We start from the raw sequence: 115,343 nt of genomic DNA, 5'->3' as shown, positions 1-115,343 counted from the left end.
AGGAACGGCAGGGTTTAGCAACCCCGCCGTCATTTTCATATCTCTTTTTCCACATCCTTCAGTTTGATCTCCGTGTCTTTTTCAAAAAATGCGCTATATTTTACATATCCGTCTTTGACGTTGTCTCCGTCAAATATGTTGGCATTGATATTGACCGTTTCATAGTCATATCCTTCTGTGTTTAACACGTGCTGGATCTTTTTGGCCGCGCTGAAGACGGATTGTTGATCGGCATTTTCGGCATCAAGTACAATATCAATTTGCATCGGCTGATCCAGCTTAATGTCTTTGCCCCATTTTGCATCTTCCGGCAGCCGGCCTTTTAAAACTTCGACGTAAACATCGACAGCCGCCACGTTTTTCACTTGTTTGGATAAAACAGTCTTGAGTTCGTTTGCGGCTTCTTCGCCGAGCCGCTCCATCAACGGTTTATTGAGATTCGCCTCGCGGATGCCGTGAAAGGTGATTTCAGGATGGAGCCAACCTGCTACTGTAAAGTCATAGGCGAAGGATTTTGTTTCATCACCTGCTTCAATGACATCAAACGAGTAGTCGGCGAACTTAAAGTTATAAAAGCCATCCCCTAACCGCAAGTTTTTCTCTGGGTAGCGGTCCGTCAAATAGCGCTCCAGCGATTTCTTAGCAAGCATTTCGCTAATCGGGTTTCCATTAAAAGCATTGTATATGGAAAGGATGCATACCGGCACCGCCAAGAGCAGTGCACCATGGCCGACTTTCTTTTTCAACACACCCCTGCTTTCATTCAGCTTTAAGCAGAGCCAGCCAAGCAAACAGCCGGCCATAGCGAATAAACCGTGAAACACAGCGAGCAGCACGGCTCCAAACACGGAGCTTGCGAATCCCTCATCCCAGCCTGTGATGGCATCGGCAAGCCCCCAAATCAACATCGGAACAAAGGAAAGAAGGAGAACGACTTTCACCTTCCGATAGAACAGATAAGCCAGGATGCCAAGCACTGTATACCATAAAATAAAGCCGAAGCTTCCGTTTAAAAGCGATGTTTTGATCGCGAGGAAAAGCGATATCGCAGTCAATATCAATTGATAAATGGAGAGCTTGCGATTCATGCGTTTATGTATTGTTTCAGGAGGTGTCTCACACACCATAAGCTTTCGATATTCTTCATTGTTTGCGGCCTGTTCTTCAAGCCATTCAGCCGTCTCTTTACTTAACTTCCCCTCATGATATAAAGGCAGCAAATCTGTGATAACAGAGCGGTTCTTATCCTCCATCATTCCCCTCCCAGGTTGAGCGCTCCCGCATGTAGCAGTTCACTGATTTTCCATTCATATATTAGTAGTGAAAACACAGAATTTGTTACAAAAAAAGAGACAAAATGAAAATCATTTTGTCTCCAGTTCACGGCCGCAAGCGACGGCTTTTTGCAGCGCCTGAAGCATATAGCCGATTCCCCGGTATCCACCGAGCGGATAGGTGATAAGCTGAGGATCGCCAAACACGCTTCTTAAAACCGGACGATATTTTTTCCCGCCGAGCATGACAACCTCGTCAAACCCAAGCAGTTTTTTCTCTGCGGCCTGTTTTTTAAGCGCCTCCGCTGTCATGATCTCAGGGTGACCCGTCCCAAAGGTGACATCATAGTTTTCAGGAACGATATCGCAAGCGCTCAGAAAGCCGTGTTTGGCTGAAAGGATCACCCAGTCGTCAAAAAAGTTCTGCGCATATGTACGACAGGCTTGGTGAAACGGACTCATATAAACATCCTTCGCGGGAGACGGCCCTCTTTCCGGATCGACATCCCAGATTTTTTTCGCGCCGCACGGGATGATGCAGAGTCTTTTCATGGGCGGTTCCTCCTTTGAGATTTTTTACGCCTTGATGATAGCGGGGATGATGCATTCCCTGAAGATGAGCTGGCCTTGAATGATAAAGACAGTGTTTAAAGCGGCCAATCAACGGCCGCTTTTTTGATAATGATTTCTCTTAGGGAAAAAACTCAATTTTCACAGGTTCAATGATTTTTTAAAACCAACTGTACAACGCACTCCACATGCGCCGTCTGCGGAAACATATCGACAGGCTGGATGTATTCGGCACGATAGTCCTTCGCCAAGTACTGCAAGTCTTTGGTAAGTGTCGACGGGTTGCAGGAGACATATACGAACCGCTTCGGCTTGACCTTTCGGATCGTGTCCAAGAACATGCGGTCACAGCCTGTTCGCGGCGGGTCGACGATGACGACGTCGGGGCGGAAGCCTTCGTTCGTCCATTTTGGCAGCCAATGTTCGGCCGTGCCTGTGACATATTGGGCATTTTTGATTCCGTGCTTTTTAGCGTTTTTGTTAGCGTCAGCGATCGATTCTTTGATCACGTCCATACCGCGGATTTCGCCTGCGCCGTCGGCGATCCACATGCCGATCGTGCCGACCCCGCAGTAGGCGTCAACGACTTTTTCGCGCCCTGTCAGCTTAGCCGCTTTTTTGACTTCGTCATAGAGCTTGACCGTCTGGATCGGATTGAGCTGAAAAAAAGCCCGGGAACTCAGCTCAAATGAGACGTCGCCGAGAAATTCCTGGATGACCATGTTTCCCGCTAACAGCCTTGTATCTTCGCCGAAAATGACGGATGTTTTCGCTTTGTTGACGTTTTGGATGACCGATGTTACTTCTGGCAGGCGTTTTTTGATTTCTTCTGCGATCAGCTCCTTGCGGGGGAGTTCGTTTTTTGCCGTGACAAGCACGACCTGCACTTCGCCCGTTTCAAAGCCGACTCTTGTGACGATCGTGCGGACATCGCCGGTCCGCTTCCGTTCGTCATAGACGGTAATCCCGAAGTCTTCGAGAATCTGTTTAACGGTCTGCGTCGTTTTGTTCGTCGCCGGGTGCTGGACGATGCATTCCGTGATCGGAACGAGCCGGTGGGAATCAAGTCCGTACAAGCCGGCCACCATTTTCCCGTTTTTTGTGCGTCCGAGCTGGAATGAGCTTTTATTCCGGTAATGCCACGGATTTTCCATTCCGATTGTCGGCCGGATATCCATTTTGCCGATATCGAAACGGGTGTGGCGTTCAAGCGATTGAATGACGATATCGCGCTTTTCTTTCAGCTGCTGGTCGTAAGCCAAATGCTGCAGCTGGCAGCCGCCGCACTGTTCATAGATGATGCAGGGCGGTTTTACGCGGTGCTCGGAGCGTTTGCGAACCTTTTTGACCCGCCCTTCGGAAAACTTCGGATGCACCTTTGTCGCCTCGACGACGACTTCCTCTCCGGGCAGGGCCCCGGGAACAAACACGACCTTTTTCTTAAAATAGCCGACGCCTTCGCCATTGATGCCGAGGCGTTTGATCGTCAGCGGAAATTGCTGCCCCACTTTTAATTCTGCTGATGATCGTTTTCTTTCCTGTTTCAATCACGTTCTCTCCATTCTATTCAATGCTTCTCCATAAATATAAGGAAGCATAGCTTAAATAAGGCTCCCACGCCTTGCTCATATCAAGCATTTCTTCTTTTGCCGGTTTATCTTTCAAGCCAAAATGGCGTTTGATGGCATTTTGCAGGCCGATATCGGCGATCGGAAAAAGGTTGGGACAGCCGAGCCCGAACAGCAGAACATTTTGCACTGTCCACGGTCCGATGCCTCTGATTTTCACCAGCTTTTTCATGACATCTTCATCTGATAATAGTGTAAGTTCATCAAGGTTTAAGTCTCCACCGGCAATCATTCTTGATGTATCGATCACATATTCGGACTTCCTCATGCTGAACTGGAGCTCGCGCAAATCGCTGTAGTCAAGCTGTGCAATCGTTTCGGGAAGCGGATAAAACCAGACGCCGTCTATTTGTTCGCCGAATGTGTGCACGAATCGCTCGGTCAGCGTATATGCGAACGAGAGATTGAGCTGCTGGTGGATGATGCACTTCATCAGGCAATGATACAAATGAAAATCAAGCACTAAAGGCGTCCCCGCGTGCTCTTCAAACAGCTTTGACAAGCTCGTATTTGAAAAATGATCAAGCACCGGCTGGAGGCTTTCTTCCCACCTGAAGATCCGTTTGACTTCTTTCATCATGCCGGCTTGATCTTCTGTTCCGCTGACGATAAATTCCGGAGCTTCCGCAGTGCCTGTTGCCTGAACCGTGACGACGGACGGCTTTTTTTCGCGGCTGCGAAGCGGGAGCCTGACTTCCCTTTTCTCAAGGTCGACGGCGTTGAGCGGATCAAGCGATAGCCTGTCCAACACCCGGTCAAAATGATATGGCGGTGATATGCTTACTTTTTCCTTCCACATGGCTTCCCATCCCTTTTCTTCTTTGTCCACAGTATACCATGTTTGCTTTTTTAGTGAAAAAAGAGCGAAAATGAGTAAAAAGCCGAATGATTCAAGTTCCAAGGCAGCATGCTATGATGAAGGTGGAGGGTTGCCAATGCTCAAAACTATGGCGGTTACAAAAGACGGAAAGCTTTTATCGGATGTCCCGGCAGAACGGCTGAAAGATCAGGATATCGAATGGTATTGGACCGATTTTGACCGGCCGACAGACGAAGAAGCAACTCTACTGCAAAATCATTTTCACTTTCACCCTTTGTCAATCGAGGACTGCTTCCATTATTTGCAGCGTCCTAAGCTTGATCAATATGAACAATACGTGTTTTACGTCATACATGCCTTAAACCAAAAGACATTGGCGTCTGAAGAAGTGGATTTATTCGCCGGAAAAGACTTTATCGTCACATTTCATCTCCATCAATCGGACGGCATTGAAAAAGTGCGAAAACGGTTTTTAGAAAACAAGGACATGTGGAAGAAAGGGCCGAACCATATCGCTTATATGGTCATGGACCAGCTTGTTGATGAATACTTTCCGATCCTTTATCAAATTGAAGACAGGCTCAATGAAATCGCTGAAAGCGACAGCAGGAAAACGTTTGGCACACTGATGAATGAAGTGTTTGATATCAGGGGGGATCTGTTGAAGCTCAGAAGAACGATCATCCCGATGCGCGATTTGCTCTACCGAATTTTAAACATCGAACATACAAAGGAAAACCGCGAAAGAAAAGCTTATTACAACGATATTTATGACCACCTGCTGAAGCTGACTGAAATTGTGGAAAACAACCGGGACATGACCGCTGATTTAAGGGACAGCTACCAGACGCTGAACTCCAATCGAATGAACGCCATCATGATGACGCTGACGATCGTCTCCACGATTTTCATCCCGCTGACCTTCATTGTCGGCGTATACGGCATGAATTTTGACAACATGCCTGAACTTCATTGGCGCTACGGCTATTTTTTCGTCCTCGGAATGATGGCTGCCGTTGTCATCGGAATGATCATCTGGTTCCGTCATAAAGGATGGTTTGACATTTTCAAGTAAACAAGGAAACATTTTGTGATTCCCTTCGACTATTTCTATAGATAAGGAGGGAATCATATGAAGCTGCACAAAGGCTCGGCCGGCATCTGCCTGATGGTTTTCGGTTTGCTGCTTTGTGCCAAAACCCATCGGCAGGTGAAGCGGTTTTACGTTTTTGGGGCGGCCCCGTCCAAAGTTCGGCCGGACTGCATTACGTTTCTTTGGCCGGGCTTTTGCTCATGATCACAGGATTTGCGCTGACCTCGCTCTATTACAGAGAGGTGGCTTGGATTCGCTTGAAGCTATTCCTGCTCATTATCGGATTTACAGCGGTCTACCCGCTTTTAACAGAGCAATTGATGTTCTTGCTGAAATGGAACGCGTCAGGAAGAGACACGGTGGAATATATTCAACAAGCAAGTTCATGTGAATATGATGGAGATGAAGAAGGCGGAAACATGGACTGCACGGTCAAGCTGAACAATGATGGAAAAGAGACTGAGCTTGTCATGCTCACGCCTCGAATTGTCGATGGATTTGCCTTTAAAGCGGAAACAGTCGACTTCGCAAAAGACATACAGCATCGGGTTTATTAGAAGAACCCGGCATAAGGGTTAAGGTCTGCAAATAGACCGAGAAGGAAATCATCACCGATTCAAATAAAAAAGCCGCATCCATGGAGGAAGCGGCTTTTTTCATGATCAATCATGATAAGATTCTGCAATCGCATTGGCGGCAATAATGGCGCTGTATACGTCGTCAGGTGTGACAGGGAATGGCATGTTGCCCATTGTGTCTCCTTCCGCACAGGCGCTTTGAGCGACTTGACGCCATTCTTCCTCGACAAATTCGTCGACACCCAAATCTTTCAGTGTTAACGGGAGGCCGACGCCTTTGATGAAGTTGATGACGGTTTCAAGCTCTTCGGCCGGGGCGTTTTCAAGGACGAGCTGTGCCAGAAGGCCGAACGTCACTTTTTCCCCGTGCTGGGCGTTATGAAGAGCGGGAACTGCCGTCATGCCGTTGTGGATCGCATGGGCTGCGGCGAGCCCGCCCGATTCGGCGCCGACTCCGCTTAAATAAATCGTCGCTTCGATCGTGTCTTCAACGGCTCGGGTTGAGACATTGCGCTGAACGGCCTGCATCGCTTTCACGCCGTTTTCCAGGAGCGTGTCATAGCAGAGGCGCGCAAGGCCCAAGCCTGTTGTTGAAGGCTTCATCAGCACGAGGTTATCACCGTTTGCACGATAGCATGCCCGCGCTTCAAAATACGTCGCCAACGCGTCGCCGATACCGGCTGCGAAAAAGCGCGCCGGCGCACCTGATAGAATTTCTGAATCCGCCAGAACGACATCCGGGTTCGTCGGCAAAAACAGATAGCGGTCAAACGACCCGTCGTGTTTATAAATCACGGCAAGCGCCGTACATGGAGCATCTGTGGAAGCGATCGTCGGGAAAATCACAACAGGCAGCTTTTCATAATAAGCGGTCGCTTTCGCGGTATCAAGCGTTTTTCCGCCGCCGATGCCAACGATGATATTGGCGCCTGCCTCGAGCGCCAGCCCGCGGTTACGGTCGATTTCTTCCTGTGTGCATTCATAATTGAACTTTTCAAAAACGGCTTGATTACCGGCTTTTTGAATCGAATCTCCGGCTTCTTTCTGAGCCCGCTCTAAAATAAATTCGTCGCAAATGATGTAAGCCTTGTCGCCAAAATCTTTAATGTAGTCGTTTAAATGTTCTAGCAATCGTTTTCCTGCTATAAATTTTTTGGGTGATGTGACTGACTTTACTGTATTTGACATGGTTTACTCCCCCTTCATTTCTATCATATACCTATTACGTCTGCAAATCTAGTAATATATGTATATAAAATGGTTTTTTATTCTATGGAATTGACTAGGGGAAATATAAAAGATGAAATAAACAAAAAACCCCCTCAGGTAATTTCAGGAGGTTTTTCCTTTTAAAGGGTCTTTAGCATCATATATTTTTCAAACATCAAATCATCAAGGCTTTTAAATGTGTACCCTTCTTTTTTTAAGTCTGTGATGGCTTGATCAAGCGCTTCCGCATTGTCTTTTGATACCGTATGAAGCAGATAGATGGCACCGGGATGAGCCTGCTTCATCATATTGTCGTAAGCGTATTTCCACCCTCTTTGCGCGTCGATTTTCCAATCGACAAAAGCAACTGACCAAAAAACGGTTTGATAGCCGAGTTTTTTTGTTTCTTTAAGCACACGCTCGCTGAAGACACCGCGCGGCGGCCGCAGGTAGAGATTGTCCTTTTTGCCGGTGATCTTCTCCACTTCTTCTGTGACGGATTCCAATTCTTCCTGAATGACGCGGCTTGTTTTTGTCGTTAAATCAGGGTGGTGATATGAATGGTTGCCGATAATATGGCCCTCTTCAGCCATGCGTTTAATCAGCTCCGGTTTGTCTTTGACAAAATGCCCCGTTACAAAAAAGGCCGCTTTGACGTTTTGTTTTTTCAAGACATCAAGCACCTTGGGCGTGTAGCCGTTTTCATAGCCGTTGTCAAAGGTTAAGTAGATCGTTTTTTCTTTTGTGTTGCCCAAATAAAAAGCATCATACTGCTTTAACAGGCTGTTCAGCTCTTTTCCCGCATCTGCCGGCTGATGGTTTTTGCTTTTGGAAAAACCCCAATGAATCGCCTTGTTGGATATCGCCTCGGCATCGGCCGCAAAGGTCAGCATCAGCAGGAATCCGCAGCATGCTGCACAGATTCGTTTCATGATTTTCGCTCCCAACCTCATTTTTTCTTATTGTGCAAAACCGGTCATCTTTTCATACCAAGCAACACTTGGAAAACAAAAAAACCGCGGCGGGATGCGCGGTTTTATTTCCAGTCTTTTTTAAAGCGTTCATATTTGGCTTCCAAATCGTCAAGCATACTGATCAGTCTGTCAATATCTTCAATGTCCGTCGATTCAGGGTCTAACGAATCGATGACAGACATAAACATATCCAATCTGTTTTTCAAATAATTGACTTGCTGTTCTTTGTCATGTACTGCGTTACCCATGCTTCTCCTCCTTTTGTTCCTTTATGGTAGCCTATAAACAGCCTTTTTTCAATGATCCGTCACTTGCAGAGCTTGAAGATGAGGTCTAAAATGAATAGTTGGGCTATAATTAGTATGTCCTATCAATAAAGGAGTTAGATATGCGATGACAGAAAAAACGCAGGTTCGTCCGATTACCCCGGAATATGATCCGTGGGAAGCATATATGGACGTTGACCAATATGGAGATATACAGCTGACAAATGTTGAATTTACAACGACGACTCTTTGCAATATGCGCTGTGAGCACTGTGCCGTCGGATATACGCTCAGGCCGAAGGATCCGAATGCACTGCCGCTCAGCCTTCTTCTCAAGCGGCTCGATGAGATTCCGCGGCTCCGTTCATTAAGCATTACCGGCGGCGAGCCGATGCTTTCATTAAAATCGGTCAAGGAATATGTTGTTCCTTTATTAAAATATGCGCACGAGCGCGGCGTACGGACGCAGATCAATTCAAACCTGACGCTCGATATCGGCCGCTATGAGCTGATCATCCCTTACTTGGATGTGCTTCACATCTCACACAACTGGGGAACCGTCGAAGACTTTGCCGAAATCGGCTTTGCGATGATGGATAAAAAGCCGACGTTTGCCCAGCGAGCCCGCTATTTTGAGAAAATGATCGAAAACAGCCGGATTCTTGTTGACGAAGGGGTGATGGTCTCCGCTGAGACGATGCTCAATAAGCGAACACTGCCTCATATTGAACATATCCACCGTCAAATCGTCGACGAAATGAAATGTCAGCGGCATGAGGTGCATCCGATGTACCCGAGCGATTTTGCAAGTGCCCTTGAATCCTTGAGCTTGAAGGAGATGAGAAAAGCGATCCATCACCTTCTCGACATCCGCGATGAGCAGACGTGGATGCTGTTCGGCACTTTGCCATTTTACGCCTGCAGTCCTGATCCGGAAGATCAGCTTCTTTTAAAAAGGCTGCGCGATGCGAAAAACGTCACGGTCAGAAACGACCCTGACGGCAGATCACGCCTGAATGTCAATATTTTTGACGGCGATATCATCGTGACCGATTTCGGCGACACTCCGCCGCTCGGCAACATTCAAACAGACAGTCTGCAAAGCGCCTATGCGAAGTGGAGAAATACAGAGCTGGCCCAAGAGCTGAACTGCCATTGTCCGAATGTCAAATGCCTCGGCCCTAATGTGCTCGTCAAAAACAGCTATTATCAAGATGTTGATTTTTCTTCCCGGAAAGCGAGAGTATAAAGAAAAAGCAAGCCGGTTCATCAGGCTTGCTTTTTCTTTATCTCGGCTGGTGGCTCAGCTGAAAACCGAATGTCAGGTGATCCTGTACAGGAATCCACGCTCCGATCCCTTGAGATGTGATGTTTTTGACGACAAGCTTTCTTTTATTGCCTTTTAAAACGAGATAGACCTCGCCATATGTGACCTTTCCTTTTTCATTCACTGCCGGTGCATACGCGTTTAGAAGGCCGAGTTTTTTCGGCGGCACCTTGTAGACCTGATCGCGCTTTGTACCGGCTCCGACCACCGTTTCAAAAGCGAGCGGCAGCTTCGTTTTTTCCATGGCTTTGAGCATCATCATGTTTTTGACATCTTCTGCTTTCGGCACTTTTGCCGTTAAGCCGCCTTTGATTTTGCTTGTCTGTTCTTGTGCATAAGTGATTTCGGCCGGCGCTTTTCCGCCTCTGTTGTCAAAGCGGTTTGTGTTAATTTTGCGGTATTCCCAATTCGCAACGGTTTCATTCGATGTATATCCCAGCGCCCATTTTCCCAAATAGATCGTCGCTCTGTACCCGATCGCCAGCGGTGTACCGGATATGCTTGACTCATTCAGCATCTTAATCAGATGAGGGTTCTCAATCGCGATATCGGTTGTTTTCAGCAGCTCTTCGGCTAGCTCGCTCGGCTGCAGCCGCGGCTGGTCCTGTGAAGCGTTCGGGTATGTGTTCTCTTTGGAAATGTTTGTGACAGAGCTTGGAATTTTGATCGGCTTGGCTGCATCAGCTTCCTGTACAGCGAAAAAACTAAAGGATAAAAACGCAGTCAGCGCAAAATACAAAAGCTTTTTCATACTATCACTCTTTCTGTTTCTTTTCCCTTATTGTTTTCCGGATAGGACGCCTTTATCCCAATTTTTTTAAAGAAGAAAAAACCCGATCCCCATGATGATATAGGCCGCCAGCAATGTCGCTCCTTCAAACCAGTTGGTATCCCCGTCATTGGAAATCACAACCATTAACAGAACGGCAGACGCCATCGCGACGAGTTCAGGCAAAGTAAAGACAAGCGGCATGCTCGTTTCAAAAAACAAAGAAGCGATCACGAGCACTGGTGCGACAAACATCGCAATTTGCAGCGTTGACCCGATCGCGATTTCGACCGCGACATCCATTTTGTTTTTATAAGCCATAATGACGGCGGAAGCGTGTTCCGCTGCATTGCCGACAATCGCAACGATGATGACACCGATAAACAGCTCGGTCCAGCCAAATTGTTCAGCCACCGTATGAAAGGTGTGGACGAGATTTTCGGAAATGTAGGCGACGGCAATTGTGGCCAAAAGCAAAATCAATGTCGCGCGCTTTCCATTCCATTCCGGGTCTTCGTGCTCTTCTTGAGCCTCGGTTGCGTTCGTCTGGTAGACGCCGCGATGGCTGACAAGCTTGAAATAAAGCGCCGCTACATAAAGCAGAATCATAATGACGCTGATACCGACGCTCATCGACAGCTTCCGCGGCTCCGTCATGTCCGCCGCGAACACTTCAGGGATGACGAAGGCGACGATGATCGCAAACATCAACAGTCCCGAATTATGTCTGGCATCATACACGTTAAATTCCTGGCGTTTATATTTCAAACCGCCGATGAAAAACGACAGGCCGGCGACAAGCAGCAGGTTGCCCAGAACAGAACCTGTCAAAGATGCAAGCACAATGCCGACCAGCCCTTCCCTTAAAGCAAAAATCGAAATGATCAGTTCAACGGCATTGCCGAATGTGGCATTGAGCAGTCCGCCGATTCTGGGGCCGGCAATAATCGCAAGGCTCTCGGTCGCCCTGCCCATATAGCTTGCCAGCGCGATGATGGTCAGACAATAAATGATAAACAGCAAAGTTGACGGCCAATGCAACAGGCTCCCCGCAATGGAAAGGGGAACACCGGCAGCCATCATCAAAAAGAAGATACGGCCCATTTTCAATTCCTCTTTTCTTTACTTTTTTCGTTGTAGGTTATTGTTGTACGAACCTTTCGGATTATATGCAGACATACTTATTGATTCCGCATTGCAGAGTGCTCTAAACATTCACTCAATCTCAAACGTTTCCTTGATGTCGATACAGTTTTCAACAGACCTGGCCATCGAACAGTTTTTCAAGGCGATCCTGAGCGCTTTTTTCATGTGCTCAGCCTTCAGATTTTTCCCTTTTACAATAAAGTGAAGATGAATGCTTTTGATGCGGCCCGCTTCTTCGGGAACCCGCTCTTCCTTTGTCTGGATGGTCATCTCCTCAAGCTGTATCCGTTTCTTTTCCAAAATGTTCTGAAGAACGGTTCCGCTGCATGCGGCGATGGAAGCCAGCATAAGCTGATAGGGTCTGAAGCCTGCTTCTTCATTGCTTGATATATCGAGGCCGCCAAATGCCAAGTCCGCGTGAAAACCGTTTTGATTCCATTTGATGTTCATGTTTTCCACCTCTTGTTAAAAACCATCTTGCCTAAAAACTTCCTAAAGTTTACGATCAAAGGAGGATGAAGGAATAAGGAGAATAGGCGATGAGACGATTTCATTTTTTTATACTCGTATTGATAGTCAGTATATCAGGTTTTTCCCAGGGGATGCTTTTGCCGGTTATCTCTGTCATTTTCGAGCAGGAGGGCCATTCGGCGGCAATGAACGGCCTGCATGCGACAGGGCTTTATATCGGCGTTTTGCTCGCTTCCCCGTTCATGGAGGCGCCGCTTCGGAAGCTCGGCTTTAAACCGCTGATCATGATCGGCGGTTTAACGGTTGTCGCCAGTCTCTTCAGCTTTGTTTTTTTTCAGTCTTATATCGTGTGGTTTTTTTTAAGGCTCTTGATCGGCATCGGCGATCATATGCTTCACTTTTCAACACAGACATGGGTGACCACATTATCTTCCGGGCAAAACCGCGGACGGAACATTTCGCTGTACGGGCTTTCGTTTGGATTGGGGTTTGCCGCCGGACCTTTTTTAACGCCGCTTGTTGAGATTTCGCCGTCACTTCCGTTTATCATCTCCGCCTCTTTCAGCCTTTTGGCTTGGATGTTTGTTTTTTGCCTCAGCAATGAATTCCCTGAAAAAAGCGCTTCTGACACGCGTTCCGATAATAGTCTGAAGCGTTTTCTCCAAGCATTTTTGCTGGGCTGGGTCGCCTTTTTGCCGACGTTCGGCTACGGTTTTTTGGAAACGGCGCTGAACGGGAATTTTCCGGTCTATGCGCTCAGATCGGGGATTACGGTTGAAGGCGTCTCACTGATTTTGCCAGCTTTTGCGATCGGCAGCATCATCTTTCAGTATCCGCTTGGGATTTTGAGTGATACATACGGCAGAAGAAACGTTCTTCTCGTCATTTTGGCTGTCGGGGCAAGCTGTTTTTTCGCGTCCGGTTTTTCTGATTCCGTGCTCTTTTTGTCCATCTGTTTTTTTGTGGCGGGAATGGCTGTGGGGTCGACATTTTCTCTCGGCATCAGCTTCATGGCCGATTTGCTGCCTAAGCACCTTCTTCCCGCCGGTAACTTGATGTGCGGGATGACCTTCAGCTTCGGCAGCATTTTCGGTCCTGTCGCGGGCGGCTGGTATATGCAGACCTTTGAAAACGGAAACCTGTTTTTTTTGATCACCATTGTCATGATCTGTATATGGACCGGAGTGCTGTTAGGCAAACCGAAAACCGCGAAAAACTTCGCCGGCCAGTCGGAAGCGGACGCTCACAGGATGTGACGGCTTTGCCTGCGCCCAAAAAATGAGCCGTCTCAAAGAGACGGCCCTTTTTGATGAAGCGCCTTAATGATATCCGTTTTGCCCGTTGGCGCTTCCGCTCGTTTTATGCTTCGAGCTTTGCTTTGAATTTTGTTTATTATGGCTTCCGCCTTTTTTCGTATGCTTTGTCATGATCATCCCTCCGCTCCTTGAACGATTCACTCGTTCTTTTTTAGATTGCTCAATTCTCGCGGATTTTCATCAGGAATGATTTTACGTTTATGTAAAAGGGCGTTGATTTCCCCTCCTACTATAATCATCATACCGCTTAAGTAGAACCAGATCATTAAAGCGATGATGCCGCCGAGGCTCCCGTATGTGGCACTGTAGTTGGCGAATTCGTTGACATAGTAAGAAAACACGACACTGACGAGAATCCAGCCGACGGTTGCCGCCGCGGCCCCGGGAAACACATATTTGAACGAAAGCCGTTTATTCGGGGCAAAATAGTATAAAGCCGTAAAGACAATCAGCAATATCAGCGGACTGATCCCCCAGCGAAGCGCCGACCAGGCTGTCAAAAACATCTCAGGCGTTCCGTCGAGATTGGCGATAAAATGGCCGATCGCCCTGCCGAATACCGGAAGAAGCAGCGCGATTAAAATCGTGAAGACCATCGCGGCGGTCAGAAGAATAGACGTCAGCCGGACCATAATAAATGAGCGGTTTTCCTCGACTTCATATGCATGGTTGAAGGCCCTGACAATCGCGTTCAATCCGTTTGATGCAGACCAGAGCGCGGCGATGATCCCGAAAGAAAGCAGCCCCCTGTTGCCTGTATGTAACGTTTCTTTGATGACAGACATCGTATTCTCAGGTGCATACTGCTCGATCAGCCCGATGACATCCCCCGTTTTGATTGGCAGATAGCCGATCAATGTCAATAAAAAAATCATAAACGGGAACAGGGACAGGAGAAAAAAGTAGGCAAGTTCCGCCGATTTGCTCGGCCCTTCATGGAGATAGTAGCGCCACACAAGCTCTTTTAAAAAGCCGAACATTTTTCTCACTCCAGACGATTGGTGGACCCTGCCGAGAAGTGGTCCTTTGTTTCCTCGATCAGTTCCATCACTTTCGGGGTCGTTTCCTTCAATTCTTTAATCTGTTTATTCAAAAAGGTCAAATCGTCCGAAATAGACGCCGTCAGCCTTTTCGTCTTTTCGATTTTCTCTTTTACACATTCGGTCAGCATACCGGGATTCTCGCGGTAAAGACTGATTTTGTTTTGGCATGCCGAGAGTTTCTCACAGCATGCTTTTCTCGTCGGTTTGTGCAGCAAAGACAAGACAGCCCCGACCGATGCGCCGAGGAGGATGTTTCTGATGAAAACGCGTTCGCCTTTCATAAAAATCTCTCCCTCCATTTTTATAAATTGTGTGTCTTTTGAATGTCTTTCAGCAATTGGCGGCAGCCTTCTGCCACGAGTTCGTACACCTCTTCAAAATTCCCCGTATAGTATGGATCAGGGACATCATCCGTCGGACAGTCATCAACATAATCAAGCAGACGCCGGATGACGGCCTTTTGCTGATATCCCGCCAGGCTTCTGACATTCCCGGCATTTTCCGCATCCATGGCGATGATGTAGTCGAATTCTTTCAGATCCTTCGCAGTGACCTGCCTTGCGTACAATTCTTCACAGCTGATCTTTTTTTCGGCCAGCAATGTCCTTGTGCCTTCATGTGGCGGTTTGCCGACATGCCAATTTCCGGTGCCGGCTGAATCAGCTTCAATCTTGCCATCCAGCCCGTTTTTCCTGAGCATGTCATGAAATACCGCTTCCGCCATCGGCGAACGGCAAATGTTGCCGAGGCAGACAAATAAAACTTTGATCATGGTGCAGCCTCCTCTATTCTTTCCCCTCTTTTCAGAAAGAAAAACGTACTTGATTTTATACTAAAGATTTTTTTCGTTTTTTCAACTTCGGGAAGAAAATCTAACTAGGCTATTGACAAATCTAACAAACTTTCAGAATATTCTAGTTAGACACAAAACGAAGGGGGATTGAAATTGCTCTCAAATATAGTCGATCAAATGAATGGTTTTTTATGGGGGCCGCCGCTGTTGATTCTCATCGTCGGCACAGGTGTTTACTTGACATTCAGGCTCAGCTTTTTGCAAATCAGACTTTTGCCTTATTCTTTAAAGCTGGCCTTTAGCAAAAATCAGGATAAATCTTCAGAAGGAGACATCTCTCATTTTCAGGCGTTGATGACCGCACTGGCCGCCACTGTCGGCACGGGAAATATCGTCGGGGTCGCTTCAGCTGTTATCGCCGGGGGCCCGGGCGCCGTGTTTTGGATGTGGCTGGCCGCTTTTTTTGGAATGGCGACGAAATATGCCGAAGCCGTGCTCGCCGTCAGATTCCGCGTAAAAGACAAAAACGGCGAAATGTCAGGGGGCCCGATGTACTATCTGGAACACGGGCTTAAGCAAAAATGGCTCGGTGTTTTATTTGCTATTTTCGGGGCCTTGGCTGCCTTCGGAATAGGCAATATGGTTCAGGCGAACTCTGTATCGGGAGTCATGAAATCAACGTTTTCCGTTCCTGTCTGGATCACGGGTATCATTGTCACCGTTTTTACAGCGCTTGTCATTCTCGGAGGGATCAAGAGCATCGGAAAAGTCACCTCCGTATTTGTTCCGATTATGGCCTTATTTTATGTGATCGCCGGGCTGATCATTCTTGTGACAAACTTTGAGCTTGTCCCCGGCGCCATCGGCTTAATTTTTTCCGACGCCTTTACCGGTCAGGCCGTGGCCGGAGGAGCCATCGGAACCGTCATCCGCTGGGGCGTTGCCAGAGGAGTGTTCTCAAACGAAGCCGGGCTCGGTTCAGCGCCGATCGCTGCCGCGGCTGCGAAAACCGATATGCCGGCACGGCAGGCGCTCGTTTCGATGACTCAGGTTTTCATTGATACACTGGTCGTCTGTTCTATTACGGGTATTTCGATCGTCATGGGTAAAATGTATTTGTCAGAGCAGAATGATGCGCTGACATCGATGACATTTGAACATTTTCTCGGTCCCGCCGGCTCCACGATTGTCGCCATCGGCCTGCTTCTGTTCGCCTATTCGACCATTTTGGGCTGGTCCTACTACGGAGAAAAATGCTTCACTTACCTGCTCAATGAAAAGTATGCGATTTACTACCGCATCATCTTTGTCATCGCCGTCTTTTTCGGAGCGATCTTTAAGGATAATTTCGTGTGGGCGCTCGCGGATATGCTGAACGGCCTGATGGCGATTCCAAACTTAATCGGCCTCCTCGGCTTAACAGGCGTCGTCATCTATGAGTCAAAACAGATTCTTGGAAAAATCAAAGCGGAAAAACAAGAAAAAGAAAAGTCCCTTTCCGTTTGATGCCGCTCGCTTTGGCGATAACGGTTCTTTTCTTCTCGGACATTTCTGTTACAATAAAGACTACGAAATCGTCAGAGAAAGGAAGTGCCTTATTGTCTGATCAGAAAACAGCCGAGCTGAACAAAATGATCGAAGAGATCTCCCAAAAATTAAACATGCTGAACATCGGCGTGATCAAAGCGGAAGACTTTAGCAACGAAAAGCTTGAAGATCTTGAATATCTCCATCAAATGGTGATGAAAAAGAAATCTTTCAGCCCGAGTGAAATGCAGGCGATCGCAGAGGAACTCGCTGCACTCCGAAAATAAACATAAAAAAGACCGGAAATCTGTTCCGGTCTTTTTTCATCAGCCGAGCAGCTTCAAAGATTCGCGTGTAAAAGCAGGGATGTCGTCAGGCGTCCGGCTTGTGACAAGCTGATTTTGGCAGACGACAACTTCCTCGTCTTTAAATTTAACCCCGGCGTTTTCCAAATCGACTTGAATCGATGTGTAGCCTGTCGCACTGCGCCCGTCCAGAGCCTTGGCGGTGATTAAAAGCTGAGGCCCGTGACAGATCGCAAACACCGGTTTTTTGTCATCCATAAAGGCTTTCGCAAACGATACGAAACGCTGGTCGGCTCTGAGAATATCCGGCGAAAATCCGCCCGGAATCAACAATGCGTCAAAATCAGCAGGGCTGACTTCATCAATGGACACATCTGTTTCCACTTGCGCCTCGCCTTGCTTGCCTTTCAGCGTTTTGCCTGTCTCTTTTTCAATAACCGTAAGCTGGTGTCCGGCGTCTTTGAACGCTTTCGCAGGCTCGGTATACTCCGAATCCTCAAAGTAATCTGTCAGAACAACTGCAATTTTTTTGCTCATATTGATCACCCTCCCGGAAGCTTCTGTCTACATAAATCCATTTACCCTTGCCACACTAAATAAAACATCCCCACATCCTCGCGACAAAGTACCTAAGTCATCCAGCAGACAGAGACAGACTTTGGAATCATTTTCTGAGTGTTTACAATATTCGCAACGAAAGTTCTACAAAACTTTACAAAAAGTTCTTACAATAGAAATTGTTACTCTAATCTGAAAGGTGGAGAAATGGTGGGAATACAGAAAAGACGGTTTTCAAGGAAAAACATTCTCCGTATTCTGCTAACCTCAGTGATGATACTCAGTTTACTCATGCCAAACACCCAGACATATGCAGAAGAACAAAATGAACACCCGCTGATCAACCTCAGCATCTTGGGTACGACAGATATCCACGCCCATATGATGGATTATGACTACTATGCCGACAAAGAAACGGCTGAATTCGGACTGGCACGAACGGCTCAGCTGATCGAAAAGTACCGGAGCCGAAATCCGAACACAATTCTTGTCGACAACGGCGACTTAATTCAAGGAAACCCTCTAGGGGAATACATCTTCAAACATGAACGTGAATCGATTATCTCCGGAACGAAAACACACCCGATCATTGATGTCATGAACAAACTGCATTATGACGCCGGCACGCTCGGAAACCACGAATTCAACTACGGCCTTGAATTCCTTGACGGCACGATAAAAGGGGCCGAATTTCCCATCGTCAATGCCAATATTAAAACACCGGACGGAAAGAACAAATATACCCCATATCATATTGAAGACCGGACGGTGACGGATGAAAGCGGCCAAAAGCACCAGCTTAAAGTCGGCTACATCGGCTTCGTTCCGCCTCAGATTTTAACATGGGATAAAAAGCACCTGGACGGCAAAATCACAGTGCAGGACATCACCGAATCAGCGAAAGAAACGATTCCAAAAATGAAACAGGAAGGCGCCGACGTGATCATCGCGATCGCCCACTCCGGAATTGAAAATGGCGAACAGGCGGCGGGAGCCGAAAACGCCGTTTATGACCTGGCTCTCAAGACGGAAGGAATAGATGCGATCATCTCCGGACATCAGCACGGTCTGTTCCCCGGCACCGACTATCCCGGTAACGGCGTGATCGACAACCAAAAAGGAACGATCAACGGCATTCCTGTCGTCATGCCGAAGAACTGGGGCAGCCATTTAGGAATTATCGATATGCAGCTTGAACAGGACGGCGGCAAATGGACAGTGAACAATGCCAGCGCAAAAACGGAAGCGATTGCCGGAAATGTGACGTCGCGAAACGAAACCGTCGTTTCCGCGATTAAAGACACGCACGAAAAAACGCTTGAATATGTCCGCGCGCCGGTTGGCCAAACGGAAGCCGATATTAACAGCTTTTTCGCACAGGTAAAAGACGATCCTTCAATCCAGATTGTCACAGACGCACAAAAATGGTATGCGGAAGATGTCATGAAGGGAACGGAATACGAAAACCTGCCGATTTTATCAGCGGGCGCGCCGTTCAAAGCAGGAGGACGCAACGGTGCTGATTATTATACAAATATTAAAGCAGGAAACCTTGCGATCAAAAACATCGGCGATTTGTATTTGTACGACAATACGCTCTATATCGTCAAACTGACGGGAAGCGAGGTGAAGGACTGGATCGAAATGTCGGCCGGGCAGTTCAATCAGATCGATCCTTCAAAATCGGGTGAACAGGCGCTCCTCAACCCCGATTTCAGGTCGTATAATTTCGATGTCATTGACGGTGTGACCTACCAGATCGATGTCACACAACCGGCAAAATACAATGCCTCAGGCGGGGTGAAAAATCCGCAGGCGAACCGCGTCAAACTGTTGTCTTACAACGGAAAACCCGTCCGCGACGACCAGGAATTCCTTGTCGTCACAAATAATTACCGCGCCTCCGGGGGCGGCGGATTCCCGCATCTGACTCAGGACAAAGTCGTTTATGCGGCGGCAGATGAAAACAGGCAGGTACTCATGAACTACATTATGGAAAAGAAAACGGTCAATCCCGCCGCAGACAACAACTGGTCGATCGCTCCGATTAAAGGAGCCGACGTGACATTCGAGTCTTCCCTCCTCGCCAAACCGTTTGCTGAAAAAGCGCAGGACATCGATTTTGTCAGGGAATCCGAAAACAAAGGATATGGCGTCTATAAGCTGAACTTTGACGGTTCAGAGCCTCCAGTTGATGATGAAAACTGGACATTAACAGTCATGCACACGAACGACACGCATGCCCACCTTGATGGAGCGGCAAGGCGCGCTGCCAAAGTGAAAGAAATCCGCAGTGAAACAGAAAACAATGTGCTGCTCGATGCCGGCGACGTCTTTTCCGGCGATCTGTATTTTACAAAATGGAACGGGCTCGCCGATTTGAAACTGATGAACATGATGGGCTATGACGCCATGACTTTTGGCAACCATGAATTTGATAAAGGACCGAAAGTGCTCGCAGACTTTCTCAGCGGAAACGGAACCGCGGTTGACCCGGAAAACACATACCGGTTTGAAAAGCCGGATTTTCCGATCGTCAGCTCTAATGTCGATGTTTCAAAAGAACCTGAACTGAACAAATTTCGAAAAGAGCCGTCTGTCTTAAAGGCGGGCGAAAAGAAAGAAAGCGGAATCTACCCATATATTCTGCTAGATGTAAACGGGGAACAAGTCGGCGTCTTCGGGCTGACGACGGAAGATACGTCATATACGTCAAGCCCGGGGCCGAACATTGTGTTTCATGACGCTTATCAGTCAGCGGAGAAAACGGTCAAGGAACTGAAAGAAAAAGAAAAGGTCAACAAGATCATCGCCCTCACCCATCTCGGCCACAACCGCGACCTTGAGCTCGCCAAAAAAGTGAAGGGGATCGATCTGATCATCGGCGGGCATACACACACACTCGTCGATCATTTGGAAGTCGTGGAAAATGAGGAGCCGACGATCGTCGCACAAGCAAAAGACTATGGGCAGTTTTTAGGGAGAGTCGATGTTACATTCGATAACAACGGTGTCATCCAAACGGACAAGTCAAGCTCTCATTTGATCGCGATTGATGAAAATACCGCGGAAGACAGCGCCGCCAAAGAGGATCTCGACCGTTTTAAAGAAGCCATTGAAGACTTAAAGACAAAGGTCGTCGGCTATGCCGATGTCCCGCTTGACGGAAAGCGCGAGCATGTCCGCTCAAAAGAAACCAACCTCGGGAACTTCATCGCTGACGGTATGCTGAGGAAAGCGAAACAAGCCGGCGGCGCTGATATCGCGATCACAAATGGCGGCGGAATCAGAGCAAGCATTGACAAAGGAGAGATTACACTCGGCGAAGTGCTCACCGTCATGCCGTTCGGCAACACGCTTTATGCCGCTGATTTGACGGGAGCGCAAATTAAAGAAGCGCTCGAGCACGGCGTCAGTCAGGTCGAAGAAGGCGGAGGCGCTTTTCCTCATGTAGCGGGTTTAACCTTTACATTCACATTGAGCAAGCCTGAAGGAGAGCGTATCCTTGATGTCAAGCTTGTCAATGAAAAAGGAGAATCTGAGCCGCTCGATCCGAAGAAAACGTACCGTGTCGCAACCAACAATTTCATGGGCGGCGGCGGTGACGGCTACTCCGTCTTTAAAGAAGCGAAAAACGGTGTAGACCTCGGGTTTACAGATTACGAGATTTTCACCGAGCAGCTAGATTCGTACGATGCGGTTTCGCCGAACATCGAAAACAGAATCACTGAAGTATTCCTGCCTGAAAAGCAGGCGGACGGCATCTGGACACTTGCTGAAAAGCCGTTTCAAACATACGCGGCAAACGCCAACCAGGCGATCGTCTATTTCCCTGACACAGAAAAAGAAAACATCAAGCTGAGCATGACAAAAGCACAGACTGATCTAGTAAAGAAAAGAACAAATGATCCAAACATTACATTGAAAAACGATAAAATCGCCATGCATCTCCCGGCCGTCAATCTGGCCAGCGAAGAAGCAAAGATCGCAATCAAGATCACAAAAGACATCAAACAGGCTGTCACAAACGTCTACGACTTCAGCATTCGGCAAAAAGGAAAAGCCGTCAGCACGTTTAAAGAGCCGGTCGGACTGTTTTTCCAAGTCGATCAGCCTGACAAAAAAAACAGCGTTTATTTTGTCGACCGGAAAAACAACCGCTTCACAAAGGTGAAAAACGGCTATAGCAAAGGGCATACGGTTGCCGGATATGTGAATCATTTCAGCGAGTATACCGTGTTGAATGCCAAACATGCCGGAACGCCTCCCGCAGCCCCGGGCGACGGCGGAGATGGCGGCGAAAAGCCTGCAGGACCTGACAGCAGCAATGGCGGGTCCGGCACTGATGGAGACGGCCATGATGACGGTCAAGCCCCACCGGATTCGTTCAACGGACAATTGCCTGATACGGCGACGAATATCTATAACTGGCTGATGCTCGGTTTTCTGCTGGTCGCTTTCGGGGGCGTCCTTTACCTTTATCAGCGGAAAAAACGCAGCCTCAAGCAAATGTGAACATAAAAAAAGCGATTCCGCCCGAGGCGGAATCGCTTTTTTCTTTAGTTTACCCATTTAACGACTTGATCAAGCTCCTGTCTTGTTTTCGGACGCGGCTCTTTGACGCGGTATCCGAAGGCGACCATGACGGAAACGTCAAATTTTCCATCTTCAAGCAGCCCTTCTTTTTCCAAGATGTCGTGGACTTGGTCATAATCGAAGCCTTCGATCGGGCAGGAGTCGATGCCGATCATCGCTGCCGCCGTCATCATATTGCCGAGCGCGATATAAGTTTGCTTAGAGACCCAGTCAAACATCGCCCGATCGCTTTCAAGCAAATGAAAATCGGATTCTTGAAATTTACTCAATACACCGCCCTTTTTAATCATGTTTTCCTTAATTTCAGGCGGCATTTTTTTGACATTGTCCAGATGCTCTTCAATATAGTCGGAATCATACTTCATTTCCTGAGCGGTACGGCCGAGCAGCAATACGAAATGGCTCGCTGTCGGAAGCTGCCCCTGTGCTCCCCATGAGACTGCACGCAGCTTTTCGCGCAATTCTTCGTTTTGAATGACAAGAAATTTCCACGGCTCAAGACCGAATGAACTCGGTGACAATCTGCCCGTTTCTAAAATAAAATGAAAATCTTCGTCTGAAATCTTTTGATTCGGGTCAAATTCTTTCGCGGCATGTCTAAATTGATATGCAGCAAGTATATCTTGTTTTTTGGATTGATCTGCCATGATGGTTTCTCTCCTTTTGCTCTTTAGTGTATTTTCCTTTTTCAATTCCATTCTAATGATTATAATGAGAATAAGAAAGTACGCACATTTTTGTGGTATAGTATCATTTTTTATACTAAGGAGAGAGAAAAATGAAAAAATATCCGGGAGCATGCGAAACAGCGGGAGGCTATTCGTGTCCGGTGGAAGCGACGATTGATATTATCGGCGGCAAATGGAAAAGCGTGATTTTATTTCATTTGATCGATGAAAAAAAGCGATTTAATGAACTGCGGCGTTTGATGCCCGGTATAACGCAGCGGATGCTGACCCTGCAGCTTCGCGAACTGGAGCGCGACGGAATCGTTCATCGCGAAGTGTATAAACAGGTTCCGCCGAAAGTCGAGTATCGTTTAACAGAATTCGGCAAGACCCTGATCCCGATCATTCATCAAATGATGAACTGGGGATTGTCATATGCCGCTAAGATCGATGAGGCGCGCACTAGATCGGCGGCGGCTGAAAAGCTTTAAACAGAGTGGACCGGCTCAACTTTCAGCAAAAAGTCTCTTATGTTGTTAAAATACGCCTCCGGATTTTGGCTGAACCCGCCGACATGTCCGGCTCCTTCAATGACATAGAGCTTTTTGATTCCTTTTTTGCGTTCATACAGGCTTTTAGCCATTTGCAGCGGGACAAGCTGATCATTTGTCCCGTGAATAATAAAAAGCGGCGTCTCTGTCTCTTCAAGGTTTTTGACAGGTGAAATATCAGAAAGGCTCCAGCCGTAGCGCTGTTTGATCAGACGGCTTGTCAATGGAATCAGAAACGGAACAGCCCATTTGACAGCCGCTTTCAGCTGGAACCGGCATAGTTCGGTTAAATCGCTGAAACAAGAATCGGCAATACAGAACTTGATTCTCCTGTCTTGTTTCATCAATTCAACGGCAGCCGCCGCTCCCAGCGATTCGCCGAGGACGCCGATATAAAGGTCTTTGCCGAACTTTTGTTCAAGCTCATCCGCCCACATTGCCAAATCGTGCTTCTCAAAAAATCCGTAGGAAACGTGCGATCCTCCGCTTAAGCCGTGGGCTCTGCTGTCGCACAGGAGAACGTGGTAGCCGAGCGACTGAAACAGTTCGACATATTTGTAGCCGCCAAACAGCGACCATTTGATGCCATGGGCGATCATGACGGCTTTCCTGCTTTTTGGAACAGGAAAAAGCATCGCATGCAGCTGACAGCCGTCCTTAGACGTCAAAAACAGCTCCTCTTTTTGATGTGAATCGAAGACATCATCAATGATTTCCCCATTTTTGACACCGCTAAAGAAAGTTTCTTCATAACTGCTCCTGTGCGGCAGTACAAACAAATAACTGACAATCAAACTGGCGGCGAAAATGCTGAGCCCCAGCCCCAACATGATCAACAGAATTCCCATCCACACGGTCCTCACCCTTTTCGTCCTGTTTAATCACATTGTATTCTCAGGTTGATTTGGGCGTGAGTGTGAAGAAGTTTACATATGTTTGATTTCGGTATACAATACCATTGGTACCAAAATGTTTCCCTAAGTACCAAAAAGGAGGAAGCAGGATTGAAAGAACGGATGATTCAAGAAACAATTCAACTGATTCAGCAAAAAGGGTTTACCTTTACGATGAGCGATTTAGCAAAACAATTATCCGTCAGTAAACGCACGATTTATGAATGTTTCTCTTCAAAAGACAACCTTGTTGAGCAAGTGATCGATCATGTAATCCAGCAAATTAAAGAAAAGGAGAAAGCCATCACGGCTAATGAACAGCTCGGGGTAATCGAAAAAATCGAACAAATCTTGATTTCCGTACCGGCTGATTTTGAGTTAATGGATATTCGCTTATTGACGGAATTGAAAAAATTCCATTATGAACAATGGCTGAAACTTGATGTGTTTTTAAAGGAGGATTGGTCTGTTGTTGAAGATCTGTTCAAACAAGGGATCTCGCAAGGAATGATTAAAGAGATCCATTTGCCGCTATTCATTCAAATGTACACAGGGAGTCTGAGTCAGATTTATGATCCCTCTTCTTCTCTGAAAAACCGGTTTACAATGGGAGAAATTTTGACATCAGCCGTCGATATTCTGATCCACGGCATCAGTGCGAAACAAAAATAGGGGGAAACAGCTATGCATTGGCTTTACTTATGTTTGGCAATCCTTTTTGAAACGGCGGGTACAATCAGCATGAAGCTTTCAAACGGTTTTTCAAAGATTATTCCGAGCATTCTGCTGCTTGTTTTTTATGCTGCGAGCCTGGTGTTTTTAACGCTTACCTTGAAAACAATGGACATCGCGGTCGCCTATGCGGTTTGGTCCGGATTGGGAATCGTCTTCATTTCCGTTATGGGGTTTCTTTATTTTGGTGAGAGTATCAGTCTCCTCAAAGTGATTTCGATCATTCTGATTATCACAGGAGTCGTCGCTTTAAATGTTGCAGAGCATCGGCCAATTAATTGAAGCTGGAGGAAAAACTGTGAAATATGTAAAACCACTAATGCTTATTACAGATATCGGCTTTATTTTATACTGGTTTGTTACACTTTTTCACCTCATTCCGGAAGAGGCGGCCTTCAAGGATTATCACAATCCGGTCATCGTCGCTTGGAATTGGTCGTTTTTGCCGCTTGATATTTTGATTTCAATCAGCGGCCTGATCAGCTTATATTTGCATAAAAAAAAAGCGGCCGCTATGGAAAAACGCCGCTCTCATTTCTCTTGTGTTAACGTTCTGTTCCGGACTGCAAGCCATCGCTTTTTGGGCGTTCAGAGGGGATTTCGATCCGGTCTGGTGGTCTTTCAATCTGTTCTTAATGATTTACCCTCTATGTTTCATCCGCATTGTGATGACCGATAACACAGCTACGAAAGACCATTTCCAAGCTGGACGACTTTAGCTTTCCCAGAGTCGTCTCTTAAAACGCCCCTCGTATCAAAGACGACTTTTGCATGTTCTAAGAACAAATCTTTCGGAAGTTCGGCATGGTCTGTTAACACGACGACACAGTCATATTGTTTCAAAGTCTCGGAATTGATCGGTTTGCTGGAAAGCTTTTGACCGTGAAGATCAAGCTCCGGCACGTACGGATCGTGATAGGAAACAGCGGCCCCCATGCCGATCAGCTTCTCGATGATATCGAGCGATTTCGATTCGCGCATATCGGCCACATTCCGTTTATATGTCACACCGTAGATGAATATATTCGCCTCCGTCGCTTTATCCTTGCCCGCCAATTGCAATGAGCGCTCGGCAATATAGCGGACGATTCGATCGTTCGTCGCCTCCGACAGCTGGATAAATTCGCTTGAGAGGCCGATTTTTTTAATCATAAACTGCAAATATAAAGGGTCAACTGGTATGCAGTGGCCGCCGATGCCCGGTCCGGGATAAAATGCGGAAAATCCGTAAGGCTTCGTGCTTGCCGCTTCGATGACTTCCCAGACATTGACGCCGAGTTTGTCGCAAATCATCGCGAACTCGTTAATAAATGAAATATTAATAAATCGATACGTATTTTCCAGCAGTTTTGTCAGCTCGGCAGTTTCCGGAGATGTCACCGGCACGACCTCTTGGTAAATCCCGCTGTATAATCGATAGATGCGGTCAAGACATTGAGCCGTCGTTCCTCCGACCACTTTCGGAACGACTTCGATCGGGAATTGATTGCCTGGATCGACCCGCTCAGGCGAATAGGCCAAATAAAAGTCTCTTCCGCAAGTCAGACCGCTCCGCTCTAAAATCGGTTTGACGATGTCTCTTGTCGTGCCGGGATATGTCGAGCTTTCCAAGACGACGAGCTGGCCTTTTTGCAAGTGTTCTGCGATCGATTGCGCCGCTTTTTCCACATAAGCCAAGTCGGGTCCGGACTGATCATCGAGCGGTGTCGGCACGCAAATGATGACCGCGCCGGCTTCTTTGATCATCCGATAATCCGCAACAGGGCGAAATAAGCCGGACTCTATGCCGCTTTGCACCGTTTCGCCTTTAATATCGGATATATAGCTTTTTCCCCTTTTTAAACAATCGATTTTTTCTTCGTCCAAATCAACGCCGATGACCGGCATTCCTTTTGCGATTAACAACATCGCCAAGGGCAGGCCGACAAACCCTAGGCCTATGACTGCTATCGTTTTGTTTTGACTTTCCTGATCCTTCATTTATAAAACCGCCCCTTCTATACATACCTTTAATAAAATATGATTCATATCTTTTTTTGAAAGGGACGATTTACTATTTCACAAACCTATTTCTTGTTCATGTCAGCCGTTTGAAATGATGGAAGCGGCAGTTCGACGACTCTTTTGGACAGTGCAGATTGATAGATGCCAAAAATGGTTTGCAACGCTTTTTTTCCTTCATATCCGTCAATCAAAAGCGGTTCATCTGATTGCACGGCGCTGATGAAATTTTGGTACATGGCGGTTTGCTCGCCCTCTTGATCAATCAGCTTTTCCGCTTCTTTCCTATCCTTCTCTTTCCCGGCGATAAACCAGCGGTTGATCTTGTTTAAAGATGGTCCCTCCAATGAAATCGCTCCGTTTTCCGCAAAGATCGAAAGCGAACTCCCCAGATTGTTTGGCTGTGTGACAATATTGGCTTCGATAACCCCCTTTGCCTGATTGCCAAAAGTCAGGACGCCAAGGGCCACATCTTCCGTTTCCTTTGCGGGTGAAACGGTCAGCATATCACCGTATACGCTTTTTACATCGCCTAAAAACCATTGCAAAAGATCGATCAAATGTATGCCCTGGTTGACAAGCATACCACCGTCCTTTTCCCAGCTTCCCCGCCATGCGGCCGCCTCATAATACGCAGGAGAGCGGTTCAAGCGAAGCGAAACGGCGCCTAAGTATGGCTTTCCCAATTTGCCTTGTTCGATCGTGTCTTTTATTTTTCTCATGATCGGCCGGTGGCGCATTTGATGGCAGACCATAAGCTTCAGACTTTTCCGCTCCGCCAGCTCAATGATGTCGTCGGCATCTTTCAAAGACAGTGTCATTGGTTTTTCCAAGACAACATGCTTTCCCGCCAGCAAAGACTTTTTCGCCATTTCCGCATGAAGTCCGGAAACGGCGGCAATGATCACGGCTTCGACGTTCTCATCAGCAAGCAAATCGTGATATTGTTCATAGCGCGCGATGTTTCGTTTCGTGCTGCCCATCGCTGCATAGTATTCAGCCGCTTCCGCCATTCTTTCGTTTTGTACATCACTGACTGCCGATAGTTCCGCCCCGTCGCACAGATTGAGGGCGCGCAGATGTTTTCTGGACATGTAGCCGCAGCCGATCAGGCCGAAATGAAGCGTCACTTTTGCCCGCCTCCTGTGCCAAGCAGGACGGAGATGACCTGTTCTTGTTCTTCGTTTGTCAGGAAAGGATCCATCGGGACGGCGAACAAAGTTTCCGATAAAGACTCTGCGACAGGAAAATCTCCTTTTTTGTATTTCAGAGAAGCGTAAACATCCTGCAGATGAAGACAGCACGGATAGTAAACACCTGAGTGGATGTCCTCGTCCTTCAGCAATTGCATGATCTCCTGGCGATTTTTCGCGCCGATACAATAGAGATGATAGATATGTGTGCGGTCCTCCTTTTCCGCCGGCAGTGTAAATGAAGCTTCTCGCAATGATTCATTGTACTTTGCAGCGATTTTCCTTCTTTGTTCATTCCAGCCGTCGATCTTTTCAAGAAGAATCAGCAAAATGGCCGCGTGCAATTCATCGAGCCGGCTGTTATAGCCGATTTTGTCGTGAAAGTATTTTTTGCTCGTGCCATGCGTTCTGAGCGTTTTGACCCGTTGGGCCGCCTCAGAGTCCGAGATGGTCACCATGCCTCCGTCACCCAAGGTTCCCAAATTTTTCGTCGGAAAAAATGAAAAGCAGGCTGCATCCCCAAGACTGCCGACAGGGCGGCCTTTATATGTGGCGCCGAACGCCTGGCACGCATCCTCGATCACAATCAGTTCATGCCGTTTGGCCACCGCCGTGATTTCATCCATATCAGCCGGCTGGCCGAAAAGATGAACGGGAATGATCGCCTTTGTCGCCGGTGTGATTTTTTCCTCTATTTTAGCCGGATCAAGATTGTAGGTTTCCCGATCGACATCGGCAAACACTGGAGTCGCACCGACTCTTGAGACGGCTTCGGCGCTGGCGAAAAACGTAAACGGCGTTGTGATGACTTCATCTCCCTTGCCGATGCCGAATGCTTCGAGCGTCAGCACTAACGCGTCCGTACCGTTCGCAACCGCTACGGCTTCTCCCGCTCCGAGCTTTGCGGCTATTTTTTTCTCCAGCTCCGCGACTTTCGGCCCCAATATATATTGGCCGCTGTCTAATACAAGTTCGACTTCATGTAAAATGTCGGCTTTCACCTTTTGAAACTGCTTTTTTAAATTGATTAGCGGAATCATCTATTTTCCTCCTTGTTCGGCAAAAATCCCAAGATAATGTATGATCCCAGATGACAACTTGCCACGGCTGATGTTTTTTAAATGTCAATTTCGGCTTATAGCAGTAAACAGACAGCCTATAGCAATCAAAAAAGAAATTCATAACATATTAAGACAAATAGAATAAGGATTTACAGCGTTTTTCATCATGAAAACGAGATGAAGCCGGCATTCAATCCATCCTGCATTTTCAACCATAAAATGAAAAGAAAGGAAGGTTGCTATCATGCAAAGCAAAATCATTTCCAGAAAGAGAATTTTGATAATATGACATTCTATTTCTTTTTCTCCAATCCGCAAAGGCATATCGTACTAGATTGGATGAAATATCAATGAGTCAGCTCCCTAAAATATTAATCACCGGAGCGGGCGGATTTACCGGCCGGCACGCATGCCGGCACTTTTCGCAGGCGGGATTTGATGTTACGGCCATAACAAGGGTCAAGGCACCTGAAGGGAATATTAAAATTGAACGCTGCAACCTGACAGACAAAGACGCGGTAGCAAACTTAATCAAAAAAACAAAACCTCAGTATCTCCTTCATTTAGCCGGACAAAACCATGTCGGGCAGTCTTGGCTTGATCCTGTTTCAACACTGGAAAACAATCTTTTATCCACTTTGTATTTAATAGACGCTCTTCGTCAGGAAAGTCCCGAATGTAAAATCTGTGTTGCCGGTTCCATTTTGCAGTTTGATTTAAAAGATCTGTCTACTCTTCAACATCCATACAGCCTCAGCAAAACACTGCAAGTCTTGGTTGCTCAAACATGGGAACATCTTTACAACATGCAGATCATCATTGCTAAGCCGTCGAATTTAATAGGACCTGGATTTTCCAAAGGCGTTTGTTCGGTTTTCGCTCGCAACATTGTCGACATGGAAAAAAATAATGGAGAAAAGGTCCTTGAAGTTGACAATTTAAACGTTCAGCTCGATTTTTTGGATGTACGGGATGTGGTCCGTGCTTATGAAATCCTTTTAACAAACGGCGAACCAGGGGAAGTTTATGTAATTGCCACAGGCAGGAGCCATTCTCTTAACGAAGTGGTCCATATTTACAAAAAACTGACAGCAATCGAATTTGAGATCAAGTCGCGAAACAATGAAAAAACATCAGCAAAACCGGATCTGGACCCTGCCAAAATAATGAAATTAGGATGGAAACCGGTTATTTCGCTGGAATCATCACTAGCTGATATTTTGAAATTTTATCGTTCAAACATGTGATTGAAAAATCATACATTTGAAAGGTGGATGGAAATGAGAGATGTAGGGATAGTGATGCCCGTTTATAAGCAAACTCCTGAATATTTGACATTAGCCCTGCAGTCGATTCTGCTGCAAAGCTATCAGAACTTTTATTTTGTCATCGTTTCAGACGGCGCTCCCCCTGAAACTGTAGCTGTCATCAAAGATATAACAAAACAAGACGACAGGGTTCACATTATTCTTAAAGAAAAAAATGAAGGAGTAGCAAAAACCTTAAACATCGGGTTTGACTATTTGATGAAAATAGAAGAAGTTAAATATTTCACATGGGTTTCAAGTGATAATATTTATTATCCTGATTTCATTGAAAAGCTTCGGCATGCATTGGAAACAGCCCCGGCCAATGTCGGGCTGTCTTTCAGCAGCTTTCGGCATATTGACCATAAAGGGGATTATTTAAAAGAGCCAAGCTTAGAAGAATTTTACAAGTATCAAAATCAACCGAAAGAAAACCTTCTTGATGTTTGTTTTATCGGTGTATCTTTTATGTACAAGAAACAATTTGCAGCTATGATAGACGGATATCACCTCGAACCTGTTGAGGATTATGAGTACTGGCTGCGCCTGACAGAGCATTGTGATATTGTTTTTATCGAAGAAGTGCTGATGGAATATCGAACCAATTCCCCGCTGAGTGTATCTGCTAAACTAAGAAACTCAAAAGAAGAGCACCGCAGATGGAGATATGCTTTTAACCTCGCTAGACATCAAGCAAGAAATCGAAGAAACATTCCTTATCTTTTAACCATTATTTATCCTGTTCAAGACGGGTCTGAAAAAACAATCGAAAAATTAGAGCAATTGTTAGAGCAATCATTTAGCAATTATAAGCTGATCATTATCGATCGAACATTGGATCAGTCTGCTATCCAAACAATGAAAAATATTGAAGATCCGAGGGTTGTCCTGATTGAATTACCGGGCGCCACTGAAAAAGACGCTATACGTAAAGGTATGCTTGGTGCAGATACGCCTTTCTCTTTAATTTATGGCAAAGGTGCATTTCCGTCTTCAATCCTCGCATTGTACGATATGATTATTAAAGGCTGTGACACGAAAGAAGAATCAGAACAAACTCCGGTTGCCATTATCGATAATGGATATCGTCTTGTGAGCACCCGTTCTGTCATATTGGGAGAAGATTACGAGTTCGGGGAACTTTATGACACAACAATTTTGAAAATCAACTTATTTCAAAACAAGCAGCAGATTCGTTTACCGAAAGTATTAGTCAATTCCGTACCAAAAAGCGGAACTCATTTACTGCTGCAAATTATCCTCGGAATTCCGGGAATGAGACGGACCGATTTCTGGGTTTTCGAAGAAAAGCATTTAAAAGATCTTAAACCAGGATACGTAGCCACAGGCCACTTTGCACACTCTGCAGATCGGGAAAAAATATTAAATGAAACAGATATCAAAACAATATTTATCTATAGAGATTTAAGAGATATAGCCGTTTCACTCGTCCATTTTGTCATGATCAACAAATATAATCATCCATGGAATCCATATATGAAACATCATTTGAAAAATCACGAAGAACGGCTGATGGCGATCATAAAAGGTGCTTCACTAAATCAAGAAGAACAAGCTGAATATGGAATTGGCTTGCTGCCAAATATACTTGACTTCACAAAAAACTTTTTACAATGGGCGCAAGCTTCCGGAATCTGCATCGTGACGTTTGAAGACCTTATGCGCGATGAAGCTTCGCAAAATAAAACGATCATGCACATCATCGATTTCTTATGGGAAGATCTTCAGTCATTACAATTATCAAAGCAGCAATTGCTTCAAAAAATGAAACAAAATATTCATTCCAGCGCTTCAGATACATTTAGAAAAGGAAAAATAGGAGATTGGCAAGAGGAATTTAATGAAAGCCACAAGCAAGCGTTTAAAGAAATAGCGGGAGAAGCACTGATCCAATTAGGGTACGAAAAAGATAACAACTGGTAAAAAGAAAGCAAAAAATCGCCGGGAATCGTTCAGATCAGGTTCCCGGTTTTTATAAAACTAAAAAATCCCTTTCAAAGGGATTTTTTAAATGACATGTTTTAACTCATGAATCATATTCAAGAAGCGTTCCGCGTATTTTTCCGGCGCGAAATGGTCTTCAATGTGTTTCAGAGCATTCCGTCTAATCTCTTCTCTTAAAACACCATTTGCAATGAGTTCTTTCCCTTCTTGTACCGCTTGATGGATGTCTCCAAGTTCAAAAAACTTCCCTGTTACATTATGGGTAATAAAACTGCGCACTCCGTCGGAATCGGTTGTCAGAACGGGACACCTGCAAACCATCGCTTCAAGTACGGCATATCCGAACCCTTCTACTTTAGAGGTGGAGCATAAAAATCCCCCCGAATCGCCGATGATGGAAAAGTATTCGGCCATTTTTTGATGCGGCTGGTTTGCATAAACGGTCAGATGCTCTTTCAGATTCAGCTCGTTTATTCTTTCTGCAAATGCGCTCCTTTCTTCTTCTTCCGCCAATGTACTGTCTTCAAACATCCAAAGTTGAATGGAATCATTTTTCTGGATCAGCTTTGCTCCGATAGAGAGAAAATCCCTCCAATTTTTATTTTCTTCCAGCCTTCCCACCCAGCCGATAATCGGGTTGTTTTGTTTCGGAAGCGTCTGATAGTGGAACTCCTTTGTGTTAAAGCAATTATGAAAACAAAATTTCTTTTTTGCAGGAAAATACTTTTCAAACGCTTGCTGGAGATGCGGTGTTTGCGGATATAAAATCGCATCACTGCATTCATTGACGATAGAATAAGCATGGATCTCCAAAAACTCATCTACATACTCTTTATTGTTGCCCAGCCCTTGCACTTCATAAATCAACAGCCCTTGATATACAAATTCTCTTATGGTTTTCAGCAAAAGAAGGTCTGAACCGACTACAATGGCATCATAATTTTCTCTAAAGATGATCTCTTTAATTTCGTCTTCATAATTTGTTATAAAAATAGAGGTATTCACCTTGTTTTGCAGCCCTGTTCCTTCTTGTAAATATAAAAAATCACATTTTACACCGAATTGGTGAAGAGCATACAAACGCTGTCTGTTTAATGTTTCCACACCTCCGCTCGGCACAAAAAAAGTAAAGAGAATCTTTAGGTTTGTTTTTTTCACTGCGGGACCTTTAATTGTTCCATCAGCAGCCTGGACCATCTTTTTGCCGCCTTCACTCCATTTCCAGCAGCCAAACAGACCGGGTTCGTTTTGAGCCGGTTTTCTGTTCATATGTTCCAAAATTTCAGATTGTGTTTTTGCTTTACTCCAAATTCTGATTTCATCAAGTTTTCCGTTAAAGTCACGGGTGCCAGATCCCTTGAAAACTCCCGATGGAACAACCGTTTTGAAGGTGCTGACATTCCCCTTTTTAACAAATTGCCCGTTAATATATAGAAAGGGCGTTTTATCCTGGTATACCAGTGCAATATGTGTCAAGTCGTTTAAAGGCGAGGGAAAGGTAAAAGCCAAAGCCTCTGTTAGAACCGCTTCATGTTCGTATACTGTAATACCGTTTGCTCCAAGTGAAATCCCAACACCGGCCAGAAAAGATCCACCGCCTTCTCCATTTACGCCGGAAACTGGTATCACAGCATACCGTTCCTCCTTTACTTCCGGAACTGGCTTGGCCCAAAACTCTATTGTGAATGTATCTTGAATGTTCTCGAATAAATGTTTTGTTATGCTTTTATGCTGATCATGAAATGTATGGTATAACATCGCTAAAATCCCTCCAACATTCTTTTTATCATCATATGCTCATTCCGGTTTCCGGAGTAGACCTCTGTCCTTTCGCCCATTAAAACCGCCGAATCTCTCAGACAGCTTCATTATTTAACAGAGTACCTCCGGTGTTTAACCACACCGCGAAGCGATCGAAGCATAGAATAACTTAGATATCATATATTTAGTCCTCACCTATTTTTCACAAGGGGTATGGCTATGAGAAAACTGATGATCTTTGCAATGATAGGCTTTTTCGCTCAGCTCATTGATGGTGCGCTCGGAATGGCTTACGGCGTTACTTCGGCATCGCTTTTACTGACGTTCGGAATCGCCCCGGCAGCAGCTTCGGCATCGATTCACTTTGCAGAAGTCGTGACCACCGCCGCTTCAGGTGTTTCCCATATGAAATTTGGAAATGTCGACCGATCGGCTTTATATAAATTGATCATCCCCGGTTCTGTTGGTGCATTTACGGGGGCATGCTTTTTGAGCAGCCTGCCCGGCGATGTTGTTAAACCTTTTATTTCTTTGTTTCTATTCATATTAGGGATATATATCCTGTTTCGTTTTCTATTTAAATTTCATCCAAGCAGTCAGAAAAAATCGATTGATTTGACAAGAAAACAGTCAATCGCTTTAGGGTTAGCCGCGGGTTTTGCCGATGCAACCGGAGGCGGCGGATGGGGACCGATTGCAACCCCTGTATTGTTATCGAAAAAGGGAGCTTCCGTTAGAAAAACCGTCGGTACAGTGGATACAAGCGAGTTTGCAATTGCGGTTTCTGCTACTGCAGGTTTTTTGATCTCATTAGGCTGGGAGGAAGTGAATTGGACATGGACGATTGCCCTGATGTTAGGCGGAATTGTTGCAGCTCCTATTGCAGCCTGGCTTGTGCGGATTTTGCCGGCATATTTGCTGGGAGTCCTTGTAGGAGGCTTTATTATCGTCACCAATGTCCGGAGCCTGATTCTCTTCTGCTCTATCACCGCTTTATGGAGTGCCGCTATTTATGCCACCTTATTGATCGGATGGGGGGTTTCCATTTTTTATGCGGTGCGCCGTCATCGTAAAAATAAAAACAAAAGCCTACTTGACAAGTAAGCTTTTGTTTTTTTATTTGTTTATTCCTAATTTTCCTTCTAACAATTGTTTATTATGAAGAACTGACTTATCATTTGGACGATATTTCCGTGCCGCTTCGTTATGCTGGTGCGATTTTTCAAAATCTCCTAAATTATAATAGCAGACACACATTTGCAGATGAGGATACCAGGTGTAGTAGGCCGGATAGCTGAAACTCCATTTATTGGAGTCCGGAACGAGTTTTGTCGCCTGATCATACCAATAGATGGCCGCATGGAATTCCCGTCTGCGCTGAAAATTGTAGCCGATTCGGCTGCACGTCTCAGCACGCGGCGTTTTCGAGAATTCAAAAGACTGGAACAGCGATCTGAGCTCGTTTTCCATATCTCCGAGAAAGCGGTAGCAGTCCGCTTTATTAATGCAGGCGTACACTTTATCTTCAATCCAGCCTTCTTTCATGGCAATGTTTTGATCATAGCTTTCGATCGCTTTTTCGTAATGGCGGTTTTCTCTCAATTCATTTCCATAGTAAAAGTAGTCTCGCGCTGAAAACTCGTCGCCCCGATCAATTTTCTGCTGGTAAATATTCAAGTTGCGTCCGACGGAATGGCGGATTTTTTTATGTGTGACAGAGATATCGGCATTGATGATATTCCCGTAGACTTCAAGATACTGGTGACAGTCGCCTCTCCATTTAAAGTTTCTCTCCCTTTTCACTAAACGGTTGCGGCGGTATCTCAGCGTCACATTTCCGTATTCGTCTGTGCCGGCGTCATAGTACATTGAAACCGAATCAACCGATGGGTCCAGCGTTTCCTTCAATTCTTTTAATTTCTTTTGATCTTCTTCAAGCAAAACATCATCCGCATCCAAATAAAGAATGTAATCTTTTGTGGCATGCTTAAATGATTCATTTCTGGCCGCCGCAAAATTGCCGATCCATTCAAAGAAAAAGACGCGGTCTGTGTACTCTTTCGCGATTTCGACCGTTTTGTCAGTCGACCCTGTATCGACAATATTGATCTCATCTACGATGTCTTTCACGGTATCAAGACATCTTGCCAATACTTCTTCTTCATTTTTGACTATCATACATAGGCTGATCGTGACCAAATATGTTCACTCCTTATCATGATATCTTCACTTCAATAGATTATGAGTGAAGCAGGTTTCTTGTTTGTACCATTGCCATAGTTCAAAAAGAGTGGGGATGAATATCACGGCAACTTCGCATTCTTCGGTGAATATAGATAGTACTAGAGAAAATTTCGTTCATATAGGAGGATGCTTGAGGTGGCTCAAAATCATGAACTCGATGTACTGTTGCGTTCACTGGATCTCGCCGGTGAACATGAAATGACCCGGGTGACGGCTGAAGAAAACTGGGAGGAAGCCGAACAAATCATCAAAGATAGACTGAAAGCAGATCCATTTAATCCTGTCATACTCGTCAGTTTAGGTTTGATTTATGAAAAGAAAGGACGGATTCAACAAGCTTGTGAACTGTATGATGATGCTGCTTTTTTTATGAATCACACACAGAAAAAGAAATTGTATATGGAGAAAAGCAGTCTTTTCCAGAGCATTGAAAAAGTTCGGCCGAAAATCGTTTTCTTTGTCAAACCGAATTTGGATACGTTTATCAACCCTGTAATCGACCATCTTTCCGATTCATACAGAACAGTAAAAGCGGTGGTTACAGATCTGAAACAAGTCGATAAAGGCATGAAATGGGCGGATATTTGCTGGTTTGAATGGTGTGACAACCTGATCGTTTATGGAAGCAAGCTGCCTTTCGCACAGCAAAAAACATTAATTTGCAGGCTTCACAGCTATGAAGCTTTTACAGCGTATATCCATCAAGTTCGCTGGAATACGGTGGATCAAGTGATTTTTGACGGAAAACACATGGAGCAATTCGTGGTGAATCAAGTGAAAAGTCTGGAAAATACACAGGCCGTCACCATCCCAAATGGGGTAAACTTAGACCAGTATACGTTTACTGAACGTGAAAAAGGGTTTCATATCGCATGTGTCGGCTATATCAATTATAAAAAAGGGCCGATGCTTTTATTGCACGCGTTCAAAGCGATTCATGACAAAGATCCAAGATACAAATTGTTTATCGCCGGTCAGTATCAAGACATCCGCTATCAATTATATTTTAAACAAATGATTGAAGAGCTGGATTTGCAGGACAGCGTCCAGATGGACGGCTGGCAGAGCGATATCAACCGATACTTGGAAGATAAGCATTATCTCATTTCGACAAGCCTTTTGGAAAGCCAGCAAATGTCGGTTATGGAAGCGATGGCAAAAGGAATCAAACCACTTGTTCACAATTTTTACGGTGCAAAAACGATTTACGATGCGGCATTTGTATGGAACACGATTGATGAACTGGTCGAAATGGTCACTGAACATGACTATTCCTCCGTTCAATACCGGGCTTATATTGAAAAGCATTATTCGTTTGACAAACAAATGAAGCAAATCGAAGAAACCATCTCAAAGCTGGCAAAACCGGCAAAAACGAGTGTACACACAGCCATTCTCAATCCGCCTAAAATCACAGTCGGAATCGTCAATTACAATTACGCCCGTTTTTTGGACCAATGCGTTCAGTCTGTCATGAATCAGACGTATCCGAATATGGAAATCATCATTGTGGATGATCATTCCACCGACGGTTCAATTGAAATAATAAATGCTTATAAAGAACAGCATCCAAACATAAAAACGATATGCCATCAAGAAAATTCAGGCATGGCAGATACGGCATTCACAGAGATTTTCGAAGAAGCTACAGGTGAATATGTAATGCCTGTCAGCGCAGATGATTTTTTGGCGTATGACAATGTGCTCTATGATTTGATGGAATGTTTTTATGAACAAGAGAATTTAGATTATGTTTACGGAGACTTTTTATTAGTCGATGCTGATAGCAAAACGATCGGAAGCTGGACTTACCAATCATATACGGATGATGAAGTGATACGTCGTGTGTTTGAAAGAGGCGGGTCCGGTGTGTATCCAATGGTAGGATTGTTCAAATTGTCTTTTTATCGCAAGCATAACTACTCCTGGGTCGCCGATTGTAAGAATCTATATGCCGGTGACACATTGAATAGTATCGTCAATATTAAACGCGGCTGGAAATACCATTATTTAAATAAACCTGTTTATTGCTATCGGAGACACCAAAAAAATTTCACTTATCATATAGACAAACGAATACCGTCTATCATTCATGTGATGGAATATATTATTGAGCATTTTAGTGAAGATGTATATTTGCCTTATATCAATTGGAACGAACTTGAGGAAACCCACAGAAAGGAATTGAAATATTTTACCATCGGAAAAGTCTATGCAGCTATTGCAAAGGAGTATCAAAAGAACGGATTTACACGGCACCTTGACGAAGAAGCGAAGAAAAAGTGTGTCCGGCCTTTGCTAGAAAAAATGCTTAGTTATTTTCATTTGAGTTTGGTTTCCGGAAAAGAAATGTATAGGGAAGATATTGATCACCTAAAAGAGGAGATGGATCATTTGCTGATATAAATCTAACTAAACTGCATTTGAATGTCATATGAATTAGAGGGCTGTCTGATAAGACATATACTTATCGGCCAGTCCTCTTATTTTTGAATTCCTTTTTTCATAAAAAAGAGGCGCATGAAAGCCGACGGCTTTCATGCACCCCTCCTAAAACACTGTAGGTCTTAGATGCTATAGTTATAGCTGCTGCCACAATAATAATGGAGTCCCAGAAACAAAGTGAAGTTAACTCAGTCTTGACTGATTAAGGAACTTTCGGGATTGTTGCAATGCTGCACCGCCAGTTGGGCCGGTTGGACCTGTCGGGCCGGTTGGGCCGGTTGGGCCAGTTGGGCCAGTTGGGCCGGTTGGGCCGGTTGGGCCAGTTGGGCCGGTTGCTCCCGTTGCTCCCGTCGGACCTGTCGGGCCGGTCGCTCCTGTTGGACCTGTCGCTCCTGTTGGACCTGTCGGACCTGTCGCTCCTGTTGGACCTGTCGCTCCTGTTGGACCTGTCGGACCTGTCGCTCCTGTTGGACCTGTTGGACCTGTCGCTCCTGTTGGACCTGTCGCTCCTGTCGGACCTGTCGGACCTGTCGGGCCGGTCGCTCCTGTTGGACCTGTCGCTCCTGTCGCTCCTGTTGCTCCTGTCGGACCTGTCGGGCCGGTCGCTCCTGTTGCTCCTGCTGGACCTGTCGGGCCGGTCGCTCCTGTTGGACCTGTCGCTCCTGTTGCTCCTGCTGGACCTGTCGGGCCGGTCGCTCCTGTTGCTCCTGTCGGACCTGTCGCTCCTGTTGCTCCTGTCGGACCTGTCGCTCCTGTTGCTCCTGTCGGACCTGTCGCTCCTGTTGCTCCTGTCGGACCTGTTGCTCCTGTCGGACCTGTCGCTCCTGTTGGACCTGTCGCTCCTGTCGCTCCTGTTGGACCTGTCGCTCCTGTCGCTCCTGTTGGACCTGTCGGACCTGTCGCTCCTGTTGGACCTGTCGCTCCTGTCGCTCCTGTTGGACCTGTCGGACCTGTCGCTCCTGTTGGACCTGTCGCTCCTGTCGCTCCTGTCGGGCCTGCTGGGCCTGTTGGACCTGTTGGGCCGGTCGGACCTTGTGGACCTGTTGGGCCTACTCCTCCGCCTTCTACATCTAATAGAGCTACATCATCTACTATTACATCAGCTGTTCCTGCCTGCGGCAAAGTATTAATTAAAATAAAAGCCATAGTAGCACCAGCTGGAGCCGGGGTCGTTGTTTGATAGACTTCAAGCCATGTATTGTTTTCGACAACTGGTAATCTATTGAAAGGAATATTAACAAAGAGTCCTTGGCCTAGAAAGTTAAATGAACTATCAAAATAAGAGACTTGAATCTGAACTTGAGGAGATGGGGCAAAACCAACCTTTGCCAGGGAAACAAGAAATTCTAAACCTTCTCCTGCGTCGACTGGAGCAAATTGAGCGATATATGAAACTACATTCCCTCCCAGCAACCTCGCCGACCAAAAACCAGAGTGAGAAAATTGAGTTGTGACTGTAGCATTTTGCCCAACCCAAGGTGCAAGTGTCCCGTTTTCAAAACTTCCATTAATGACCACATTTTGAATCGACATCTAGGATTTAAACCTCCCTTTTTCTATATTTGCTTTAACTCTTTTTCAAGGTTAAAGCTAACATATACTATGTTTTCTACAATAATGCGGTCACGTTATTTAACTCATTGCTTCAACACATTTACCGTCAATTTTGAATCTCATTACCGAACTCTACTCTCTCCAAACCTGAGCTTTGAGAATATCAATTGATAAAATCTCTTATTCTGCTCGAAAAATTATTTAATCAACCGTATATTACAGCGGTTAATGACCTGGTGTTGGCTGAAGCCGTTAAAATGTTATTACCGGTAACCGTTATTCTAAGCTCATAAGTTTGCGTCCCGGATCCCGGATTATCAACCCAAGTTAGATTAGGAATATCACTATACAGACGAATCAATCCTGTTGATTTTTCACCTTGATTATCTTCAGTAACTTGTGCAATAACTTCCCCATTTCTATAAAAACTAAAGACAATACTATATTGGAATAACCCAGCTGGGCCTACTATTATATCTACTTCAGCCATTGAATCGAGCTTTACACTTTGCCCATCTGAAGTGGAAACTGTTGTTGCTAAAACCGACAACTCTGTATCAATTGTTAATGTTAGAGGCATGTTTGATTGTGTTGGTGAAGCCAATATACTGCCTGGACCAGTTGCTCCCGTCGGACCGGTCGCTCCCGTTGGGCCGGTTGCTCCCGTTGGGCCGGTCACTCCCGTTGGACCGGCTGCTCCCGTTGGGCCGGTTGCTCCCGTTGGACCGGTCGCTCCCGTTGGGCCGGCTGCTCCCGTTGGGCCGGTCACTCCCGTTGGGCCGGTTGCTCCTCTTGGGCCGGTTGCTCCTCTTGGGCCGGTTGCTCCTCTTGGGCCGGTCACTCCCGTTGGGCCGGTTGCTCCCGTTGGGCCGGTTGCTCCCGTTGGGCCGGTTGCTCCTCTTGGGCCGGTCACTCCCGTTGGGCCGGCTGCTCCCGTTGGGCCGGTTGCTCCCGTTGGGCCGGTCACTCCCGTTGGGCCGGTTGCTCCCGTTGGGCCGGTCACTCCCGTTGGACCGGCTGCTCCCGTTGGGCCGGTTGCTCCCGTTGGGCCGGTCACTCCCGTTGGGCCGGCTGCTCCTGTTGGGCCGGTTGCTCCTGTTGGGCCGGCTGCTCCCGTTGGGCCGGTTGCTCCCGTTGGGCCGGTCACTCCCGTTGGACCGGCTGCTCCCGTTGGGCCGGTTGCTCCCGTTGGGCCGGTTGCTCCCGTCGGGCCTACACCCCCATCTACATCTAGCAATGCAACATCATCAATTAAAACATCTGTTGTTCCCAATTGCGGCAAGTTAATGATTAAAATAAACGCTTGTGTGGTGCCTTGTGGCGCCGCTTCGATTGTTTTGTAAATCTCAAGCCATGTCCCATTTTCTGCAGCAGGTATCCTGCTTGATGGAATAGTTGCGAATAAGCCAAATCCAAGAAAATTAAACGCATCATCAAAATAAGTGATCTGTATTGCCACAGAAGGAGCAGGAAGTAACTCGGGCTTCGCTAAAGAAACAAAAAACTCCCCGCTTTCTCCCTGCTCAATCGGAACAAACTGAGCGATGAACGAAGTTGAAGTCCCACCCAACATCCTGGCAGAGAAAAAACCCGAATGTGAAAATTGGCCGTTCACAGACGAATTGCTTCCGCTCCAAGGAGACAGGGTTCCGGACTCAAAGCCTCCGTTCACCACTAAATTTTGAATTGACATAATATTTTTCACCTTCGATCATATTATGTGTGCTCCACTGCTTATCTTGTGAAGCTTAAATATAATATGACCGCCATCATCAGTAAGCCACGTTATTTAACTTGTGAAAAACACCTCTTTTTATTAAGAATGGACCCTGACGAAATGATTTTCTGTATGCCTCATAACATCTATTAAACTTCCGTAATTACAAATAAAAATCTTATTTCACAACCCGCCCCGGATTGCCCACAGCCGTTTTGCCGGCAGGAATATCTTTCGTGATGACGGCGCCGGCCCCGATGACCGCTTGCTCGCCGATGACAACCGCCGGCAGCAATGTCGCATTATTGCCGATTTTCGCGCCCCTTTTAATCACCGGACCTTGATATGGATAATTGCCCATCCCCATATATTTGTCATTTGATGTTGAACAGCGCGGACCGATAAACACTTCATCTTCAATCTCCATATCCGCGGTGATATAGCATCCCGTTTGAATCGTCACCCGGCTGCCGATCGTCGTGTTGTTCTCAACCATGGCGTTACGCCCGATGATGCTTTCTTTGCCAACCGTTACATTTTCGCGGATGCTTGCCATATCTCCGACGAACACCCCTTGATCCAAAAGCACGGCCCGATAAATCACAACATTTGAACCGATAACCGCATCGGCTTCAATCTTTAAAGGTGCTCCTTTCTTTTTCGGCTTTCGCGCCATTTTTTTGTTTGATGAAGCCGCTTTGCCTAAGACGGCCAAATCGCCGATCTTCACTCTGTCTCCAATCTGTGTATTCTTTTTAATGACGGCATGGTGGCCAATTTCCACATCATCTCCGATCATCACGTTTTCCTCAATCACGACATGTTCTCCGAACACGACATTCTTTCCGATTTTCGCTGTTTCATGAATCATTCCTACAGCCTCCCTTTTTACGTTACACGTATCACATCATATTCAATCGGCACGGGAGCAGAAACGGCTGCACAAAAAAACACGGCCGCCGACAGGCGGACCGTGCTATTTCTCTCTTCTGGCAAAATCGACAAACCGAAATTTATCAAGGCGGTGTCTGCTTTCCGTGTATTGGAACAAAGTCGTATCATCGAGAAAAACGAAATTTTTCACCACGACGATATGGTCATATCCGTTGAGATCCAAATACTTTTGATCCGCTTCCGTACACGGCTCCACGACGATTTCTTTATGGGCGTAGCTGATAACAAGCCCGAGCTCGCCTTCGAGGTATTGATAGATCGAATCCTCGCATATCTCTTTTGTTAACAGCGGTACGTTTTGGCGGATAAAATAATCCTTGTCCAGAATGACACGCTCGCCGTTGATGTTTCTCGACCGGACGACACGCCATATGTCTTCATCAGCGGAGATCCGAAGCTGTTTTTGTATATATGCGTTCGGGAGCGTCAAGCCGAATTCATGCACCGTCGTCTTTGTTTCTTTGCCGAGCGTTTCGGAAAGCTCTTTAAAACTGACGAGGCCGGAAACCGGGAACTGCATTTTTTCCCTGTTCAGCACAACCGAGCCTTTTCCCTTAATTTTTTGAATGTATCCGTTTTGCGCAAGCACATTCAGCGCTTTCCGGACGGTTTCTCTTGACGTCTCATAGTGCTCGGCCAGGTCATTTTCCGATGACAAAATATCACCGGCGTTTAACACGCCTTGATCGATTTGGTCTGCGATTTCTTTGTAAATCATCATATATTTGTTGACTTTCATTTTTTTACCACCAAGCTTAGTTTAGCATGGTTTGCGAAGATGATAAACAATCGATTGATAAGGTTTCACCTTAAAGCTTGTCAAACGCTCCGGAATGTCGGGGTCGTTGGAAATGAGAACATTGGCTGTATATCCTTCAACATCAAGATCATCCGGCAGGCGGAATTCGCTTTCTCTGCCGTAAAAATTATTGATGACCAAAAGCTTTTCATTTTCCCCGTTTCTCACATATGCGTAAAGATCCGGATCGTCTTCAAGAATGAGCTGATAATCGCCTGTCGTGATGATATCGTATTGTTTGCGCAGCTCATTTAACTTTTTATAATGGTAGAAAATCGAATCAGGATCGCGGAGCGCTTCTTCGACATTGATGTGTTTGTAATTGTCAGGCACCGGAATCCACGGTGTTCCCGTTGTAAATCCGGCATTTTCCCCATCATTCCATTGCACAGGCGTCCGCGAATTATCGCGTGACTTTGCCTGCAAAATCTTGAGGATCTCCGCTTCGGATTTTCCCTCTTCTTTCATCAGGCGGTACATATTTAAAGACTCTACATCCCGATAAAGAGAAATATCGTCAAACTTCGGGTCTGTCATACCGATTTCTTCCCCTTGGTAAATGTATGGGGTGCCTTGCAGCATATGAATCGCGGTTGCCAGCATTTTCGCCGATTTTTTGCGGTATTTCCCGTCATCACCGTAGCGCGAGACGATGCGCGGCTGATCATGGTTGCACCAGAACAGCGCATTCCAGCCGCCCCCTTGATTCATTTCAATCTGCCATTCAGACAGAATCTTTTTCAGCTTGAGAAAATCGAAATCAGCAAGCGCCCATTTTTCGCCGTTTGGATAGTCCGCTTTTAAATGATGAAAGTTAAAGACCATATCGAGCTCCCGGCTTTCCGGGTTTGTGTAGCGGATGCAATCGGCAATCGTCGTCGATGACATTTCCCCGACCGTCATGCTGTCATATTGAGAAAAAACCTCTCTGTTCATTTCGTGCAAAAATTCGTGCACCCTTGGCCCATCCGTATAAAACCTTCGTCCGTCTCCCTTGTCGTCATCGGGAAAACGCTGATCTTTTGAAATGACGTTGATGACGTCAAGCCTGAAGCCGTCAATTCCTTTTTCAAACCAAAAATGCATCATCTCATACACTTTTTTTCTGACCTCTTCGTTTTCCCAATTTAAATCAGCCTGTGTGACATCGTAAAGGTGCAAATAATACTGCCCCGCCTTTTCATCAAACTGCCAGGCGGAACCGCCGAATTTTGACTCCCAGTTTGTCGGCGGCGAACCATCCGGCTTCATATCTTTCCAAATGTAAAAATCGCGGTAAGGATGATCTTTCGAAGACGATGCTTCTTTAAACCATTTATGCTCTGTCGATGTATGGTTGACGACAAGGTCCATAATCACCTTGATTCCGCGTTGATGGGCTTCCTCGAGAAGCTCCTCAAAGTCGGCCATAGTTCCGTATTCTTCATGAATCCGGTAATAATCGCTGATGTCATACCCGTTATCATGCTGCGGGGATGCATAAATCGGCGTCAGCCAAATCACATCACACGCCAGCTCTTTGATATAATCGAGCTTTTCGATGATTCCCTGAATGTCGCCGACACCGCTTCCTGTCGTATCGTTAAAGCTTTTCGGATAAATTTGATAGACTGTCGCTTTTTTCCACCATTGGTTTTGTTTCGTTCTCATCATTTTGCACCACCGTTTTCTTCTATATAAAATGGGAAAAGGGAGCGGCAAAACACGCTCCTTCCCCTGCTGTTATTTTTGTTTTAATTTAGCATAAGCGTATGTTCCGGCGAACGGCACCACAAGCACGATCGCCATCCCAATCGCGAATGCGCCCCAATACTGGGCCATGATAGAGAAAATGCCGGGCACACCGCCGACTCCGACAGAGCTTGCCAGAACCCCTTGTGAGGAAATATACATTCCGGCCAGCCCTGAACTGATCATCGCGATCACAAACGGGAAACGATATCTGAGATTCACACCGAACAACGCGGGTTCGGTAATGCCGAGATATGCCGAGATGCCCGAGGTTAAAGAGAGACCTTTCTGCTTCTCATCCTTGACGATAAACATCATGGCAAGCGCTGCTGATCCTTGTGCGATATTGGAAAGCGCCAGCATCGGCCATAAAAATGTACCGCCGAGCTTGGAACCGATCAGCTGAAGATCGACTGCAAGGAATGTATGGTGCATACCTGTGATCACGAGCGCCGCGTATAAGCCGCCATACAACAGTCCGCCCAGTATGGCAAATTTGCCGAAGACAGCAATCAGGCCTGATGTCAGCAAATTGCCGATCGCAAATGTAATCGGGCCGATCACGATAAATGAAGCAAATCCTGTGACAAGGAGCGTGATCGGTGCAACAACCAAGAGCTGTATGCCCTCAGGTGTCCGCTTTGTTAAAAACAGTTCAATTTTGGCCAGCATATAAGAAGCAAGCAAAATCGGCAGCACCTGTCCCTGGTAGCCGACTTTCTGAACCTCCAGACCGAAGAGATTCCAGACCGGGATCTTTCCGCTTTGCTCTGCTGCGCCATATCCCCACGCATTTAACAGGTCGGGATGAACGAGCATCACACCAAGCACAATACCGAGCAGCGGATTGCCGCCAAAGCGTTTGACAGCTGACCACCCGATTAATGCAGGCAGAAAAGTAAAAGCCGTGCCCGCAATCAAATTAATCATATTGGCGAGATCCGCCCACTGCGGATAGACTTCGACAATCGATTTGCTGAAGAAAATGCCCTGCGCCGTTAAAATATTATTGATCCCCATCAGCAATCCCGCTGTCACAATCGCAGGCAAAATCGGAATAAATATATCCGCAAGCGTTTTCACAGCACGCTGTAAAGGATTCATATTTTTTTCAGAGGCCTTTTTCACCTCATCTTTACTCGACTCGCCAATACCGGTTTCTTCGACCAGCTCCGCATATACTTTATTGACTGTCCCTTGGCCGATCACCACTTGAAACTGTCCATTTGTTGAAAATGAGCCTTTGACTACATCAATTTGATCAAGCAACTCTTGATCAACCTTGCTTTCATCTATCAATGCAAACCGCAGGCGCGTCACACAGTGGGTTGCTGCTGCAATATTATCCACACCGCCGACTGCATCGACGATTTGACGCACTGGTTGTTTGAAATCCCCCATTCCAAACCCTCCTTCTCTCGTTTGACCTGTATATACATGTTATGCTTATATTGTAATCCTGTATATACAAGTAGTCAACATATTTTTTGTAGCGCTTTCATAAATAAAAAAACCGACCGCTCCCCATAAAAAACAAAAAAGCAGGAGCGCTTCTCTCGAGAAGGCCTGCTTTCAAACTGCTTGTCATATACGTGCAAAAAAGCCGCACCGCACTCTGTACGATGGGAATTCTAACAAAAGCGGATCAAGGTCAATGGTTTTGCCTTCTAAATTTTGATACTCCCAATACGAATATCGGAATGACAAACCCCATCGTTCCAAAATAAAAAAACATCCATTTAATAAACTCACTGGTATACACGATGTTCGGGTAAACGATGATGGAGAGAACGACCAATATCATACCTAAAGGGAATGTCAAAACCCTGTAATTCTTGAGCTTTAAGGTATGAGCAAGAGACAAAGCGGACGCATAGAAACAAACGGCTAATTTAAAGAAGATAGAAACAAACCAGATGCCCGCCATGACGGGCTCAAGACGCTGCAGAAAATCGCCGATATTAATTTTTTTTGACAGCGCATAAGTCGGATAAAAATGCCTTGCTGTCATATCTACACCAAGAACGACTATGGAAATGACTGTAATCAGAATTAATAGTATTCCTGCTTTACACGTTCCTAAAAAGAAATTCTTTTCGACTTCTTTCCTCTTTTGAACATAAGGAATGATCATAAGAAACGCAGAAAATTGAAAAAAGGGGACTGCAATAAACGGAAAACTCGCGCGAACGGTGGCTTTTATTCCGCTCTCAAAAAAAGGCTGTATATTGGAAAGTTGAAACTGAGGCGTTAGTGCAATCAAAAGTAACAACAGCAAAAGGATTAACCACGGATAAAATATTTCCGCCGCCCTGGCCAATGTCTCAAGCCCTAAACGAATACCTATAATCACAACGAAACATGATTAAAATGGATGGCAGAGGCGTTTCCGGGAGAATGAGCGTTAATAGAAAGTCACCAACATCCCGAAGAACAAAGGCGGAAATCAAATAAAAATTAAAGAAAAAGCCCAAATTAATCAACGTTCCCAGCCATTTTCCGAAAATCACTTCCGTATATTGAGCAAAATTCAAATCAGGGTAAGGTTTTGCAACTGAAGTGATAAGTTTCACAATCAACAGCCCAATCCCCACTCCAAATACGGATGAAATCCAGGCATCTTGTTTGGCTTCGGCAGCAAGTGACGCAGGGATATACAAGACAGAGCTGCCTATGGTAAATAAAAAAACCAATACCTGAAATTGTCTTGCTGAAATCACACCATTTTCAAGCATATTTATACCTCTTCCAGCAATTTTCTTTCCAATAGTATGATCGCGAACAGACATTTCTATCCTGCAATGATAAATGTATGATATATGATCAAACATTACATATTACAGAAATGATTTTTGCTTTCAGTGCAAGTTTATGCTGGACTCACCTCTTGTTGGAGCAAGATAAAAAACGGCGGGGCACCGCTTAAACGCCCCAGCCGTTTTTTATCTTTACAAAAAGCGGACACGGGCTTGGAAACCGAGCCTGCCGAGCTAAGCTCAAGCTCACGCCCGCGCTGTTTTCATCCGCACATTCTGTTCAGCGCCCCTTCGACTCCTGCCATGCCAACGTTATTCATGATTCTCCTATGCTTAAACTCGTAAAATCCATGGCTAAATCCCTTTTTCATTTTCCGTCTCGCCGATCGCTAAGAATTGTTTACCTTTTGCTGCGTTTCGTAAACGCTCTCTTGCTTTCCGATATCTTTCAAATAGTACTTTTCTGATGTGAAAAACTCATCGTATAAAGATCTGACTTTCCTGCTTAAGAGCAGCACCGCTATGATATTCGGAAACAAAATGAACGCAAGCGCAAGGTCAAGAAAGCCCCAAATCACCTTCGCTCCGCCTGCCGCGCCGATGATAATGGCCGCCAGATAGACCAGCTTAAGCACATGTCCCGCGATCTTGCCAAACAAAAACTCGGCTTGCTTAACCCCGTAAAAAATAATCACCGTAATCGTTGATAAAACGAAGAAGACGAGCGAAATCGACACGAAATATTCCCCGCCGCTGCCAAAATAGCTGCGAAAAGCATCCGCGGTCAGCGCCGCCGGGTTTTGCAGGGCGTTTTCCCCTGTCCATACCCCTGATGAGAGAACGACAAAAGCTGTCGTTGTGCAAATCAGCAGGGTGTCAACGACAATGCCGATGACAGACCAGAAGCCCTGCCTCACCGGGTGGTCGGTCATTGCCGCTGCATGGGCGATCGGTGCTGTGCCCATTCCGGCTTCATTTGAATAAAGGCCACGGGCAAACCCCCAGCGGACGGTTTCGGCAATGGCTGCTCCTGCAAATCCCCCCAATGCCGATGAAGAGGTAAACGCATTCGAAAAGATGAGAGAGAAAAAAGCGGGCACTGCTGACACATTCGTGAGGACAATGAGGAGACCCGCCCCCACATATGCCCCTGCCATAAGCGGCACCACCAGCTCTGTCACTTTTCCAATCCGTTTGATCCCCCCGATGACAACCAGGCCGATCAAAAAGGCAATTCCGATTCCGGCGGAGATTCTATTGAGAGAAAAGGTTTGCGCCAATGAAACAGAGGCCGAATTTCCTTGCACCATGATGCTTGGAACCAGCTCAATGATCAGTGCGACGGAAAAAAAGACGCCAAGCCATTTCATCCGCAAGCCTTTTGTGATGTAGTACATCGGTCCGCCGACAAACTCGCCGTCTTCATTCTTTTCTCTGTAATGAACAGCAAGCACGCTTTCCGAGAACTTAATCGCCATAGCAAACAGCGCGATCAGCCACATCCAAAAAACCGCTCCCGGACCGCCGAACATAATGGCCGCCGGCACACCGACAATGTTTGAGGCGCCGACCGTCGAACTGAGAGCGGATGTCAAGGCCTGCAGCGGTGTGACCGTCCCTTCTCCCTTCGGCTTTTTCCCTACGCTTGCGATCGTCTGTTTGAAAATGTATAAAGGATAACGAAACTGAAAAAATTTCAGCAGGACCGTCAAATACAATCCTGTCCCCGTCAGCAACACAATTAAAGGCGGCCCCCAAAGCCAATCAGATATACGCTGTACCCATGTTAACAGTATGTCCATCCTATCACCCTTTGTTCGTTTATGTGTCATTACCACAAATGAAGAAACATAAACCTTTTTTGCAGCAATCACATATGAATAGGGTTCGTCATCATACCTATCGATTCCTTCGACTTCCAGATCGAAAGAGGTGGAGCAGACATAAAAAAACGGCGGGGCTCCGCCTTATGAACGCCCCAGCCGTCCGTATATTTTATCTTTATAAAAAGCGGACGCCGGCTTGGAAAACATTCCTTTTTTGTCGGCGAGCCTGTCGAGCTTGAGCTGGTTTTCCGTTTTTCTCTTCATTAAACGCTCGCGCTCGTTTTCATCCGTGCATTTGGCTATCAGCTCGTCAATCGTCATCATCTCTTTTTTCAGCGCCCCTTCGTCTCCTGCCATACCGGCGCTTTTCATGATCCGGTATGCCATGCGAAGATGCTCGGGCACATGCTGGGCCTCATCTTTTCTGAGCGGCTTGCCCATTCCGGGAAGATTGTCAAATTCCCCGTCCTTCATCGCCTGCTTAATTTTGTCCTCCGATATGATGCTCGCAAAATCCATGGTCTAATCCCCCTTTGTCGTTCATATACTATGATCAGTCTGCCACAAAAACACCCTTCCGCCAATATATGTGAAGCACAAAATATTTCCAGATCACCTTTCCGGACGTGAAAAATGCAATATTGCCGGGCGTTTTGCTGATATTTAGGCCGCTTGAGTTTCCGCTTTTCTAAATCGGCATTTCATGGTATATTTTATACATTCGTTTTTTTCTTTCGTTCCGATGGTTTTATACTGATCCGGAAAAAAGGAGTGTAACAATTGAAAAGATTTATTAAGGAGAGGGGCCTTGCCTTCTTTCTGATAGCCGCCATATTGCTATGGCTAAAAACTTATGCTGCGTATGTAATTGAATTTAATTTAGGAATAACCAACACAGTTCAACAGATTTTGCTTTTTGTGAATCCGATTAGCTCAAGCTTGTTCTTTCTTGGATTGGGACTCTTGTTCAAGAAAAAAATACAGCAGACAGCGATTATAGTGATTCATTTTTTAATGTCTTTTTTGCTTTATGCAAACATCGTATACTACAGATTTTTCAGCGACTTTATCACATTGCCTACGATCATGCAGGCAAGAACAAACGGGGGGCAGCTCGGAGACAGCATATTCTCGCTGATGCATCCGCTTGATGTGTTTTATTTCATCGATACTATCATTTTAATCGGTTTGGCCGTATTTTATAACAGGCCTTCTGAAACAAGCACGAAAAGACCGTTTAAAATTGTCATGGGTGCAAGCGTCCTGGTCTTTCTCGCCAATCTCGCGGTTGCGGAGATGGACCGTCCCGAGCTCCTCACCCGTTCTTTTGACCGCAACTATCTTGTGAAATACTTGGGAACTTATAACTTCACGATTTATGATGCGGTGCAAAACATTAAGTCAAACAGCCAGCGCGCCCTGGCCAGCTCCAGCGACGTGACGGAAGTTGAGAACTATATTAAAGCCAACCAGGACAAACCGAATGCCGAATACTTCGGCAAAGCGAAAGGCATGAACGTCGTATACATTTCCATGGAATCGCTGCAGACGTTCCTGATTGACTATAAGCTTGACGGCAAAGAAGTGACGCCGTTTTTAAACTCGCTGGCTCATGATGATGAAACATTTTATTTTGACAACTTTTTCCACCAGACTGGACAAGGTAAAACATCAGATGCCGAATTTATGATGGACAACTCGCTGTATCCTTTAGCACAAGGGTCTGTCTTCATCAATAAAGCGCAAAACACGCTGCAGTCGGCACCGGCCATTTTAAAATCCCAAGGCTATACATCAGCGGCGTTCCATGGCAACTACAAAACGTTCTGGAACCGCAATGAAATGTATAAAGCCATCGGATATGACAAGTTCTTTGACGCTACGTACTACGATATGAGCGAAGATAAAACGAAAAACTACGGCATGAAGGATAAGCCGTTCTTTAAAGAATCAATGCCGCTGTTAAAGAGCCTGAAACAGCCTTTCTATACGAAGTTCATTTCGCTGTCAAACCATTTCCCATTCGAAATGGATGAAGGCGATACAGACTTCCCGGCCGGTGACACCGGAGACAGTGTCGTCGACCACTATTTCCAATCGGCCCACTATATGGATCAGGCGCTTGAACAATTCTTCAACGACCTGAAAAAAGCCGGATTATACGACAATACGATTGTTGTCATGTACGGGGACCATTACGGCATTTCGGAAAACCACAACAAAGCGATGTCCAAAGTATTGGGCAAAGAGATCACGCCATATGAAAACGCGCAATTACAGCGGGTTCCGCTGTTCATCCATGCGCCTGGGGTCAAGGGAATCAAATCCCATAAATACGGAGGCGAAGTCGATGTAGCCCCTACTCTGCTTCATTTAATGGGCGTGAACACGAAAGATTACTTGATGAGCGGTTCAGACCTTCTGTCGCCTGAACACCGCGAAGTGATTCCGTTCAGAAACGGCGACTTCGTTTCTCCGGAGTACACGAAAACGAACGGACACTACTATGATACGAAGACAGGAGAGCTTCTGAACGAGAAAGACATCGATCCGAACATCGAAGAATCGGTGAAAAAAGAGCTCGAAATGTCCGATAAAATCGTCGACGGAGATTTGCTGCGCTTCTACAAACCGAAAGGCTTCAAAGCAATCGATCCGAGCGACTACGACTATACAAACCATAACCCGAAAACATCGGAATCTGATGCATCGAAAACGACAAATTCAGATTCAGGACAGTAATCGTCAAGCGCCCGCTTTCCTCATGGAAGGCGGGCGTTTTTTTGTCTTGAAGCCGGAGCTGTTCCTTTTTCGTGAACAGATATGGTAAGCTTGATTTGGAATATAAAAAAGAAAGCGGGAATGAATCGTGATTGTAACGAATGACCAAGAGCTTGAAGGGCTCAAAAAAATCGGCAGAATCGTCGCTTTGGCACGGGAGGAAATGAAGGAAAAAGCAGCTCCCGGCATGAGCACAAAAGAGCTTGACCTCATTGGAAAACAAGTGCTTGAAGCCCACGGAGCAGCTTCAGCTCCGGAAAAGGAATACGATTTCCCGGGAACGACATGCATCAGTGTAAATGATGAAGTAGCCCACGGCATCCCGAGCAAATCGACCATTTTACAAGAAGGCGATTTGATCAATATCGACATTTCGGCAGAATTCGGCGGCTACTACTCAGATACCGGCATTTCTTTTGTTCTGGGAAAAGGGGATGAAACGCTGCACAAGCTGTGCGAATGTGCTGAGAGCGCATTTCAAAAAGGCCTATTGCAGGCGCGGGCCGGCAAAAAGCAAAACCAAATTGGCAGAGCCGTATACAATGAAGCGAAAGCAAACGGATTTACCGTCATTAAAAATCTGACGGGACACGGCATTGGCAAAAGCCTCCACGAAGCGCCGAACCATATTTTAAATTATTTCGATCCGTTTGATAATGCATTGTTTAAAAACGGAACCGTCATCGCCCTGGAGCCGTTTGTTTCAACAAAAGCCGAACATACTATAGAAGCCGGTGACGGTTGGACGTTCAAAACGCCCGACGGAAGCTTCGTCGCGCAGATCGAGCATACGATCGTCATCACAAAAGACGAACCGATCATTTTAACACAGCTTGATTGATTTTCTCATACTGTCAGTATGATTCCTTGCAGGCCTCGCAACGAATGCGAGGGTTTGCCGAGACGCTTAAGGCCCGGACCCGGAGAGGTCCGGGCTTTTATGTTAAAATAAAAAACAGAATGTGCGAAAGGAGCCCTTTTGTTATGCTGTTTGCCATCATCGGGCTGATCTTTTTGATCGAGAGCGTGTTCTTAACGGTATACGCCCACAAAAAAAAGAACGGCTATTTAAAATACATCGGAATCGTTCTCAGCATTTCGATTGCTGTGATGATCATCGTCAGCCTGACACACCAATGACACCATGCGCAGACAAACTCCCGAATTAGGACGAAAGACTCAGTTTTAGAAAATTGTCGCCCACCCCTTTTCAACGTTTTTCTATAGATGTTAGAATGCCAATTGCATCGAATCATAGAAGGGAGTTTTCTGCCATGCATTACGGAAGCAAAGGCTGGTATGTAGAAGAACTGAAAAAGCTAGGGATGACGAAGTATGAAGGAAGAAAGCTTCAAAGCTATAAAGCACACTTTTTAGCCAATCTGTTCGACAGCATGAAAAAATAAACGTTTCGTTTGAAATAGCCGTGCCACTGGGCACGGCATTTTTTAAGCTGTGAGCTGCTTTAAAAAGGAAGCTCTCCAGCTGTCTGACAAAGCTTCGACCTCCAAAATCCTCTGGATGGCGGGCTTGTTATTCCTGTCATGATACATCAGATGGTTGGCGTATGAGACGGTCATCTCGTGTGGATCGCGGGAGACGAGCTCCAGCTGCGCTCGGGGCGCGACGATCCCTTCTTGCAATACCCTGAAATAAAATCCGCTGTAACCTGTTTCTCTCACTCTCAATACCATATCTTTTTCATTCAGTTTTTTGGCAAGCTTAAAGCACGGCTGCCGCGGCTGGCTGATCTGCACAAGAGCTTCTCCAAGCTTAAAAGTATCGCCGATGCACACATCTTTTTCTGTTAAGCCTTGTACGGTCACATTTTCTCCAAACGCCGCCTGAGGAAGCTTCTTGTTCAGAACCTCCTCCCAGTATGCATAATGAACCGCCGGATAGACGCAAACCGCTTTATCGGCTCCGCCATGGTGGACGAGATCGGCCTGCCTGTCTCCGTCAAAGTTCGTGCGGCCCAAAAACACGGGCTTGTCGACGGCCTGTTTCACAATCGCCGTCTCTACCTTTTTTCCGGCAAATTCGTATGTATCCGGCTGTCCAACGTAAATCGACAGAATCTCATATTTCTGATTTTCCAAAACCTCACGCCCTTCCTTTATTTTCATATTGTAACGATTCAATTCGATCATGTCTATGCCGTGATCTGAAATTGGGAAATATGATAGCATAGAAGAAAAGGGGTGTTCCTATGCTTCAATATCGAATCATCGTCGATGGAAGGGTCCAAGGCGTCGGCTTTCGCTATTTCGTGCAAATGGAAGCAGACAAACACAAACTAACCGGCTGGGTGCGGAATCTTGACGACGGTGCTGTGGAAATCCGTGCCGAAGGGCCTGAGGAAAGCCTGAAACATTTCTTAAATGCCGTACAAAAAGGAAGTCCATTCTCAAAAGTAACGAACGTGAAAGTGGAAGAAACAAAACACATCGATGGCTATCAAAAATTTAATATCAGCTATTAACCCCCATACAACATCCGCCGCCAATGGCGGATTTTTTATTGATGTATTGACTTCATCGCCTTTTTATTTTAGTATTTAATTAATTAACTAAATATCGAATTAAGGAATGCTTGACATGAATCAAACTTTTAAAGCTTTAGCTGATCCGACGAGAAGACAAATATTGAATCTTTTAAAAGACCGGGATTTGACCGCCGGTGAAATTTCCGGGCATTTTCAAATGTCAAAGCCGAGTATTTCTCAGCATTTGAAAATCTTAAAACAGGCCGAATTAATCCAGGATGAAAAAAAAGGCCAGTTCATCATTTACTCATTGAATACCACCATGTTTCAAGACATCATCAGCTGGGCATTCAGTTTTACTGAACAAACAGATCAGAACGAAGGGGATACAAAATGAAGAAGCACTTATTTCCACTGTCTATGATTTTAGCTAACCTTTTGATGTGGGCGATCACTTATCCGCGCATGTCCAATCAAGTTCCCATCCATTGGTCATTCTCGGGCGAGGTTGACAGATACGCTTCAAAAACGGAAGCGATGCTCACCATGATGGCCTTGCTTGTTTTTATGTATATCTTAATGATCCTGACGCCAAAGATCGACCCGCGCCGAAAAAACTATCAGCTTTTTGCAAAAACGTATCATCTCATCATCAACGCCATGCTGCTGATCTTTTCCCTGATCAACCTGCTGCTCGTGATGACCGGGCTCGGCTATGACCTGCCGACGGGAAGCATCGTGCCGGTACTGGTGGGCGCTCTTCTCATCGTCATCGGCAATTACCTTCCGAGAGTCCGCTCCAATTTCTTCTTTGGAATCAAAAACCCGTGGACATTGAGCAGTGATGCGATTTGGAAAAAAACCCACAGATTTGCGGCGAAGGTATTTACCGCAGCAGGGCTTCTAATCGCGGCAAACGGCTTGTTTTCTTTAAGCGAAAATCTGATACTGCCCATCATTTTGCTTACCGTTTTTGCACCTTATCTCTATTCCTATATGCTGTTCCGGAAAGAAAACGGCATGAATGGATAAAGGCTGGATGATGGACATCCGGCTGTTTTAAAAATTCATGCCGAATAGTTAAAAGCAAAACATCAGGCTGTCCGTACTCCCGGACAGCCTCTTTTATTTGCTTCCCTGATCTTCAGCGAATATGCATAAGCTGACAACGTCCTTATTCTTCCCATTTCATTGTTTCATAGGGCTTTTCCTGATAGAAATAATTTGGTTTGACTTCTCTATCCTCATAATAGCTGTGAAAAATATGGGTCGATGCCGGCGATAGCGGCGGAATCAGCCATGTCCAGCTTGCAGCAAGCTCCCTTCCCTCTGCGGCTTCCTGTTCTTCAAACCGTTTAAACTGGCTGGCCGCGGTATGGTGGTCAACGATGCTGACACCTGCTTTTTTATAAGAATGGAGGACTGCCCTGTTCAGTTCAACAAGCGCTGTGTCTTTCCACAGCGAAGCATTCCGCACTGTATCAAGCCCCATAACGGCCGCGACTTTTTCGAGCACATTGTAGCGATCCGTATCCGCGAGATTGCGCGCGCCGATTTCCGTTCCCATATACCAGCCGTTAAAGGGGGCGGCATTATAATGAATCCCCCCGATTTCCAGCTTCATGTCCGCAACGATCGGGACGGCATACCATTTCAGGCCCAGCTCTCGGAAAGCGGCAATCTCAGGGTGTGTGAGCGCCACCTCTTTCACAATCGCCCTTGGCAGTTCATACCAGACTGGCGGACGGTCTTCGACTTGAAACACGAGCGGAAGCGGATCAAAAGGCGTTCCCTCGCCTTTCCAGCCAAGCGCCTGACAGACTTTTGTCAGCTTCAAGGAAGCCGGGTCGCCGATCACGCCGTCTTCCGTCTCATATCCCGCATACCTGATCAGCTGATGGTTCCAAATGGTCACTTTTTTCTTCCCGTCTTGCTCAGGCGGAAAAATGGTAATAAACGGTTTGATTTTCCCGCTGTTTGTCGCCAATTGAATGTGTTGAAAGAGCGCATCCCTTACCTCTTCCTCTGTTCGGACGTCCCTGTGATCAAGGACGTTTAGAGAATGCCAAAACAGCCTGCCGATGCAGCGGCTGCTGTTTCTCCAGGCCATTCGAGCGCCGTGTTCGATTTCTTCCCGCGTGTGTGTGTAGCTTCCCGTTTTCTTGATTTCCTCTTGTATGTTATGTAAACGGAGCTTTTTTTCCTCTTCGGATTTTGCCAGCTCTCCGTAACATTGCTCAATGAAGGCCTTTGCTTCATTCCATCGTTCTTCATGTGCCTCCAACCGGATTCTCTCCTTCCTGATCTAAAGAACTGATACTTATTGTATAGGTTTCCGGCAATGTTTAAAACCTTTCTGTATGAAATGACAAAAAACCGCTAAAAAGCATCCGTCAAATGACGGATGCCGCTTTTTATTCTTGAATATGAAGCGTCTTTTGCTCGGACATAAAGCGAAAGATCGGGAGCTCTTTGCCTATTTCAGACGAAATATAGCCTGTGCTGACAAAGCTGTCCACCGATTCAGGCTCAAGCGCGATCGATAAAAGGTTGGTTTGCGGCTGAGCGGTGAAATAGATTTTTGTTCCCTTTGGAAACTCTTTTGTCTTAAGTTTAAGTTTTGTGTCCACTTTTACGACAGGCCGGCCTTCGGATTCCCCCGCCGTTTCCTTGGAGACAACCTGATAAGCTTCGGCGGTGAGCTTTTGCTTAAACTTCAGCGTCACGCCTTTAAGCCCCTGATCTTGCAGTTTCTGATCGATTTCCTCATGCCCCGGCAGAACGAGATAGGCCGTCGGCCGTGTACGCGACAGCGTTGGAACAGATTGGCTGGCGCTGTAATATTGAACTGGCACATCGATGGCTTGTCCTGAGGCGATATCAGCCATTTTGAGCGTATCTGCAAATGGTCCGGCAAATTCGCTTTTGATGACGACCTGATCCTCGTCATTTGCCTTTATCGCTTTTTGGATGAGCCTTCGTTTTTCTGCGGCGACGAGATGCTTGACTTCGGCCGCATGCTTGACCGTCGTATCAATGATGGTCTCATGCGCGGCCACTTGGGCGGCGACTCTGCGTGCGAAATTTTCGCGGCCAATGTCGATTCCCCTGCTTTCAACCAGGAAGGAAAGAGCTGGCTGAAGGGCAAACGCGTTCCGCCCGATTCTCGCCTCTGTACCGCCTTCATAAATCTCTATTTTCCCGGCTTTGCTTTTGCCGGTCGTATAATAGGAATCATTTGAGAACCCTTTTTCATCAAGCTTTTCCTTGACTCCATCCACATAGAGGCTGTCAGCTGCATCCCTCAGCGGTTCCGGGATATTCAGATTTTTCCCTGATAAAATCAAAATATCGTGGTATTTTAACGCCCCTTTGTCACCGATTTGTTGGAATTCGTTTTGTCCGACGCCGTATTCATGAGCGTCAATCGCGACCTCAGGCGAGAATTTCGCGAATTCCTTATGGATGGCGCGCACTTCGGGAGACTCAAGCTTTACATGGTCTCTGTTTCCGTCGATTCCGCTCGACAGCCTCCTGTTAAAGTGATAGGAACCGTCAGGATTCACTCGCGGCACGATGATGACATTGACCTTCTCAAGGACTTGCTCACCGTATGGCCCGGCTAATTTCTCGGCCATTGCCAAAGACGCTTCTCCGGCGGCTGGTTCATTTCCGTGAATCTGCCCCTGAAGCCAAACGGTCGGCTTTTTGGATATCGTGCGAATGCGCTCGTCTTTCGTAAAATAAAGCACCGGAATCTTTCTTTTTTCAATTGAAGAACCGAGATTTTTCATTTTGACATACGGGCTTTTTTTTGTCAGTCTGTGTATAAACTTCATCATTTCTTCCTGTGTCGTAAAGGCTTCCCCTTTTTTCACAAAAGCAGGTGTTTGAAAGGTTTCTTCAGGCTCTGGATACAGTGAAGACAATTGATCTGGCTGAGTGTAGTTTTTTCCGTAGTAAGGGGTTTCGGCGGCATGAACCGCATCGGAGAGCAGCAGTCCGGCAAACAAAATCGTCATCCCCAGAAAAGCTTGCAGACGTTTTGGCATGTTCATCTTTCCTCAGCTCCTTTCCTGAATACCTGCATTATAAATGAAACATGCGCATTTTTTGTCTAAAATTTCAGAAAATGAATCATTTGGTACACATATACAGACGGGACCTTGATGAATTGCGATAAATGAAATGGTCCATTTTTCACTAAAAAACATTCGGCAGAACCGAATGTTTTAGCCTTTACGACTGTGAAGCAGGCAGGTGGTCGGACAGGCTGAAAAGCTCTCGGGAAAAGTCGTCTCCCTTCATCGGTACGCCGTGTCCGGTCAACAGAGACGCCGGTCCGAGATCAGCCAGCTTGCGAATCGAATCGGCCGCTTGCGGCCAATCCATCGTAAAATATGCGGGCGGTCCGTTTAGCTCCTGCTTTTGGATCGCCACCTCAAAAAGGGATTCTTGCTCAACGGTTGTAATGGCATCACCCGCGATCAATGTTCTGTCTGACTGCCGGAAAAGCGAAACATGTCCAGGTGTATGACCTGGTGTCTCCACCCATTTCCATCCGGAAAGGAATGGGACGGAGCCGTCTTCGTCAAGCGGCTTGACATGGGATGAAATATTGATGGAATGCCGTGGAAACAATGGTGAAAGCTTGGCGACCAGCCCGCTTTTTACTTCCGGCTTGGCGGGCGGATAATCCGCTTTTCCCGTTAAATACGGCATTTCTTTCGGATGGGCGTATACGGGAACCGGCCATTTGTCCAACAGCTCTTCCAATGCGCCGACATGATCGAAATGCCCGTGTGTCAGAATGATCGCTTTCAGGCAAAAATCACTCCCAAATCGCTCCTCCGCCTCCTTTAAGATGGACGAAGCAGATTGAGGCATTCCCGCATCGATCAAAATGGCTTCACGCGTATCAGGATCAAAAATAAAATAGACGTTTACAATCTGAACGGTTAACCCGTAAACTCCTTCAGCATACTCCTCTAAAACACCGCTTTTAATCGAAGTCAGCGGCATATAAGGATCACTCATGATTTCACCACGCTTACTGTTCATATAACCATTAGTGTGCGCCTTTTACACCTTAATATGTGCTTTTTCTTTTAGATACCCCATGATACATTTAAAAAAACGATATCCAAAAGGAGGAAAAACGGTGATTGATGATTCATGGTTTACCGTGACAGATCTGGGCGGGGATACATTTGCGATCAGCGAGGACGGCCATTGGGAGCATGTCCATTCCTACTTGCTTCTGGGAGCGGATGAAGCGTATTTAATCGATACAGGCCTTGGCATTTCCAGCATTAAAAAGATAACGGACAAGCTGACAAGCCTGCCCGTCAAAGTAATTACAACCCATGTGCATTGGGACCACATCGGAAGCCACGGGGAATATGACTGCATTTATGTTCATGAAGCCGAGAAGGAATGGCTCACAGACGGAATCAAAGGGCTTCCCATTGAACAGATCCGCCGCGATGTCTCACGTGACATTACAAAACCGGTGCCTGAGACCTTTTCCCCTGAAAGCTATACTCCGTATCAAGGAGAGCCGACAGCCGTTCTAAAAGACGGCGATGTGCTCGGCAGGAGCTCAAGGCCGCTGATCATTTATCATACACCAGGGCATTCTCCAGGGCACATCTCTGTCTTCGATGAAACGACGGGCTTTTTATTCACCGGCGACCTTCTATATTCGGGAGCCCCCGTCTACGCTTTCTATCCAACGACTGATCCCTGCCAGTTGGTTTGCTCTCTTGAAAAAATATCCACCCTCAGGCAGGTCAAGAAAGTATTTGGCGGACACCATCAGCTTGGACTTGCCCCCGATATTTTAAAGGAAGCCGGGCGCGCCGCACATCATCTAAAAAAACACCGTTTGGCCAGGCATGGAACAGGCATTCATGAATTTAAAAGCTTCAGCGTTCAGTTTTAGCTCAAACTAAATATAGAGATTTTTCGCAGGAAGCCTTTTCCCGATGACGCGAAGCATATATGTACAGAGGCAAAAACCGATGACACCGCCAAGCGTGTTCAGGATTAAATCATCAACATTAAACGTTCTCACCGCGATCATTCCCGCCGCTGACAGGACTAGCTGCAGACATTCGATGAAAAAGCTCGTCAAAAACAGCAGGATGGCCGCGCTTTTAATAGATAGATGTCTCCATAAAAGCGAAAGATAAACACCTAAAGGTGCGAGGAGCAATACATTGTAAAACGTGAGGCGGGCGGCATGCCAAAAAAACCAGTCGAATCCGGCCGCCTGATACATTTGAAACAAGTCGCCCACAAAATAAAACGGAATGAGCTGAGCATCGATCGCTGCGAATTCCTGATCAGGAACATGAATTCCGCCCATCGTCAGCTGAAAGACGGCGCACAAGTAAATGAGGAAACTGGCAAAAACGATTTTTCTGAAAAAGCTTGTCCTTTTTCGATTTTTGACAACGTCATACAGAAAGTAGATAAAAGATAAGATGATACCGGGAATCAACAAATCAACAAACAACATACACTACACACCTTTCAAGTTCAAAAACAAAGAAGACAGGATGTCTCCCGTCTTCTTCATTTTACCATATACCCAGCACTTTCCACCATAATCCGCCGACAACGAGCCATGTCACGATATGAACGATCGACAGGATAAAGCCGATGAACCACCATTTTCCTTCCGGTATATAACCGGCTCCGAAAAAAACAGGGGCTGCCCCTGCGCCATAATGCGTCGTACAGCCGAAAAGGTTGCTGAAAAACGCGAGGGTGAGAGCCGATAAGAGCGGCGGCGCACCCGCGGCGACGATGACGGCGAAAAATGCCGAGTACATCGCGCTGATATGGGCTGTAGCGCTGGCAAAGAAATAATGCGAGTAAAAATAGACTAGAATTAAAATCAGGAATGCGCTGATCCAGGAAAAACCGGAAACAAAAGATTTCATCATATCGCTGAACCAGCCGACCATACCCAGCTTGTTCAAAAATGTCGCCAGCATTAACAAAGTCGAAAACCATATGAGCGTATCCCATGCACCCTGCTCTTTTTTAATATCGTCCCAGGTCAAGACCTGGGTCAAAAACAAGACCGACAGCCCGATCAAAGCCGTTGTCGTGGCGTCTATGTGAGCATTGCCTCCAAAGATCCATAAAAAAAGGACAAGGAAAAACACGATGACCATAAACAATTCCGAGCGTTTAAAAGGCCCCATTTCCTTCAGCTTGTCGGTCGCAATCCCAGCCGCATCCGGCGTCTCTTTAATTTCGGGCGGGTACAGTTTGTAGATGACAAGCGGTGTCACGATCAGGCTCACGAGTCCCGGGACAATCGCCGCAACGGCCCAGCTTGTCCAGGTCAAATTGACGCCCGCCACATCGTGAGCAAGCTTGGCGATTAACGGATTCGCCGCCATCGCCGTCAAGAACATCGCTGACGTAATCAAGTTCCCCTGGAAGCCGACATTCAGCAAAAATGCCCCGATTTTACGCTCTGTTCCTTTCCTCGGTGTTGAACCGAACGTCTCGGACAGCGAGTGGATGATCGGAAAAATGATGCCCCCCGCTCTTGCGGTGTTGCTGGGGATCGCGGGAGCGAGAAGCAAATCGCTGAAAAGCAGCGAATACGATAATCCGAGCGTTTTTTTGCCGAAGATCCGCACAAATAAATAGGCGATTCTCGCGCCTAAACCGGTTTTAATAAAGCCCCGTGAAATAAAGAATGCGATCACGATCAGCCATATCGTTTTATTGCCAAACCCGCTGAGCGTGTCTTCAATCGACAGCGTTCCGGTAAGGGCCGTCATCGCCAAAGCGAATATCGCGACTGCCCCCATCGGCAGCGGCTTGGAGATAAAGCCGATAATCGTTGCTACAAAAATAGCGAATAAGTGCCATGCTTTCGGATCCAATCCGCCTGGTGGCGGAATCAGCCAAATGACCGCTCCGGCTAAAATCGTAACGGCAAGAGGAAGGATTTTAACTGCTGGTTTTTGTGCTGTGTCTTTTTCTGTAGCCACAAGTTTCTCCTCCTATTCATATTTTCCGCTTATTATTCTACTCCTTTCACGATACCATTCAAATTTTATTTTATTAAAAAAACTGCCGACTTATGTCGGCAGCCTACGTTACACCCAGGATTTCACTTTGTCATGGTCTGTGACAAACAGGAGCACTTTCCCTTCATCGAGCCGCTTTTCAAACTGCTCGGCCTCCTGCTTTGAAAAGCCGATCTCATGCATTTTATTGCGGAGCTCGTCCCCTTTTTTCTGGAACAGATTGCCGACTGCATTTTTAATCCCCGTCTCCTCTGGTCCGATTGTATTGATCTCCGTGTTGCCTGCGAGTCTTTCCGTCCGGTCGTCGTCATGTGAAAGTACATAAATGTCTTCCCTGGCGACGCCGATCCTTTTGAGCTCCCCAACATCCTTCATAAGCTGTTCATCATTTGTATATTCCCGTACTACCGGTTTCATCCGAATCTCCTCCTTTTTTGATGCTGTATTTGCCAAATACCCGCTGTCATCAGCAGTAAACAAGCCAATGCTCTGCCGTAACAATATTACAATTGTGATACATTTTCAGGATCAGGTTTCGTCGGGCCGCTGTTTCAGGTACATGTTTAAAAAAGGACAAGGCATTCAAGGAGTGATGTTTCGCTTGAATTATTTTTCACAGGAGCAGCAATACAACGCGTGGATCATCAGCGATTTAGCCAAGCAGATTTTTTTAAGCGAAGGGCATCAAGAGACGGATACGCATATCTTTGAAAGCTTTGCGGCCCGCAAGTTCGGCATCAATATTGATTATGTCTTCTCGATCATCATGAATATCGGCGATCCGGAAAACAGAACGGCACACAGTACGGAAGACGTTTTAGCGTCTTATCTTTTTTCACTGCTTCCCTTCATTACAAAAGAAATGATTAAGGCCTCCAGAGAAGATGCCAAGCAATATGTAAAAAACGCCGCGGATTACCACCTTTTTCTTCCGGATTCAGTCCTGCGGCAGTCCTTTTTTTAACCGGGGGATGTTTTGCAATAGCGCAGTTTGGAATGATAAGGTTATGAAGAAAAGGAGGAATCATGATGCTGCAAAAACAAATTGAGCTTGCCAGACGGCCGCAAGGGCTTCCTGTCATCGATGATTTTCGATTTAAAGAAACAGCCATTCCGGAAGCAAAAGACGGGGAAGCGCTTGTCAAAACGCTGTATGTCTCAGTCGATCCCTACATGAGGGGAAGAATGCAGGATGCGAAATCGTATGTAGAGCCCTTTGCCCTTGATGAGGTCATCACCGGAGGCGTGATCGGCGAAGTGATAGCTGCAAAAGGAGACAAGCTGCAAAAGGGAGATGTTGTACTAGGGAATCTGGGCTGGCGGGAATATTCCGCAGTACCGGAAACAAACCTGCGGAAAATCGATCCTTCCCTCGCCCCTGTCACAGCCTATCTTGGCATCCTCGGCATGACAGGTTTGACGGCTTACTTCGGGCTTCTTGACATCGGCCGGCCGCAAGCAGGAGAAACAGTTGTCGTCTCAGGAGCAGCCGGAGCGGTCGGCTCAGCCGTCGGACAAATCGCCAAAATCAAAGGCGCACGGGTCATCGGTATCGCCGGTTCTGATGAAAAGACCGCATATTTGAAAAAACAGCTCGGATTTGATGAAGCGATCAATTATAACACGGCGGAAAACATCGCGTCAGCACTTGAAGAAGCATGCCCGAACGGTGTTGACGTCTACTTTGACAATGTCGGCGGCCGCATTTCAGATGCCGTGCTTACCCTAATCAACAAATTTGCGCGGATCCCGGTCTGCGGAGCGATATCTTCCTACAATGCCGAAAGTGCAAAGGATGACATGGGCCCGCGCGTTCAAACGGCTTTAATTAAAGCAAGCGCCCTGATGAAGGGATTTGTCGTCAATGATTACCGCGAACGTTTTCCGGAAGGCGCCAAACAGTTAGCCGAGTGGCTGAAAAGCGGACAGCTTCAATATGAAGAAACGATTACCGAAGGCTTTGAGCGCATACCAGAAGCATTTTTGGGCTTGTTTAAAGGACATAACCTCGGCAAACAGCTCATTAAAGTCGCCGAACCTGAAATGGCTCAGCTTCAATAAAAAAAGGAGGCTTTTCAAAGCCTCCTTCTGCTATTTTTCAATAATTCGTCCTCTTTCATAGACAATCCGCTGAAGATCGATCCCCAGCTTCTTCGCGAGTTTTTTCAGCCTTTCTTCCTCCACTCGGTTGACGAGGCTGATCACCGTTCCTTCATTTCCGGCCCTGCCCGTTCTCCCCGAACGATGGATATAGCCATCTTCATTGGGCAAATCGGCGTGGATCACAAATGGCAAATCTTGAATATCAATGCCGCGCGCTGCGATGTCCGTCGCCAAAAGCAGCGGAAACTCGCCTGCTTCAAACGCTTCTAGGATCTTGGCCCGTTCGATTTTTTTCGCTTCACTGTGCAGGACGCCGACATCAACATGGTGAAACTTCAATTTTTCGGCGTAAACGTTTAAATTGCCGATGTCCTTCACAAAAACGAGCGCCTGAAAACCGCTGAACCTTGAGAACTTCTGCAACATCTTAATTTTATCCCGCTGATCGCAGACGAGAAATTGGTGTTTGACTTTTGCGGATTCCTCGCTTGTTCTTTTGATTCTGAAAAGCTCCGCATCCTTTGTCATATCACGGAGCTCCCGTTCAGCGTCTTGTTTTAAAGTCGCGGAAAAACAGAGGATTTGCCGGTCGCGGAGCGTCGACTTGATGATGTTTGCAATCGTGCCGCGATGCTCCGGGGTGAGCAGGTGGTCTGTTTCATCAAGGACGATCGTTTTCACCTCATGCATTTTCAGCTTCTTCATTTTAATGAGCTCAAACACCCGTCCCGGTGTGCCCGCAATAATGTGCGGATGTTTTTTCAGCTTTTCCTGCTGTTTTTTGATGTTGGCTCCCCCGATAAGAGAAGCAGCTCTGATATCCGAGCCCTTCTTCCATTCTGTGATCACATCAAAAATCTGCATGACAAGCTCGCGGGAAGGGGCGAGGATCACAGCCTGGACGTGTTTTTGATCCGCCTCAAGCTTTTCTAAAAGCGGCAGGACGTAAGCGAGTGTTTTTCCCGTTCCCGTCGGTGATTCGGCGATCACGTCACGCCCCTCTAAAATCGGTGCGGCGGTGGTTTTTTGCACATTCGTCGGTTCGTGAAAACCTGCCGCCTTCCAATTTTCTTGAATAAACGGTTTTGCTTTATTTAAAAATGGCCATCTTTCCGTCATGTTTATCTCCTTTGTCCTCAGGTTGTTTCTGCTCTTAGTATCTCAAAACAGAGACGGCAGCGCAATTTTTCTTTTATTGTCCCCCAATGGTTCGATATAATCTTATAGAATACAGATTACAACTTGAGGTGCAAAACATGAGTTTACTTACAGTCACAAAGCTGAGCCACGGTTTTGGCGACCGGGCGATCTTTCAAGATATCTCCTTTCGCCTGCTCAAGGGCGAACACGTCGGTCTCATCGGGGCAAACGGTGAAGGAAAATCGACCTTCATGAATATCATTACTGGAAAGCTTGAACCTGATGAAGGCAAAGTCGAATGGTCAAAAAAAGTCCGGGTCGGCTACCTTGACCAGCATACGGTGCTGGAGCGCGGACAAACGATCCGCGATGTGCTGAGAAACGCCTTTCACTATTTATTCGAGATGGAAGAAGAAATGAACGCCATCTACGGGAAAATGGGAGAGGCTGATCCCGATGAGCTTGAGAAGCTGCTTGAAGAAGTCGGCACGATCCAGGACGCGCTCGACAACAACGATTTTTACGCGATAGATGCTAAAGTCGAAGAAATCGCCCGCGGTCTCGGGCTTCAAGACCTCGGTCTTGACAGGGATGTCACAGATTTAAGCGGAGGACAGCGGACAAAGGTGCTGCTTGCCAAACTGCTGCTTGAAAAGCCCGACATCCTTCTCTTGGACGAACCGACAAACTACCTGGATGAGCAGCACATCGAATGGCTCAAGCGGTATTTGCAGGAATACGATAACGCGTTTATTCTGATTTCGCACGACATCCCGTTCTTAAACAGCGTTATCAATCTCATCTATCATGTGGAAAATCAACAGCTGACACGCTACGCCGGCGACTACAATCAATTCCGTGAAGTGTATGAGGTCAAAAAGCAGCAGCTTGAAGCCGCCTACAAAAAACAACAGCAGGAAATCTCCGAGCTGAAAGACTTCGTCGCCCGCAATAAAGCGCGCGTCAGCACGCGCAATATGGCGATGTCCAGACAAAAAAAGCTCGACAAAATGGACATGATCGAGCTCCCTTCAGAAAAGCCGAAGCCGGAATTTCACTTTAAACAGGCGCGGACATCCGGAAAGCTGATTTTCGAAACGAAAGATCTCGTCATCGGCTATGACGAACCGCTATCCAGACCGTTAAACTTGAGAATGGAGCGCGGGCAAAAAATCGCTTTGTACGGGGCGAACGGCATCGGAAAAACGACGCTCCTGAAGAGCCTGCTCGGCGAAATTTCGCCGCTGTCGGGTGAAGTCGAACGCGGGGAATACCTTCATATCGGCTATTTCGAACAGGAAGTCAAAGAAAAAAACAACAACACATGTATTGAAGAGGTGTGGAACGACTTTCCTTCCTTCACACAATATGAAATCCGGGCAGCGCTTGCGAAATGCGGACTGACGACAAAGCATATTGAAAGCAAGGTGTCCGTGTTAAGCGGCGGCGAAAAGGCGAAAGTCAGACTGTGCAAGCTCATCAATTCGGAAACGAATCTGCTCGTTCTCGATGAGCCGACAAACCATCTCGATGTGGAGGCAAAAGAAGAGCTGAAAAGGGCCTTGAAAGAATACAAAGGCTCAGTCCTTCTCATCTCCCACGAACCGGAATTTTACACCGAGATCGCAACAGAAACATGGAACTGTGAATCTTGGACCACGAAGGTATTATAAACAAAAAAACTTGTTTCCTTTGCAGGGAAACAAGTTTTTTTAGTAAGCCGATCATCGGGGTGAACGTTCACAGGATGTATAGACGGCGACCGCCGGCCCGTCAGCAAATGCAAGGATGATTTTCTTTTAATGACCTGCTCTAATCCCGGCCAAATGACGGCGGCCGAAGGCTAAGACGGCTACCCCGGCAAGAACTGCGATACATCCGGCAACATACGGTGTATGCGCGCTGAAATGATCGGCGAGAACTCCCGCGATCCATGGCGCGATCGCTCCGCCGATAAAACGGATTGAGCTGTAAGCACTTGAAGCGACTGACCGTTCGACAGGCGCCGCATTCATGACCGCGGTGGTCAAAATCGTGTTGATCATGCCCAAAATGCCGCCGGCAATGACAATCGCTGTGATGACAAAAGTCTTGTGCTCCGTCCAAATGCCGAGCGCCAATAAATCAGCGGCAAACAGCACAAACAGCAGGATCAAAGAACGGACGGTTCCAAGGACGCGCTGCACAGCCGGAGCGGTGAAAACGGATGTGACCGCAAGAAACAGTCCCCAGCCGAAAAAGACATAGCCGAGGCCCCTTTCATTCAAATCAAGTACGAATGGAGAATAGGCAAGCAAAGTAAAAAAGCCGAAGTTATACAAAAAGGCAGCCGCAGACAGCGTGAATAACCCTTTATAACGCAGCGCCCTGATCGGAGCGCTGACAGAAACTTTCTTTTGCGGCTTTGCAATCGGCGGCAGCAAAATGAAGATGGCCAGCAGCGCGACCGCCATTAAAACAGATACGCCGAAAAACGGCGCTCTCCATGAGATGCTTCCAAGCTCACCGCCGGCCAGAGGACCGACGGAAATCCCCAGTCCTAAAGCCGCTTCATATAAAATGATCGCTTTTGCGCTTCCGCCTGACGCCACACTCACGATGACGGCAAGAGCGGTTGAGATAAACAAAGCGTTTCCAAGTCCCCAGCCGCCCCGAAAGCCGACAAGCTGGGCGATGGATTGAGAAAATCCGCCGAGCCCTGCGAAAATAATAATCAGAATAAGACCGCAAATGAGTGTCTGCTTAGCGCCAATCCGGCTTGAGATAGCCCCTGACAAAAGCATCGCAAAACCTGTGACAAGCAGATAGCTTGTAAATAACAGCGATACCTGACTGGGGGACGCATCCAGCTGCCGGGCAATCGCCGGCAGGATCGGGTCGACCAGACCGATCCCCATAAATGAGATCACACATGCAAATGCTACGGCCCAAACTGCTTTCGGCTGCTTCAACATGCTTGATTTCTTCGATGGTTGTTCATTCATAACAGATCAGACCTTTCTTTTTTGCAAATAAACAAACGCTATAAAAATAGCGTTTTAATCAATGTTATCCAGCGCTTTCCGGGCTTTCTCGTTCATGCCCTCAAGGCGCTTCTTGAATGATTGGAATTTTTCAATCTTTTCATCTATCATCCGGAGCTGTTCATTCAGCATCGCTTGAATGTCTTCAAGCTTTTCCTTTCGCTCCTTTTGGTCCAATGATAAAAGATACCCTTCTTTATGCATTTCAAGATGCTTGCTCGTTTCCATAAACTGCTGAAGTTCATGGAGAGAAAACCCCAACACTTCCTTGGCGCTGATGACCTTTTCCAGCTCTTCCAAGTCGTCTTCGGAATATAGCCGGACACCGCCTTCCGTCCGCTTTGGAGAAGAAAGCAAACCGATTTCTTCATAAAAGCGGATCGTTCTTTTGGTCAAGCCGCTTCGTTTTGCCATTTGATCAATCTTCATCCAGTTCACGTCCACAGCCTCCTGCCTTCTTACTGATTGTTATATGATATCACTCTTAAACTTTAACGTAAACGTTAAGTGTTGATCAACAAAAAAGAACTGACTTGACATTCGCCAGTCCATGTAACGTATCATAGAAATGGAAAACAAAACGGGAGGACAAAAAAACAAGGTGAATACTCATCAACATTCATTTAAAACAAAAGTTTCCACATTCGTCGAAAGCCGGATGTTTCAGTATTTTATTACGGCCGTTATTATTCTGAATGCCATTTCCATAGGTTTGGAAACCTATGCTTTTTTTAAGCCGTATCAACACATATTTTTTATATTAGACTGCCTGTTTTTAGCGATTTTCGCGGTGGAGCTGTCTCTTAAACTATCGGTGCAAAAACACCATTTCTTTAAAAACAATTGGAACATATTTGATTTTATTATCATCGCCGGCAGTTTCATTCTCTACAACACGAATTTCGTCAGCGTCCTTCGGATTTTCCGCGTGCTCCGGGTGCTTAGGACGATCACATCCATCCCGTCTTTAAGGCGGATCGTCAATGCGCTGTTTATGGCGATTCCGACCATCAGCAGCGTCCTGATTTTGATGATGATCATTTTCTATGTCTATGCCGTCATCGGGACGATGTTCTTTTCAACGATTGCGCCGGAATATTTCGGAAACCTGCAGCTCAGTTTTCTGACGCTGTTCCAAACGTTCACGCTCGAATCATGGGCGAGCGGAATCTTCAGGCCGATCTTCGCCGAAAGCGCCTGGTCCTGGCTGTATTTCGTCTCATTTATCGTCATTACGACCTTTATCATGATCAACCTGATCGTCGGTGAAATCGTCAATAACGCGCAAAAAATTTCTCAGGAAATTGAAGAAGAAACAGGAGATTTAAAGGAAGATACGAAAGAAATAAAAGAATTGCGGGCGGAAGTCAAAGAATTAAAGATGCTTTTATCAACCTATATCAAACAAAATGAAACGAAAGAATAAAAGAGCCGGTGTCTAAAAACCGGCCCTTTTTTGATCGGCTCACCTAAAGGCGACAGGCAGCTCGGCCAACGCTCTAAAACCGAATAACTTGCGGTAGCAAACATCTGATGCAGCCAGACGGAGTCCTGGCGCCCGCTCTAAAAGCGCAAGGATGGCCATTTGCGCTTCAAGCCGCGCCAATGAAGACCCTAAGCAAACATGAGGACCATGGCCAAATGCAAGGTGCGGATTCGGCTTTCTCGTGATGTCGAAAACATGAGGCTCCTTGAAAATGTCCGGATCGCGGTTGGCAGCACCTAAAAGGACGTATACCTGTTCATTCTTTTTGATCATCTTGCCGCTGATTTCACAATCCTCGGAAGCTGTGCGCGCCGTCATCTGTGTCGGACTTTCATAGCGCAAACACTCTTCAACTGCAGACTCAATAAGCAGCGGATTTTCCTTCAATACGGCAAGCTGTTCCGGATGCTTCATGAATGCAAGCAATCCATTGCTGACAAGGTTGACTGTCGTCTCATGTCCGGCAATGATAAGCAATATACATGTCGCAAGCATTTCATCTTCTGAGAGCTTTTCCTCACTGATGAATTTGCTGATCAAGTCGTTTTGCGGATGAGCTTTTCGCTTTTGCAGCAAATCTCTAAAATATGATATTAATTTCCCCGCCGTATCGCTTCCTTTGACCAGCGCCTGGCGCGAACGGGTCAAATCAATCGTCTGTATGACATTTGCCGTCCACTGTCTAAATTGATGCCTTTCATCTTCCGGGACACCAAGTATTTTGGCAATGACAAGACTAGCCAAAGGAAAGGCAAACTCGGAAACAATATCCGCGCTTTTCCTGCCATCGAGCTGATCCAGCAGACCAGCAGCTGCTGCTTTTATATCAGGCCGTAAGGATTCAACGATTTTCGGTGTGAACTCTTTTCCAATGAGCGCCCGCATTCGCTTATGGCCGGATTGGTTTTGATACAGCAGCATATTCCCCTGTAAGTTTTTCAGATATTCATATTTTGCTGTCGTTTCCGGAAGAGGAACGCGGTTTTGAAATCTGACGTCCTTCAAAATCGCTGCTGCTGCTTCATATCCGGTCACATACCAGCCCGGATATTTGAATACCGTTCCTTGATAAACAGGATGAACAGACCGCAGCTTCTCATAAAAAGGATAAGGATCTCTCCAAAATTCAGCATCTGAAAGCAAACTAGGCTTTGCCGGATGTAATTCTAACGCCATGTCAATCCTCCGTATCGTTTTATTGTTGAAGGCTGGCTTTCATTTCTTCAACCGTTTCGACTTCAAATCCCAAATCACGCAGCATCTGATGGTCTTCTGTTTCAAGCTGTCCTGCCGTTGTTAAGTAATCTCCGACGAAAATCGAGTTGGCGGCATACAGCCCGAGCGGCTGCAATGAGCGGAGATTGACTTCGCGCCCGCCGGAAATGCGGATTTCCTTTGACGGATTGATAAAGCGGAACAAAGCCAGCACTTTTAAACAGTACAGCGGGTTCAATTCATTGACCCCTTCCAACGGTGTGCCGTCAATCGCATGCAAGAAATTGACCGGGATCGAATCGGCATCAAGCGCTTTTAAGCTTCTTGCCATATCGATGACATCTTGCTTCGTCTCTTTCATGCCGACAATGACACCCGAACACGGCGACATCCCGGATTGTTTGGCCGTCTCCACTGTTTGGACTCTGTCATCATACGTATGTGAAGTCGTAATATTGGAATGGTTGCTCTTTGATGTATTGATGTTGTGATTGTACCTGTCAACACCCGCCTCTTTCAGCCGATGAGCCTGCTCCGGTTTTAACAGGCCGAGGCATGCGCAGATTTTCAGCCCGTACGTATCTTTGATTTCTTTTACAGCATCGACAACTTGATCGACTTCCCGGTTTGACGGGCCTCTGCCGCTGGCCACGATGCAGTAAGTGCCGATATTTAAATCGCGGGCGCGCTTGGCGCCTTCAAGCAATGTCCTTTTGTCCACCATCCGGTACGAATCGATCGGCGCCTTCGATATGGCGGACTGAGAACAGTAGCCGCAGTTTTCCGGGCAAAGGCCGGACTTTGCATTCATAATCATGTTGAGCTTTACTTTTTTCCCGTAGTAATGCTTTCTAATTTGAAAGGCAGCATGCATCAAAAGCAGAACTTCATCATCCGGACACTCCAAAACGGCAAGCGCCTCTTCGTCTGTGACTTCCGCTCCCCCCAACACACTCTCTGCCAGGTCCATCCATTGATTCATCTTTTTTGCCCCCATTTACATTTGATTCATGATATAGGAAACATCGACATGGTCCTTTATCATGTTTTGCATGTTTTCCGCTGTTAGATGTTCAAGCTTCGGTGTCACGCCTAACACCGGCACTTCACATAATGTTTCAATCATCTCCGGGTTGGTTTGTTCATCACGGCCCGGCCGCACGCTGATGCCATTGATCACGATGCCGATCAAACGAATGCCGATGCTTTTGGCGTATTGTACGGTCAAATACGTGTGATTAATCGTTCCGAGGTCAGGCCTTGCGACAATGACAGCCGGCAGCTGCAAAGCCTTTATCAAATGGCTGACCAAATAATCCTTTCCAAGCGGCACCGCGATTCCGCCTGCTCCCTCGACAATGAAGCAGTCATGCCGATCCTTGATCTTTTTCCAATGGTTCATGACCTCCTCCATCCCGGCCGTCTTTCCTTCAAGCTTTGACGCAACATATGGAGCTAGCGGTTCTTGATATGCAAAAGGAGAAATGTCCTCATGAGAAAGAGCGGTTTGCGACATTTTCTTCAACAGCGATGTATCGCTATCCGGGTGTGTGCGCGAAATTCCGCTTAAAAAAGGCTTAAACACGCCGACATCGATGTTTTGTTCTTTTAATACAGCGGCAAGGCCGCAGGAGATGACGGTTTTCCCGATTTCCGTATCCGTTCCTGTTACAAAAAAACCTTTCATTTCACCATGTTCAACTCTCTTCCGATTAGATTAAACGCAACTAACAGATCGTCGATTTCTTTTAAGCTGATGCCGGCGGAGACGGTCAGCCTGATCCGGCTTTCTCCTTCCCGTACCGTCGGCGGACGGATGGCCGGTGCATAAATGCCCTTTTTCTGAAGACCTTGTGCAAATCGCACGGCTTGCTGCGTGTCCCCGATGATCACAGGGATGATCGGTGTCTCTCCCCCCTTGACGGTAAAGCCGATTTTCTCAAGACCTTCCTTAACGGCTTTGACCGATGACTGTAATGACAGGCGTTGTTCTTGGCTTTCTTCGATGATCGCAAAGGCCTCGCACGCAGCGGCACAGCTCGCCGGTGGTATGGCCGTCTGGAAGATAAATGTTCTGGCATGATTCCGCAAAAAATCGATCAACGCGTGCGAACCTGCGGCAAAGCCGCCTTCTATGCCGACAGCTTTGCTTAAGGTGCCGATCACAACATCAGGACGGACGCCGAAGTATTCGCTTGTTCCCCTGCCGTTCGCACCCAAAATGCCTGTTGCGTGCGCATCATCAACAATGACGAAGGCCTGGTAGCGTTTGGCAAGCGGGATAATCTGATCAAGCGGCGCGATCGTTCCATCCATGCTAAAAACGCCGTCTGTGACAATAAAGCGCCGCTTACCGCCAAATGTTGCAGAAAGCTTATCTTCAAGATCATTCATATCCATATGGCGGTAAATGACGGTGTCGGCTTTTGAAAGGCGGCATCCGTCAATAATACTGGCATGATTCAATTGATCGCTGAAGATGATATCCCCTTTTTCAGGCAGCGAAGACAGCACACCGATATTGGCTAAATACCCGCTTGAAAACAAAAGAGCCGCTTCCGTCTCCTTAAAATCCGCGATCTTCCGCTCAAGCCTTTCATGCCAGCAGGTATTGCCTGTCGTCAGCCGTGAACCGCTGCTGCCTGCCCCGGCTTGATCCAGCGCCATTTTGGCCGCCGCGATCAAACGGTGATCATCGCCCAGTCGCAAATAATCATTTGAAGCCCAGACCTTGTCGGCATCAGGCGTCCGCAATCTTCGGTAAAGACCGGCCGCTTTCGTTTTCTCAAGGCGTTCGTACAGCCAGTCGTCAAACGACACGGCTTGTCACCTCATGAATCGCTTCCTTCATAATGGCAACCATTGCTGCAAGCTCATCCGTTGTGCTGGCGAGCGGCGGCAGAAATGCGACAACATCCCCGAGCGGTCTCGTCAGCATGCCAAGCTCCCGCATTTTTAAAGAGACTTGGTATCCAACGCGCTGTTCAGGCGGATAAGCTTGTTTCGTTTCCTTTGACTGGACAAGCTCTATTCCGCACATCAATCCGAGCTGCCGGATGTCTCCGACATGAGGAAGGGATTTCAGGTCTTGAAGAAGAGCATGCACGACTTTCGATTTGGCGGCGACCTGTTCTACGATTCTTTCAGTTTCAAACAGACGCAGGTTTTCGATCGCAACCGCACACCCAAGCTGATTCCCTGTATAGGAGTGGCCGTGGAAAAACGTTTTCAGATTTTCATAATCGTCATAGAATGCGTCGTAAATCTCTTCTGTGGCAAATGTGACGGCAATCGGCAAATAGCCTCCGGTAATTCCTTTTCCCGCCGCCATTAGGTCAGGCTGCACAGCTTCGTGTTCACAAGCAAACATTTTTCCGGTCCGCCCAAACCCTGTCGCCACTTCATCAACGATCATGAACACATCGTATTTCGTGCAAAGCGCTCGAACGCCCGCTAAATATCCTTCTGGCATGACAATCATGCCTGATGCGCCTTGAACCATCGACTCGATCGAAAGGGCGGCGATCTCTTCGTGATGCTCCATCAAAAGCTTTTCCAGTTCTTCCAGGCATTCATCGCGGCACTGGTCCGGGTCGCCGCTCGTGGACCGGTATACATAAGGAACCCTTGCTTTGAAGCTGTCAAACATGAGCGGACCGTATACATGGTGGAAAAGCTCGATGGAACCGACGCTGACGGCGCCGATCGTATCGCCGTGATAGCCGTTTCGCATCGTGACGAATTTTTGCTTCTCGGGCTTCCCTTTATTCTTCCAATACTGAAAGGCCATTTTCAGCGCGATCTCCATCGCTTCAGCTCCGCTGTCGGAATAAAAAACGCGGGTCAGATTGTCAGGTGTGATCTTGATTAATATTTCGGCAAGCTCTGTCGCTGGAACATTTGTCATCCCCAGCAATGTGGAGTGAGCGATTTTTTTCAGTTGTTTTTTAATCGCCTCATCCAATTCCTTTTTGCGATGGCCGTGTACATTGAGCCACACTGAAGAAAAGCCGTCGTAATATTCTTTGCCATTTATGTCCTTTAGCTTAATTCCGTCTCCGCTTTCAATGATTAATGGATCTTGATCATAATCCTTCATTTGTGTAAAAGGCAGCCAAAGATGTTTTTTGCTTTTTTCAATTAACGATTGCCCCATTTTTCTCCCCCCGTCTGAATCAATACCGGCTGGTTTTCCAAGTAATCGATACAATTCTCTGCATTGATGAATCCGCGAACAAAAAATATTCGGCAGCCGCTTTCGTCTCCGTATTCTTTCATTTTCGTCATCCGCCGATAGCCCAGTTTTCGTGAAGCGACATAGCCGGTTATGTAATCGGGATCATCAGACCAGCATAATTCTGCGATGATATCCGGGTGTGCGCATACTTTTGCCGCTATCGCGAGCGCCTCCTTCAAGCGCGGATTCAGCGGCATGTCGCGCTCTCTGGCCCACTTTTGAAAGTCGTCTTCAGGCCAGTCGATCCGGGAAACCCGGACACCTTTTTCATGCCTCCCATCGATTCGCTCCCCTGCATCGATGTCAAACAAGACCGCTCCCCTCAGAGCGATGTCCTGAAGCGCTTTTTCAAACATGCTTGCTGGAACGCCCGCTTTTTGAAGAAGCGCCCGCGCGAGGGCCCGGCCGTTTTCTGCTGCATCAACTTCATGTGTTTCAACCGGCAAAGGCTGAATCAAGCTTACCGGTTCGTCAACACATTCAAACTGGATTTGCATAAAATCCGGTTCCCCTCTTGAATGGGATAAGGCTTTATCCAATAAGGTGTGGACGGCTCCCTTCAAACCGCTGAAGGATGTCAGGCGCTCTCCCCCGGATATATGCTTTCCGCCCTGTTCATGAGGTCCGTTTTTGGATGCTCTCATTCTGACGCTGTAATATTTGTCCCCCTGCATTGTTTCATCCCCCCTTTGAAACCGGACGCGAATATGTTAACTTAAATTAATTTTAAGTTAACATTACAAGTAGAATATTAGTATTCCTTACCTGATATGTCAACACGATGTGAAATTGCTCATACACAAAAAAAGACAAAAGGGAGCTTAAAAGGCTCCTCTTTTGCCTTATTGAAAGACGATTTGCTGTTGTTATGCCTGCCCTGCAGTTTCAATCTGCCAATCAAACGGGTCGGGCAGAAGCGACCAATCATCCGCCATTTCGGAATCTGTGAGCAGGCATCGATCCGCTTCGGCTGAAATCTCGTCAGGCGAAAGGTTGAGTCCGATAAAGACGAGCCTTGTATGGCGGTCGCCGAACTCGGGATCCCATTCCTCTAAAACCTCAGGCTCATCCCGCAATATTTGTTCCTGCTTATGCTTCGGCAAGGCTGCGACCCAATATGAGATCGGCTCAAGACTTGCGGAAGGACCCGCCTGGGACATCAATAAGGCAAGACTGTTCCTTGTCGCACACCAGACGATTCCTTTCGCCCTGACAATGTTTTCCGGAAGGGTATGAATCCAATTATAGAACCGCTCTGTATGAAAAGGACGGCGCGCTTCATACACAAAGGACGATATCCCGTATTCTTCAGTTTCAGGCGTATGCTGCTCCGGCCCCTGATTTAACTCCCTCAGCCAGCCCGCCGAATTGCTTGCCTTTTCAAAGTCGAACAATCCTGTATTCAAAATCTCTCCAGGATCTACTTCACCCTTTACCGCGCGGATGATTTTCGCAGCCGGCTGCAAGGTTCTCAGCACTTTTTCAAGCTTAGCCAGCTCCTCTTGGGAAACAAGGTCGCATTTATTCAAAATCAGGACATCGCAAAATTCGATTTGGTCAATAAGCAGATCGGCAATCTCGCGTTCATCCTCTTCCCCGACGGCTTCTTTTCGATCGAGCAGGCTGTCTCCGGACTGAAAGTCATGCCAAAAACGATTCGCGTCAACAACCGTCACCATCGTATCCAGACGGCAAAAACGGGTCAAATCGATGCCAAGCTCTTCATCAATGTAGGAAAAGGTTTGCGCAACCGGAACCGGTTCGCTGATCCCTGTTGACTCGATCACGATGTAATCGACGTTCCCCTGCCGGGCGAGCTTTTCAACCTCTATCAGCAAATCCTCCCTCAATGTGCAGCAAATGCAGCCGTTTGACATTTCGACCAGTTTTTCATCCGTCCTTGAAAGCCCGCCGCCCTGTTTGACGAGTCCGGCGTCGATGTTCACTTCACTCATGTCATTGACGATCACGGCGACTTTCAGCCCGTGGCGGTTTTGCAGTATGTAATTCAGCAAAGTCGTTTTGCCCGCCCCTAAATAGCCGCTCAACACTGTTACAGGAATTTTTTTACTCATTTTCATTCTCCTTTTTATCACTTTGTTAAATCGTAATAATTACGATTTGTATTTTATTTCATCACAAATCAGTTAAAAATGCAAAGGCACCAGTTTTAAAACAGCCCAAAACAATGCGGCCGACGCGGCAGAGGTGATCATTTGCCTTCCGATGAGACCGGCCGCCGTTCTCATCCCCAATTCTTTCGCGATCGTCCACACCGTCACCATGCAGGAAGAAAAAGTGGACGCCAGGTACACCAATAAAAAAAGCGTCCCTCCGGATAAAGCTTGCAAAAGAGCACCGTTTCCTTCATTAAAAAGGAGAATGCCGTCTTTCCTGATGATTGAAAAAACCAGTCCAGATGCGGCTTCACCAGGAGCGCCGAACGCGTGTAAAACAGGTGATGCAAGCAGTGTTAACAAGTGAATCACACCAAGCTCATGTAACATCGACGCGGCAAGGCAAATGATGAGAAAGATCGGCATTGCCTGCAGAATAAATTGATTCACCACCGATTTCACTCGAAATGCGGTTCCTTTCCACGATGGACGCTGCAAATAAGTTTTCCGGCTTTGAAAATAGGAAGACCATTTCTCATCCGCCGGATACCAAATCCGATTATGAACGGCCCCGACAATGACCAGCGCCGCAAGATACGGAATAAACAGCCATTCCCTGCCGGCGGCATGAAAAATAGAAATCGTCGCCCCGATTTGATAACTGCAGGCCGATCCAAATGATATCAATGAGACGCATTGCTTCCGCGTACACATGCTGCATGAGCGGGTCTGATGAACAGCCACGACATTGCAGCCAAACCCGGTTAAAAACGGCACTAAATCCCGGCCATTCAGTCCGATTTTTCTCATATACGGATCAAGTGAATCAACAATCCGATCCTTAACACCCGAATCATCTGTCAGCGCATTTGCAAAAGACATAAACAGCACGACCGGAAACGCCCAAACGAACGAATAGATGCCAAGGGAAAAAAGCCCGTAATTCCCGGCCAAAACCGCCCGAATCCATGACGGCTTTCCCTGCATCATGTGTTGAAGCGGTTCGACGACCCATTGATCCGCGTATGGCTGCATCCATTCGGAAACATGGTAAGCGAGCATCACCGGCAAGATAAACAACAGCCCCAGCACAGAAGCCGAAAGAATCGGACCCCATATCGGCCGGTCAAACAGCAGCTTTTGATCAGCAGTACGGCCAAGCTCGATCTGTTCGATCTGCTTCCGTTTCCCATGATGGAAGACAGCGCCTTTTTTTAAAAAAGCGAAGATTTTCTCTTTTTTATCTTCAGTCAGACGTCGCGAGTCGATAAGAAAGACAGGCAGATCATGTTTTTTCACTTGCTCAGAAAGCTTGTGCCGCATGTCCGCCGTCATCTTATCTTGAAATGTCACGATAAAACAGACATGTTGACAAACGGGCGGAATCAGCTCAAGGATCAGGCGAAGCTCTTCAGAAAAATGTGTCCCCCGCAAAACGGCCACCACCTTATCGGCCGTTTCAATTTCGTTCTTGACCGTCTTTTTCGCGATGTTGTCTTCCTCGCGAATGCCCGGCATATCAACAACCGTCCAGCCTGGAAGGCGCTTTCCCTCCCGTTCTGCCGCAAAAATCGTCGACCCCCTTACATTCGTTTCCTCTCCATACCCTTGACCTGTGATCGCGGAACATAATGTCGTTTTCCCGACCGACTCCAATCCAATCAATAATAGACGCTTGTGCTGCTTCGGTTTGATTAGCATTCACACTCTACCTCACAGCAGCTCAAATCATCGAGAAACATTTGATTGTTCCTGTATTCGGCCAACACGTCCTCATCAAGGGCAAAATCCCATTTTTTCAGTAAGTGCTCAGCAATAACGGCAAACCTTTGTCGGAATTTATAAATAAAACAAAAGACGGCGTTTTGATGCCTGACACTCGGTCCGATCAAATAAAGATGTTCCGTTTTTGTCGACATATCCTCTTTTGTTAAAAGCGGCTTGCCGTCTTCCCCCCACGCAAACAAACGGCTGATCTGCTCTGCTCCCGAATGAAAGCCGGTCGCCACAATCGGCCGTGTTTCAGAGCGGATTCTCCTTCCATCTGACAAGTGCAGATCATAGGCTGCTCCATTTGTCGTCAGTTTTCTGACACTGACATGTTCTAAAAATTGGACGTTTCCTTTTTCATACGCCTGTTCAAGACGTTCCCGGGTGTATGGCGAAAGCGACCGGCTCGGATCGGCCTCAGCGTTTTCCTGAAGGGCATTCGGCATGACGACCGTTACATCGCTTCCATATGACGCCAGCTGCTCCGCCGCATCCATCGCGCTTTCATAGCCGCCGATCACATAATAATGGCCTTTTTTCAATTGCCGCCATGCAGCCACTTTGCTGTTATGCAGCCCCAGCTCAGCTCCAGTGAAAGGGAGCTTTGGAAACTGGAATTCTCCGGTTCCCCAGATGACGGCCTTTGACTTGATGATGCCGTGATTCGTTTCTATTGAAAAACCGTCGTCATGTTTATGCAGCTTATGTACAGCCGTACCTTCTGCCAGAGGCAGCTCGAAATGCTCGGCTAAAAGCGCCAAATATTCCCCATACTCCTGCCCGCTCAAATGCTCTCGCTGAAATGTAAAAGCGGGAGATGTTCCCGGGGCTACAGCATTCAGATCTAAAGCGCCGAAACCTTGGCCTGTGAAGGATGGTGTGATCAGCTTCATTTCTTCAGGCCATTGCCAAAATGATGCTCCTACACGTCCTTTATCTAAAATCACGAACGATTCAAAACCGAGTTTTTTCAGAAGGATTCCCATTCCAATACCAGCGGGTCCTGCCCCGACAATGACGATTTCGTTATTTTCCATGACAATCACTCCTTAAACGAAATCATTACGATTTAAAAGATATGTTTCACAACGTGAACCACTTGATTTTATCACATCATTCCTGCAAAATAAATAGGAATTATTTCGATTTATGCTCAGAAAGGAGTTTCAGCAATGGAAAGAAAACTTCAATTCCCCGCAAAACCGGAGCGCCACCGCCGCTTCGGATCGGTTGAACCGATAAAAGGAATAAAGCCGACTGATAAAGAACACATGAAGGATCTGCAAAATATGCCGAACGACTATTTTTTCGATATTGACTCGGTCGGCATCGCAAATGTTTCACATCCGATCCAGGTTCAATCTGCTCTAAATCCGAGGACGCAGACGACAATCGGCACTTTTTCGTTAACGACCCATCTGCAAAAGAGCCGCAAAGGCATCAATATGAGCCGTCTGACAGAGCAATTGCAGCGCTACCATGAAACAGGCTGGACCGTTGACCTTCACACGCTGAAAGATTTCACAAAGGAATTGGCGGACAACATGGAGCAGCAAAGCGCAGCCGTTTCCGTTTCGTTTCCATGGTATTTCGAGCGGCGCAGTCCTGACACCGAATTGCCCGGACTGATGCACGCAGATGTTCAGATGAGTGTCTCCTTTGAAAAAAACAAAGGCTGGTCGCAAACCGTTGGAATCACGTCAAAAGTGACGACCCTTTGTCCTTGCTCTAAAGAAATCAGCGAGTACAGCGCCCACAATCAGCGCGGGATCATCAGTATCACGGCGCACATCCATGAACAGGCGGAAATGCCGGACGATTTTAAAACAGCACTCCTCGCCGCGGCGGAAACGAATGCAAGCGCCAAGCTCCATCCCGTCTTAAAAAGACCTGACGAAAAGAAAGTGACAGAACAAGCCTACGAGAATCCGAGGTTTGTAGAAGATGTCATCCGCCTGACTGCGGCCGACTTGTATGAAATGGAGTGGGTTTCGGCGTTTGAGATCGAATGCCGGAATGAAGAATCGATACATATGCATGATGCCGTGGCGCGGCTCTCATTTTCTAAATAAGGACGGGCTGCCGGGAATAAACCGGCAGCTTCGACTATTTGATTTTCCGCGCGTATTCAATATCATCCCGATACTGGCTGTACCCCTCTTTATACTCCATAATCCGAGCCGTTTCTTCAATGAATGTTTCATCATAGCCCGCTCTTCTCAATAAGTGAAAGCCCATTTCCATGCCTGAAGCGATTCCCCCGGCAGTGATGATCCGGCCGCTGTCGACGATTCTCGCCCGGCTGATGCGGCAGGCCGGCGCGATGTCAGCCAAGCGGTCGATCGGAACTTGCCCCATCTCTGACGCCTCAAGCCGATCCGGTTCTTTTCGGCTGGTGGCACAGAGCCCGTCTAAGAGCCCCATGCGACCGTAAATCCATGATCCCGTGCATACGCTGACCAAAAGCGTCGTCTCTGGCAAAGAGCGGATAAACTGATGCAGTCGTTTGTTGTTGGTTTCCTGGCGTGTGCCGAATCCGCCCGGAATGAAGAAAGCATCCATATCAGGCTGATCATTGAAACTGTAATTCGGTTGAACGGTTAAACCGGCTTGCGTCTGAACCGGTTTCATCGCATCCGCCACAAGAAAGGCGTCCAGTTCAGGATCGAGCCTCCTCGCCACGGAAAATACTCCGTATGGGGCGGCATAGTCGATGATTTCAGCATCCTTGAAAATATACACGCCAAGCCTAAATCCTCTCGTTCTGCTCATTGTTTTCCTCCTTCATTTTTCTTTTATTCTTGCAAAACCTACGATATCATGGAGAGAACCATTTTACTTATGAATGATTACGATAGAAGTCATTTTAATTTTCGATAGCGAGGAGATGCCAAGCTATGATTGAGCTTTTAGAGGGGAAATTTTTTAAAACCTTCATCGCCGTCATGGAAGAAAAAAACTTCAGCCGCGCCGCTGATCGGCTGGGGTATGTACAGTCGACGGTCACCAGCCATATTCAGCTTTTGGAACAGGCTTGCGGACAGCGTTTGTTTCACCGGCTGTCAAGGGGAGTGAAGCCGACACCGGCCGGTTTGAAGCTTAGCAAATATGCTTATCAATTTATTCAATTAGGGATGTCTTTAGGAGAAGCGATGAATGAACTGGATCAGCCTCAAGGTACCGTCCGGATTCGCATGCAGGAATCGTTTTTTCTGACGCGCATGTCTTTTTTGATCGAAGATTTTCTAAAAGATTATCCAAAAATCAGATTGCAATTGGAAAGCGGATTCCAGCACGATATCGTTCAGCAGGTGCTGAACCATGCCGCCGATTTCGGCATCGTGCCGCAAAATCCGAACCGGCCCGATCTCCTTTTCTATCCTTTGTTTGCAGAAAAACTGGTGTTTATCGCTCCCCATGTGCTCGCTGAGAAAGTTGAATCCGAGGGCTTTGGCGTCCTGAGCCGGGAAACATTCATCAGCTTCGGCACAAGCTGTGTGTACCATACAGAAGCGGGCCGGCTGCTCCAAGAAGCCGGCGTTGAAGGAAACAGCGCCTTGGAATACCCAAGCATCGACATGATCAAACAAGCTGTCAGATGCGGAATCGGCTTTGCCTTCATTCCGGAAGTCGCTGTCAAACAAGAGCTTGAAGCCAAGCAATTCAAACTGCTGCCTGTGACTGCCCCGATTGTCTCCACGCACGGGCTCATCGTTCATCAAGACAGGGAGCTGAGTCTGGCAGCGTCTTTATTAAAGGAAAAAGTAACCGGCTATTTTTGTAACGAAGCGGAAAAAAGCCCGGCAAATTAAAAACTGCCGGGGTTACCCGGCAGCATCCATTACGATTGTTCCAGCTCCTCGATCATCAGCGACAGCTCGGTCCAGCGCTCCATCGCTTCTTCAAGCTCGTCGGCTGTTTTGCTTTGCTCTTCCATCAGCGTCTGGATTTTGGCGAAGTCGCTTCCCGCTGCGGCGATTTCCTCTTCAAGCTGTTTATGCTTTTCTTCAAGGGCCGCGATTTTGTCTTCGATGCCTTCCCATTCTAGCTGATCTTTATAAGACAGCTTTTTCCTTTTCTTTTTCTCAGGCTTCACAGATTCGGCTGTTTCTTGAGAAACCTTCTCTCGGCTGATTTCCTTTTGTTTTTCCATGTATTCGCTGTATGACCCGTGAAAGCGCGAGACGGCTCCGTTTCCTTCAAAAACAAGCAGACGGTCGATGACACGGTCGAGGAAATAACGGTCATGGGATACCGTTACGACAACGCCGGGAAACTGTTCTAAGTAATCCTCCAGCACCCCGAGCGTCTCCGTGTCCAGATCGTTTGTCGGTTCATCGAGAAACAGGACGTTCGGCTCCTCCATCAGCACCTTCAACAAGTACAACCGCCGTTTTTCACCGCCGGAGAGCTTGTGGATAAAGTTGCGCTGCACACGGCGCGGAAAGAGGAACCGTTCCAGCATCTGCTCGGCGGTGATCACTTGACCGTCGGCCGTTTTAACGATTTCAGCCGTCCCTTTGATATATTCGATCACTTGCAGCGAATCATCCATTTCACTGTGGTCCTGCGTATAATAACCGATTCGGACCGTCTGGCCGATCGTGATGCGGCCCGCATCAGGCTCAAGACGACCGGCAAGCGCGTTTAACAGCGTCGTCTTGCCGATTCCGTTCGGCCCGATGATGCCGATTCGATCTCCAGGAATGATCAGCTCATCGAATGATGTGACAAGCTGTTTCCCGCCGCGGCTGATCTCGACCGCTTCAGCTTCGATCACCTGCTTTCCGAGGCGGTGGGAGCCGATCGCAAAATCAAGCGTCGCGCTCGTTTCCAGCGCATCCTGCCCTTTCAATTCCTCCACGCGCTGAATTCGCGCTTTCTGTTTTGTCGAACGGGCCTTTGCTCCCCTCCTGAGCCAAGCAAGCTCCCTTCTCAATAAGTTCTGCCGCTTCGTTTCGTTTTGCTCGGCGAGCGCTTCCCGTTCAGCCCTCTTTTCTAAAAACACTTCATAATTCCCTTTATACGTATACAGATGGCCGCGATCAAGCTCATAAATCCGGTTTGTCACGCGGTTGAGGAAATAGCGGTCATGGGTGACGAGCACGACTGAACCCGAATATCCGCTCAAATAGCCCTCAAGCCACTCGATCGTTTCATTGTCAAGATGGTTTGTCGGCTCATCCAAAATCAAAAGATCAGCCGGCTGAATGAGTGTTTTGGCAATCGCGACACGCTTTTTCTGTCCTCCGGAAAGGTGTCTCACTTCTTTGGTCACATCTGCAACGCCAAGCTTGGTCAAAATCGTTTTCGCCGCCGTGTTCGCGTCCCAGGCGCCGTGCTCATCCATTCTGCCTTGAGCGGCCAAAAGGTTTTCCTGTTTTTTCGGATCAGCGGGAGACGCGTTCAGTTCCTGCAACGCTTTCTCATATGAAGCAATCGTTCGCATCATCACGGAATCGCCTGCATAGATGTGCTCCAGCACCGTTTCAGACCCATCCAAATCAGGATCTTGATCGAGATACTCGATTTGCAGGCTGCCCGGTTTCACAATCTCCCCTTGTTCCGTCGACTCGAAGCCGGCAATCACTTTCAGCAGGCTGCTTTTTCCCGTCCCATTCGGTCCGATCAAGCCGATTCGCTCATTTTCTTCAATATGAAACGATATATGATCAAATAATGTCTTGTCTCCGTATGTTTTATATAAACCTTCAGCTTTAAAAATACTCATCTATTCTACCAATCCTTACGTCATGTCATACTATTATTTTAATGTAGTTGATAAAAGAAAACTAGTGAGAGGTTTACAAGTTTTACTGCAGGACAACCGGGAGCCAAACATAAACGCTGATGACGATGATCAACACACCGGCGATATTCAGCCAAAACCCCGCCTTGATCATATCCTTCATGCTTAAAACATTGGCGCTGAACACTGCGGCGTTCGGCGGGGTGGAAATCGGAAGCATGAAGGCGCAGGATGACGCGAGTGCCGCCGCGGCCATCAGCCCGTACGGCTCGACTTGAAGCGCCGCTCCCAAGCCGACGGTCATCGGAATCACCATATTGGCGACAGCGGTATTGGACATGATTTCCGTCATGAATAAAATCGCCGCCGTTAACACGATCAAAACAAACAGGTATGGATGACCATCCAACAGCTTGAGCTTACCGCTGATCCACGCCGTTAAGTTCGTGGCGGAAAATCCCGATGCAAGCGACAGTCCGCCGCCAAACAAGAGAAGCAGGCCCCAAGGCAGCGTCTGCATATCCTTCCACTCCAAGATCCGCTCACCGCGGGCACTTGGAATGAGAAACAGCAAAACCGCTCCCAAAATCGCGATCGATGTGTCTGACAGCTGAAACGGGAGCAAAAATTTGAACATCCATAAAAAAGCGGTCGCCAAAAACACGGCGAATACCGATTTTTCCTCTTTTGTCATCGCGCCGAGCGCCTTCAGATCATGATCGATAAACCCGGGCTTTTTACCTGAAAAACGGCTGACTTTAAACTGCACCTTCGTTAAATAAAAATAAAGAATGATCAAAAAAAGAACGGAAACCGGAAAACCGAACAAAAACCATTCAAAAAACATAATCTCACGGTTCAGCATCTGTCTGGACATCGCCGCAAACACGGCGTTCGGCACCGATCCGACCAGAGTGGCGAGACCGCCGATCGATGCCGCATAAGCGACGGCCAGCAATATGCTTTTGCTGAATTTCTGCAGGGAACCCCCTTTTAAGATCTCTTTTTCCTGCACTTCTTTGATAATGGCGAGCGCAACCGGCAGCATCATCAGCGCTGTGGCGGCATTGGAAATCCACATCGATAAAAACGCCGTCGAAAGCATCACCCCAAGCACGATCCGATGGCTTTCCGCCCCGATCCGCTTTAAAATATGCAAGGCCATCCGCTTGTGAAGATTCCATTTCTCAATCGCGATGGCAATGATAAAACCACCCATGTACATAAACACGATCGGGTCGCCGTATGCCTTGGCCGTCGTTTCCATATCGAGGCCGCCCAATGTGGGCATCAGAATGATCGGCAACAATGACGCAGCCGGAATCGGCACGGCTTCGGTGATCCACCACACGGCGGTCCAAACCGTCACAGCAAGAACGACCCGCGGTGCATAAGCAAGCTCCGCCTCGGGCATCAGGCCAATGATCAGCAAAAAACCGATCGGCCCCAACAATAATCCGGCCAGCTTCGTCGGTGTATAGACGTTCATATATCCCTTCCTCCCCCTTGAAAGCGGTTTCTGTTATCACTTTCGATTTAGGTTGGAAAAATTCCTCCAAAAAATTTAAAATAAAATTTTAATTATTGGAATGGATTGCAAGAAAGAAATTCGCAAAAAAAAGCCGCCGGCATCGGCAGCTTTCGTTTCTTTAGTCCTCAAAATGATGTTCAGCCATTTTCGCGAGGTTTTGCGCATTGCTGCTGATTTCCTGCATCGTTGCGGAAATTTGTTCGACACCCGCAGCCTGGCCGCTTGTATGTTCATTGATGACTTCGATTGACTGTTCAAGGTCTTTTAATAAAGCGTGGATCTTTTTGGTGATTTGATCAATTTGACCGACGTTTTCTTTTGAATGTGTCGCAAGCTTTCTGATCTCATCGGCCACGACGGAGAACCCTTTTCCTGATTCACCCGCTCTCGCCGCTTCGATCGCCGCATTCAGCCCCAAGAGATTGCTTTGATCGGAGATGCCTTTGACGGTGACAGAAATTTTTTCGATTTCGCCGGCGCTTTCGCTTACTTCCTTCGCCTGCTTGGAGATATCGGACATTTGGCCGGAAAATCCGCTCACGGATTCAGCGATATCCTGAATCGCTGATGCCGTCTGTTCGACGATGACGGATAAACTCTCGGCGACGCGGTGAAGCTGGTCCGATTTTTCCAGGCTTGTGCCGAGTCCGACGCCGCCGATGACCCTTCCGTTCTCATCATGCAGGGGAATCGCTCTGGCGGCAAGCGGGAAGCCGAACAGCTCCTTTGGCACCATGCTCGTTTGCTTTTTGTTTTGGCGGATGGCGTTTGTAATAATGTCCCCTTCCTGCAATGGATCGCCTGGTTTAACGTTCAGGGAAAAGGTCTTGCCGGGAATGTTGATGATCAGCTTTTCTGTATCATAAATGCCGACTGTCACATCATCCTGGATCAGCTGATTCAGGAATGGCGCGACTTTGACAAAAGCATCCAGAAGCGGATGGATGTCTGTTTTGACTGCTTCACTCATGTTTCAAACCTCCTACTAGTATGGGAAAACTCGTTTTTGATGCTGGACGGAGATCCACTTTAACGTCGTGAATTCTTCCAGGCTCCATTCGCCGTTCAGCCTGCCGAGCCCTGATTGTTTTTCTCCGCCGAAAGCGACATGCGGCTCATCGTTGATCGTCGTGTCATTGATATGAATCATGCCCGTCTCAATCTGCTGGGCGATGGCCACGCCGCGCTCAACATTTCCTGTATGTACGGCCCCGCTCAGCCCGAATGGCGTATCATTTGCGATCTGAATCGCTTCTTCCTCTGTCTCAAACGGGATGACGCATACAACCGGACCAAACAGCTCCTCTTTCGTAATCGACATGCCGGGCTTCACATCCGTCAAGATCGTCGGTTCGACGAGATTGCCTTTGATGTCGCCTTTGATCAGCGGGACAGCGCCCTCTTCGATTGCGTTTTCAACAGCTTTTCTTAAAAGCTCCGCCTGGCGTTCATGAATGACGGGCCCGATAATCGTTTCAGGGTCCATCGGATCACCTGTCTTAAAAGCGGACACCTTTTGATAAAACGATGTTAAAAACTCGGGATAGACCTCTTTTTGGACGAGAATCCGGTTGGCTGACATGCAGATTTGCCCCTGATGGGTGAACCGGCTGAAGGACGCCGCATTGACCGCATATTCCAAGTCGGCATCCTCAAGAACGATCAGGGCGCTGTTTCCGCCAAGCTCAAGCAGCGGTTTTTTGAAATGTTTAACAGCCAGCTGGCCGATATGGCTGCCGACCTTCGTTGATCCGGTAAACGAGATGATCCTCGGAATCGGATGCTCAACGAAGCTGTCGCCGATTTCTGCGATATCCGTCACAACGACATTCAGCAGGCCTTGCGGAAGTCCGGCTTCCTCAAAAATCTTGGCAATCAATGTGCCCCCGCATATCGGCGTCTCCTCATGCGGCTTTAGCACAACGCCATTGCCCGCGCCAAGCGCCGGGGCCACCGATTTGACGGATAAAAAGAACGGAAAATTAAACGGACTGATGACACCGACCACACCGGCCGGAATCCGGTAAAGCCGATTTTCTTTTCCCTCAACAGGTGAAGGCAGAATCCTCCCCTCCATTTTGAGCGGGAACCCCGCGGCTTCTTTGATCATATTGATGACGAGATCAATTTCAAACGCCGCTTTCAGTCTGGTTCCGCCAAGCTCTTCCATAATCAGATACACGATGGCTTCTTTATGTTCTTCAATATAAGCGGCGGCTTTTTCTAAAATCGCCCTTTTTTCATACGGGCCGACGCGATCCCATTTCTTTTTCGCTTCCAAAGCTGACTTGTAAGCCTCATCGACATCATCCGGGGTCGCCTTGCGAAACGTTGTGATTGTTTTATGGGTAAAAGGATTAAGATCGGCGAGAATGCTTTCACTGCGGCCGTCCTTCCATTCCCCTCCTATGTATTGATGGTTGAGGTCATTTATTCGAAACATTCGGGGCATCTTCCTCTCATACAATTTTGGGAAAAGTTAGACTACAATATATGTATCGGCATTCTTGCAAAAAAATTCAATCTGATAGGACTTCTGGCACAAAAAAGATATGACGGTGCGATATCGGTAAAATTTAGTTGAGGTAAAAATAAGGATGAACCCAAGGAAATTGTTGCGATATCTTTAACCTTGACACGATCATTCTGCTTAAAAAGCTGATTCCCGTTCCTTGAATGTCATCATTGATTATGCTGATATCCGAGAATTGTCGCTGTCTTAAGCCTGGCCGAAATCTTCCTAATGTCCCATTCATCGATTCATGGTTATTTCCCAGGTAATTCGGATTGTTCAGGTTCTATATTTTCGTTTCGCGATCAAGGATTTGGATGAATACCGGCCGCCGCGGCTCATTCCGATTGCAGCTGCAACACCGTGGATACGGCGGCCGCGCGCCACGACAGAATCATAGACGACCGGCATAAAAAAACCCCGCAAATGTAAAACTTACATTTGCGGGGCCTTTCATTTCCGGCGGTTTGCTTTTTCGTTTACGCGCCTAAATCAACATTATGATAGACTTGCTGCACATCCTCCAAATCTTCCAGCGCATCGATCAGTTTTTCAAACTGCGCCTGCGCGTCTTCCGGAAGTGTGACATCGTTTTGCGCGAGCATGGTCAGCTCTGCGACGGTGAATTCTTCAATACCGGCGTTTTTCAGCGCTTCCTGCACGGCATGGAACTGATCAGGCTCGGCATAGACGATCACCGCCTCGTCTTCTTCTAAAATATCGCGGACATCGATATCCGCTTCCATCAGCAATTCGAGCGTTTCATCAGCCGTTTTTCCTTCAAAGCCGATGACGGCTGTCGGGTCAAACATGTAAGCGACAGAGCCGCTCACACCCATATTGCCGCCGTTTTTGCCAAACGTTGAGCGCACATCCGCCGCCGTCCGGTTGACATTGTTCGTCAAGGCGTCAACGATCACCATCGCTCCGTTCGGTCCGAATCCTTCATAGCGAAGCTCGTCATAGTTTTCTTCAGAACCGCCCTTCGCCTTTTCAATCGCCCGCTCGATAATCGCTTTCGGGACATTGTATGTTTTGGCGCGCTCAAGCACGAACTTCAGCGCCTGGTTTGCCTCAGGATCGGGCTCTCCCTGCTTTGCCGCCACATAGATTTCCCGGCCAAACTTGGCGTAAATCCGGCTTGTATTGGCATCCTTCGACGCTTTCTTTTCTTTTATATTGTTCCACTTACGGCCCATGATACTACCACTCTCTTTCAACATTGAATTCACAAAATCTATTATACCGCAGCCTTTGGCGAATTCATTATATTGATGCATCAAATTTGCGACATTTTATTGGAAATCCTGCTAGGATGCGAGATGTTGGCTATCCTTTGCCGTTTCTTTCTTCAAAACCGTGACAAAAATGCCGCCAATCACAAACGCCACACCGAGCATATGGATGAAGGTGAACTGCTCCTTGAGGATGATCCCTGACAGCGCAACAGCCGAAACAGGCAGCACCGAGGTGAAAATCCCGGAAATCCCTGCCGGCACCTTTGTCACCCCGCTGTACCACAAGTAGAAAGCAAGCACCGTGACGATCAGCGCATAATACAGCACATATGACCAATCAACGATCCCAGGCGCGCTAAAGTCGAACGACAGCGCTTCGTAAGCCGCAAACGGCAGGAAAAACAAAAACCCGAAAAGCGAGACAAACGTCGAAATCGCCAATGCGGAAATGTGAGGCGACAGCATTTTCGCCAGCAGTGTAAACAGTGCTTCCCCAACGACAGCGGCAGCGACCAGGAGGTTTCCTAGCAAAGCGTGCGGATTGCCTCCGTCTCCGCCCGCTCCAAACAGATTGATCGTCATCACGCCCATAACAGCGAGCACGATCCCGAGCGCCATCCGCTTTTCTATTTTCTCTTTCAACAAAAAGAAAGCCAAAATCCCGACCGCCATCGGCGTGGTGCTTGTGATGATCCCGCTTTCCATCCCCGTCGTCATGCCGACGCCGTAAAGCAGGCAGATGCTGAACAAAAAAACGCCTGTAAAAGACTGTATCAGCAACACAAAAACGTCTTTATTCGTTAGCGCGGGAAAGCCTTTTTCAAAGCAAAATAAAAGGATCACCAAGACAATGGCAGCGATCAAAAACCTGAGGCCTGACGATAGAAACACCGGAATCGTTTCCACCATCAGCTTGCCGACGACGACCGAGCTGCCGACGATCGCCATCGCGAGAGCGAGCGATATGTAAGCCGTCAATTGCTTCCGCATGTCCTTCTTCTCCTGTCTTTATGGATTTCATTCATGTTTACATATTGATTTAGTTTATCAAATATCAGGTGATTGTTTTTGTTATTCCAGCTTAATTTTTCATAAAATTTGCAAGCCGACATGGAAAATAATGCATAAACATGAGCAGCTGAGAAATACTAAGGTTGTACACATCATGGAAAGGAGCTTGTTCACCATGAATAAAAACGACCTGCAGGAATGCATCACCGAATGCGAAAGCGCATTGACCCATTTGCATCACGCATTAAACAAGGTTCATGACGAAGCAAAGCCAAAGATGGAACATGCGGTAAAAGACTTGGAAGAATGTGTGGCGGAATGCCGGAGTCATTTGTAAAGAAAGACCTGATTCAGGAAATTGCCCTTCCCGAATCAGGTCTTTTTTGATGGGAAGCCTTTTTCGGCGTCCCTTGATGAAAACACATGCGCCACCTGCCATCAACCCGCTTCCAGATTGAACTGCGCAGCGTTTCCTGCTTTCTCGTCTGATCCTTTAAACGGTATGTGGCAAGCACAACACCATCATCCGCCAAAGGACGCACCGCAAAATCAGCGATCCCCATCTTTCTCACACCGATCCCCCCGGCTCCGAGACAATCCTGTTTGAAGCGGATGTCTCCCGAGCTGCCAAACTCGAAAAAGCCGTCTGTCTATAATGCCGCCAGCTGTTCCGGCGAGGAGTGGGTTTAATCATTGCTTTTCAAGTTCGTATATTTCATTCAATGTTCTTCCTCTTTTGCTCTTTCTTTTTTTCTGCTAAAAAAAAGAAGCCCTAAAAAGGACCTCAACCTCCAACAGGCAATTCCGCTACTTGAACACTGTCTGACGCCATAATGTGGCTTTGGGATAGAGCAGCTCCGCCTAAGACCACGGCTGTTAACGCTAAGCAAAGAATGATTTTTTTCATGACAATACCTCACTCCCTAATGATCTCATTTTGTTTTCGGCTGTCATTGCTATTTTAGCAAATTCCAGCGCTTCCTTGTAGTCTCCTTTCCTTTCGTAATGGCTTGAGATAAGCAATGAAAGGTCGCAGACGCCGTCTAAATCATTCATCTCTTCCAAGGCATGGATGTCATCTTTGATGGTCTTTGCGTTTTCATGACGATACAATTCATAAATAATGTTTATTTTCTTTTCATAAATCTTATTCCCGTTTTTCTCTAATTCCTTCTGTCCTTTTTGATAGTAGTACAGAGCCGCTTCTGTTTCTCCTATTTTGAAAAACTCCCTCACCAGCATGTACAGAGAGTTGATATAATAACTGGACGCACACCATTCGGAATTGCTCAACGCGTGCTGCACGGCAAGGATACAGTCCTGGGACCGGCCTGAATTCGAATAAAAAATGCTGATATTATGATGGAGCATCGCCTCTAAAAACGAATCGTCTATCTCTTTTGAAATTTCGATCGACTTTTGGAAATATCCTTCCGCATCTTGAAAACGCTGCATCTGCATATAATTTGTCCCCATGACAACCATGGAAATCGCCAGCTTCTTTTCGTACCCGTCATGCATGCTGTAAATATTCATCGCGTCTTTCGCGTAGTTCAAGGAAACCGCGTTCTGCCTGAGCGACATATACAGCCAGGACACTTTAAAATAAAACTCGGCCGCTTCGATTTTGTCGGGAATCTTCGCCAATCTTTTCTCGGCAACCTTATAAAGGCTGATCGCCCGCTCAACATTCTTGTTGTATGCCTCATGCATCGCCTCAAAAAAGTAGAAATAGTAATCAATCATATCATCCGTCTGTTCGATTGCGTTCGCTTGCGAATCATTGAAGTAAGACTGATGCGGCCGGCGCTCTCCCCTGGCATCAAAAAGCATCATCCGGTACCGCTCCTCAAGCAGCGAGAAATAGACGAGCACATTCTGATTCTCTTCCATCTCGGCAAACATCGACTTCGCCTCTTCAAAAAGATGCTTCGCCTGCTGAATATCGTGCTTTTTAATGGCCAGATGGAATTCGTTCAACACCCCCGCCACCACTTCAGAAGCGACCTTCCCCATGCCGAACCCCTCATTTCATATTAGATTGTTAATCTTCTTTTTTATGATCTTATCATAGGGTTGGCATTTTGTAATGACCTTTTGTCAATTAATGAGAGATTTTTGTCAATCATTCGGTTTAAATGGAACCTGGCGCAACTCGATAGTTGATGCACCTCACCCTTCTCCTGTCTATTTAACCAGTGTTGCTATGTTATTCTGTTACTTAAAAAATGCAAGGGTAATCTATGAAGGGATATCAAGGGGGAGGAAAATTGGATTTTAATGATCGAAGTGTAGTGAGTGATATCTCAAATAATAGGACCAGGCAGCTCATGGAATAAGCAAAAAACTTACCTGTGACAGGGGAAAATTGGAAGTAAAAACCGTGGTTTAAGTTTTTGAGCGAGTATGAAACAATTGTTTTGGCGACATAAAACGCCCGGGACTAGTGAATTACACCCCCGAGCATGTCGCATTGCTTCGCCTGTTTATAGGCTCTGTGGCGCTTTTAGTGCTCGCTGTATTCGCCCGCATCCGCCTCCCATGGTGAAGGATGTTCTGATGATTTTATTGCCCGGGTTTTTAGGATTTTCTGCATCACACTCTGCTTAATATCGGTGAGCGCAGGGGTTGCCAGCTTGCTCGTTTCGACGACGCCTCTAATTTCCGGTGAAAGAGCCGGTTCATTTTTCAGCTTTGAACCATAGGGACTTCAGCATTTATCGGATTTACATTCTTCCGTATTGGTAGCTTCTAATTTCCACGGTCGATCCGCCCTTTTCTAGCCATTTCTCCGGTCAGTCGAATCTGATCACCTTTAGTAATGACAGTTATGCCTGATTATATCCGTTGAATAGTTATAACCAACAGTATAATCACCATAGAACAACTGAAATCTAATTACCATATATTTCATGGTGTAAAGGGCAACAGCAAAGCTTTACACCATATGCTTCTTCAATTGATTTTTTAACTGCTTTGAGGGCTTTTGAATACTCGTAAGCTATATCTTGGTAGGAACTCTTCTCTTTTTCAGAACAAGTATCAAGACATTTTGTTATCTTCAATAGATCAATTTTGATCTGATGGATCTTTCCAATATCCTGTTCAAATATACATCCAGCCATTTAAAACACCTTGATCGATTTTTCCATTGATAATACTTCACTGATTTTCTTGATATCCGCTCCTGAAATCTCATGCCTTCCTTCTGCTGTTTCAATCACAGTGTAAGGAGTGAAATTCACATTAAGACTTCTGAGCTCTCGAGCGGCAGCCTCATCATTTATAGCATCTCTTTCTATAAACTCCACGTTATTTTTCCATAGCCATTGTTTTAGAGCCTTACATGGATTACATGTCGGATTGATAAAAACTGTTATTTTCAAGGTTATTCCCTCCCCTTTTATTATTCAATATATAAAGGTGAAAAAACGGAGCCCAAAATCAAAAAATAAAAAAATTGTTTTCTTTTTGATTTTCTTCTCGCTTACTCCACCTTAATTAGTGCAGGCAATAGAAGGGAGGAAATTTAAATGGCTAAAGACCAAAACAAACAAGAAATGATTCTGCCTCAAAGCGAGTTAATATGTAAACCTGATCGAAGATGTTGTGGTTATGGAAGCGATTGTCCTGGTGAATTCAAAATTACCCCTGTAGGAGATGTGATCTTTAACCGGTGTGGCTGTTTTTAATAAAGATGTATCTTGCTATAAAAAGAGCGGGAACTAACCCTTCCCACTCTTTCTCTTAGGCGGCATAGCCAAGCGGTAAGGCGAAGGACTGCAACTCCTTGATCATCGGTTCGAATCCGATTGTCGCCTCCATAATAAAATTAAAGGAGATCGATAACATGGGGATCATGATTACGCCTTTAAACACTGACAAAAGGAACATCATTGTTGATGAACTCAATAACAGCGCAGACTTTGCTTTACTCGTTGCAGAGATCACTAAATATCAAGATGTGACAGAAACGGAGAAAACAGATTCATTTGAATTCACTTTCCTCTTTCCAGAGCAGGAAAAAGAGGTGAAAAAAGAAGCTCTCTTTGTAACATTAAATGACGAAACAATTGTCGAAGCGGTTAGGGAATCGTGCGGGAAATTACGAATCAAAGCTCACTATTCAGCAATTCTAGAGACTGGTGAGAAAGTTACTCGTCAAGCTGTTGTTTCAGATCGATCTGTTGTTAATGAGCTTGAGATTCCATTTGATGAACGATATTTTCAGTTTGTAGAGCACCTTAAACATCCAACAGGCGCAGAGGAGATTAATGCAGAAGACGTCTCAACACAAGCATGGTATGAAGGTTGTTTAGTCTTTGGTGATCCGGCTACAGGCTTTCATCATTATAAATGGTGTGGTGCTAAGTGTGGGAGCGGGACTCCAATCAACGCCTTAGACCGTTGCTGCCGAGCACATGATTATTGCTGGGCAAACTTCGGCAAGGGCGATGATGAATGTGATATGAACCTTTATCATTGTGCAAGCAAAACATCTGATCCGGGATGGTACATGGTTGCTACATTTGGATATGAGTGTGCAACCAGCGGTTTATTCGGCGTTTGCTAAATTAGATCCAATAAAAGAAGACTCTCCCAAAAAGAGTCTTCTTTTATGATACAAGTGTAAAGAAAAGACTGTAAACACCAAGCGAACTAACGGCAGAAGCTAGAACGCATATGGCAAGAAATAAGGTTGAATTAGAAAGACGTTTGAAGGAAAAAAGAACGGTTATGGATAAGATGATACTTGCTAGAAAAGAAAATAACCAAAAATAACCCACAATATTAAAGGGACTTACATAGCGGAACAAATAATTTGTTATATAGAAGAGGTTAATGATTAGGAATACGACCAGAAGTACCTTCTTCATATTTCCACCCCTTTCTAAATATGGAATGGATTCTCCACTTCATTTTAACAAAAAAAAGAAAAGATCCATAGGCCTTTTCACTTTTTTATGACGGATCTTAGATGATTTATTGCTTCCGTTAAGGATTCAATCTTTTTCTCAAAACGGAGAAGCAAATAAACTGCTAAAACTAACGGAAAGCCAAAGTTGCCAACGACCGTCATAATCTCCTCAAACATTGGATCATCCCCTATACATATTCAGTCAAATTCGATGTGATTCAATAAACCTAAAACGCAATAGTCAAAAGGGTATAGACAAGAATTGTCAAATATTAAATATATTCTCTTTCTAATTAAAGGTGAAATCTCCTCTGAAATACTCAAAAAGTTGTGTGAAGAACATATAGACAGAAAAATTTTCTTTCACGAGAAAAGAACATGAGTTCTGTTTTTTCATTTCTTTTTTTATTTTAACCGCTTTCTCGTCACCTTTTATTGTAAAGGGGGTTTTTATATGAAAAGTGAGTCCAGTGTTTCTGATGACTGCTTCTGTCAAAATTTCAACAAACATATTAATGCCGATGAAGCGCATCGTGACTTGGCGCAATTAAAAAGCCGCTTATCAGAAGTTAAGAAAAATCCGGTGATGAAGGAATTTTTAGAAGATCCAGACAACAATGAGATCTTTTATGTTGCCCTTAAGCATCCTACGAATAAAAACCTAGCCGCTTTAGATGAGAGGTTTAAGTCTTTTTATCGCATCAATCGCATTATTCGTTACCTATCTGGGTTTATTCGAAGATACCCAATCGATTATGACAAAAGGGTAAAAAGAAGAAACAACAGATATCAATTAATACTGAATAAGCCTCTCTCCGATTTTAAAGATGAACCCCAAAATGAAATAAGCGACATGATCTCTAACAACCAAAGTATTGATCCACTAGAACAAATTATATCTACTGAGCAATCCATTTTCCCAATATGCAACGAGCCACTAAATAAGGCAGTAAGTCATCTTACTCCGAAACAAGCAAAGATTCTGCAGCTATATTATGAAAAAGGATTTAGCAATAAAGTAATTGGATGGTTTTTTGGACAGACAGAGCAGAACATATCATACTGGCACAAAAAAACCTTAAAACAATTAAAAGAAGCCCTTGAAGTCCGAGGAGGGAGTATACATGAATCCTGAAAGAAACGAAGAAATCGAGTTCATTTTAAATCAATTGGAGGGCAAAATTAAAAAGCACATAAAGGAGACAGTCCTAGATGAAAGAGAAGATCTTTCACAAGAAATGAAACTAAAAATCATAGAAAAGCTGGATAACATGTTAGATGAAGCGGTACCGAGCTTTTTTGAATACACTAGAAAAATATGCAAGTAAAACAAGATCTCTTTTATGCCAGCAAACGACTAGACGATTGAGATATGACAATGTAAAACAATGTGGTGAGTTTGAGCCAAGATTGTGTAAAAAACAATTTAGGCTCTTCTTTTTAAAACCCCCTATTGATTAACAACACTTTCCCCACAGGATAAAAAAGGATTCTGAGAAAGACAAAACAGACAATTAGGAGATGCTTGCTAATAACAAATCGGCCCCTTTTTCAAAATAATAGTTTTCCTGTAAACGAGGAATATGACCGTTGTGTTCAACCAGCAGCTCTTTACCGTCAAAATCGGGAATATTTTCACCGGTTGTGATTTAGATTTCTTCGGTAGGGTCGAGTTTGCGCAGGTATTGGTCTAACTGGTAGTGGTTCATGAGGGCGGCCTCCTGGTTGGTGAATGGGTGGATTTTGATTTGAGAGGATCGTTAAATTTATGAATTCGATTTCGTACTTTATTATCCTGCCCGCTACTTAATTTTCTGTTTTCAAAACAGAAAAGAGCCTTTTTTATATGTGAAAAGGCTCTTAAACTTTATTTTTCTCATAAACTTGTTTAATCAAACCGATGATATATTCAACATGCTCTTCATCGCTGATTTGCACTTCATAATCGCCGTTTCCCCAGTGGCCGGTCTCAGAAACATCTCTCATTAAACCCGCCGGATCATCCAGCTCGCCCTTTTTGGTGTTGATCCAAATTTTCAAACACCTTTTTAAGAGAAGAACCTCTACCATGTTACGCTTATTAACAGTAAATGCGATATACAGCTTTGTCGCTTTGACTGATATGTTGTCACCTACATTTAAAATGTCTTCTTTGAACTGATGGTATAGGTCAATCACCTCATCAGGCTTGCGGATTAGATGATCTTCTTCAGTAAATACTTTGATTTCCCTGCTCTCTTGTTCAATCGCTTCACTTTGATTCGAAATTGTGTTTATCGAACCCGATGTCCTATTTGGTCTGATAGGATTCATTTGTATCAGGTCATTTTCATACCTTTTAATTTCCCACAATTCCATTGGTAAATCTCTAAAATTAATGGATTCCTTTTGGTGTGTAGTAAACTCAGGCGAAATAAAGATAATCCTTGATTGTAACCAATCAATGCTATTCCTTTTCAAATGCCTTCCTTGATTTTCATTATATTCAAGAATGAAGTCTGCTTTGTTATTAAGCATGATGGACAAATAAGCATAGCCTTGGTCAATCACGCTTGAGTGCTTCTTATTTTTATATTCAATAATGACAAACGATTGCGTCTGATCATCAAATGCCAGCGTATCAAAGCCGGCAACTCGAAACTCAGACGCGATGAATTTAAGGCCCAACAATTGCTTTAAATTCTTTTCACAAAGCTGTTGTATGTCTTTTTCTTTCTTAAACGGTTTTTCCCGGATTTCTTTCAGATCTTGATGATTTAATTGAAATAGATACATGTCTAGGCTCCCTTACTTTCATTAGGAATAAACGACGTCATTTTCTACAAGCATCCTCTTTAACAATCCGCTCAGTTTATTCTCGCTGTCTGATAAACAATTCATATACACCGTCGACATGATGAAGGCCTTTCTTTATCCGCCTTGAAAGGTATGAACCGTTCCTCCATCGATAAACGTTTAACATCAGGTGATAACGCACGCTTGATGGCGCCGACTTGCATTTTAAAAGGGGTATGGCGCCAATGAGACTTTTTGCTTCATGATAAGCATTTCGGATGTTGTAGAAATGCTCATTGATCCATGTGGAGATGACCCTAGCCTAATTTCATTATATCGGCTACCCGCTTTTTGCTTGTCTGGTAAGAGTCAACTTGGATATGACCATTCCTTAAGCTAATCATATTAACATTTTTTATCTAGTAGATATCAATACATTCCTTTAAGATAAGAAAAAGTAATTTCAACTCCTATCTTTTTCAAGTGATCCTTCCGCTGATCATACAATTTTTTCAACAGTTTTTCCTTCTCCTTATCTTGACCATAATGAATAAGGCGATGACAGTGTGGACATAGGCTGACCAAGTTTGCCAGTTGATCTAAGTCATATTTGAACTCCTCTTGCTTGGCGATAGGGACAAGATGATGACATTCAACATAGGGCTTGTTGGTAGATTTAGAGATAAAAGTTTTGTGGGAATGGTCAATTTCACATGTATAGTTTGAAAGCATCATAGCTTTTGAGGCAAGACTTGCATTTCTTGTCCATTGCTTTTGACCACCTTGATTAATGATAGGTTGTGGACGTTCTCTCTTTTGATTGACTTCATATCCCACACTCGCATTCTCAGATATGATAAATGTTTGGGCTGCTAATTGATATTGCTCTTCGTTATTCCGGTCTTCTAAAAATTGGCCATCTTCCTGCAATAGAATAAAATCATTAAACTGTTCTATTGATCGATATCCGATAAGACCTTCTATTTCTTTGTATGTAACTAATAAAGCTTGTAAATCGCTTATGATGTCTTCTGAACTCGGAAAATTGCTAACATCATAAAAACGACCACATACATGTCCTAACTCATATCCTCTCGCAAGATCACCTTCGCCCTTTAAATCAATATTTGTAAGGTTCATATTTTGAGGTATGGTATTTAGTTTTTCTCTGATAATAGAAGCTATTTTTTGGATTTTGGCCCTACCTATTTTTGTTCCATACTTTTCTTTAAAGTAGGTCCATCCTTGATTCAAACTAACATAAACACCGCTTCCATCTGCACTAAATAAGTAAACAATATAGTAGCCCCTTGTCGCCGAAGTCGTTAAATTCTTTATAAAAATTGAAACCCAAGGAATCTCAGCCCAACGACCTTTTCCAACAGAACCTGCTACATGATATATACTAGGTTCTAAGTCAACAACTTTAAAAAAAGTGTCCTTTATTTCATGACAAATAAGGTGCGACAAAGGGTGCCCCTTAAATTCCTCATGTTTTGCTTGTTGATATGTTGATAAAACGCGCTTCATTTGTTCACTAATCGTTAGTTGATTTGATATTTTGTGTTCTATTTTGATACACCTCTTTATTCAGTAGGACTTTATGCAAGAAATGGTACCTTCATATAACATTATAAGCCTCTCCTGGGTTGGAGAGGCTTATGTTTTTAGATTTTTATTTATCTTTTTTGACAAGCACGGCCACACACTCCACATGACTTGTATGCGGAAACATATCAACAGGCTGCACCTCAAGCGTCACATACCCGCTATCCTCCAGCACACGCAAATCGCGCGCCAAGGTTCCCGGGTTGCACGATACATACACTACACGCTTCGGCTTCATTTCAATAATCGTCCGCAGTAAAGCCTCGTCGCACCCTTTGCGCGGCGGGTCAACCACTAGCGTGTCAGCCGCAATGCCTTCCTCATACCATTTCGGAATCACGGTCTCCGCTTCGCCGACAGCAAACTCAGCGTTCTCAATACCATTCAGCTCGGCATTCCGCTTCGCATCCTCAATCGCTTCCGGCACAATTTCGACGCCGTACACTTTCTTCGCCTGCTTCGCCAGAAACAGCGAGATCGTGCCGATGCCGCAGTAGGCGTCGATCACTGTTTCTTCACCGTTTAGTTCGGCGTATTCAAGCGCTTTGTCGTAGAGCACTTTTGTTTGCTCGGGGTTGACTTGGTAGAACGATCTCGCCGAGATGGCGAATTTGATGCCGCCGATGGTGTCGTAAATGTATTCTTCTCCCCAGATGACGTGCGTTTCGTCGCCGAAGATGACATTTGTTTTTTTCGGGTTGATGTTTTGGACGATCGATTTGACGTGCGGGAATGCCGCGGTGATCTCCTCGACAATCTTCGCTTTGTGCGGGAAGTCGTTTGTCCTTGTAATGAAGACGACCATCATTTCGCCTGTTACGGCGCCGTATCTGACCATGATGTGTCTGAGCCAGCCTTTGTGGCGTTCTTCGTTGTACGCTTTGATACCGTATTTGCCGCAGATCTCTTTAATCGCTTGAACGACGCGGTCGTTTTCCGACTGCTGGATCAGGCATTCGTTCATATCGATGATTTCATGACTGCGCTGCTGGTAGAAGCCTGCGATCAGACCGCCTTCTCTTTCGCCAACAGGGACCTGGGCTTTGTTTCGGTAGTTCCACGGGTCTTCCATGCCGAGGGTCGGGTGGACGGTGATCCGGCTTACATCAAGCTTGCCGATTCGCTCCAGCACGTCTTTGACTTGCTTCTGCTTGTAGAGAAGCTGGCCTTCGTAATTGATGTGCTGCAGCTGGCAGCCGCCGCACTGTTTGTAGATCGGGCACGGGGCATCCGTGCGGAAGTGGCTTTCTTCCCTCAGGTCGATGAGGCGGCCGAAGGCGAAGCCTTTTTTCACCCTTGTCACCTTGATCTGCGCTTTCTCATCTGGCAGCGCGTTCGGCACGAAAATCGGGAAACCGTCGACTTTGGCGACTCCGGCGCCTTCATGTGTCAAATCTTCAAATACAACATCATAATATTCATTTTTTTGCACGGGGGCTTTTTGTTTCATATTTTTCACCTGCTAAAAGAAAAACTTGGCCAAAGCATGCGACCAAGTTTAATCATCCAATTTTCTCGCTTTTTCTTTTGACATGACGACTTCAATGTGGCGGTAGAGGTTTTCAAATTCGCCCGGCAGTTCGCCGCCGTATTCGCCGTCAAGATTCAAAAGCATTTTATCCTTGAGCGTGACTTTGACGCGGTTCGCTTTTGTGTAAATGATATGCTCGTCGCGAATGTGTTCGCCTCTGAGCGCAAGCGTGACAAGCCTGATAAACTCGGCGAGGTTTGTTCGTTTTAAAATAATCAGATCAAACATGCCGTCATTCAAGCTGGAGTCTGGGGCGAGCTTTTCAAAGCCGCCGACGGAGTTCGTCAGCATCACCAAAAACAGCATCACTTCGCCTTGAAAGAGCTTGCCGTCATATTCGATTTCGACCTCGGTCGGCCTTAATGAAGGCAGCAGCATTTCCATGCCTTTCAAATAATAAGCGAGGTTGCCGAGCATCGTCTTCAATTTGCTTGGGACGTCATATGTCAGTTCGGTCAGGCGTCCGCCTCCGGCGATATTGATGAAATATTGGCCGTTGACGCGGCCGATATCAATCGGCCGGGCTTCTCCCTCTAGTATTGTGTCAACAGCCTTTAAAATATCCTCCCTCGGGATGCCGAGTGCTCTGGCGAAGTCATTTGTCGTACCGACGGGAATGACCCCGAGCTTGGGGCGGTGTTCCAAAGGCGCCAAGCCGTTGATGACTTCATTTAAGGTTCCGTCTCCGCCTGCGGCGACAATTAAATCAAATTGCCGTTCGGCAGCGATTTTGGCCGCCTGAATGGCATCTCCTTCACCTGTTGTCGCATGGCATGATGTCTCATATCCGGCTTGTTCGAATTTTTGCAGGACTTGGGGAAGGTTCCTTTTAAACAGCTCCCGTCCCGAAGTCGGATTGTATATGATTCGTGCACGTTTCATGTTTTCATCATCCTATTAGAGTATCCGTATCATTTCTTTACCAACAACCTTTAATTATACTAGTTGTTTAAAAAATCGCAACAAATCATACCAGCTTTTTGTTTAACTTTAGATAAATTTTCCTAACCAGGAGATGGATTGATGTAGAATAGGAAACATGACGACAGCAAAGGGGATGATGCTTGTGAAGAAACTTGTTTATTTTAATCACGACGGAGGCGTGGATGATCTCGTCTCCTTGTTTCTGCTTTTGCAGATGGAGGATGTCAAATTGGTCGGCGCATCGGTCATTCCCGCGGATTGCTACCTGGAGCCCGCGCTAAGCGCAAGCCGGAAGATCATCGACCGCTTCGGGTCCTATCCGGTCGAAACGGCCGCTTCCGACTCCAGAGGTGTTCATCCGTTTCCAAAGGAGTGGCGCATGCATGCCTTTTATGTCGACGCTCTGCCGATTTTAAATGAAAATGGCCCTGCCAAAACGCCGATATCCGACCTTCCCGCCCATCTTCATTTGCTTGAGAAGCTCAAAAACAGTAAAGAGCCTGTGACACTGCTTTTCACAGGACCGCTGACAGATTTGGCCCGGGCCTTGGAAAAAGACCCGTCCATCGCCGAACAGATTGCAAAGCTTGTCTGGATGGGCGGCACCTTCCTTGAGAAAGGGAATGTGGAAGAGCCTGAGCACGACGGGACGGCGGAATGGAACGCGTTTTGGGACCCGTACAGTGTGAAGACGGTATTTCAAGCTGACATTCAGATCGAAATGGTTGCCCTTGAAAGCACGAACCAGGTGCCTTTGACAAATGAGATCCGCTCCCATTGGGCGAGCCTCAGGAAGCATGTCGGGATCGACTTTATCGGCCAGTGTTATGCGATGTGCCCGCCACTAGTCCATACGGAGACGAATTCCACCTATTACCTTTGGGATGTGCTGACAACGCTCACGCTCGGCGCCAAAGATTTCACCCGTTCGCGGACCGCCCATGCGATTGTGCACACGGAAAGCCCGCGCCAAGGGAGAACAGAAGAGCACCCGGACGGAAGACGGGTCGAAGTCGTCGAGCAAGTCGACAGGGACGCATTTTTTCTTTACTTTGAAGAGTTGATGAAAAAAGCAGACCGCATTCCAACTTGAAAAGGAGACGAAGCAGATGAAAAAAGGGGAACACGTTTATGTCAGGCCGCTGACAGTACGCGACGCTGAGGCATGCCTCAAATTGCAGATCGACAACCGCGCGTTTTTCGAAAGGTTTTCCATGGAGCGGAGCGATGATTTTTATACATTTGAAGGACAGAAACAAAGGCTGACAACCTTCTATGACAACATGCAAAAAGATGAAGACTATTACTTCGGCATCTTTCATCAGGCAAGTGACGCGCTGATCGGGACGATCAATCTTTTTCAAGTGCTGCGCGGCGCTCTGCAATGCGCTTTTATCGGCTATTTTTTAGATGAGAAACATAATGGCAAAGGCTATACAACTGAAGCGTGCAGGCTGATGGTCGAATTCGCCTTTGAAGAACTGAAGCTGCACCGCATCGAAGCCGGTGTCATGCCTCATAATCTCGCATCCATTCGGGTGCTGGAGAAAGCGGGTTTTCATAAAGAAGGCATCGCTCGGAAAAACGTTAAGATCAACGGCAAATGGGAAGATCATCAAATGCTCGCTGTCATCAATCCGAATGATTGAAATGCCCCGCGGTTCTCTCCAACGGAACTAAACGAAAAAAGCCTCAGCTTGCCGCTGAGGCTTTCATCTTTATCCTACTCTTCTTCCACTCCCGGCTTTTTCCGGCGGAATTTGGCCAATACTTCATAGACGATCGGCACAATCAGAAGTGTGAGGAGCGTGGAGCTGATTAAACCGCCGATGACGGTAACGCCGAGTCCTTTTGAGATGATCTGGCTGCCGCCTTCGAATCCGAACGCCAATGGAAGCAAGGCGCCGATGGTTGCGATGGCTGTCATCAGGATCGGGCGGAGTCTTGTAGAGCCGGCTTCAAGAAGCGCTTCTCTTGTAGACAGTCCTTCCGCTTCCTTATGGATGACGCGGTCGATTAAGACAATCGCGTTTGTGACGACGATTCCGATCAGCATCAGCATTCCGATCATCGCGTTGAGACTGATCGTTTCTCCTGATACATAAAGTCCGACCAAAGCGCCGATGACGGTAAACGGTAGCGAGAACAGAATCGCAAATGGCGCGAGCGCACCGCCGAATGTAATCACGAGCACGAGGTAGACGATCGCAATCGCGGCCAGCATCGCCAAACCGAGCTGTGTAAATGATTCCGCGATATCTGCGGAGACACCGCCGGTATCGATCGTGACATTGTCAGGAAGGTCAAGCTTGTCGATTTTCTTCTGGACAGCCTGTGATACCGCTGTGACATTGTCTGACTTAACTTTCGCCGTCACGTCGGCATATACTTTTCCGTCGCGTTTTGAAACGGTGTCAGAAGTCGAACCTTTTTTCACCTCGGCAACATCGCCGATTTTTACTTCCTGGCCTGTCGCTGTGGTGATCTTTTTGTTTTCTAAATCTTTGACGCTCTTATACTCGTCTTTTTCTGTTTTAATGTTGACGTCAAGCTCTTTTCCGTCCTTTTTCACGGTTGTCAAAGGAGACTGTGATGTTTGCGTCATGAGCGCCTGGGAAATTTGCGACGCCGTCAGTCCAAGCTTGCTGAGCTTTTCTTGGTCAGCCACAAATGTGTACTCATCATATGTGCTGGAAAGGCCTGTGTCGACGTCTTTCAGATCTTTTTGATCCTTCATGATCTTTTCAATGTCTTTGACAGTGCCTTTAATGTCTTTTTCTGAATCACCGTACACATAATACGCTAATTCATTGTTGCTGCCCGAAGAGCTGAAGTCCTGAACTTTCCATTCGCCGCGGTCGGATTTCTTCTTGATCGCGTTTAGCACATTGTCCTTTTCTTTATCAAAATCAGGCGTATCTTCTTCATATTTGATGTAGAACAGCGCGCTGTTTGAACTTCCTCCCATTCCCATGAGCGGATTTCCTGAACCTAATGAATACTGAACCGTATCGACGTGCTTGCGGTCCAATAACAGCTTTTCAGCTTTTGCGGCTTCATCTTCCGCTTCTTTTTTCGTTTCCCCCGGTTCAGGCGTATAAGTGATCTGCACCGTTTTTTCCTGTTCGGAAGGCAGGTAGCTCGCACCGATCAGCGGTACAAGGAACAAGCTTCCGACAAGCATCAGAATCGCGATGAGCGATGTTATCCATTTATGGCTTAGGGACCAATTCAATACTTTTTTGTAGAAATTCGCAAGCCTTCCCGGCTTATGCTCTTTCCCTTTCACCGGTGCACCCGTCAACGATTTTTTGAACAGGCTGTGCGCAAGCATCGGCACGAGCGTGATCGCAATCAGAAGGGATGCGGCAAGCGCAAATACGATCGTTAAAGCAAACGGGATAAACAATTCACCGATTTGGCCGCCGACAAGTGCGAGCGGCAGGAATACCGCAATCGTTACGATCGTTGATGACATGATCGGCAAAAACATTTCTTTCGTCGCTTCGCGAACAAGGGCTTTTCCGCGGAGCGGTTCATCTTTGAGCCTCATGCGGCGGTAGATGTTCTCGATGACAACGATGGAGTCGTCGACAACCCGGCCGATCGCGACTGTCATGGCGCCGAGCGTCATGATATTCAACGTGATATCAAGCTGGCTCAGCACAAGCAATCCGATCAGCAATGATAGCGGAATCGAAATGATCGAGATCATTGTTGATTTAATATCTCTTAAGAATAAGAGTATGATCACAACCGCAAAGATCGCTCCGAAAATGGCTTTGCTCAGCATCGTTTCGACCGACTCTGTGATCGGTTCGGCCATATCCAATGTTGCGCTGTATTCAAAGCCTTTATGGTCTTCCTTGTATTGTTTCATTACACCTTTTACACTGTCGGCCACTTCGACCGTGTTGGCGTCGTTTGCTTTGATGATGTTGATGCCGATGCTGTCTTTTCCATTTGTGCGTGAAATCGACTCCGCTTTTTTGACATCTTTAATATTGGCAATCTCGGAAAGCTTGACCGTCGGTATACCTGAGGCGGCGTTTTGCTGCGCCTGTGCGGCCGCCTGCGCGCTTTGTGCGGCTTGTGCACCGCTTGCGCCTGAAGCAGACGCGGTCGGGATTCTCATATTTTTCAAATCTTTGATTGTTTCAATATCGCCGCTGACGACGACTGATTTTTCCTTATTGCCGAATGTGTACAATCCGAGCGGAGTTGTCACATCAGAACCTTGAATCACCTGCTTGACCGTGTCTTCGTCAAGGCCGTATTCTTTCATTTTGTCTTCTTTAAAAGAGAATTCAACCTCTTCAACCTGCTGGCCGGAAACTTGGACGGACGCTACGCCTTCGACGCCTTCAAGCTTCGGAACAAGGCTGTCTTCCACTTGTTTCGTCAGCTCCTGCAGATTGTCTTGATCACTGGAGACGCTGAGCGTCAAAATCGGGAAGGAATTCATGCTGTAGCGTGAAATTTCCGGATCTTGTGCGTCATCAGGCAGCTTGGCGTTTTCCAGCGCTTCAGCCGCTTCTGTTTTCGCTTTGTCCATATCCTTCTCATAGTCATACTCGATCATAACCGATGATGCATTTTCATAAGAGGTGGAGGTGACAACATTGACACCGTCCAGATTCTGCACCGCTTGTTCAACCGGTTTCGTCACCTCATCAGCCACTTGGCTTGGGGTAGCTCCCGGATAGGTCGTGCTAATTGTCAGGTAAGGCATGTTTACATCAGGAATGGATTCTTGCTTCATATTCAAACCCGCGTAAAGGCCGGCAACCGTAACAATAATCGTCATCAGCCACACAGCGAACTTGTTCTTTAGCACAAAATTAATGATAGAATTCATTGCGACCTCCATTTATATATATCTTTCTCTTTATCACACATTGACTGACTGGTCATTCTATATAATAATAAACATGAAAAGTAAACAGCGTCAACTTATACATGTAAAGTTTATTTAATTTTAATGTTTAATTAAAGGGGTACTTTCATGACAGAAAAAGAAGAAAAAATCATAAAAGCCGGCCTCCACCTTTTTGCAAAAAACGGGTTTGCTTCCACGACGATTCAGGAAATCGCCAATGAATGCGAAATCTCTAAAGGGGCTTTCTATCTGCATTTTAAATCGAAAGAAGCGCTGTTGCTTGCAATCATTAAGTATTATATCGATCGCACGATGGAAAATATGAAGAAGATTCAGCAGAAAAACTTCCCTCCGAGAGAGACGTTCAAAGAGCAGATCGCCTATCAATTCAAGGAGAGCAAGGAGCACAGGGATTTTATTCTCGTGATGATCAGCGAACACAGCATACCCGAAAACAGCAAAATCGAGGAGTATTTCACAAAGGTCGGCAGGAAATTTCACGAAATGTATCAGGAGGCGCTTTTGGCAGCCTACGGCGATATTGTGAAGCCTTTTCTGCCTGACTTGTCGGTCATCGTTCAAGGAATTGTGCAATCCTATCAAAACTTATTTATCTTCAATGAAGTCGATATTGATTTTTACAATCTTGCAGACTTTATTATTAGAAGAATTGACGATATGATCAATGGCATGATTCAAAGCGGAGAGCAGCCGGTTCTTGCTGATCAGACCTACAGTTTTTGCAGAAACGCCGATAATCCGCTCGACGAAAACGCCATTTTGCAGGAAATAGAGAGGATCAAAAGCAAAACGGAGCTGCCTGAGGATATCTTGATCACGCTCGATGTAATCGAAGAAGAGCTGAAGAGAGAGGCTCCGCGAAAGCCGGTGATACAAGGTATGCTTTCAAACTTGGCGGAAGAGGAAAACGTCGGTCATCTATTTCAGATGATCTCCCGTTTTTTCGATCGTTGACACTGCGAATAAAAACCAGATTTCTAAAAACATGAAATCTGGTTTTCTTATTTATTCAGCTTGAACTAGGATCTTCACCTGGTCTCTTTCTTTCAATAATCCTTCAAAGCCCTCTTCTATCACCCTATCAAGCGTAATTCGCTTCGTTACCAATTTGTCAGCCGGGAAATACCCTTGAGCCATTAAGCTGATGACCGCTGGAAAAACATCGCGGTAGCCGATGATTCCGGTTAATGTCCGTTCTTTCATGACGATGTCATGAGGGTGAATTGGCGCTTCTTTTTCAAAAATGCTGACGACCATTGTTTCTCCTTCCATTTTCGTCGCATGAATCGCCTGTTTTAAAACCGACGGCACGCCTGTCACTTCAAAGGCAACATCCACACCGCCGTTTGTCCGTTTTTGAATTTCACTAACCGGATCGCATTGTTTTGGATCAATGGTGATCGCACCAAGCTCAGCTGCTTTTTGGCGGCGGATGTCTGAAATTTCGACAGCGTAGATGTCTGCTGCTCCGGATGCTTTTAATGCTTCAATCACAAGCAAACCGATCGGGCCCGTCCCAAAAACGGCCGCTTTGTCACCGACTTTCAGTTTGCTTTGGCGGGCGGCGTGAAGGGCAACAGCTGCCGGCTCAACAAGAGCGCCTTGTTCAAATGACACCGTTTCCGGCAATTGGTGAATCATGTCCGCAGGTACGGCTGCATACTCGGAAAAACCGCCGCCTCCCCCGGCGAGGCCGAAGAACCCTAATTGTTCGCAAAGGTTATACTTTCCTTTGAGACAAGCCTCACATTCGCCGCAGGCGTAGATCGGTTCGACCGTTACACGGTCTCCGGCTTGAACAGTTGTCACTCCTTCCCCGACCTCGACGACCTCCCCGGAAAATTCATGCCCCAGCACAATCGGGGCTTTATCACCGCTTAGCGGATGTGTTTCTGTCGGAATAAAAATCGGGCCTGCCGTATACTCGTGCAGATCGCTCCCGCAAATTCCGCACCATTTGATTTTCACTTTCACCTTCCCTTTCGTCGCCTTAGGCTCTTCAATCTGTTCCAATCGCAAATCCCCGGCGCTGTGCCATCTAAGCGCTTTCATTTTTCGCCTCCTGAATACAATATTTTGATTCATTTTATTGTGCTTCTATTCTTAATATTCCAACAAATATATCTAAAAACCACGCTTTCGTCTACAGCAGGTCTTTTCTCATATAAGGACAGTGATTTACATATTTCAGAAACAAACAGATCCCGATGGCTCATGTTTATCTATTTTTATTCTAGTAAAATAAGGTGTATTTTGTTAAATTTCATAAAAAACAGGAGGTTTACGATCATGAAAAGACATATCATCAGTTTTGTTATCGCTTCATTATTCATATTGGCTGCATCACCGGCCGCATCCGCTCATACGGTTTCACCGGTGAATCCGAATGCCCAGCCAACAACGAAAGCAACTATGAACTGGCTCGCACATCTGCCGAACAGATCGGAAAACCGGGTGATGTCGGGTGCATTCGGCGGTTACAGTCTTGATACGTTTTCTATGGCTGAAGCCAATCAATTAAAAAATACAACGGGGCAGCTGCCTGCGATTTACGGATGTGATTATGCAAGAGGGTGGCTTGAGCCGGCAGATATCACCGATACCGTTGACCACAGCTGCAACAGCGATTTGATTTCATACTGGAAAAGCGGCGGCATCCCTCAAATCAGCATGCATCTGGCAAACCCGGCGTTTACTTCAGGCCACTACAAAACACAGATTTCCAACAGCCAGTATCAACACATATTAGATTCATCAACGGCCGAAGGAAAGCGTCTTGATGCCATGTTGGAGAAGATCGCAGATGGTCTTGAAGAACTGAAAAATGAAGGTGTGCCCGTCCTTTTCAGACCTCTTCACGAAATGAACGGCGAGTGGTTCTGGTGGGGGCTGACAGAATATAATCAAAAAGACAGTGAGAGGATCGCTTTATACAAACAGCTTTATCAAAAAATCTATCACTATATGACAAATGAAAGAGGATTGGACAACCTTATATGGGTGTATGCGCCTGATGCCAACAGAGATTTTAAAGCTGATTTTTATCCGGGATCTTCCTATGTTGATATTGTTGGATTGGATGCTTACTTTGCCGACGCCGATTCTATTCAGGGATATGAAGAGCTGACATCGCTTGATAAGCCGTTTGCCTTCACAGAAGTCGGACCGCAGGAAACGAACGGCAGCTTTGATTACGCTTCATTTATTAATGCAATCAGACAAAAGTATCCGAAAACCGTTTACTTTTTGGCCTGGAATGACGGCTGGAGCCCTGCCGCAAACAAGGGCGCATCAAGCCTTTACAACAACAGCTGGACGCTGAATAAAGGAGAAGTATGGGACGGCGATTCATTAACGCCTGTCGTTGAATAAAAAAACCGCATGGAGGCGTCTCTCCATGCGGTTTTTTTTTATCGTTTGTTGATTTCTTCAAGAAGCAGCTTGTTGACCATCGGCGGGTTCGCCTGGCCTTTTGAGGCTTTCATGATTTGGCCGACTAGGAAGCCGATCGCGCGGTCTTTACCGTTTTTAAAGTCTTCGATCGACTGCGGATTGTTGTCGAGCGCTTCAGTGACGAGTTTCCGAAGTGTCGCTTCGTCAGAGATTTGCACAAGGCCTTTTTCTTTGACGATTTTTTCTGCGTCTCCGCCTTTTTCGATCAATTCTTTGAAGACCTTTTTCGCGATTTTCGATGAAATCGTTCCTTTTTCGATCAGCTTGATCAATCCGGCAAGACCTTCAGGTGTGAGCGCGACATCGGCAAGCTCTTTTTGCTGGGCGTTTAAGTAAGCCGATACTTCACCCATCAGCCAGTTCGACGCCAGCTTCGCGTCTGCTCCTTTTTCGACGGCCGCTTCGAAGAAGTCGGACATTTCCTTTGTCAAAGTCAGCACTTTCGCGTCATAGGCAGGCAGGCCAAGCGCTTCGATGTAGCGCTTGCGGCGCTCGTCCGGAAGCTCAGGAATGCTGTCTTTCACGCGCTGCTTCCACTCGTCGTCAATGTAAAGCTCGACAAGATCAGGCTCAGGGAAGTAGCGGTAGTCGTCAGATCCCTCTTTGACCCTCATCAAAATCGTCGTTTTGGACGCTTCATCATAGCGGCGCGTCTCCTGCTGGATGACACCGCCTGACAACAGAACCTGCGCCTGGCGTTTCTCTTCGTGCTCAAGTCCTTTTTGAACAAAGGCGAATGAGTTCAGGTTTTTCAGCTCTGTCTTTGTCCCGAACTCCTCTTGGCCGATCGGACGGAGCGAGATGTTGGCGTCGCAGCGGAGCGATCCTTCCTCCATCTTACAGTCGGAAACACCTGTATACTGAATGATCGATTTCAGCTTTTCAAGATAGGCGTAAGCTTCTTCAGGCGTTCTGATATCGGGCTCGGAGACGATTTCAACGAGCGGTGTTCCCTGGCGGTTATAGTCGACAAGGGAGTAGCCGTCACCTGTATGTGTCAGTTTTCCCGCATCCTCTTCCAAATGAAGGCGGGTGATGCCGATGCGCTTCGTTTTTCCGCCGACTTCGATTTCGATCCAGCCGTTTTCGCCGATCGGTTTATCAAATTGTGAAATTTGATAAGCTTTCGGGTTGTCGGGGTAGAAATAGTTTTTCCGGTCGAATTTCGTTTCTGTCGCAATTTCGCAGTTGAGCGCCATCGCCGCTTTCATCGCGAAATTGACGGCTTCTTTGTTCAACACAGGCAGCACGCCCGGATAGCCCAGATCAATGACGCTTGTCTGCGTGTTGGCCGCTGCGCCGAATGGCGTTGGAGAACTGGAGAAAATTTTCGATTTTGTTTTGAGCTCCACGTGGACTTCAAGTCCGATTACCGTTTCAAAGTTCATGTTTTTTCACCCCTTACAGTTCAGGTTTTGCTTTATGATGGTCTGTCGCCTGTTCGAATGCGTGGGCGACGCGGTATACTGTGCTTTCATCAAAGTGTTTGCCGATGATTTGCAGGCCGAGCGGCAAGCCGTTCGCAAATCCGCACGGTACGCTGATTCCCGGAACGCCCGCAAGGTTGACTGGGATCGTCAGGATGTCGTTGGCGTACATGGTCAGCGGATCGCTCGTTTTTTCGCCGATTTTAAATGCCGGTGTCGGCGTTGTCGGTCCGATGATGACGTCATAGTTCGCAAATACGTCTTCAAAGTCCTTTTTGATCAGTGTTCTGACTTTCTGCGCTTTTTTATAGTACGCGTCGTAATAGCCGGAGCTCAGCGCGAATGTACCGAGCATGATGCGGCGTTTGACTTCGTTTCCAAAGCCTTCGGAACGCGTCTGTTTGTATAGGTCGATCAGGTTGTCGGCATTGTCCGTGCGGTAGCCGTAGCGGATGCCGTCGAAGCGCGCCAGGTTTGCCGAAGCTTCAGATGAAGAAAGCAGGTAATAGGTCGCCAGCGCGTATTTGCTGTGCGGCAACGACACCTCTTCCCATGTCGCGCCAAGGCCTTCGAGCACTTTCAGCGCTTCAAGCACGGAATTTCTCGCTTCTTCACCGACGCCTTCGCCGAGGTATTCTTTCGGTACCGCGATTTTCAGTCCTTTAATATCGCCCGTTAATGCTGACAAATAGTCAGGCACGTCGACATTCGCGCTTGTCGAATCCATTTTGTCGACGCCGGAAATCGCTTGGAGCAAGTAAGCGTTGTCCTCGACATTTCTTGTGATCGGACCGATTTGATCCAATGAAGACGCAAATGCGACAAGACCATATCTGGACACGCGGCCGTATGTTGGCTTTAAGCCGACGACGCCGCAGAAAGAAGCCGGCTGCCGGATCGATCCGCCCGTGTCAGATCCGAGTGAAAA

At 46.5% G+C, this 115,343-nt stretch carries 106 protein-coding genes, 1 tRNA gene and 5 pseudogenes (1 of these 112 cut by a window edge); 40 read left to right on the top strand and 72 right to left on the bottom strand.

What is annotated here, in order from left to right:
- Positions 1 to 35: 35 nt before the first annotated feature.
- The 4 genes from P3X63_RS04530 to P3X63_RS04515 all read right to left on the bottom strand — a co-directional run bounded on the left by P3X63_RS04530 (position 36) and on the right by P3X63_RS04515 (position 4,271).
- Positions 36 to 1,256: a YfjL-like protein gene (locus tag P3X63_RS04530; protein ID WP_277692516.1), complete on the bottom strand. Its 1,221-nt coding sequence runs from the start codon at positions 1,254 to 1,256 to the stop codon at positions 36 to 38.
- 108 nt (positions 1,257 to 1,364) lie between these two features.
- Positions 1,365 to 1,826, bottom strand: a complete 462-nt coding sequence (locus P3X63_RS04525; RefSeq protein ID WP_026589559.1) for a DUF6884 domain-containing protein — start codon at positions 1,824 to 1,826, stop codon at positions 1,365 to 1,367.
- Between the two features lie 167 nt (positions 1,827 to 1,993).
- Positions 1,994 to 3,391, bottom strand: coding sequence for a 23S rRNA (uracil(1939)-C(5))-methyltransferase RlmD (gene rlmD, locus P3X63_RS04520; protein ID WP_277692515.1), 1,398 nt, complete (start codon positions 3,389 to 3,391; stop codon positions 1,994 to 1,996).
- A 16-nt stretch (positions 3,392 to 3,407) separates the two neighbouring features.
- Complete coding sequence (locus P3X63_RS04515) at positions 3,408 to 4,271, bottom strand: DNA-3-methyladenine glycosylase family protein (RefSeq protein ID WP_277692514.1); 864 nt, start codon at positions 4,269 to 4,271, stop codon at positions 3,408 to 3,410.
- A gap of 136 nt (positions 4,272 to 4,407) precedes the next feature.
- On the opposite strand from P3X63_RS04515, the gene corA reads away from it, so the two are divergent.
- Genes corA through P3X63_RS04500 form a run of 3 tightly spaced genes read left to right on the top strand, consistent with a single transcriptional unit; the run spans position 4,408 to position 5,942 of the window.
- Positions 4,408 to 5,367 (top strand): magnesium/cobalt transporter CorA, encoded by a 960-nt coding sequence (gene corA / locus P3X63_RS04510; protein WP_026589562.1) that lies wholly within the window; start codon positions 4,408 to 4,410, stop codon positions 5,365 to 5,367.
- Positions 5,368 to 5,424: 57 nt separating this feature from the next.
- Positions 5,425 to 5,589 (top strand): hypothetical protein, encoded by a 165-nt coding sequence (locus tag P3X63_RS04505; RefSeq protein ID WP_277692513.1) that lies wholly within the window; start codon positions 5,425 to 5,427, stop codon positions 5,587 to 5,589.
- The gene (locus P3X63_RS04500; protein WP_277692512.1) at positions 5,586 to 5,942 is read left to right on the top strand and encodes a hypothetical protein; all 357 of its coding nucleotides are present in this window, start codon (positions 5,586 to 5,588) and stop codon (positions 5,940 to 5,942) included. The genes P3X63_RS04505 and P3X63_RS04500 overlap by 4 nt, the downstream gene beginning before the upstream one ends.
- A 105-nt stretch (positions 5,943 to 6,047) precedes the next feature.
- Here the strand turns inward: P3X63_RS04500 and P3X63_RS04495 are convergent, their stop codons facing one another.
- The 3 genes from P3X63_RS04495 to P3X63_RS04485 form a co-directional block, all read right to left on the bottom strand.
- Complete coding sequence (locus P3X63_RS04495; RefSeq protein ID WP_277692511.1) at positions 6,048 to 7,151, bottom strand: glycerol dehydrogenase; 1,104 nt, start codon at positions 7,149 to 7,151, stop codon at positions 6,048 to 6,050.
- 161 nt (positions 7,152 to 7,312) lie between these two features.
- Entirely contained in the window at positions 7,313 to 8,104 is a 792-nt protein-coding gene (pdaA, locus tag P3X63_RS04490) for a delta-lactam-biosynthetic de-N-acetylase (protein ID WP_026589564.1), read from the bottom strand.
- A gap of 104 nt (positions 8,105 to 8,208) precedes the next feature.
- Positions 8,209 to 8,394, bottom strand: coding sequence for an SE1561 family protein (locus P3X63_RS04485; protein WP_026589565.1), 186 nt, complete (start codon positions 8,392 to 8,394; stop codon positions 8,209 to 8,211).
- Between the two features lie 145 nt (positions 8,395 to 8,539).
- On the opposite strand from P3X63_RS04485, the gene yfkAB reads away from it, so the two are divergent.
- A complete protein-coding gene (gene yfkAB / locus P3X63_RS04480) occupies positions 8,540 to 9,661 on the top strand; it encodes a radical SAM/CxCxxxxC motif protein YfkAB (RefSeq protein WP_026589566.1) in 1,122 nt (373 codons plus the stop codon).
- 37 nt (positions 9,662 to 9,698) lie between these two features.
- Here the strand turns inward: yfkAB and P3X63_RS04475 are convergent, their stop codons facing one another.
- The 3 genes from P3X63_RS04475 to P3X63_RS04465 form a co-directional block, all read right to left on the bottom strand.
- Positions 9,699 to 10,490 carry a YfkD famly protein gene (locus tag P3X63_RS04475; RefSeq protein WP_026589567.1) on the bottom strand — a complete coding sequence of 264 codons (792 nt, stop codon included), beginning with the start codon at positions 10,488 to 10,490 and terminating at the stop codon, positions 9,699 to 9,701.
- Positions 10,491 to 10,556: 66 nt separating this feature from the next.
- Positions 10,557 to 11,612 (bottom strand): calcium/proton exchanger, encoded by a 1,056-nt coding sequence (cax, locus tag P3X63_RS04470; protein WP_077735306.1) that lies wholly within the window; start codon positions 11,610 to 11,612, stop codon positions 10,557 to 10,559.
- Positions 11,613 to 11,723: 111 nt separating this feature from the next.
- Entirely contained in the window at positions 11,724 to 12,104 is a 381-nt protein-coding gene (locus P3X63_RS04465) for an OsmC family protein (protein WP_026589569.1), read from the bottom strand.
- An 89-nt stretch (positions 12,105 to 12,193) separates the two neighbouring features.
- On the opposite strand from P3X63_RS04465, the gene P3X63_RS04460 reads away from it, so the two are divergent.
- Positions 12,194 to 13,381, top strand: coding sequence for an MFS transporter (locus tag P3X63_RS04460; RefSeq protein WP_277692510.1), 1,188 nt, complete (start codon positions 12,194 to 12,196; stop codon positions 13,379 to 13,381).
- Positions 13,382 to 13,578: 197 nt separating this feature from the next.
- Here the strand turns inward: P3X63_RS04460 and P3X63_RS04455 are convergent, their stop codons facing one another.
- From P3X63_RS04455 to P3X63_RS04445, 3 genes are read right to left on the bottom strand one after another with little or no spacing between them, the layout of a single operon-like run.
- Complete coding sequence (locus P3X63_RS04455) at positions 13,579 to 14,421, bottom strand: YihY/virulence factor BrkB family protein (protein WP_026589571.1); 843 nt, start codon at positions 14,419 to 14,421, stop codon at positions 13,579 to 13,581.
- A gap of 5 nt (positions 14,422 to 14,426) precedes the next feature.
- Positions 14,427 to 14,765: a hypothetical protein gene (locus P3X63_RS04450; RefSeq protein ID WP_026589572.1), complete on the bottom strand. Its 339-nt coding sequence runs from the start codon at positions 14,763 to 14,765 to the stop codon at positions 14,427 to 14,429.
- 20 nt (positions 14,766 to 14,785) lie between these two features.
- Positions 14,786 to 15,256 carry a low molecular weight protein-tyrosine-phosphatase gene (locus P3X63_RS04445; protein WP_277692509.1) on the bottom strand — a complete coding sequence of 157 codons (471 nt, stop codon included), beginning with the start codon at positions 15,254 to 15,256 and terminating at the stop codon, positions 14,786 to 14,788.
- Between the two features lie 198 nt (positions 15,257 to 15,454).
- Between P3X63_RS04445 and P3X63_RS04440 the strand changes: the two genes are divergently transcribed.
- Complete coding sequence (locus tag P3X63_RS04440; protein ID WP_142246035.1) at positions 15,455 to 16,783, top strand: alanine/glycine:cation symporter family protein; 1,329 nt, start codon at positions 15,455 to 15,457, stop codon at positions 16,781 to 16,783.
- 92 nt (positions 16,784 to 16,875) lie between these two features.
- Positions 16,876 to 17,091, top strand: a complete 216-nt coding sequence (locus P3X63_RS04435) for a DUF1128 domain-containing protein (protein ID WP_003179785.1) — start codon at positions 16,876 to 16,878, stop codon at positions 17,089 to 17,091.
- A gap of 39 nt (positions 17,092 to 17,130) precedes the next feature.
- On the opposite strand, the gene P3X63_RS04430 is transcribed toward P3X63_RS04435, so the two are convergent.
- A complete protein-coding gene (locus P3X63_RS04430) occupies positions 17,131 to 17,646 on the bottom strand; it encodes a type 1 glutamine amidotransferase domain-containing protein (RefSeq protein WP_026589575.1) in 516 nt (171 codons plus the stop codon).
- Between the two features lie 228 nt (positions 17,647 to 17,874).
- Between P3X63_RS04430 and P3X63_RS04425 the strand changes: the two genes are divergently transcribed.
- Positions 17,875 to 22,182, top strand: coding sequence for a multifunctional 2',3'-cyclic-nucleotide 2'-phosphodiesterase/3'-nucleotidase/5'-nucleotidase (locus P3X63_RS04425; RefSeq protein WP_277692508.1), 4,308 nt, complete (start codon positions 17,875 to 17,877; stop codon positions 22,180 to 22,182).
- 44 nt (positions 22,183 to 22,226) lie between these two features.
- Here the strand turns inward: P3X63_RS04425 and P3X63_RS04420 are convergent, their stop codons facing one another.
- On the bottom strand, positions 22,227 to 22,910 hold the full coding sequence (locus P3X63_RS04420; RefSeq protein WP_026589577.1) for an NAD(P)H-dependent oxidoreductase: 684 nt from the start codon (positions 22,908 to 22,910) through the stop codon (positions 22,227 to 22,229).
- A 131-nt stretch (positions 22,911 to 23,041) separates the two neighbouring features.
- Between P3X63_RS04420 and P3X63_RS04415 the strand changes: the two genes are divergently transcribed.
- The gene (locus P3X63_RS04415) at positions 23,042 to 23,422 is read left to right on the top strand and encodes a winged helix-turn-helix transcriptional regulator (protein ID WP_026589578.1); all 381 of its coding nucleotides are present in this window, start codon (positions 23,042 to 23,044) and stop codon (positions 23,420 to 23,422) included.
- Here P3X63_RS04415 and P3X63_RS04410 read toward each other — a convergent pair.
- Complete coding sequence (locus P3X63_RS04410) at positions 23,419 to 24,330, bottom strand: alpha/beta hydrolase (protein ID WP_236251286.1); 912 nt, start codon at positions 24,328 to 24,330, stop codon at positions 23,419 to 23,421. The two genes, P3X63_RS04415 and P3X63_RS04410, sit on opposite strands and share 4 nt — an antisense overlap.
- A gap of 156 nt (positions 24,331 to 24,486) precedes the next feature.
- Between P3X63_RS04410 and P3X63_RS04405 the strand changes: the two genes are divergently transcribed.
- From P3X63_RS04405 to P3X63_RS04395, 3 genes and pseudogenes are all read left to right on the top strand, one after another.
- A complete protein-coding gene (locus P3X63_RS04405) occupies positions 24,487 to 25,047 on the top strand; it encodes a TetR/AcrR family transcriptional regulator (protein WP_026589580.1) in 561 nt (186 codons plus the stop codon).
- A gap of 12 nt (positions 25,048 to 25,059) precedes the next feature.
- Entirely contained in the window at positions 25,060 to 25,389 is a 330-nt protein-coding gene (locus P3X63_RS04400) for a DMT family transporter (protein ID WP_026589581.1), read from the top strand.
- A 16-nt stretch (positions 25,390 to 25,405) separates the two neighbouring features.
- Positions 25,406 to 25,826 (top strand): annotated as a pseudogene (locus tag P3X63_RS04395) (YvaD family protein).
- Here P3X63_RS04395 and P3X63_RS04390 read toward each other — a convergent pair.
- The 3 genes from P3X63_RS04390 to P3X63_RS04380 form a co-directional block, all read right to left on the bottom strand.
- On the bottom strand, positions 25,792 to 27,087 hold the full coding sequence (locus P3X63_RS04390; protein WP_026589583.1) for a nucleotide sugar dehydrogenase: 1,296 nt from the start codon (positions 27,085 to 27,087) through the stop codon (positions 25,792 to 25,794). The pseudogene P3X63_RS04395 and the gene P3X63_RS04390 sit on opposite strands and share 35 nt — an antisense overlap.
- 86 nt (positions 27,088 to 27,173) lie before the next feature.
- Positions 27,174 to 28,238 (bottom strand): Gfo/Idh/MocA family protein, encoded by a 1,065-nt coding sequence (locus P3X63_RS04385; protein ID WP_026589584.1) that lies wholly within the window; start codon positions 28,236 to 28,238, stop codon positions 27,174 to 27,176.
- Positions 28,235 to 29,341 carry a DegT/DnrJ/EryC1/StrS family aminotransferase gene (locus tag P3X63_RS04380; protein ID WP_277692507.1) on the bottom strand — a complete coding sequence of 369 codons (1,107 nt, stop codon included), beginning with the start codon at positions 29,339 to 29,341 and terminating at the stop codon, positions 28,235 to 28,237. The genes P3X63_RS04385 and P3X63_RS04380 overlap by 4 nt, the downstream gene beginning before the upstream one ends.
- Positions 29,342 to 29,712: 371 nt before the next feature.
- Between P3X63_RS04380 and P3X63_RS04375 the strand changes: the two genes are divergently transcribed.
- Both P3X63_RS04375 and P3X63_RS04370 read left to right on the top strand, forming a co-directional pair.
- Entirely contained in the window at positions 29,713 to 30,609 is an 897-nt protein-coding gene (locus P3X63_RS04375; RefSeq protein WP_026589587.1) for an NAD-dependent epimerase/dehydratase family protein, read from the top strand.
- Positions 30,610 to 30,642: 33 nt separating this feature from the next.
- Entirely contained in the window at positions 30,643 to 32,613 is a 1,971-nt protein-coding gene (locus P3X63_RS04370; RefSeq protein WP_277692506.1) for a glycosyltransferase, read from the top strand.
- Between the two features lie 84 nt (positions 32,614 to 32,697).
- Here the strand turns inward: P3X63_RS04370 and P3X63_RS04365 are convergent, their stop codons facing one another.
- Positions 32,698 to 34,392, bottom strand: coding sequence for a glycosyltransferase (locus P3X63_RS04365; protein WP_277692505.1), 1,695 nt, complete (start codon positions 34,390 to 34,392; stop codon positions 32,698 to 32,700).
- A 222-nt stretch (positions 34,393 to 34,614) separates the two neighbouring features.
- Between P3X63_RS04365 and P3X63_RS04360 the strand changes: the two genes are divergently transcribed.
- The gene (locus P3X63_RS04360) at positions 34,615 to 35,499 is read left to right on the top strand and encodes a sulfite exporter TauE/SafE family protein (protein WP_277692504.1); all 885 of its coding nucleotides are present in this window, start codon (positions 34,615 to 34,617) and stop codon (positions 35,497 to 35,499) included.
- Positions 35,500 to 35,511: 12 nt separating this feature from the next.
- Here P3X63_RS04360 and P3X63_RS04355 read toward each other — a convergent pair whose 3' ends face one another.
- On the bottom strand, positions 35,512 to 36,594 hold the full coding sequence (locus tag P3X63_RS04355) for a glycosyltransferase (protein ID WP_277692503.1): 1,083 nt from the start codon (positions 36,592 to 36,594) through the stop codon (positions 35,512 to 35,514).
- A gap of 180 nt (positions 36,595 to 36,774) precedes the next feature.
- Between P3X63_RS04355 and P3X63_RS04350 the strand changes: the two genes are divergently transcribed.
- Positions 36,775 to 39,045, top strand: a complete 2,271-nt coding sequence (locus tag P3X63_RS04350) for a glycosyltransferase (protein WP_277692502.1) — start codon at positions 36,775 to 36,777, stop codon at positions 39,043 to 39,045.
- 279 nt (positions 39,046 to 39,324) lie between these two features.
- Here P3X63_RS04350 and P3X63_RS04345 read toward each other — a convergent pair.
- The 10 genes and pseudogenes from P3X63_RS04345 to P3X63_RS04300 all read right to left on the bottom strand — a co-directional run.
- A pseudogene (locus P3X63_RS04345) lies at positions 39,325 to 40,617 on the bottom strand (NTTRR-F1 domain); the annotation flags it as partial.
- A gap of 226 nt (positions 40,618 to 40,843) precedes the next feature.
- Positions 40,844 to 41,242, bottom strand: a complete 399-nt coding sequence (locus P3X63_RS04340) for a hypothetical protein (RefSeq protein WP_277692962.1) — start codon at positions 41,240 to 41,242, stop codon at positions 40,844 to 40,846.
- 138 nt (positions 41,243 to 41,380) lie between these two features.
- Positions 41,381 to 42,331: pseudogene (locus P3X63_RS22800) on the bottom strand (NTTRR-F1 domain); the annotation flags it as partial.
- Between the two features lie 202 nt (positions 42,332 to 42,533).
- On the bottom strand, positions 42,534 to 43,226 hold the full coding sequence (locus P3X63_RS04330) for an acyltransferase (protein WP_026589594.1): 693 nt from the start codon (positions 43,224 to 43,226) through the stop codon (positions 42,534 to 42,536).
- A 105-nt stretch (positions 43,227 to 43,331) separates the two neighbouring features.
- On the bottom strand, positions 43,332 to 44,048 hold the full coding sequence (treR, locus tag P3X63_RS04325) for a trehalose operon repressor (RefSeq protein ID WP_026589595.1): 717 nt from the start codon (positions 44,046 to 44,048) through the stop codon (positions 43,332 to 43,334).
- 21 nt (positions 44,049 to 44,069) lie between these two features.
- A complete protein-coding gene (gene treC, locus P3X63_RS04320) occupies positions 44,070 to 45,758 on the bottom strand; it encodes an alpha,alpha-phosphotrehalase (protein WP_277692887.1) in 1,689 nt (562 codons plus the stop codon).
- Between the two features lie 72 nt (positions 45,759 to 45,830).
- The gene (gene treP, locus P3X63_RS04315) at positions 45,831 to 47,240 is read right to left on the bottom strand and encodes a PTS system trehalose-specific EIIBC component (protein ID WP_026589597.1); all 1,410 of its coding nucleotides are present in this window, start codon (positions 47,238 to 47,240) and stop codon (positions 45,831 to 45,833) included.
- A 250-nt stretch (positions 47,241 to 47,490) separates the two neighbouring features.
- Positions 47,491 to 48,574, bottom strand: a pseudogene (locus P3X63_RS04310) (GerAB/ArcD/ProY family transporter).
- Between the two features lie 410 nt (positions 48,575 to 48,984).
- Positions 48,985 to 50,397, bottom strand: a complete 1,413-nt coding sequence (locus P3X63_RS04305; protein ID WP_277692501.1) for an alanine/glycine:cation symporter family protein — start codon at positions 50,395 to 50,397, stop codon at positions 48,985 to 48,987.
- A gap of 165 nt (positions 50,398 to 50,562) precedes the next feature.
- Positions 50,563 to 50,940: a DnaJ family domain-containing protein gene (locus P3X63_RS04300; protein ID WP_026589599.1), complete on the bottom strand. Its 378-nt coding sequence runs from the start codon at positions 50,938 to 50,940 to the stop codon at positions 50,563 to 50,565.
- Positions 50,941 to 51,201: 261 nt separating this feature from the next.
- On the opposite strand from P3X63_RS04300, the gene ltaS reads away from it, so the two are divergent.
- The 4 genes from ltaS (at position 51,202) to P3X63_RS04280 (ending at position 54,608) form a co-directional block, all read left to right on the top strand.
- The gene (gene ltaS / locus P3X63_RS04295; protein WP_026589600.1) at positions 51,202 to 53,163 is read left to right on the top strand and encodes a lipoteichoic acid synthase; all 1,962 of its coding nucleotides are present in this window, start codon (positions 51,202 to 51,204) and stop codon (positions 53,161 to 53,163) included.
- A 127-nt stretch (positions 53,164 to 53,290) separates the two neighbouring features.
- Complete coding sequence (map, locus tag P3X63_RS04290; RefSeq protein WP_026589601.1) at positions 53,291 to 54,043, top strand: type I methionyl aminopeptidase; 753 nt, start codon at positions 53,291 to 53,293, stop codon at positions 54,041 to 54,043.
- Between the two features lie 143 nt (positions 54,044 to 54,186).
- Complete coding sequence (locus P3X63_RS04285) at positions 54,187 to 54,342, top strand: hypothetical protein (RefSeq protein WP_179115635.1); 156 nt, start codon at positions 54,187 to 54,189, stop codon at positions 54,340 to 54,342.
- A gap of 134 nt (positions 54,343 to 54,476) precedes the next feature.
- On the top strand, positions 54,477 to 54,608 hold the full coding sequence (locus P3X63_RS04280; protein WP_277692500.1) for a YflJ family protein: 132 nt from the start codon (positions 54,477 to 54,479) through the stop codon (positions 54,606 to 54,608).
- Between the two features lie 42 nt (positions 54,609 to 54,650).
- Here the strand turns inward: P3X63_RS04280 and P3X63_RS04275 are convergent, their stop codons facing one another.
- Positions 54,651 to 55,301, bottom strand: coding sequence for an MOSC domain-containing protein (locus P3X63_RS04275; protein WP_026589602.1), 651 nt, complete (start codon positions 55,299 to 55,301; stop codon positions 54,651 to 54,653).
- A 110-nt stretch (positions 55,302 to 55,411) separates the two neighbouring features.
- Between P3X63_RS04275 and P3X63_RS04270 the strand changes: the two genes are divergently transcribed.
- The 3 genes from P3X63_RS04270 (at position 55,412) to P3X63_RS04260 (ending at position 56,719) form a co-directional block, all read left to right on the top strand.
- On the top strand, positions 55,412 to 55,684 hold the full coding sequence (locus tag P3X63_RS04270; RefSeq protein ID WP_026589603.1) for an acylphosphatase: 273 nt from the start codon (positions 55,412 to 55,414) through the stop codon (positions 55,682 to 55,684).
- A 115-nt stretch (positions 55,685 to 55,799) separates the two neighbouring features.
- Positions 55,800 to 56,084, top strand: a complete 285-nt coding sequence (locus P3X63_RS04265; RefSeq protein WP_026589604.1) for an autorepressor SdpR family transcription factor — start codon at positions 55,800 to 55,802, stop codon at positions 56,082 to 56,084.
- Entirely contained in the window at positions 56,081 to 56,719 is a 639-nt protein-coding gene (locus P3X63_RS04260) for an SdpI family protein (protein ID WP_026589605.1), read from the top strand. Before P3X63_RS04265 ends, P3X63_RS04260 begins: the two co-directional genes overlap by 4 nt.
- 142 nt (positions 56,720 to 56,861) lie before the next feature.
- Here P3X63_RS04260 and P3X63_RS04255 read toward each other — a convergent pair whose 3' ends face one another.
- The 3 genes from P3X63_RS04255 to P3X63_RS04245 all read right to left on the bottom strand — a co-directional run bounded on the left by P3X63_RS04255 (position 56,862) and on the right by P3X63_RS04245 (position 60,724).
- Positions 56,862 to 57,971, bottom strand: a complete 1,110-nt coding sequence (locus tag P3X63_RS04255) for a nitric oxide synthase oxygenase (RefSeq protein ID WP_026589606.1) — start codon at positions 57,969 to 57,971, stop codon at positions 56,862 to 56,864.
- A 130-nt stretch (positions 57,972 to 58,101) separates the two neighbouring features.
- Positions 58,102 to 59,745 carry a M14 family metallopeptidase gene (locus P3X63_RS04250; RefSeq protein ID WP_277692499.1) on the bottom strand — a complete coding sequence of 548 codons (1,644 nt, stop codon included), beginning with the start codon at positions 59,743 to 59,745 and terminating at the stop codon, positions 58,102 to 58,104.
- Between the two features lie 181 nt (positions 59,746 to 59,926).
- The gene (locus P3X63_RS04245) at positions 59,927 to 60,724 is read right to left on the bottom strand and encodes an MBL fold metallo-hydrolase (RefSeq protein WP_277692498.1); all 798 of its coding nucleotides are present in this window, start codon (positions 60,722 to 60,724) and stop codon (positions 59,927 to 59,929) included.
- Positions 60,725 to 60,848: 124 nt separating this feature from the next.
- Here P3X63_RS04245 and P3X63_RS04240 point away from each other — a divergent pair, with 124 nt between their 5' ends.
- Positions 60,849 to 61,631: an MBL fold metallo-hydrolase gene (locus tag P3X63_RS04240; RefSeq protein WP_026589609.1), complete on the top strand. Its 783-nt coding sequence runs from the start codon at positions 60,849 to 60,851 to the stop codon at positions 61,629 to 61,631.
- A 6-nt stretch (positions 61,632 to 61,637) separates the two neighbouring features.
- On the opposite strand, the gene P3X63_RS04235 is transcribed toward P3X63_RS04240, so the two are convergent.
- From P3X63_RS04235 to P3X63_RS04225, 3 genes are all read right to left on the bottom strand, one after another.
- A complete protein-coding gene (locus P3X63_RS04235) occupies positions 61,638 to 62,210 on the bottom strand; it encodes a VanZ family protein (RefSeq protein ID WP_277692497.1) in 573 nt (190 codons plus the stop codon).
- A gap of 61 nt (positions 62,211 to 62,271) precedes the next feature.
- The gene (locus P3X63_RS04230; RefSeq protein ID WP_026589611.1) at positions 62,272 to 63,708 is read right to left on the bottom strand and encodes an anion permease; all 1,437 of its coding nucleotides are present in this window, start codon (positions 63,706 to 63,708) and stop codon (positions 62,272 to 62,274) included.
- Between the two features lie 108 nt (positions 63,709 to 63,816).
- The gene (locus P3X63_RS04225) at positions 63,817 to 64,164 is read right to left on the bottom strand and encodes a YflT domain-containing protein (protein WP_026589612.1); all 348 of its coding nucleotides are present in this window, start codon (positions 64,162 to 64,164) and stop codon (positions 63,817 to 63,819) included.
- A 184-nt stretch (positions 64,165 to 64,348) separates the two neighbouring features.
- On the opposite strand from P3X63_RS04225, the gene P3X63_RS04220 reads away from it, so the two are divergent.
- Positions 64,349 to 64,711 carry a DUF3212 family protein gene (locus tag P3X63_RS04220; RefSeq protein ID WP_026589613.1) on the top strand — a complete coding sequence of 121 codons (363 nt, stop codon included), beginning with the start codon at positions 64,349 to 64,351 and terminating at the stop codon, positions 64,709 to 64,711.
- 65 nt (positions 64,712 to 64,776) lie between these two features.
- Positions 64,777 to 65,808, top strand: a complete 1,032-nt coding sequence (locus tag P3X63_RS04215) for an NADP-dependent oxidoreductase (protein ID WP_026589614.1) — start codon at positions 64,777 to 64,779, stop codon at positions 65,806 to 65,808.
- 30 nt (positions 65,809 to 65,838) lie between these two features.
- On the opposite strand, the gene P3X63_RS04210 is transcribed toward P3X63_RS04215, so the two are convergent.
- A complete protein-coding gene (locus tag P3X63_RS04210; RefSeq protein ID WP_026589615.1) occupies positions 65,839 to 66,969 on the bottom strand; it encodes a DEAD/DEAH box helicase in 1,131 nt (376 codons plus the stop codon).
- Positions 66,970 to 67,106: 137 nt separating this feature from the next.
- On the opposite strand from P3X63_RS04210, the gene P3X63_RS04205 reads away from it, so the two are divergent.
- Positions 67,107 to 68,663, top strand: a complete 1,557-nt coding sequence (locus P3X63_RS04205) for an ABC-F family ATP-binding cassette domain-containing protein (protein ID WP_026589616.1) — start codon at positions 67,107 to 67,109, stop codon at positions 68,661 to 68,663.
- A gap of 126 nt (positions 68,664 to 68,789) precedes the next feature.
- On the opposite strand, the gene P3X63_RS04200 is transcribed toward P3X63_RS04205, so the two are convergent.
- Together P3X63_RS04200 and P3X63_RS04195 are read right to left on the bottom strand one after the other, a co-directional pair.
- Positions 68,790 to 69,974, bottom strand: coding sequence for an MFS transporter (locus tag P3X63_RS04200; protein ID WP_026589617.1), 1,185 nt, complete (start codon positions 69,972 to 69,974; stop codon positions 68,790 to 68,792).
- 54 nt (positions 69,975 to 70,028) lie between these two features.
- Positions 70,029 to 70,451 carry a MerR family transcriptional regulator gene (locus tag P3X63_RS04195; RefSeq protein ID WP_026589618.1) on the bottom strand — a complete coding sequence of 141 codons (423 nt, stop codon included), beginning with the start codon at positions 70,449 to 70,451 and terminating at the stop codon, positions 70,029 to 70,031.
- Between the two features lie 163 nt (positions 70,452 to 70,614).
- On the opposite strand from P3X63_RS04195, the gene P3X63_RS04190 reads away from it, so the two are divergent.
- On the top strand, positions 70,615 to 71,439 hold the full coding sequence (locus P3X63_RS04190) for an ion transporter (RefSeq protein WP_277692496.1): 825 nt from the start codon (positions 70,615 to 70,617) through the stop codon (positions 71,437 to 71,439).
- 39 nt (positions 71,440 to 71,478) lie between these two features.
- Here P3X63_RS04190 and P3X63_RS04185 read toward each other — a convergent pair whose 3' ends face one another.
- The 9 genes from P3X63_RS04185 to P3X63_RS04145 all read right to left on the bottom strand — a co-directional run bounded on the left by P3X63_RS04185 (position 71,479) and on the right by P3X63_RS04145 (position 81,875).
- Complete coding sequence (locus tag P3X63_RS04185; RefSeq protein ID WP_077735325.1) at positions 71,479 to 72,675, bottom strand: cytochrome P450; 1,197 nt, start codon at positions 72,673 to 72,675, stop codon at positions 71,479 to 71,481.
- 19 nt (positions 72,676 to 72,694) lie between these two features.
- Positions 72,695 to 73,696 (bottom strand): biotin synthase BioB, encoded by a 1,002-nt coding sequence (gene bioB, locus P3X63_RS04180; RefSeq protein ID WP_026589621.1) that lies wholly within the window; start codon positions 73,694 to 73,696, stop codon positions 72,695 to 72,697.
- 15 nt (positions 73,697 to 73,711) lie between these two features.
- Positions 73,712 to 74,401, bottom strand: coding sequence for a dethiobiotin synthase (gene bioD, locus P3X63_RS04175; RefSeq protein WP_026589622.1), 690 nt, complete (start codon positions 74,399 to 74,401; stop codon positions 73,712 to 73,714).
- Positions 74,398 to 75,534 (bottom strand): 8-amino-7-oxononanoate synthase, encoded by a 1,137-nt coding sequence (bioF, locus tag P3X63_RS04170; RefSeq protein WP_077735328.1) that lies wholly within the window; start codon positions 75,532 to 75,534, stop codon positions 74,398 to 74,400. Before bioF ends, bioD begins: the two co-directional genes overlap by 4 nt.
- On the bottom strand, positions 75,524 to 76,870 hold the full coding sequence (gene bioA / locus P3X63_RS04165) for an adenosylmethionine--8-amino-7-oxononanoate transaminase (protein ID WP_277692495.1): 1,347 nt from the start codon (positions 76,868 to 76,870) through the stop codon (positions 75,524 to 75,526). The genes bioF and bioA overlap by 11 nt, the downstream gene beginning before the upstream one ends.
- Positions 76,855 to 77,625: a 6-carboxyhexanoate--CoA ligase gene (locus tag P3X63_RS04160; RefSeq protein WP_026589625.1), complete on the bottom strand. Its 771-nt coding sequence runs from the start codon at positions 77,623 to 77,625 to the stop codon at positions 76,855 to 76,857. Before P3X63_RS04160 ends, bioA begins: the two co-directional genes overlap by 16 nt.
- A 192-nt stretch (positions 77,626 to 77,817) precedes the next feature.
- Positions 77,818 to 79,026, bottom strand: a complete 1,209-nt coding sequence (locus tag P3X63_RS04155) for a GTP-binding protein (protein ID WP_026589626.1) — start codon at positions 79,024 to 79,026, stop codon at positions 77,818 to 77,820.
- Positions 79,027 to 79,098: 72 nt separating this feature from the next.
- Positions 79,099 to 80,769 (bottom strand): nucleoside recognition domain-containing protein, encoded by a 1,671-nt coding sequence (locus P3X63_RS04150; protein WP_026589627.1) that lies wholly within the window; start codon positions 80,767 to 80,769, stop codon positions 79,099 to 79,101.
- Entirely contained in the window at positions 80,763 to 81,875 is a 1,113-nt protein-coding gene (locus P3X63_RS04145; protein ID WP_277692494.1) for an NAD(P)/FAD-dependent oxidoreductase, read from the bottom strand. The genes P3X63_RS04150 and P3X63_RS04145 overlap by 7 nt, the downstream gene beginning before the upstream one ends.
- Before the next feature lie 135 nt (positions 81,876 to 82,010).
- Between P3X63_RS04145 and folE2 the strand changes: the two genes are divergently transcribed.
- A complete protein-coding gene (folE2, locus tag P3X63_RS04140; protein ID WP_026589629.1) occupies positions 82,011 to 82,910 on the top strand; it encodes a GTP cyclohydrolase FolE2 in 900 nt (299 codons plus the stop codon).
- Positions 82,911 to 82,944: 34 nt separating this feature from the next.
- Here the strand turns inward: folE2 and P3X63_RS04135 are convergent, their stop codons facing one another.
- Positions 82,945 to 83,610 carry a DJ-1/PfpI family protein gene (locus P3X63_RS04135; protein ID WP_026589630.1) on the bottom strand — a complete coding sequence of 222 codons (666 nt, stop codon included), beginning with the start codon at positions 83,608 to 83,610 and terminating at the stop codon, positions 82,945 to 82,947.
- Between the two features lie 125 nt (positions 83,611 to 83,735).
- Here P3X63_RS04135 and P3X63_RS04130 point away from each other — a divergent pair, with 125 nt between their 5' ends.
- Positions 83,736 to 84,650: a LysR family transcriptional regulator gene (locus P3X63_RS04130; protein WP_026589631.1), complete on the top strand. Its 915-nt coding sequence runs from the start codon at positions 83,736 to 83,738 to the stop codon at positions 84,648 to 84,650.
- 29 nt (positions 84,651 to 84,679) lie between these two features.
- Here the strand turns inward: P3X63_RS04130 and P3X63_RS04125 are convergent, their stop codons facing one another.
- The 7 genes from P3X63_RS04125 to P3X63_RS04095 all read right to left on the bottom strand — a co-directional run bounded on the left by P3X63_RS04125 (position 84,680) and on the right by P3X63_RS04095 (position 92,858).
- Positions 84,680 to 86,569 carry an ABC-F family ATP-binding cassette domain-containing protein gene (locus P3X63_RS04125; protein ID WP_026589632.1) on the bottom strand — a complete coding sequence of 630 codons (1,890 nt, stop codon included), beginning with the start codon at positions 86,567 to 86,569 and terminating at the stop codon, positions 84,680 to 84,682.
- An 82-nt stretch (positions 86,570 to 86,651) separates the two neighbouring features.
- A complete protein-coding gene (locus tag P3X63_RS04120) occupies positions 86,652 to 88,076 on the bottom strand; it encodes an SLC13 family permease (RefSeq protein WP_026589633.1) in 1,425 nt (474 codons plus the stop codon).
- A gap of 160 nt (positions 88,077 to 88,236) precedes the next feature.
- On the bottom strand, positions 88,237 to 88,638 hold the full coding sequence (locus P3X63_RS22795; protein WP_376711841.1) for a methyl-accepting chemotaxis protein: 402 nt from the start codon (positions 88,636 to 88,638) through the stop codon (positions 88,237 to 88,239).
- Positions 88,639 to 89,103: 465 nt separating this feature from the next.
- Entirely contained in the window at positions 89,104 to 90,561 is a 1,458-nt protein-coding gene (yfmT, locus tag P3X63_RS04110; RefSeq protein WP_026589635.1) for a benzaldehyde dehydrogenase, read from the bottom strand.
- Positions 90,562 to 90,909: 348 nt separating this feature from the next.
- Positions 90,910 to 91,041 (bottom strand): hypothetical protein, encoded by a 132-nt coding sequence (locus tag P3X63_RS04105; protein ID WP_277692493.1) that lies wholly within the window; start codon positions 91,039 to 91,041, stop codon positions 90,910 to 90,912.
- Positions 91,042 to 91,109: 68 nt separating this feature from the next.
- Positions 91,110 to 91,829 carry a YebC/PmpR family DNA-binding transcriptional regulator gene (locus P3X63_RS04100; protein WP_026589636.1) on the bottom strand — a complete coding sequence of 240 codons (720 nt, stop codon included), beginning with the start codon at positions 91,827 to 91,829 and terminating at the stop codon, positions 91,110 to 91,112.
- A 111-nt stretch (positions 91,830 to 91,940) separates the two neighbouring features.
- Entirely contained in the window at positions 91,941 to 92,858 is a 918-nt protein-coding gene (locus P3X63_RS04095) for a DMT family transporter (protein ID WP_277692492.1), read from the bottom strand.
- Positions 92,859 to 93,054: 196 nt separating this feature from the next.
- On the opposite strand from P3X63_RS04095, the gene P3X63_RS04090 reads away from it, so the two are divergent.
- Positions 93,055 to 93,216 (top strand): hypothetical protein, encoded by a 162-nt coding sequence (locus P3X63_RS04090; protein ID WP_163170569.1) that lies wholly within the window; start codon positions 93,055 to 93,057, stop codon positions 93,214 to 93,216.
- Positions 93,217 to 93,229: 13 nt separating this feature from the next.
- Here P3X63_RS04090 and P3X63_RS04085 read toward each other — a convergent pair.
- The 5 genes and pseudogenes from P3X63_RS04085 to P3X63_RS04065 form a co-directional block, all read right to left on the bottom strand.
- Positions 93,230 to 93,517, bottom strand: a pseudogene (locus tag P3X63_RS04085) (nuclear transport factor 2 family protein); the annotation flags it as partial.
- A 146-nt stretch (positions 93,518 to 93,663) separates the two neighbouring features.
- Positions 93,664 to 93,786: a PhrK family phosphatase-inhibitory pheromone gene (locus P3X63_RS04080; RefSeq protein ID WP_026589638.1), complete on the bottom strand. Its 123-nt coding sequence runs from the start codon at positions 93,784 to 93,786 to the stop codon at positions 93,664 to 93,666.
- Entirely contained in the window at positions 93,783 to 94,895 is a 1,113-nt protein-coding gene (locus tag P3X63_RS04075; RefSeq protein ID WP_277692491.1) for a Rap family tetratricopeptide repeat protein, read from the bottom strand. The genes P3X63_RS04080 and P3X63_RS04075 overlap by 4 nt, the downstream gene beginning before the upstream one ends.
- Before the next feature lie 878 nt (positions 94,896 to 95,773).
- The gene (locus P3X63_RS04070) at positions 95,774 to 96,004 is read right to left on the bottom strand and encodes a hypothetical protein (RefSeq protein WP_026589640.1); all 231 of its coding nucleotides are present in this window, start codon (positions 96,002 to 96,004) and stop codon (positions 95,774 to 95,776) included.
- Complete coding sequence (locus tag P3X63_RS04065; protein WP_035428779.1) at positions 96,005 to 96,265, bottom strand: glutaredoxin family protein; 261 nt, start codon at positions 96,263 to 96,265, stop codon at positions 96,005 to 96,007.
- A 147-nt stretch (positions 96,266 to 96,412) separates the two neighbouring features.
- On the opposite strand from P3X63_RS04065, the gene P3X63_RS04060 reads away from it, so the two are divergent.
- The 3 genes from P3X63_RS04060 to P3X63_RS04050 all read left to right on the top strand — a co-directional run bounded on the left by P3X63_RS04060 (position 96,413) and on the right by P3X63_RS04050 (position 97,452).
- Positions 96,413 to 96,571, top strand: a complete 159-nt coding sequence (locus tag P3X63_RS04060; protein ID WP_163170570.1) for a hypothetical protein — start codon at positions 96,413 to 96,415, stop codon at positions 96,569 to 96,571.
- A 58-nt stretch (positions 96,572 to 96,629) separates the two neighbouring features.
- Positions 96,630 to 96,703, top strand: a tRNA-Cys gene (locus tag P3X63_RS04055).
- A gap of 26 nt (positions 96,704 to 96,729) precedes the next feature.
- A complete protein-coding gene (locus P3X63_RS04050) occupies positions 96,730 to 97,452 on the top strand; it encodes a phospholipase A2 family protein (RefSeq protein ID WP_035428781.1) in 723 nt (240 codons plus the stop codon).
- A 381-nt stretch (positions 97,453 to 97,833) separates the two neighbouring features.
- On the opposite strand, the gene P3X63_RS04045 is transcribed toward P3X63_RS04050, so the two are convergent.
- Positions 97,834 to 97,959, bottom strand: a complete 126-nt coding sequence (locus P3X63_RS04045) for a YvrJ family protein (RefSeq protein ID WP_347176596.1) — start codon at positions 97,957 to 97,959, stop codon at positions 97,834 to 97,836.
- Positions 97,960 to 98,251: 292 nt separating this feature from the next.
- Here P3X63_RS04045 and P3X63_RS04040 point away from each other — a divergent pair, with 292 nt between their 5' ends.
- Together P3X63_RS04040 and P3X63_RS04035 are read left to right on the top strand one after the other, a co-directional pair.
- Positions 98,252 to 98,932 carry a sigma-70 family RNA polymerase sigma factor gene (locus P3X63_RS04040; RefSeq protein WP_277692490.1) on the top strand — a complete coding sequence of 227 codons (681 nt, stop codon included), beginning with the start codon at positions 98,252 to 98,254 and terminating at the stop codon, positions 98,930 to 98,932.
- Positions 98,922 to 99,125, top strand: coding sequence for a hypothetical protein (locus P3X63_RS04035; protein ID WP_026589643.1), 204 nt, complete (start codon positions 98,922 to 98,924; stop codon positions 99,123 to 99,125). Before P3X63_RS04040 ends, P3X63_RS04035 begins: the two co-directional genes overlap by 11 nt.
- Before the next feature lie 532 nt (positions 99,126 to 99,657).
- Here P3X63_RS04035 and P3X63_RS04030 read toward each other — a convergent pair.
- From P3X63_RS04030 to P3X63_RS04015, 4 genes are all read right to left on the bottom strand, one after another.
- Positions 99,658 to 100,572 (bottom strand): DUF5655 domain-containing protein, encoded by a 915-nt coding sequence (locus P3X63_RS04030; protein WP_277692489.1) that lies wholly within the window; start codon positions 100,570 to 100,572, stop codon positions 99,658 to 99,660.
- Between the two features lie 429 nt (positions 100,573 to 101,001).
- Entirely contained in the window at positions 101,002 to 102,102 is a 1,101-nt protein-coding gene (locus P3X63_RS04025; protein WP_277692488.1) for an MrcB family domain-containing protein, read from the bottom strand.
- A 145-nt stretch (positions 102,103 to 102,247) separates the two neighbouring features.
- A complete protein-coding gene (rlmD, locus tag P3X63_RS04020; RefSeq protein ID WP_277692487.1) occupies positions 102,248 to 103,630 on the bottom strand; it encodes a 23S rRNA (uracil(1939)-C(5))-methyltransferase RlmD in 1,383 nt (460 codons plus the stop codon).
- A 48-nt stretch (positions 103,631 to 103,678) separates the two neighbouring features.
- The gene (locus P3X63_RS04015) at positions 103,679 to 104,593 is read right to left on the bottom strand and encodes a diacylglycerol kinase (protein WP_277692486.1); all 915 of its coding nucleotides are present in this window, start codon (positions 104,591 to 104,593) and stop codon (positions 103,679 to 103,681) included.
- Positions 104,594 to 104,777: 184 nt separating this feature from the next.
- Here P3X63_RS04015 and P3X63_RS04010 point away from each other — a divergent pair, with 184 nt between their 5' ends.
- Both P3X63_RS04010 and P3X63_RS04005 read left to right on the top strand, forming a co-directional pair.
- Positions 104,778 to 105,728: a nucleoside hydrolase gene (locus P3X63_RS04010; protein WP_277692485.1), complete on the top strand. Its 951-nt coding sequence runs from the start codon at positions 104,778 to 104,780 to the stop codon at positions 105,726 to 105,728.
- 16 nt (positions 105,729 to 105,744) lie between these two features.
- Positions 105,745 to 106,284 (top strand): GNAT family N-acetyltransferase, encoded by a 540-nt coding sequence (locus P3X63_RS04005; protein WP_277692484.1) that lies wholly within the window; start codon positions 105,745 to 105,747, stop codon positions 106,282 to 106,284.
- Between the two features lie 74 nt (positions 106,285 to 106,358).
- Here the strand turns inward: P3X63_RS04005 and P3X63_RS04000 are convergent, their stop codons facing one another.
- On the bottom strand, positions 106,359 to 109,493 hold the full coding sequence (locus P3X63_RS04000; protein WP_277692483.1) for an efflux RND transporter permease subunit: 3,135 nt from the start codon (positions 109,491 to 109,493) through the stop codon (positions 106,359 to 106,361).
- Positions 109,494 to 109,640: 147 nt separating this feature from the next.
- Here P3X63_RS04000 and P3X63_RS03995 point away from each other — a divergent pair, with 147 nt between their 5' ends.
- Positions 109,641 to 110,489, top strand: a complete 849-nt coding sequence (locus tag P3X63_RS03995) for a TetR/AcrR family transcriptional regulator (protein ID WP_026589668.1) — start codon at positions 109,641 to 109,643, stop codon at positions 110,487 to 110,489.
- A gap of 51 nt (positions 110,490 to 110,540) precedes the next feature.
- Here P3X63_RS03995 and P3X63_RS03990 read toward each other — a convergent pair whose 3' ends face one another.
- Positions 110,541 to 111,587: a 2,3-butanediol dehydrogenase gene (locus tag P3X63_RS03990; protein WP_277692482.1), complete on the bottom strand. Its 1,047-nt coding sequence runs from the start codon at positions 111,585 to 111,587 to the stop codon at positions 110,541 to 110,543.
- Positions 111,588 to 111,821: 234 nt separating this feature from the next.
- Between P3X63_RS03990 and P3X63_RS03985 the strand changes: the two genes are divergently transcribed.
- The gene (locus P3X63_RS03985; protein ID WP_026589670.1) at positions 111,822 to 112,907 is read left to right on the top strand and encodes a glycoside hydrolase family 26 protein; all 1,086 of its coding nucleotides are present in this window, start codon (positions 111,822 to 111,824) and stop codon (positions 112,905 to 112,907) included.
- Positions 112,908 to 112,945: 38 nt separating this feature from the next.
- Here the strand turns inward: P3X63_RS03985 and gatB are convergent, their stop codons facing one another.
- Together gatB and gatA are read right to left on the bottom strand one after the other, a co-directional pair.
- Positions 112,946 to 114,376 (bottom strand): Asp-tRNA(Asn)/Glu-tRNA(Gln) amidotransferase subunit GatB, encoded by a 1,431-nt coding sequence (gene gatB / locus P3X63_RS03980; protein ID WP_077735353.1) that lies wholly within the window; start codon positions 114,374 to 114,376, stop codon positions 112,946 to 112,948.
- Between the two features lie 13 nt (positions 114,377 to 114,389).
- A protein-coding gene (gene gatA / locus P3X63_RS03975) for an Asp-tRNA(Asn)/Glu-tRNA(Gln) amidotransferase subunit GatA (protein ID WP_026589672.1) crosses the window boundary here: on the bottom strand, positions 114,390 to 115,343 show its 3' portion. It continues 504 nt past the right edge of the window; the window shows 954 of its 1,458 coding nt (coding positions 505-1,458); its start codon lies beyond the right edge, outside the window — the gene reads right to left on this strand; its stop codon occupies positions 114,390 to 114,392.

Origin of the sequence: Bacillus sp. HSf4, assembly GCF_029537375.1 — a bacterium.
GTDB lineage: Bacteria > Bacillota > Bacilli > Bacillales > Bacillaceae > Bacillus > Bacillus sonorensis_A.
This window is presented reverse-complemented; position numbering and strand designations above follow the sequence as displayed.

Excerpts from the sequence above, each read along its gene's own strand:
- P3X63_RS04410 (WP_236251286.1), bottom strand. The coding sequence starts at position 24,330 with ATGGGAATTCTGTTGATCATGTTGGGGCTGGGGCTCAGCATTTTCGCC.
- P3X63_RS04365 (WP_277692505.1), bottom strand. The coding sequence starts at position 34,392 with ATGTTATACCATACATTTCATGATCAGCATAAAAGCATAACAAAACAT.
- P3X63_RS04465 (WP_026589569.1), bottom strand. The coding sequence starts at position 12,104 with ATGAACATCAAATGGAATCAAAACGGTTTTCACGCGGACTTGGCATTT.
- P3X63_RS04530 (WP_277692516.1), bottom strand. The coding sequence starts at position 1,256 with ATGATGGAGGATAAGAACCGCTCTGTTATCACAGATTTGCTGCCTTTA.
- P3X63_RS04245 (WP_277692498.1), bottom strand. The coding sequence starts at position 60,724 with ATGAGTGATCCTTATATGCCGCTGACTTCGATTAAAAGCGGTGTTTTA.
- P3X63_RS04445 (WP_277692509.1), bottom strand. The coding sequence starts at position 15,256 with ATGATCAAAGTTTTATTTGTCTGCCTCGGCAACATTTGCCGTTCGCCG.
- P3X63_RS04080 (WP_026589638.1), bottom strand. The coding sequence starts at position 93,786 with ATGAAAAAAATCATTCTTTGCTTAGCGTTAACAGCCGTGGTCTTAGGC.
- P3X63_RS04430 (WP_026589575.1), bottom strand. The coding sequence starts at position 17,646 with ATGAGCAAAAAAATTGCAGTTGTTCTGACAGATTACTTTGAGGATTCG.
- P3X63_RS04050 (WP_035428781.1), top strand. The coding sequence starts at position 96,730 with ATGGGGATCATGATTACGCCTTTAAACACTGACAAAAGGAACATCATT.
- bioB (WP_026589621.1), bottom strand. The coding sequence starts at position 73,696 with ATGAATCAATGGATGGACCTGGCAGAGAGTGTGTTGGGGGGAGCGGAA.
- P3X63_RS04070 (WP_026589640.1), bottom strand. The coding sequence starts at position 96,004 with ATGGCTGGATGTATATTTGAACAGGATATTGGAAAGATCCATCAGATC.
- P3X63_RS04300 (WP_026589599.1), bottom strand. The coding sequence starts at position 50,940 with ATGGATTTTGCGAGCATCATATCGGAGGACAAAATTAAGCAGGCGATG.
- P3X63_RS22795 (WP_376711841.1), bottom strand. The coding sequence starts at position 88,638 with ATGTCCGATATCTCCAAGCAGGCGAAGGAAGTAAGCGAAAGCGCCGGC.
- P3X63_RS04235 (WP_277692497.1), bottom strand. The coding sequence starts at position 62,210 with ATGTTGTTTGTTGATTTGTTGATTCCCGGTATCATCTTATCTTTTATC.
- P3X63_RS04155 (WP_026589626.1), bottom strand. The coding sequence starts at position 79,026 with ATGAGTAAAAAAATTCCTGTAACAGTGTTGAGCGGCTATTTAGGGGCG.
- P3X63_RS04040 (WP_277692490.1), top strand. The coding sequence starts at position 98,252 with ATGAAAAGTGAGTCCAGTGTTTCTGATGACTGCTTCTGTCAAAATTTC.
- P3X63_RS04215 (WP_026589614.1), top strand. The coding sequence starts at position 64,777 with ATGCTGCAAAAACAAATTGAGCTTGCCAGACGGCCGCAAGGGCTTCCT.
- P3X63_RS04200 (WP_026589617.1), bottom strand. The coding sequence starts at position 69,974 with ATGAATGAACAACCATCGAAGAAATCAAGCATGTTGAAGCAGCCGAAA.
- yfmT (WP_026589635.1), bottom strand. The coding sequence starts at position 90,561 with ATGTTTCGAATAAATGACCTCAACCATCAATACATAGGAGGGGAATGG.
- P3X63_RS04135 (WP_026589630.1), bottom strand. The coding sequence starts at position 83,610 with ATGAGCAGAACGAGAGGATTTAGGCTTGGCGTGTATATTTTCAAGGAT.
- treC (WP_277692887.1), bottom strand. The coding sequence starts at position 45,758 with ATGAGAACGAAACAAAACCAATGGTGGAAAAAAGCGACAGTCTATCAA.
- P3X63_RS04100 (WP_026589636.1), bottom strand. The coding sequence starts at position 91,829 with ATGGGCCGTAAGTGGAACAATATAAAAGAAAAGAAAGCGTCGAAGGAT.
- P3X63_RS04475 (WP_026589567.1), bottom strand. The coding sequence starts at position 10,490 with ATGAAAAAGCTTTTGTATTTTGCGCTGACTGCGTTTTTATCCTTTAGT.
- gatB (WP_077735353.1), bottom strand. The coding sequence starts at position 114,376 with ATGAACTTTGAAACGGTAATCGGACTTGAAGTCCACGTGGAGCTCAAA.
- P3X63_RS04260 (WP_026589605.1), top strand. The coding sequence starts at position 56,081 with ATGAAGAAGCACTTATTTCCACTGTCTATGATTTTAGCTAACCTTTTG.
- P3X63_RS04130 (WP_026589631.1), top strand. The coding sequence starts at position 83,736 with ATGATTGAGCTTTTAGAGGGGAAATTTTTTAAAACCTTCATCGCCGTC.
- corA (WP_026589562.1), top strand. The coding sequence starts at position 4,408 with ATGCTCAAAACTATGGCGGTTACAAAAGACGGAAAGCTTTTATCGGAT.
- cax (WP_077735306.1), bottom strand. The coding sequence starts at position 11,612 with ATGGGCCGTATCTTCTTTTTGATGATGGCTGCCGGTGTTCCCCTTTCC.
- P3X63_RS04360 (WP_277692504.1), top strand. The coding sequence starts at position 34,615 with ATGAGAAAACTGATGATCTTTGCAATGATAGGCTTTTTCGCTCAGCTC.
- P3X63_RS04455 (WP_026589571.1), bottom strand. The coding sequence starts at position 14,421 with ATGTTCGGCTTTTTAAAAGAGCTTGTGTGGCGCTACTATCTCCATGAA.
- P3X63_RS04425 (WP_277692508.1), top strand. The coding sequence starts at position 17,875 with ATGGTGGGAATACAGAAAAGACGGTTTTCAAGGAAAAACATTCTCCGT.
- P3X63_RS03995 (WP_026589668.1), top strand. The coding sequence starts at position 109,641 with ATGACAGAAAAAGAAGAAAAAATCATAAAAGCCGGCCTCCACCTTTTT.
- P3X63_RS04045 (WP_347176596.1), bottom strand. The coding sequence starts at position 97,959 with ATGACGGTCGTTGGCAACTTTGGCTTTCCGTTAGTTTTAGCAGTTTAT.
- P3X63_RS04280 (WP_277692500.1), top strand. The coding sequence starts at position 54,477 with ATGCATTACGGAAGCAAAGGCTGGTATGTAGAAGAACTGAAAAAGCTA.
- yfkAB (WP_026589566.1), top strand. The coding sequence starts at position 8,540 with ATGACAGAAAAAACGCAGGTTCGTCCGATTACCCCGGAATATGATCCG.
- P3X63_RS04145 (WP_277692494.1), bottom strand. The coding sequence starts at position 81,875 with ATGGAAAATAACGAAATCGTCATTGTCGGGGCAGGACCCGCTGGTATT.
- P3X63_RS03990 (WP_277692482.1), bottom strand. The coding sequence starts at position 111,587 with ATGAAAGCGCTTAGATGGCACAGCGCCGGGGATTTGCGATTGGAACAG.
- P3X63_RS04125 (WP_026589632.1), bottom strand. The coding sequence starts at position 86,569 with ATGAGTATTTTTAAAGCTGAAGGTTTATATAAAACATACGGAGACAAG.
- P3X63_RS04460 (WP_277692510.1), top strand. The coding sequence starts at position 12,194 with ATGAGACGATTTCATTTTTTTATACTCGTATTGATAGTCAGTATATCA.
- P3X63_RS04060 (WP_163170570.1), top strand. The coding sequence starts at position 96,413 with ATGGCTAAAGACCAAAACAAACAAGAAATGATTCTGCCTCAAAGCGAG.
- pdaA (WP_026589564.1), bottom strand. The coding sequence starts at position 8,104 with ATGAAACGAATCTGTGCAGCATGCTGCGGATTCCTGCTGATGCTGACC.
- P3X63_RS04035 (WP_026589643.1), top strand. The coding sequence starts at position 98,922 with ATGAATCCTGAAAGAAACGAAGAAATCGAGTTCATTTTAAATCAATTG.
- P3X63_RS04090 (WP_163170569.1), top strand. The coding sequence starts at position 93,055 with ATGAATAAAAACGACCTGCAGGAATGCATCACCGAATGCGAAAGCGCA.
- P3X63_RS04015 (WP_277692486.1), bottom strand. The coding sequence starts at position 104,593 with ATGAAACGTGCACGAATCATATACAATCCGACTTCGGGACGGGAGCTG.
- P3X63_RS04500 (WP_277692512.1), top strand. The coding sequence starts at position 5,586 with ATGATCACAGGATTTGCGCTGACCTCGCTCTATTACAGAGAGGTGGCT.
- treP (WP_026589597.1), bottom strand. The coding sequence starts at position 47,240 with ATGGGGGATTTCAAACAACCAGTGCGTCAAATCGTCGATGCAGTCGGC.
- P3X63_RS04415 (WP_026589578.1), top strand. The coding sequence starts at position 23,042 with ATGAAAAAATATCCGGGAGCATGCGAAACAGCGGGAGGCTATTCGTGT.
- P3X63_RS04485 (WP_026589565.1), bottom strand. The coding sequence starts at position 8,394 with ATGGGTAACGCAGTACATGACAAAGAACAGCAAGTCAATTATTTGAAA.
- P3X63_RS04515 (WP_277692514.1), bottom strand. The coding sequence starts at position 4,271 with ATGTGGAAGGAAAAAGTAAGCATATCACCGCCATATCATTTTGACCGG.
- P3X63_RS04370 (WP_277692506.1), top strand. The coding sequence starts at position 30,643 with ATGAGAGATGTAGGGATAGTGATGCCCGTTTATAAGCAAACTCCTGAA.
- P3X63_RS04285 (WP_179115635.1), top strand. The coding sequence starts at position 54,187 with ATGCTGTTTGCCATCATCGGGCTGATCTTTTTGATCGAGAGCGTGTTC.
- P3X63_RS04390 (WP_026589583.1), bottom strand. The coding sequence starts at position 27,087 with ATGAAGGATCAGGAAAGTCAAAACAAAACGATAGCAGTCATAGGCCTA.
- P3X63_RS04305 (WP_277692501.1), bottom strand. The coding sequence starts at position 50,397 with ATGGACATACTGTTAACATGGGTACAGCGTATATCTGATTGGCTTTGG.
- P3X63_RS04265 (WP_026589604.1), top strand. The coding sequence starts at position 55,800 with ATGAATCAAACTTTTAAAGCTTTAGCTGATCCGACGAGAAGACAAATA.
- bioD (WP_026589622.1), bottom strand. The coding sequence starts at position 74,401 with ATGAAAGGTTTTTTTGTAACAGGAACGGATACGGAAATCGGGAAAACC.
- P3X63_RS04120 (WP_026589633.1), bottom strand. The coding sequence starts at position 88,076 with ATGAACGTCTATACACCGACGAAGCTGGCCGGATTATTGTTGGGGCCG.
- P3X63_RS04000 (WP_277692483.1), bottom strand. The coding sequence starts at position 109,493 with ATGAATTCTATCATTAATTTTGTGCTAAAGAACAAGTTCGCTGTGTGG.
- P3X63_RS04160 (WP_026589625.1), bottom strand. The coding sequence starts at position 77,625 with ATGCAGGGGGACAAATATTACAGCGTCAGAATGAGAGCATCCAAAAAC.
- P3X63_RS04380 (WP_277692507.1), bottom strand. The coding sequence starts at position 29,341 with ATGATTCCGCTAATCAATTTAAAAAAGCAGTTTCAAAAGGTGAAAGCC.
- P3X63_RS04185 (WP_077735325.1), bottom strand. The coding sequence starts at position 72,675 with ATGGCGTTAGAATTACATCCGGCAAAGCCTAGTTTGCTTTCAGATGCT.
- P3X63_RS04150 (WP_026589627.1), bottom strand. The coding sequence starts at position 80,769 with ATGCTAATCAAACCGAAGCAGCACAAGCGTCTATTATTGATTGGATTG.
- P3X63_RS04525 (WP_026589559.1), bottom strand. The coding sequence starts at position 1,826 with ATGAAAAGACTCTGCATCATCCCGTGCGGCGCGAAAAAAATCTGGGAT.
- P3X63_RS04400 (WP_026589581.1), top strand. The coding sequence starts at position 25,060 with ATGCATTGGCTTTACTTATGTTTGGCAATCCTTTTTGAAACGGCGGGT.
- rlmD (WP_277692487.1), bottom strand. The coding sequence starts at position 103,630 with ATGAAACAAAAAGCCCCCGTGCAAAAAAATGAATATTATGATGTTGTA.
- P3X63_RS04205 (WP_026589616.1), top strand. The coding sequence starts at position 67,107 with ATGAGTTTACTTACAGTCACAAAGCTGAGCCACGGTTTTGGCGACCGG.
- P3X63_RS04210 (WP_026589615.1), bottom strand. The coding sequence starts at position 66,969 with ATGACGGAAAGATGGCCATTTTTAAATAAAGCAAAACCGTTTATTCAA.
- P3X63_RS04440 (WP_142246035.1), top strand. The coding sequence starts at position 15,455 with ATGAATGGTTTTTTATGGGGGCCGCCGCTGTTGATTCTCATCGTCGGC.
- P3X63_RS04450 (WP_026589572.1), bottom strand. The coding sequence starts at position 14,765 with ATGAAAGGCGAACGCGTTTTCATCAGAAACATCCTCCTCGGCGCATCG.
- P3X63_RS04030 (WP_277692489.1), bottom strand. The coding sequence starts at position 100,572 with ATGTATCTATTTCAATTAAATCATCAAGATCTGAAAGAAATCCGGGAA.
- P3X63_RS04495 (WP_277692511.1), bottom strand. The coding sequence starts at position 7,151 with ATGTCAAATACAGTAAAGTCAGTCACATCACCCAAAAAATTTATAGCA.
- P3X63_RS04225 (WP_026589612.1), bottom strand. The coding sequence starts at position 64,164 with ATGAAACCGGTAGTACGGGAATATACAAATGATGAACAGCTTATGAAG.
- P3X63_RS04025 (WP_277692488.1), bottom strand. The coding sequence starts at position 102,102 with ATGAAGCGCGTTTTATCAACATATCAACAAGCAAAACATGAGGAATTT.
- P3X63_RS04330 (WP_026589594.1), bottom strand. The coding sequence starts at position 43,226 with ATGATTCATGAAACAGCGAAAATCGGAAAGAATGTCGTGTTCGGAGAA.
- P3X63_RS04505 (WP_277692513.1), top strand. The coding sequence starts at position 5,425 with ATGAAGCTGCACAAAGGCTCGGCCGGCATCTGCCTGATGGTTTTCGGT.
- P3X63_RS04420 (WP_026589577.1), bottom strand. The coding sequence starts at position 22,910 with ATGGCAGATCAATCCAAAAAACAAGATATACTTGCTGCATATCAATTT.
- P3X63_RS04005 (WP_277692484.1), top strand. The coding sequence starts at position 105,745 with ATGAAAAAAGGGGAACACGTTTATGTCAGGCCGCTGACAGTACGCGAC.
- P3X63_RS04270 (WP_026589603.1), top strand. The coding sequence starts at position 55,412 with ATGCTTCAATATCGAATCATCGTCGATGGAAGGGTCCAAGGCGTCGGC.
- P3X63_RS04075 (WP_277692491.1), bottom strand. The coding sequence starts at position 94,895 with ATGGGGAAGGTCGCTTCTGAAGTGGTGGCGGGGGTGTTGAACGAATTC.
- P3X63_RS04375 (WP_026589587.1), top strand. The coding sequence starts at position 29,713 with ATGAGTCAGCTCCCTAAAATATTAATCACCGGAGCGGGCGGATTTACC.
- P3X63_RS04095 (WP_277692492.1), bottom strand. The coding sequence starts at position 92,858 with ATGCGGAAGCAATTGACGGCTTACATATCGCTCGCTCTCGCGATGGCG.
- P3X63_RS04105 (WP_277692493.1), bottom strand. The coding sequence starts at position 91,041 with ATGCCGGTCGTCTATGATTCTGTCGTGGCGCGCGGCCGCCGTATCCAC.
- treR (WP_026589595.1), bottom strand. The coding sequence starts at position 44,048 with ATGAAAGTCAACAAATATATGATGATTTACAAAGAAATCGCAGACCAA.
- bioA (WP_277692495.1), bottom strand. The coding sequence starts at position 76,870 with ATGGGGCAATCGTTAATTGAAAAAAGCAAAAAACATCTTTGGCTGCCT.
- folE2 (WP_026589629.1), top strand. The coding sequence starts at position 82,011 with ATGGAAAGAAAACTTCAATTCCCCGCAAAACCGGAGCGCCACCGCCGC.
- P3X63_RS04250 (WP_277692499.1), bottom strand. The coding sequence starts at position 59,745 with ATGAACATGCCAAAACGTCTGCAAGCTTTTCTGGGGATGACGATTTTG.